Here is a 92746-nt window from a genome sequence, read left to right on the forward strand (position 1 = left end):
GAAGACGACATGCGGACGCAGCGTCACGACGGTCATGGCAAGGCGGCCTTCGGCATTCTTCTCCATGATGCCCTCGGCGGCATCGGTGTAGCTGTCGACGCAAAAGCGCTGTTTGGCGGCGATCGACAGGAACCAGAGCATGTGGCAGCTGGAGAGCGAGGCGACGAAAGCTTCCTCCGGATCGACGGCATCCTCGGCGGAATAGGGCAGCGGCACGACATGCGCGGAAGAGGACGCCCTCACCTCGATGCCGCCGTCGAAGGTCCAGCGGTGGGCGCGGCTGTAGCGGTTGTCGGTGAAGGTCTCGCCGTTGCGCTGCCAGGCGATCGTTGCGCCGTATGTTGCCATCCTTGTCTCCTTTTCCACGCAATTCCGGACGCAAAACCGGGGCACAGTTTTGCTGGAATTGCTCTATTTCGCGAGTTCCGCCAATTGCGTCATGATAACAGCTGCGCCCTGCAGGCGTTTTTCCGGCGTCGGCAGGTCGCGGGTCAGGAACAGGCTGTGATCGGGGCGGATCTTCGCCATCGTGCCCTGCTTGCCGATATAACCGACGAGGTTGGCCGGATTGGGGAATTCCTTGTTGCGGAACTGCACGACGACACCCTTCGGGCCGGCATCGAGCTTTTCGACATTGGCGGTGCGGCAGAGCGACTTGATGTAGACGATCTTCAGCAGATGCTGGACTTCGATCGGCATCGGCCCGAAGCGGTCGATCATCTCGGCGCCGAAGCCATCGATCTCCTTGAGCTCGGTAATTTCGCCAAGGCGGCGGTAGAGCGCCATGCGCAGATGCAGATCGGGCACGTAGGCTTCCGGGATCATCACCGTCGTGCCGACCGAGATCTGCGGCGACCAGCCGGTGTCGTGGATCTCGTCGACACCCTTGACCTCGGCAACCGCCTCTTCCAGCATCTGCTGGTAAAGCTCGAAGCCGACCTCCTTGATGTGGCCGGATTGCTCCTCGCCGAGCAGGTTGCCGGCGCCGCGGATATCGAGGTCGTGGCTCGCCAGCTGGAAACCGGCGCCAAGCGTATCCAGCGACTGCAGCACCTTGAGGCGGCGCTCTGCGGTTGCCGTCAGCACTTTGTTGACCGGCAGGGTAAAGAGCGCGAAAGCGCGCACCTTCGAGCGGCCGACGCGGCCGCGCAGCTGATAAAGCTGGGCAAGGCCGAACATATCGGCTCGGTGGACGATCAGCGTATTGGCGGTGGGCACGTCGAGGCCGGATTCGACGATGGTGGTCGAGAGAAGCACGTCGTAGCGGCCTTCATAGAAGGCGTTCATGATGTCTTCGAGTTCGCCGGCCGGCATCTGGCCATGGGCGACGGCAACCTTCAGCTCCGGCACATCCGACTGCAGGAAGGCATGCACGTCCTCGAGATCGGCAAGCCTTGGGCAGACATAGAAGCTCTGGCCGCCGCGATAATGCTCGCGCATCAGCGTCTCGCGGATGACCAGACTGTCGAAGGGCGAGATGAAGGTGCGCACCGCCATGCGGTCGACCGGCGGCGTGGTGATCAGCGATAGTTCGCGCACGCCGGTCATGGCAAGCTGCAGGGTGCGCGGGATCGGCGTTGCCGACAGCGTCAGCACATGCACGTCGCTCTTCAGCTCCTTCAGCCGCTCCTTGTGCTTGACGCCGAAATGCTGCTCCTCGTCGATGACGAGCAGGCCGAGATTGGCGAACTTGATGCCGGCCCCAAGCAGCGCATGGGTGCCGACGACGATATCGGTCTTGCCTTCCGCCACTTCCTTCTTGGTCAGCGCCAGCTCCTTGGCGCCGACAAGGCGCGAGGCCTGCTGGATGCGCACCGGCAGACCGCGGAAGCGATCGGAAAAGGTTTTGAAATGCTGGCGGGAAAGCAGTGTCGTCGGCACGACGACGGCGACCTGGGCGCCGTTCATCGCTGCGACGAAGGCAGCGCGCAGCGCTACTTCGGTCTTGCCGAAGCCGACGTCGCCGCAGACGAGGCGATCCATCGGCCGGCCGGCGCCGAGATCGGAGCGCACGGCTTCGATGGCGTTTTCCTGGTCCTCGGTCTCGTCATAGGGGAAGCGGGCAGCAAATTCGTCGTAGAGGCCTTCCGGCGTCGTCAGCATCGGCGCATGGCGCGTCAGGCGCTCGGCGGCGATGCGGATCAGCGCATCGGCCATGTCGAGCAGGCGCTTCTTGAGCTTCGCCTTGCGCATCTGCCAGGCGCCGCCGCCGAGCTTGTCGAGCTGGGCTTCGGTACCCTCGCCGCCGTAACGCGAGAGAAGATCGATGTTTTCGACCGGCAGGAAGAGCTTGGCCTCGTCGGCATATTGCAGTTCGAGGCAGGCATGCGGAGCGCCTGCGGCCTCAATGGTCCTCAGCCCGATAAAGCGGCCGATACCGTGTTCGGCGTGGACGACGATCGAGCCCTCGTCGAGGCCCGCGACCTCCGAAATGAAATCGGCTGCGCGCTTGCGGCGCTTGGAGCGGCGCACCATACGGTCGCCGAGGATATCCTGCTCGCCGATGACGACGAGATCGCCGGCCTCGAAGCCGGCTTCGAGGCTGAGCACGGCAGCGGCCGCCTCGCCTCTCGCCAGCGAACCGACATCCTTCAGCGCCTCGATCGGCTTGACCTTTTCGAGGCCGTGCTCGTTCAGCACCTGCAGCAGGCGCTCCAGCGAGCCTTCGGTCCAGGCGGTGACGAGCACTTTCGCGCCGGCAGCACGGCGGTCGGCGATATGCTTGACGACGACGTCGAAGATGTTGGTGCGTTCGGCATCGCCGCCGCCTTCGGCATTGGTGCGAGCCCAGCGCTGGCCCTGGCGGGCGTTGACGTTGACGACCCGCCTTGCCTCGCCCTCATGCTCGTTGAAGGGGCTGATGCGGATCGCGCCGAGCGCGTCGAGGGTTTTGACGAAAAGCTTGCTGTCGAGATAGAGCTGGCCCGGCGTCACCGGCTTATAGGGCGTGCCCTGCGTCATCCCCTTGGCCGGCTGGCCGGAGTTCAGGCGGGCGTCGTAATAATCGAAAACGAGCTTGGAGCGCTCTTCGGCTGCTTCACGCACCGTATGGTCGATGATGATACGGAAGCCGCTCAGATAATCGAAGACGGTATCGAGCTTCTCGTAGAAAAGCGGCAGCCAGTGCTCCATGCCGGGGTAACGGCGGCCTTCGGAGACGGCGAGATAGAGCGCGTCGTCGCGTGTGGTCGCGCCGAAAGCGGAGAGGTAATTCTTGCGGAAACGGCTGATCGTATCGGGCGTCAGCGTCACCTCGCTCATCGGATTGAGATCGAGGGAGCGCACCTGCCCGATCGTGCGCTGGCTTGCCGGATCGAAGCTGCGGATGCTTTCCAGCGTGTCGCCGAAGAAATCGAGGCGGACCGGCTCTTCGGAACCCGGCACGAAGACGTCGAGAATGCCGCCGCGCACGGCATATTCGCCGACCTCGCGCACGGTGGCGACCCGCTCGAAGCCGTTGCGCTCCAGGCGTCCGGCGAGATCGTCCATGCGCAGCTGGTTGCCGGGACGAGCCGAAAAGCTCAGGCTTTCGATGACATCCTGCGGCGCCACCTTCTGCAGCATGGCATTGGCGGTGACGAGCACGATTGCCGCATGCGGCTTCTTGCGATGGGCGATGAGGCCGCCGAGTGCAGCCAGCCGGCGAGCCGAGGTGTCGGCACTCGGCGAGACGCGGTCATAGGGCAGACAGTCCCAGGCCGGCAAGGTGAGAACCGGAATGTCGGGGGCGACGAAGCCCAGCATTTGCTCCAGATCGGCCATGCGGTGGCCGTCGGACATGACATAGGCGACCGGCTCTCCCGTTCGGGCGAACTCGGCGAGCAGCAGCGTCTCCAGACCTGCCGGCACATTGCCGATCGTCAGCGGCTCGGCAATGGCCGCAAGCTTCTTCGCATCGAAACCAGGGATCATTCCGGCGTCCTGAGGGGCTTGTCAAAATCGGGCTTGTAGGCGGCGATGCGGGCAAACATCGGTGTCTGGAAACGCTCAGGCACCGGCCATGTTCCCATGATCCAGCGGACGAGATCATTGTCCTCTTCCGCCATGATCGCCTCGAACTCGTCGAGCTCGGCTTCCGACAGCGTCGCGATCTCGGCCTCGGCGAACTGGCCGAAGACCAGATCCATTTCGCGCAGCCCGCGATGCCAGCAGCGGAAAAGGATCCGGCGGCGGCGCGGGTCGAGACCGGCACTCGTGAGCGTGACACCTGTCATGGCATTACCTTCCTGTTGATGCGCCTCTATAGACCCTCGAAAGCGGCTTGTCAGCCTTGCCAACGCCGCATTGTTCATCGCATTTTGGCCGCATGCGCCCCGCCATTCTCGATCCTCTGTTTTCCCCTATTTCGGGCCTTCCGGGCGTCGGCCCGAAGATCGCCGACCTGTTGGTCAAGCTGCTCGGGCGCGAGACGCTGGAGGATTGCCGGGTGATCGACCTGCTCTTCCACGCGCCCTTTTCGCTGATCGACAGGCGCAACCAGCCTGGAATCGCGCGCGCGCCGCAGGGCGCGATCGTGACGATCACGGCGCGCGTCGACCGCCACCAAGTGCCGCCGGGCGGCAAAAGCAATATCCCCTACCGCGTCTTCCTGCATGACGAGACCGGCGAGCTGACGCTGGTCTTCTTCCGCGGACAGGCAGCGTGGCTGGAAAAGCAGCTGCCTGTTGACGCGGAGGTGACCGTCAGCGGCAAGATCGACTGGTTCAACGGCCGCGCCTCGATGGTCCATCCCGATTATATCGTCAGGGCCGACGAGGCGGAGAGCCTACCGCTGGTCGAACCGATCTATCCGCTGACGGCGGGGCTCTCGCCGAAGACGCTCCGCAAGATCATCGACGCCGGCCTGCCGCGTTTTCCCGAGCTGCCGGAATGGATCGACCTGGCCTTGACTGAGAAACAGGGACTGCCGTCGATCCGCGACAGTTTCCACATGCTGCACGAGCCGCGCGACCCCAGCGATATCGACCCGCAGGCCCCTGCCCGGCGGCGGCTTGCCTATGACGAGTTCCTCGCCGGCCAGCTGTCGCTGAGCCTGGTGCGGCAGAGGCTGCGCAAGGTGGCGGGCCAGCCGGTCACTGCGACCGGCGTAATCAGCAGCAAGATCCTGAAGGCGTTGCCCTTCTCGCTGACCGGCAGCCAGAACGAGGCGATCGCCGAGGTTTTGAAGGATATGGCCGGCAACGAGCGCATGCTGCGGCTGCTGCAGGGCGATGTCGGTTCCGGCAAGACGCTGGTGGCGCTGATGGCGATGGCGGCGGTGATCGAGAGCGGCGGCCAGGCCGTGCTGATGGCGCCGACCGAAATCCTGGCGCGGCAGCACCACGCGACGATCTCGAAATTCGCCGCCTCTGCCGGGCTCGGCATCGAGGTGCTGACCGGGCGCACCAAGGGACGCGAACGGGAAGAAATCCTGGAGCGCATCGCCTCGGGTGCCGCCCAGATCGTCATCGGCACGCATGCGCTGTTCCAGGACAGCGTCGCCTACGCCAATCTGATGCTTGCCGTGGTCGACGAGCAGCACCGTTTCGGCGTGCATCAGCGCCTGCGGCTGACCGCCAAGGGCCTCTCGCCGCATATGCTGGTCATGACGGCGACGCCGATCCCGCGCACGCTGGTGCTCGCCGCCTTCGGCGATATGGACGTCTCCAAGCTCATCGAAAAACCGGCCGGCCGCAAGCCGATCCAGACGATCACCGTGCCGATGGAACGGACCGGCGAAATCGTCTGCCGGCTGCAAAGCGCGATCACGGAGGGCAAGAAGGCCTACTGGATCTGCCCGCTGGTGGAGGAGTCCGAGGAACTCGACCTGATGTCGGCCGAGGAGCGGCATGCGACGCTGGTCTCAGCACTTGGTCCGGGCATCGGCCTCATCCACGGTCGCATGAGCGGGCCGGAGAAGGACGCGGCGATGATGGCGTTCAAGAATGGCGAGACCCGGCTGCTCGTCGCCACCACCGTCGTCGAGGTCGGTGTCGACGTGCCGGATGCGACGATCATGGTGATCGAACATGCCGAACGCTTCGGCTTGGCGCAATTGCATCAGCTGCGCGGCCGCGTCGGGCGCGGCGACGAGGCCTCGACCTGCATCCTGCTCTACAAGGGGCCGCTCGGCGAGACCGGCCATGCCAGGCTCTCGATCATGCGGGAGACGGAGGACGGCTTCCGCATTGCCGAGGAGGACCTGAAGCTGCGCGGTGAAGGCGAATTGCTCGGCACAAGGCAATCCGGAACGCCGGGCTTTCGCATCGCCAGCCTCGAGGCGCATGCCGACCTGCTGGAGATCGCCCGCAAGGATGCCGCTTACCTGATCGAGCGCGATCCGGATTTGACCACCGAGAGGGGAACGGCGATCCGCACCCTGCTCTATCTTTTCCGCCGCGACGAGGCGATCCGGTTTCTTAGAGCGGGTTAAAGCGCGCTACGGCGCGCTTTAAGTCTTTGTTCTATGCATGTCGTTACCCCAAAACCGCTGAACACTTTTGGGCGACATGCATCATTCAGCCTTGGAAACCGCCACCGGCTTCGGCCGCGGCAAATGCTTCTGCTTGGGATCGGCCGGTTTGTGTTCGGGCGCCACAAGCCCGCCTGAAATCAGGAACTTGGCGGCGTCTTCCGGCGACATATCGAGCATGACGATTTTTTCGCGCGGCACGAAGATGAGGAAGCCGGCGGTCGGCACCGGCGTCGGCGGTAGGAAGACGGCGACCATATCCTGGCCCATCGCATTGAACTTCGAAGCGATTTCGCCCTTGGCGTCGGTGGCGATGAAGATCAGTGCCCAGAGACCGGGACCCGGATATTCGATGAGACCGACCTTCTTGAAGGAGTTTGCCTGTTCCTTCAACACGGTTTCGAAAATCTGCTTCACGCTTCTGTAGATCGTGCGCACCAGCGGCATGCGCTGAACGATCGATTCGCCGAACCGGACGATGCTCTGGCCAATGAGGTTCTTGCCGAGGAAGCCGACGACGGTGATCAGCACGATGGCAATCAGCAGACCGAAACCGGGAATGGCGAAATTGAGATAGCTTTCCGGATTCCAGCGCGCTGGAATATAGGGCCGGACCCAACTGTCCGACCAATGGATGAAGGTCCAGGTCAGCCAGATGGTGATCGCGATCGGCGCGCAGATGATCAGCCCTGCGAGAAAATTGTTCCTCAGCCGCGTCGCGACCGGCATTCTGGGGGTGTTGTCGGTCATCGTTTCCTGATGATCTCCATCTCAGTCGTGGACAGGCCGGTACGCCGGCCCTTCCCCCTTGTCCGCAGACCAAAATTGCCAGAATTCGGGGCGTCGCACAATATGTTTCGGCGCGACGGTCGCGGCGTTACAGGCTTATTCCACGGTCACGGATTTCGCCAGGTTGCGCGGCTGATCGACATCGGTGCCCATGAAGACGGCGGTGTGATAGGCGAGCAACTGGATCGGCAGCGAAAAGATCATCGGCGCGATGATTTCATCGACCACAGGCAGGGTGATTGTCGCCATGGTCGGCAGTTTCGAAGCGGCTGCACCGGCCTCGTCGGTGATGAAGATGATGCGGCCTCCGCGGGCTGCGACCTCCTGCATGTTCGAGACGGTCTTTTCGAAGAAACGGTCGTAGGGGGCGATAACGATGACAGGCATGTTCTCGTCGATCAGCGCGATCGGTCCGTGCTTCAATTCGCCGGCGGCGTAACCTTCGGCGTGGATATAGGAAATTTCCTTGAGCTTCAGCGCGCCTTCCATGGCGAGCGGGAAGCTGGTGCCGCGGCCGAGATAGAGCACGTCCTTGCACTTCGACAGCTCGCGCGACAGGCTTTCCATCTGCGGCTGGATAAGGTTCAGCACGCGGCTCATGATGCGCGGCATTTCGGCGAGATGGCGCACCAGCGCCCTCTCCTCGTCCGCACTCACCGTGCCGCGCGCCTTGCCGGCGCCGATCGCCAGCGCTGCCAGCACGGCAAGCTGGCAGGTGAAGGCCTTGGTCGAGGCGACGCCGATTTCGGGCCCGGCCATGATCGGGAAGACGGCATCGGATTCGCGCGCGATCGTCGATTCGCGGACATTGACGACGGCGCCGATCTTCAACCCGTTGTCCCGACAATAACGCAAGCATGCCAGCGTATCGGCGGTCTCGCCGGACTGCGAGATGAAGAGAGCGGCCTGCGACGGCGACAGCGGCATTTCGCGATAGCGGAATTCGGAGGCGACGTCGATCTCGACCGGCAGGCGGGCATAACGCTCGAACCAGTATTTGCCGACGAGGCCGGCGAGATAGGCGGTGCCGCAGGCCGAGATCGCAAGGCCGGTCGCCGCCTTGAAGTCGATCGCGGCGGCATTGGCGCCAATCGTGTTCTCGGCGAAATCGACATAGTGGCTGAGCGCGTGAGAGATCACCTCCGGCTGCTCGTAGATTTCCTTTTCCATGAAGTGGCGGTGGTTGCCCTTGTCGACGACATAGGCGGTCGCCTGCGAGATCTGCCGGGCGCGCTTGACCGGCTTGCCGGCGAAATCGAGCACCGCGACACCGTCGCTGCTGAGGATGGCGCAATCGCCGTCGACGAGATAGGTGATCTCGTTGGTGAAAGGCGATAGCGCGATCGCATCCGAGCCGAGGAACATTTCGCCGCGGCCATAGCCGACGGCAAGCGGCGGGCCGGAACGGGCGGCCATGATCGTGCCGGGGTCGGCCTTGAGCATGATGGCCAGCGCATAGGCGCCGGTTACCCGGTTCAGCATCTTCAGCATGGCGGCGCGCGGCTCCAGGCCTTCGCGCAGGTATTTCGCCATCAGATGGGCGACCACCTCAGTGTCGGTCTGGGTTTCGAAGACCGAGCCCTCTTCGGTCAACTCGTCGCGAAGCTCGGAGAAGTTCTCGATGATGCCATTATGGACGACGGCGACGCCTTCGACGAAATGCGGATGGGCATTGGTCTCGTTCGGAACGCCGTGGGTCGCCCAGCGCGTGTGGGCGATGCCGACGGTGCCGGGCAGCGGTTCGCTGTCGAGCCGCTTTTCCAGATTGAACAGCTTGCCCTCGGCGCGGCGGCGATCCATCACGCCGTCATGAATGGTGGCGACGCCGGCGGAATCGTAACCGCGATATTCGAGACGCTTCAGCGCATCGACCAGGCGCCCGGCAACAGGCGCAGTTCCGACGATCCCCACAATGCCGCACATATAGTATCCCCACTCGAGCATTTCCTGAATCCGGAAATGCTCTTCTGTTTGTCTCTGCGCAATTCCGGACGCAAAACCGCTGCGCACTTTTGCTGGAATTGCCTTAGGCTTCGATGAGGCCAGTCCTAACGATTCCTGCTTATTTCTCAATCACCTCGGCGGTCACTTTGAATTTCCGCCGGTTACGCAAGGCCGGTCAGGCTTTCGCCTTATTCGCCGCCTTGATGGCGAGCGCACGCTCACGCAGCAGCGTCGCGCGGCCGGGCTTGATCTCCTGCCGGGCGCGGCCGAGCGCCAGCGCGTCGGCCGGCACGTCGGCAGTGATGACGCTGCCGGAGGCGATATAGGCGCCGTCGCCAATCGTCACCGGCGCGACCAGCGAAGAATTGGAACCGATGAAGGCGTTTTCGCCGATCACCGTCTCGCTCTTGTTGACGCCGTCATAGTTGCAAGTGATCGTGCCGGCGCCGATATTGCTGCCGGCGCCGATGACGGCATCGCCGATGTAAGTCAGGTGGTTGACCTTGGCGCCCTCGCCGAGCCGGCCGTTCTTGACCTCGCAGAAATTGCCGACCTTCGAACCGGTCCCGAGATCCGCACCCGGACGCAGCCGCGCAAAGGGGCCGACGGTCGCGCCCTGGCTGACATGCGCGCCTTCGATATGCGAGAAGGCATGGATGACGGCGCCGCTATCGATCACAGCACCAGGACCGAAGACGACGTTCGGCTCGATCAGCGCATCCTGGCCGATGACGGTATCGTAGGAGAGAAAAACCGTTTCCGGCGCGATCATGGTGACGCCGGAAAGCATCATCTGGTGGCGGCGGCGCTCCTGCCAGAAACGCTCGATGACGGCGAGTTCGGCACGGGTGTTGCAGCCGGTCATCTCGATCTCGGGGGCATCGACGGCGGTGACGCGTCCGCCGAGCGAACGGGCGATCTCGACGAGATCGGTCAGATAGAATTCGCCCTTGGCATTGGCATTGCCGATGCGCGTGAGAAGATCGAGCGCCTTTCTGCCGTTGATCGCCATCAGCCCGCTATTGCACCAGGTGACGGTGCGCTCGGCATCGGTCGCATCCTTTTCCTCGCGGATGGCGATGAGTTCGCCGTCCTTGACGAGCAGGCGGCCGTAGCCGGTCGGGCGGTCGGTGTGGAAGCCGATGACGACGACATCGCTGCCATCGGCAAGGCCCTGGCGGGCGGCCTTCAGCGGTCCGTTGGTCTGGAGCGGCACATCGCCATAGGTGACGAGGATATCGTCATAACCCTTGGCGATCGCTTCGCGTGCCGCCAGCACCGCGTGGCCGGTGCCGAGGCGTTCCTTCTGCAGAAAGGATTCGATGTCGACGCCGGCGATGCTTGCCGCCTTTGCCACGTCCTCGGCATCACGGCCGACCACAAGGGCGACGGACGAGATGCCGGCGGAGGCAACCGCCTCGACCACATGGGCGATCATCGGCCGACCGGCGACCGGATGCAGGACCTTCGATTTCGAGGATTTCATCCGCGTGCTGTCACCGGCGGCAAGGATGACGGCAAGACAAGTGCGTTCCATGATTTGCTCCGCGAATCCGCGCCGTGAGGCGGCTTTATCGCCTCATACTGCATAATTCCCAAAATCGGAATCGATTTAAGGATAAAATTATCCAGCAACTCAAAGCGCTGCAGCGTCCTTTGCGGCTCTCGAAAAGACGCGCGGCGTTGTCGATAAGCAAAGCCTTCACAAAGGTGAAATTGCGGCCGAAATCGACCCTATGACGGTTTCGGAACCGCCGGCCGCGAAGGCTTCATGGACATGATGGCGTCCGTCCAGGATGACGTCTTCCATCGCACGGCGCGCGGCGGCGTTATCGCCGGAAACGATCGCATCGACGATGCGCATATGGGTGTCGGCGATATTGGCGAAGCCGTTTTCGGTTGGCGGCGTACTCATGCGGAACATGCCGACGAGAGCCGCTTCGATAAGGCTGCCGAGTGTCCGCATGAAGGGATTGTGCGAGGCTTCGGCGATCGCCAGGTGAAAACGAAGGTCGGCGAGCGCCAGGCTGTCGGCCGTATGACCGGCCGCCGCCATCTCGAGCGCCAGCTCGCGCAGCGTCTCGATCTCCTCGGTATTCGCCCGTTCAGCGACGAGACCGGCGGCGAAGGGTTCGAAGGCGAGACGAATATCGTAGAGCTGCAGCAGGAATTCTTCCGTCACGCCGTTGTCGAAGTGCCAGGCGATAATCTCGCTGTCGAACATGTTCCAGAGATTCTTCTCGGTCACACGTGTGCCGACCCGGGCCTTGGCGACGACCATGCCTTTGGCGGCAAGCGTCTTCATCGTCTCGCGCAACACGGTGCGGGACACTTTGAAACGCTGCGCCAGTTCCGTATCGCCTGGCAGGATCGAGCCAACGGGATAGGTGCCGGCGACGATCGCCTTGCCGAGTTCGTCGACGACTTGGGCGTGGCTCGTCCGCGTTCTGCGCCCCGTCTTGCGTGTCTCGTCCAATTTGTAGCGCAAGCGATCCGTCTCCCCCTCAGGCGTACCTCTTGTTCAGACTGGAAACGAACAGGATGGCTTTCTGCATCAGAATGAATGCAAACAGCAAAAGGCCAATCAGGATCTTGGTCCACCAGCTCGACAGCGTACCGTCGAAGGTGATGTAGGTCTGAATGAGCCCCTGGATCAGGATACCGATCAAGGTTCCCGCCACGAATCCCGCTCCTCCGGTCAGCAGCGTCCCTCCGATGACGACCGCCGCGATGGCATCGAGTTCGACGCCAACCGCTGCAAGAGAATATCCGGCAGAGGTGTACAGCGAAAAAACGATCCCGGATAGGCCTGCCAGAAATCCCGACAGCGCATAGATCTGGATTGTCGTGCGGCCGACCGGCACACCCATCAGCCGCGCCGTCTGCGGACCGCCGCCGAGTGCATAGACGTTGGTGCCGAAGCGCGTGCGCTGGGCAATGAAGATGCCGACGGCAAAGACCAGAAGCATGATACCGCCGATCAGCGTCAGCCGCCCGCCGCCTGGCAGACGATAATAGAGGCTCGTCAGCGTCGAATAATATTCGTGGTTGATCGGGATGCTGTCGATGGAGAGCACGAATGCCATGCCGCGCGCCAGGAACATGCCGGCAAGGGTGACGATGAAGGCCGGCATTTCGAGATAGTGGATGATCGCGCCCATGATACCGCCAAAGGCAGTCGTGATGACGAGCACCAGCGCGAAGGCGAGCAGCGGATGGATCGAAGTGTTCTGCAGGATCACCGCGAGAAAGACGCCGGTAAAGGCGATGACCGAGCCGATCGACAGATCGATGCCGCCCGAAATGATGACGAAGGTCATGCCGACGGCGGCGATGCCGAGAAAGGCGTTGTCGGTCAATAAATTGCCGATGACGCGCGTCGACAGAATGTTCGGATATTGCAGCGCGCAGCCGGCATAGGCGAGCACGAAGATGACGATGGTCGCAAGCAGCGGCAGGTATTTGGAGTTCATTTCGGCTGCTCCCTACCGCCCTGCCGGCGGCTGGCGAAGATGGCGAGCGATTGTACCGCCGGCGACTGGATGACGAGGATGACGATAATGATGACGGCCTTGATGATCAGGTTGAATTCAGGCGGGAAGCCGGCGGACAGAATGCCGGTATTCACCGCCTGGATGATCATCGCGCCGATCAGCGACCCGAGAATGCTGAAGCGGCCGCCGAGCAGCGAATTGCCGCCGACGACGACGGCGAGGATGGCGTCGAGTTCCAGCCATAGGCCGGCATTGTTGGCATCGGCGCCCTTGATGTCGGCTGCGACGATGATGCCCGCAATCGAGGCGCAGATCCCGCTCAGCATATAGACCGCCATCAGCAGCACCGGTGTTTGAATGCCGGAGAGCGTGCTGGCGCGGCGATTGATGCCGACGGCCTCGATCAGCATGCCAAGCGCCGTGCGGCGGACCAGCAGGATGACGAGCAGGCCGACGAGGAACCAGATGACGACAGGCATCGGCAGGAGAGCCAGCGAACCGCTGCCGAAGAAGGTCAGCCCATCATCGTTGAAGGTCAGGATGGCACCTTCGGTGATGAGCTGGGCGATGCCGCGGCCGGCCACCATCAGCACCAGCGTGGCGATGATCGGCTGGATATTGAGGACCGCCACCAGGAAACCGTTCCAGACGCCGCAGGCAAGCCCGATCGCAAGCGTCAGGATAATAGTATAAGCAACTGAATTTCCTGATACAATCGACGAAGCGGCAACGGCGCCGCAGATCGCGATGACCGCACCGACGGACAGGTCGATGCCCTTGGTGGCGATGACCAGCGTCATGCCGATCGCCAGCAGCGCCACCGGCGCGCCGCGGTTCAGCACGTCGATCAGGCTGCCATAGAGGCGGTCATTCTGAACCACGACATTAAGAAACTGCGGCGACGTGATGAAATTCAACAGAAGAATGACAACGAGCGCAATCAATTGCGGCGCCAGGCGATATGCCAGCGCTTTCAGCGAGGACTTCATGCATCCTCCATCTTGTGCTCGGCCGCAGCGATGGCATCGACGATGCCGGCAGCGGTGATACGCTCGCCTGTCAATTCGGCGATATGTTGCCTGTCGCGCAATACGATGACACGTGAACTATAGGCGACAAGCTCTTCAAGTTCCGAGGAAATCACGATCAGCGACATGCCGCCGGCACAGAGCTCTTCGATGAGCCGGATGATCTCGGCATGGGCGCCGACATCGATGCCGCGGGTCGGCTCGTCGAGGATCAGAAACTTCGGATTGGTCGCCAGCCAGCGGGCGAGGATCGCTTTCTGTTGATTGCCGCCTGACAGTAGGCGGATCGGCTTCTCGCGATCGGTGGTGCGGATATCGAGCGCCTTGATGTAGCGGTCGGCAAGCGTATTCTGCTCGGCGCGCGACAGCGGCCGCGTCCAGCCGCGGCGGGCCTGCAGCGCCAGTGCGATGTTCTCCCTGATCGACAGGTCGCCGATGATGCCATCGGTCTTGCGGTCCTCGGGGCAAAAGCCGAAGCCTTTTGCGATCGCCGCGCGCGGGCTAGAAATCGTCGCGGGCTGGCCGTCGATCGTGGCGCTGCCGCTGTCGGCATGCTCGATGCCGAAGAGCAGTTCGGCGGTTTCGGTGCGTCCGGAACCGAGCAGCCCGGCGATGCCGACAACCTCTCCGGCGCGCACATCGAGATCGAAAGGCTTGACCTTGCCGCGTTTGCCGTAGCCTGAAAAACGGTATCGGACGTCGCCTGCCGCAAGGCTGCGTTCCCTGACAGTCTCTTCGACATGGGCCAGCTCGCGGCCGAGCATCATGGCGATCAGGCCCTGGCGCGGCAGATCGGCGGCGTCGCGGGTGCCGACGAGCTTGCCGTTGCGCAGCACGGTAATACGGTCGCTGATCGCATAGACCTGCTCGAGAAAATGGGTGACGAAGACGATGCCGAGGCCGCGCTTCTTCAGGTCGTCGATGATGCGGAAGAGCAGCGCCACTTCCTGATTGTCGAGACTTGCAGTGGGCTCGTCGAGGATCAGTACCTTGCCTGAGAGATCGACGGCACGGGCGATGGCAACCACCTGCTGGACAGCGACAGAGAAACGGCCGAGTTCGGCGGTAACGTCGATATCGATGCCGTAGCCGGTGAGCAGATCACGCGCCTTGCGGTTCATTGCGCGCACGTCGGTCATGCCGAAGCGCCGTGGCTGGCGGCCGAGAAAGAGATTTTCGGCAACGCTCAGATTGGCCAGCAGGTTGACCTCCTGGTAGACCGTGCCGATACCGAGCTTCTGGGCGGCGAGCGTGTTGGCCGGATTGATTTCCTGGCCGTCCAGCATCAGGCTGCCCTCGTCACGATGATAGGCGCCGGTGATGCACTTGATCAGCGTCGACTTGCCGGCGCCGTTCTCGCCCAGCAATGCATGCACCTCGCCTCTGCGTAGCGTGAAATCGACCTTGTCCAGCGCCACTGCGCCGGGAAAGAATTTCGATATTCCGGAGGCCGCGAGAACGTTCTCGAAATCGTGAATCATAAGGGTTTGTTTTCCTGATATTGACGGCAAAAGCCGCGCCGCGGCCGGACATGACGTCCCAAGGCGGCAAAGGCAGTTCCGCACCGGTCCATGACGGGCCGGTGCGGTTCTACAGCGCCGCCTCGTCTTTTCGAGAGGCATAGAGGACGCTGTAGCGCTTTGAATTGCTGCATAATTTTGTCCGGAAATCGAATTCCGATTTCAGGAATTATGCAGCGGCGTCATATCAGATCAGTAGCCCTGACCCTTCTTCTCTTCGTAGACCTTCATCGGCTCGTCGGCCGGCGTGTAGAGTTTCGACTCGGTCTGGATCCACTTGGCCGGGGCCTTCTTGTCCTTCAGATAGGCTTCGAGCGCATCGAAGGCCGGACCTGCCATATTCGGCGTCAGCTCGACCGTGGCATTGGCCTCGCCTTCGGACATCGCCTTGAAGATATCGGGCACGGCGTCGATGGAGACGACGAGGATATCCTTGCCGGGCTTCAGGCCGGCTTCCTTGATCGCCTGGATGGCGCCGACGGCCATGTCGTCATTATGGGCGTAGAGAGCGCAGATATCCTTGCCGCCATTCTCGGCCTTCAGGAAGCTTTCCATGACTTCCTTGCCCTTGGTGCGGGTGAAATCACCGGTCTGGCTGCGAACGATCTTGAGGTTGTCGTGGCCGGCAAGAGCCTCTTCGAAGCCCTTCTTGCGGGCGATGGCCGGCGACGAACCGGTGGTGCCCTGCAGCTCGACGACATTGCACTTCTTGTCGCCCACGGTCTTGACCAGGAAGTCGCCTGCGACCTTGCCTTCATGGACCAGATCCGACGTCACCGCCGTCAGGTAGAGATCGTCGGGAGCCTTGATGGTACGGTCGAGAAGGATGACCGGGATTTCGGCTTCCTTGGCTTCCTTGAGAACGTCGTCCCAGCCGGTTTCGACGACCGGAGCAATGAGAATGGCATCGACGCCCTGAGCAATGAAGGAGCGCAGAGCCTTGATCTGGTTTTCCTGCTTCTGCTGCGCATCGGCAAACTTCAGATCGATGCCGCGCTTCTTGGCCTGTTCCTTGGTCACGGTCGTTTCAGCCGCACGCCAGCCCGATTCCGAGCCGATCTGCGAGAAGCCGACAGTGAGGCCGGCGGCCGAAGCCGAACCGAACATGCAGACAGCCAGAATCGTGGCACCCAAAAGTGCAGTCTTCAATTTCATGATTTCCTCCCAATGCCGCATCTCGCGGCGCAGGGTCAAAAAATCATATAGTATTACTTTTGTAAATCGGAATCTTGGGATGCATTGCAGCAAAAAAGAGCGCCCAAAAGGGCGCTCTTCGCATCCGCGAGATGGCTTGCGGGATTATTTACCCGGCAGCTTGTCGTCCACACCTTCGACATAGAAGTTCATGCCGAGCAGCGTGCCGTCATCGGCCTTCTCGCCGGCCTTCAACCAAGGCGTGCCGTCCTGCTTGTTGATCGGGCCGGTGAAGGGATGCAGTTCGCCTGATTTGATCTTGGCTTCGGTTTCCTCTGCGAGTTTCTTCACGTCGTCGGGCATGTTGGTATAGGGCGCCATAGTCAGGATGCCGTCCTTGAGGCCATCCCAGCTCTGCTCTGACTTCCAGGTGCCGTCGAGAAGTGCCTTTACGCGCTTGACGTAATAATTGCCCCAAGTGTCGATGATCGCGGTCAACTGGACGTTCGGACCAGCCTTGATCATGTCGGAAGCCTGGCCGAAGGCCTTGACGCCGCGCTGCTCGGCGACCTGCATTGGAGCCGTCGTGTCGGTGTGCTGGGTGAGGATATCGACGCCCTGGTCGATCAGCGCCTTGGCGGCATCGGCTTCCTTGCCCGGGTCGAACCACGTGTTGACCCAGATAACCTTCATCTTGAAGTTCGGATTGACCGACTTGGCGCCAGTTTCGAAGGCATTGATGCCCATCACCACCTCGGGGATCGGGAAGGAGGCGATATAGCCGGCCGTGCCGGTTTTCGAGAGCTTGCCGGCGATAATGCCACTGATGTAGCGGCCTTCATAGAAGCGGGAATTGTAGGTCGCGACATTGTCGGCGGCCTTGAAGCCTGTCGCATGCTCGAACTTCACTTTCGGGAACTTCTTGGCGACGGCAATAGTCGGGTCCATGAAACCGAAGGACGTGGTGAAAATCAGCGAGCAACCGGACCGGGCCATGCGCTCGATTGCGCGTTCGGCATCCGGGCCTTCCGGGACGCTTTCGAGGTAGGGCGTCTCGATCTTGTCGCCGAATTCCTTCTCGAGCTGGAGGCGGCCGTTCTCATGGGCCTGCGTCCAGCCACCGTCGGTGCGGGTGCCGACATAAACGAAGCAGACCTTGGTCTTGTCAGCCGCCTCGGCGGCCGAACCGATGCTCAGGACGAGGGCAGCTGTCGCTGCGAGAGCAAGTGCAAGTTTTTTCATATTGATCCCTGTTGGTTGGAAGTTTCGAAACCCGTCTTGTTTGTTGTTGTTCACCGGTCCGGCACGAAGGCTTTGCCGAGCGAGGCCGGCGTATTGATCAACGTTGTGCGCCGATTATGCGAGATGATGACGAGGACCACAACTGTCGCCGCATACGGCAGCATCGAGAGGAACTGCGAGGGAATGCCGATGCCGAAGGCCTGCGCGTGCAGTTGCAGGATCGTTACCGCCCCAAAAAGATAACCGCCGGCCAGCAGGCGCCAGGGCCGCCAGGAGGCAAAGACGACGAGCGCCAGCGCGATCCAGCCGCGCCCGCCTGACATGTTCTCTGTCCATTGCGGTGTATAGATCAGCGACAGCTGCGCACCGGCAAGGCCGGCGCAGGCGCCGCCGAACATCACGGCGAGGTAGCGCATGCGGATGACGTCGATACCGAGCGCATGCGCCGAGGCGTGATTGTCGCCGATGGCGCGGATCTTCAGGCCGGTGCGACTCTTGAAGAGGAACCAGTTGACGGCGATAACGAGCAGGATCGACAGGTAGAAGATCAGATCCTGCTTGAAGAGGACCGTTCCGACATAGGGAATGGCCGAAAGCAGCGGGATTTCGATCGGCAGCAGCCGGACGCCGGGCGCCCCGACGAAGGCCTCGCCGAGCATGCCGGAGGCGCCGAGGCCAAGGATCGTCATCGCAAGGCCTGTCGCCACCTGATTGGCGACGAGCGTCAACGTCAGGAAGGCGAAGAGCAGCGAAAACAGCGCGCCGCTGACGACGCCGCCGACAATGCCGATATAGGCCGAGCCGGTGAGCTGTGCCGTGGCAAAGGCACCGACGGCGCCCATGATCATCATGCCTTCGACACCGAGATTGAGAACGCCGGAGCGCTCGGTCACCAGTTCGCCGAGTGCGGCGATGACGAGCGGCGTGGAGGCGGTGATGACGGTCAGCAGAATGGCTTCGAAGATGCTCATGCCGCCCTGCCCCTTACCCGCGACCAGACCAGGCGGATTTTGTAATAGATCAGCGTATCGCAGGAGAGCACGAAGAAGAGCAGCAGCCCCTGGAAGACGCGGGTGACCTTGTCGGAAAGGCCGAGCGAAAGCTGGGCTGCCTCGCCGCCGAGATAGGTCAGCGCCAGCACCAGGCCCGATGCGATGATGCCGAGCGGATTGAGGCGGCCGAGGAAGGCAACGATGATCGCGGTGAAGCCGTAGCCCGGCGAGATCGCCGGCTGCAAATGGCCGATCGAGCCGGAAACCTCGGCTATCCCTGCAAGGCCGGTTAGGGCGCCAGAGAAGAGAAAGCTGAACCAGATCATCTTCTTCGACGAGAAGCCGGCAAAGCGCCCTGCCCGCTCCGATTGGCCGAGCACGACGATCTCGAAGCCTTTCAGCGTATAGCGCAGCATGAACCAGGCGCCGACCGCCGCCATGATGGCGAAGATGAAGGCCCAATGGGCGCGGCCCGACTCTTCCCAGATCGCCGGCAGCACTGCTTCCGGCGCGAAATCGCGCGAAACCGGAAAGTTGAAGCCCTTCGGATCGCGCCAGGCGCCGCGGATCAGCCAGTCGAGGAAGAGCTGGGCGATATAGACCAGCATCAGCGATGTCAGGATCTCATTGGTGTTGAAATGCGCCTTCAGCAGCGCCGGAATGGCGGCGAAGAGCGCACCGCCGAGCGCGCCCAATATCAGCATCAGCGGCAACACCAGCGGCGAATGCCAGTCGTAGAAGATGATCGGCAGATACGAGCCGGTGATGGCGCCGATGGTGAACTGGCCTTCGGCGCCGATATTCCAGTTGTTCGAGCGGTAACAGACGGCCAGGCCGACGGCGATCAGGATCAGGGGCGCGGCCTTGATCGCCAGTTCGTGCAGCGACCAGACCTCGAGCAGCGGTTCGACGAAGAAGGCGTCGAGTGCTGCGACCGGGTCCTTGCCGAGCATGGCGAACATGATGGCGCCGAACACCAACGTCAGGACAAGGGCCAAGAGCGGCGAGACGAAAGCGAAGAGCTTCGAGACGTCGGGGCGTTTTTCGAGTTCAATGCGCATGGGGCGCCTCCGGAGCAGAGCTGCTCTCGTGCAGGCCGCCCATCAGCAGGCCGATCTTTTCACGCGTCAGTTCGCCCGCCGGGAACGGGCGGGAAAGACGACCTTCGGAGATGACGGCAATATCGGTCGCCACTTCGAAGATCTCGTCGAGATCCTGGCTGATGACGACGACGGCCGAACCGCTTCTTGCAAGATCCACCAAGGCTTGGCGGATGCGGCTCGCCGCCCCGGCATCGACGCCCCAGGTCGGCTGGTTGACGACGAGCACCGTCGGCTGACGGTCGAGCTCGCGGCCGACGATGAACTTCTGCAGGTTCCCGCCGGACAGCGAGCCGGCAGCGGGATCATCGCCGCTCTTGCGGACATCCATGGCCTCGGAAATGCGTCTTGCGGCGGATTTCACCGCAGCGTGGCGGATGATGCCGAAGAGGCCCAGAAACGCCTTGCGGTCCGACTGGCTGCGGGCAAGGACGAGATTGTCCGACAGTTTCATGGCGGAGACGGCGGCATGGCCGTGGCGCTCCTCCGGCACGAAGCCGGCGCCGAGAAGACGGCGGGCGGTAATGCCCTGGTTGCCAACCGGCTTCTTGCGGATGACGATCGCCTCGGCCAAGGCGACCGGATATTCGCCCGACAATGCGTCGAAGAGCTCGCTTTGGCCGTTACCCGCGACACCGGCAATGGCGAGGATTTCGCCGGAGCGCACCGCCATCGACACATCACGCAGCGACATGGCGAAAGGGGTGCGCGCGGCGACGGAAAGACTGGCGACGGCAAGCTGCACCTCGCCCTTGTCGCTGCGCTCCGGATGCGTGACGGTCGCCACTTCGCTGCCGACCATCATGCGGGCGAGCGAGGCAGGCGTTTCCCGTTTCGGATCGCAGGCGCCGGTCACGCGGCCATGACGCAGGACGGTGGCGCGATCGCAGATGCGCTGCACTTCTTCCAGGCGGTGGCTGATATAGAGAACCGAACGCCCCTCGGCGCGCAGCTTGAACAGCGTCTCGAACAGCCTGTCGGCCTCCTGCGGCGTCAGCACCGAGGTCGGCTCGTCGAGGATGATGAGCTTCGGGTTCTGCAGCAGCGCACGGACGATCTCGATGCGCTGGCGCTCGCCGACCGAGAGATCGGCCACATGGGCATGCGGATCGAGCGGCAGGCCGTAGGCGATCGACAGCGCCCGCGCCTCCTCGGCGATCCTGTCGATCGGGATGGTGTCATCCAGCGACAGCGCGATGTTTTCGGCAACCGTCAGCGCCTCGAACAGCGAAAAATGCTGGAAGACCATGCCGATGCCGAGCTTGCGGGCCTCCCCGGGCGACGCGACCGCAACCGGCTGGCCCTGCCAGAGGATATGCCCGCCCGTCGGCTCGAGAACGCCGAACAGCATCTTCACCAGGGTGGATTTGCCTGCACCATTTTCGCCGAGAAGCGCATGAATTTCGCCCGGCGCTATATCGAGATCGATTTCATTGCAGGCGGCAAAGCCACCGAAAAACTTCGTCAGCTTCTGAACCGATAATAACGCACCGGAATCCGGCACATTCAATGGCGACACGTTCCCCTCATTTCTTCTGCCAACCGGTCCGTTCGGATCTCATGGAATCAGCAGCGTCGTTCCTGTTGTTTTTCTTGTTTCCAGATCCGTGTGAGCCTGCCCAACCTCACGCAGCGGATAGGTTTGATTGATATTGATACGCACTTTGTTGCTTTGCACAATATCAAATAGCGCTTTGGCACTGTCGATCAGTTCCTGACGCGCGGCGATGTAGGTGAAGAGCGTCGGCCGCGTCGCAAAGAGCGAGCCCCTCTGCGCCAGAGCCGCAAGGGTGAAATTTTCGATCGGACCGGAAGATTGGCCGAAGGAGGCAAAAAGGCCGCGCGGTTTCAGACAATCGAGCGACTGTGGAAAAGTATCCCGGCCGATCGAATCGTAGACGACATCCACGCCCTTGCCGCCGGTGATGTCGCGGACACGGTCGACGAAGCTGTCGCTCTTGTAGTTGATCACATGGTCGTAGCCATGGGCGAGTGCCAGCTCGATCTTGTCTTCGGAACCCGCCGTGCCGATGACGGTGGCGCCGAGCGCCTTTGCCCATTGGCCGGCAATCAGGCCGACGCCGCCGGCAGCGGCGTGGAACAGCAGGACCGTCTGCGGGCCGACCTTGAAGGTGCGGTTCAAGAGATATTCGGCGGTCATGCCCTTCAGCATCATCGCCGCTGCGGTTTTAAGCTCTATGCCGTCAGGCACATGCACCAGATGCCGCGTCTCGATATTGCGTTCAGCGCTATAGGCGCCGTCGGCACTGGCATAGGCGACACGGTCGCCGACCTTGAAGTCCTCGACGCCGGGGCCGACCGATGTCACGGTGCCGGCGCCCTCCTTGCCGGTGACGAAGGGCAGACGCGGCGCCTTGTAGGTGCCGTTGCGGAAATAGACGTCGATGAAATTGAGGCCGACCGCCGCCTGCCTGATCTGCACCTCACCCGCTAAGGGCGAGGGAAGATCGATCTCGACATAGTCGAAAACCTCCGGCCCGCCCGTCCTCGAAAATGAAACCGCCTGCGTTTTGGTCATCTTGCCTGTCCTATGCTTCGCGTCCAAGGGCGGGGAAGAATTGCAGCACCGCGCCGATGACGTAAAGATAGGCTCCGGTCACGATGAAGAGAATGAGCGCCCATTCGGGTGTGTCGAAATGCACCAGCAGCGAAAAAATGCCGAGCGCCGACCACAGGAAGAAGACGCCGAGATTGAGCGGGCGCAGCCTTTTGACCCGGACCGGGTGAAGGAAATTGATCGGCAGGAAGGTCAATACCACCGAAACGATGACAACGGTGAGCGCGGTCGTGGCGCTGGCATCGATGACGAACAGCGTGAAGACGATCATGTTCCAGACGACGGGGAAGCCGGAGAAGAAATACTCGTCCGTCTTCATGCCCATATCGGCATAGTAGATGGCGCTGGAGACGACGATCATGCCGGCGGCGACGAAGGACCAGGGCTCGCCGATCATGCCGCTCTGATAGAGCGCGAAGGCCGGCAGAAGCACATAGGTGACGTAATCGATGATATTGTCGAGCGTATCGCCCGACCAGTTCGGCAGCACTTCCTTGACGCGCACCTTGCGGGCGATCGGCCCGTCTATGCCGTCGACCAGAAGGGCAAGGCCCAGCCACCAGAACATGTCGATGAAGCGGTGCTCGGCGGCGGCAACGACGCCGAGAAAGGCAAGGAAAGAGCCGGATGCCGTCAGGATATGGACGGAAAAGGCGCGCATCTCCGCATAGGGAACACGCTTGTAGTTGAAAATCTTCATGTTCCCCCGACCGCCCTATCGCGCTCGCCCCGGCAAGCATCTTTTTTTTAGCCACCATCGCCGGACCCTGTTGCTGAATCGGGTTCGACGCCGTAGGTCTTTGTTGTCGCACCGTTTTTGCCGAAAACCGGCATCCGTTTCCGGCGTGCCGCTCTAATATGCATCCTTTACCGGGCTTCGCCAGCGGGAAATACGACATTCTCCGCCTGCCCCCTGCTCCCCATTGAATCCTGACAATGACATGCATATTTCCCTTTAGAAGCGTCGCGTGGAATGGAATGCCTTTAATTCCGGCCGGATTTGTAATATCTCGCTCGCATACGACAGTTCATCCGACGAAACGGGATCCGCTACCGAAATGAACGCGCCTGCAAAGACCGAAGACTTCGCCTTGTCCATCCCCGCCGGCGTCTATGCCGAGACGGTGCTCGATGTCACGCACTATACCGACCGGCTCTTCCGCTTCACGATGACCCGGCCGCAGGGCTTCCGTTTCCGTTCCGGCGAATTCGCGATGATCGGCCTGATGGTCGAGGGCAAGCCTGTGTTCCGCGCCTATTCGATCGCCAGCCCCGCCTGGGCCGAAGAACTTGAATTCTTCTCGATCAAGGTGCCGGACGGTCCGCTCACCTCCCATCTGCAGGCGATCAAGCCGGGCGACCAGGTGCTGATGCGCAAGAAGCCGACGGGCACGCTGGTGCTCGATGCGCTGACGCCCGGCCGTCGTCTCTACATGTTCTCGACGGGAACGGGCATTGCGCCTTTCGCCAGCCTGATTCGCGATCCCGAGACCTATGAGAAGTTCGAGGAAGTCATCCTCACCCATACGACACGCGATGTCGCCGAACTGAAATACGGCTTCGACCTCGTACACGAAATCCAGAACGACGAGCTGCTGAAGGAAGTCGTCGGCGACAAGCTGCGCCACTATCCCACAGTCACGCGCGAGGATTTCGAATATCGCGGCCGCATCACCGATCTGATCTCTTCCGGCAAGCTGTTCACCGATCTCGGTGTGCCGCCGCTCGACCCTGTGATCGACCGCGGCATGATCTGCGGTTCCTCGGCCATGCTGAAGGATACCAAGGAACTGCTCGAGAAGGCCGGTCTCGATGAAGGCGCCAACAGCAAGCCCGCCGAATTCGTCATCGAGCGCGCTTTCGTCGGCTAAAACATCTCTGACAATAATACCTGTGGCGGCTCCGGAAACGGAGCCGTTTCTATGTCTGGCTGAGGTAATCGATCAGCAGCGCCATGGAGGCGCGCGCTTCATCCGGCCTGCCCTGATGGATGGCGCGGATGACGGCGACGTGCAACGCGATGGCGCGGTCCATGCGCTCCGGGCTTGCCTTGGAGTACCAGAGGCGACGCGAATGGGTCTGCACCGGGCCGAGGGCTGCCGTGATGAAGCCGTTCGGGCAGGCATCCTCGAGGATTTCGTCGAAGGCCTTGTCGGCAGCGAAGAAGCCGTCGAGATCGCCGGTGACGGCGCATTCCTCCATCGCGCGGGCGCAATCGATGAGGCGCGCGCGCTGCTCGTCGCTCGCATGTTCGGCAACAAGGCTCGCCGCGATCGGCTCCAGCTCACGGCGCACCTGCATCACATTGCCATGATCCTCAGCAGCGATCTCGGCCACCTGCAGCCCGACGCGCGGCTTCACCAGGATCAGCCCCTGCCAGGCAAGCTTCTGGATCGCCTCGCGCACCGGCGTACGCCCATGGCCGGCCATATCGATCAGCTGCTTTTCAGTGACAAGCGCGCCTGGCTTCAACGCCAGCGTCACGATCAGATGCTCCAGCGCGAGATAGGCAAGATGGCTCTGAGAAGTCTGCAATAAGGAGCTCCGTCGCCAAGCCTGATATATCACATAGTGACACGGCCAAAAACCGAAGACAAGTCGCCACCCAAATATCAGAATAGAGACAGATAGATAACATTGGCGAGGCTGCTGAAAATCGGCGAACGGCATTGCCGGCACGGGCGTCTACGCCGTGAATGGCTTCTGCCGACCGCCCCACTCTCCGTCGTGCTCGGCCTTGAGCCAAGCATCCGCCCCGTATCCATCAGCAGCCGCGGCATGGATCCTCGGCTCAAGCCCGAGGAGGACGGAGAGTGCGGTTGGCTTTCTCGCCAAACTCGCCCTCGCCTACAGAGGCAAACCACTGCTTCACCAGGCCGGCACCTTCCCACGGTCACTCCTTGCGAAACGCCCGGCTGGAAACCGAGATCGAATTTTGACATGGGTCTTTTGCATTGGCGAACTGATAGCCATCGGCTTTATGGATGGCACCGAACTCCAGGCCGTTTTCCGCGCATCGTCTGCAAAAGGCCTCGACATCCTCCACGTCGAAGACCAGCTTGACGGTGGATTGGCCGCTCCGCTGGCCCTTGGCGGCCTGGTGCAGCATGATATTCGCACCGCCGTCCTGAGCCACCAGTTCAACGATCCTGTCGCCCGGCAGGCTGGTCGCCTTGAAACCGAAGTGCTTCTCATAAAAGCGCGCCGTTTCCTCGACATTCCCCGCATAGATCACCAGCCTGTTGAGCGGCATGATGCTTGGCCCCCTATAACGGTTGCGTTCGATTGACAAGGGTAGAGAGACATCATGCGTTTTGCCATGGCGCATTATTCGTGCCGCAACGCCTCGATCGGGTTCAACTGCGCTGCCCTTCTCGCCGGGAAATAGCCGAAGATCATGCCGATTGCCGCGGAGAACAGGAAGGCGACGGCGACCATGAGCGGGCTGAAGACGAAGGGTACTTTCAGCAGCGTCACGGCGCCGAAGCCGAGGCTCAGGCCAAGCACGATGCCGGTGATGCCGCCGAACAGCGACAGCGCCACGGCTTCGACCAGGAACTGGGTGAGCACCTGGCTTTCGAGCGCGCCGATCGCCAGGCGGATGCCGATCTCGCGGGTTCGCTCGGTAACGGAGACCAGCATGATGTTCATGATGCCGATGCCGCCGACGAGCAGGCTGATCGCGGCGACGGCGCCGAGCAGGCCGGTCAGCAGCGTCGTCGTGCCGGTCATCGCCTCGGCGATCTGCGTCATGTCGTTGACGTTGAAATCGTCCTGGCGGCCGGGCACGATCTTGCGGCGCTCGCGCAGGAGATTTTCGACATCCGACTGCACCTTGGCTGTGGAGACACCGTCGCGCGCCGAGATGATGATCTGCGGCACGTTGTTGCTGCCGCTGATGCGCCGCTGAAACACCTTGACCGGCATGATGACGACATCGTCCTGGTCGTTACCCATGCCGGACTGGCCGCGCTTGGCAAGCACGCCGATGACGGGGCATGAGACCTTGCCGACGCGGATCTGCTGTCCTGTGGGGTCGGCGCTGCCGAAGAGCTGCGAGCGCACCGTCTCGCCGATGATGCAGCGCGCCTGACCGCGTTCCTCGGCGGGCAAGAAATTGCGGCCGAGCGCCAGGTTCCAGTCCTGTGCGATGAAATAGTCGTTGGTGGTGCCGGAGACGCTGGTCGAATGGTTCTGGCCGCCGAAAATCACCGTCGCTGTGGACTGGTTGAGCGGCGCCACTGCCCTGAGGCCGCCGATCTGGTCGCGGATCGCCGCGACGTCCTTGACGCTAAAGCGCTTGGCCTCGGAGCTCGCCCTGCCGGGGCCGAACTGGCCGGGGCGGACGAACAGCATGTTGGTGCCGAGCCGCGACAGCTCGGTCGAGACTTGCGCGGTCGTGCCGTTGCCGATCGTCACCAGCGCGATGACGGCGGCAACGCCGATGACGACGCCGAGCACGGTCAGGAACGAGCGCAGCATGTTGCGGCTGATGGCCCGCAGCGCCAGCTTCAGCGTCTCAAAGAACATGATCCGCCCTCCTCCGATGCTCGACCTCAGTCTCCAACTTGCCGTCGACGAAACGCAGCAGCCGCTGCGCATAGGCGGCGATATCGGGTTCGTGGGTGACCATGACGATGGTGATGCCCTGCTCGCGGTTCAGCCGCGTCATCAGATCCATGATCTCGACGCTGGTCTTCGTGTCGAGATTGCCGGTGGGCTCATCGGCGAGCAGCAGCGCCGGCTCGGTAACGATGGCGCGGGCGATGGCGACGCGCTGCTGCTGGCCGCCTGACAGTTCCTGTGTCTTGTGATGCTCGCGCCCGGTCAGGCCGACCAGCGCCAGGGCCTCGCGGGCCCGCTCGCGCCGCTCGCGCACCGCCATGCCGCGATAGATCAGCGGCAGCTCGACATTTTCGACGGCCGAGGTGCGCGACAGCAGGTTGAAGCCCTGGAAGACGAAGCCGAGCATGTGGCGGCGCAGCAGCGTCAGTTGGCTGCGGTCGAAGCCGCTGGTCGGAATGCCTTCGAAGATGTAGTCGCCGGCGCTCGGCACATCGAGGCAGCCGAGAATGTTCATCGCCGTCGACTTGCCGGAGCCAGACGGCCCCATGATCGCGACGAATTCATGGGCGTTGATCGCAAGGTCGACGTGGTCGAGCGCGCGGATCGCCGCCTCACCCTCGCCGTAGATTTTCGAGACCTGTCTGAATTCGATGAGCGGCGGGCTTGCCATCCCTCTCTCCGCCTAGTTCGCACGCGCCGTGGCGTCGGTCACCAGTGCGTCGTTTTCCTTGATGTCGCCGGAGACGACCTGGGTGAACTGGCCGTCGGACGAGCCGACCTGGATGACAACAGGCGCCGGCCGGCCGTTGCGCAGGACCCAGACGCGGCGCTCAGCGCCCTTCAGCGCCGGACCGGCATTGTTGTTACGCTGACGTGGTGGGCCGAAGATGCCGAAAATGCCGCGGCCGCGCCTTTCGGCCTGCGCCGGGGCATAGCGCAACGCAGCGTTCGGCACCATCAGCGTGTCCTTGACGGCCTCGACGGTGACATCGGCCGTCGCCGTCATGCCGGGGCGCAACAGCAGGTCGGCATTGTCGACGGATAGAACCGCCTTATAGGTCACGACATTGTTGACCACTTCGGAGGCGAAGCGGATCTGCTCGATCTCGGCGGGAAACGTCCGGTCGGGATAGGCGTCGACCGTGAACTTCGCCTTCTGGCCGACGGCGATCTGGCCGACATCGGCCTCGTCGACATCGACCTGCAGCTCCATCTTCTTCAGGTCGCCGGCGATGGTGAAAAGGATCGGCGCCGAAAGCGAGGCTGCGACCGTGGCGCCCGGATTGACGGAACGGGTGAGGATGACGCCGTCGATCGGCGATATGATCTTCGCCTTGGCGAGATTGACTTCGGCAAGCTGCAGGTCGGCCTCCGAGGCGAGCACCTCGGCCTCATTGATCTGTTTGGCGGCGACGGCGGAATCATATTTGTAGCTGGCGTCATCGAGGCTCTGCTGGGTGGAGACATTGCTTCTGACCAGGCTCTTCAACCGCTCGAGCGAGGTGCTTGCCGATTGCATATCGGCATTGGCCTTGACGACGTTCGCCTTGGCCGAATTGAGCTTGGCGCGCGAGCTTTTCACATCCGCCTCGAGCTTGTTGGTATCGAGGAGGGCGAGCACTTCGCCTGATTTGATCGTGCTGTTGTAATCGACATTGACGTCGCGGACCGTGCCGGAAAGCTCGCTCGATATATCCACCTGCTCGGTCGGCTGTACCGAGCCGGTGGCGGTGACGAGCACTGTCAGGTCGCCACGTTTTGCCGGCTGGGTGGCATAGCTCACTTCGCTTTGCCCACGGCCCATATAGAAATAAGCGGCGACCGCTGCGGCAACGATGAGAATCAGCAGGATGAGCAGGCGTCCGCGCCAGCGGCCACGCTTGCCCTGCCGTCCTGATGCGACAAGGACCGCGGCGAGATCGGACGCTGCGCCTGTCTTTGCTCCGGTTTCGCTGCCGCTTACGATTTTGTTCATGTCGTCCTCAATCCGTCAGTGGCCGCCTGCGGCCTCTGCGGTGAAGTAATCACAGTGCAGATGAACCGGCGATTAGCGTTGCCGCCGAACTGGCACGGAATTGCGGATGGGTGAAATGAAATCTTGGTAAGGAAAGGTTGTTCAGGCGCCGGAAGCGTCCGTCAATCCGCATCCTCGGCATATTGGTCCGCGCCGGGCAACGAATGCAGCCAAGGCTCGCGCCGCTTGATCCAGACTTCATAACCAGGCGTAAGGCCGGTCGGCGGGGTGTCGAGCGAGCCCAGGCGGACTTCCGCCTCATCATCCCTAAGGCAGAAAAGCCTGCTGCCGCAGGCAGGGCAGAAGCTGCGCCCGGAGAAAGTGGCGATCTCGCCGCTGTGGGAGAAAGCCTGGCGCTGCCAGACCGCGAAGAAGGTGAAGGCGGAGCCGCTCGATTTGCGGCAATCGGCGCAGTGGCAGAGGCCGGTGCGAAGCGGCTCGCCTTCCACCCTGTAGGCCACCGCCCCGCAAAGGCAGCTTCCGGTTCGGATCCCCATGGGCCCGTCAGGCGTCGAGATTGGTCGGCAGGCCCGGCGGGCGCCGCTTTGCTGCCATCAACAGGTCGAGTTCGGTGGCCGACGGGCCGAACTTGTCGTAGAGGCGCTTTGCCTCCTTGTCGTCGAGCCGATATTTCCTGGCAAATTCGCCGATGCTGTAGGGGCGGCCACGCAACACTCTCCGCGCCGGGGTCGCCGTATTCGGTGCGTCGGTCATGGTTTTCTCCTTTTCGTCACGTCCCCTTTAAGCTAGTGCGACCTGTCGATTTGGAAAGAGCCGGCGCGCCGCATCAAGGCTTCCGGCACGGGTGGATGCGGTTGTTTTCCTGGAACCTTTTCGCCGACATACGCATTTTTTGATCGAGGTTGCGGGCTGCGCCAAGCGGACGCGGCGGTGCTGGAGAACATCGGGATTTTTCCGCTTTCTCCTGGTGGCCAACGAAATGGGCAGACGAGCTCCCTACCCGCCCGGTTCGTTTCCTCATCCCGCTGTTTTCGACCGGAGATCACGAAATATTAAAATGCGGAACGCATGCAGGACCGCTCTCGACCCCCGTCACGCCGAACGCCCTCGACCAATCTTCTTCATCTGTATTGATGATTCTCACTCATAAGTTCATACGATTTGCCGCGCCTAATCATGGTTCGGTACGCGCTCTATATTCAAAGCATGAGATCGGGAAGCGCTACCACGACTGTAGCCAAACTGAGCGGAGAGCGACGATGAACTGGTCGGATGACGAGCTTAGCAAAATCGGTCAGGCCGACGATTTGAAAATCGCGCCGTTCAGGGACGATGGCGCCACCTATGGCACCCCGACCTGGATCTGGGAGGTTGTCGTCGATGGCTCGCTCTACGTGCGCGGCTACCATGGTCAGAAGTCCCGCTGGTATCAGGCGGCGGTCCACCAGAAGGCTGGACGGATCATTGCCGCCGGCATGACGCGCACCGTCGGCTTCGAGCCTGTCGACGGCCCGATCAACGATCGCATCGACGACGCCTACCGTGCCAAATACGGCAAGAGCCAGTATCTCGCGTCGATGGTCAGCGCCCGAGCACGCGCGGCGACCGTCCGGATCGCGCCGCGTGAGGAAACTGCCTGACGGCAGTCGGATCCGGATGCGTCGTCGGTAGCCATCCAAACCAACTCGAGCAAAGGAGACGCAAGATGATCAAGCGCACACTCGGCCAGGGCCCGGAAGTCTCCGCCTTGTCGCTGGGCGCCATGGGCTATGGCAAGGCCCGCGAGCTTCCCGACCGGGCCGAGATGATCGACCTGCTTCGCACCGCCGTCGAACGCGGCATGGATTTCTTCGACACCGCTGAAGTCTACGGCCCCTGGACGAACGAGGAGATGGTGGGCGAGGCGCTTGCTCCGGTTCGCGACAAGGTCAAGATCGCTACGAAGTTCGGCTGGGACATCGATCAGGAAACGGGCGAGCACCGCGGTGGCGTCAACAGCAAGCCGGCGCAGATCCGCCGTGCCATCGAGGGCAGCCTAAAGCGCCTGCGCACCGACCACATCGACCTCTACTATCAGCATCGGGTCGATCCGGACGTGCCGATGGAAGATGTGGCCGGGACGGTCAAGGAGCTGATCGCCGAGGGCAAGGTGCGGTGGTTCGGTCTGTCCGAGGCCGGTGCCCAATCGATACGCCGGGCGCATGCGGTGCAGCCGGTGGCCGCGTTGCAGAGCGAATATTCCTTGTGGACCCGCGATCCGGAGGCCGAAATCATTCCGACAATCGAGGAACTCGGCATCGGGCTCGTGCCTTTCAGCCCTCTCGGCAAGGGATTTCTCACCGGCAAGATCGACCTCAACACCACATTCGACAGTTCCGATATCCGAGCGGGAATTCCCCGCTTCGCCGAGAAAGCGCGTCTTGCCAATCTGAAGCTGGTCGAACTGATCGGCAAGATCGGGGAGAAGCATGGCGCGACGCCGGCGCAGGTCGCGCTAGCCTGGCTGCTGGCGCAGAAGCCCTGGATTGTGCCGCTGTTCGGCACACGCAAGCTCGAACGGTTCGAGGAGAATATCGGGGCGCTGAACGTCACCTTGGACAAGGCCGATCTTGACGAGATCGAGCAGACCAACATCGTCATTCAGGGAGCTCGTTATCCCGAAGAAATGCTGCGCCGATCCGGTCTCTAGCGGCACATTCTGCAGCAGCCAATACCACAGAACCCTGCTTCGATGCTGACGACGGGCGCTTTGCAGCTTTCGTCGTTGCGCCGTTGCAGGCCCATTCCAGGCGATGCCGGAACAACCAAGTTGGAAGGATATCATCATGAAACGAATTTTGGCCGCCACGGCTATCTCGGTCACGATGGGCGAGCCTCTCATGGCCCAGGAAGGAATTGGAGGCGGAAGTGCTTCATCATTGTCGGTCAGCGACATCCAGTCCGTATCGCCGGCTCTTGGCCGATACGCTGAAGAGGACGTACTCGGAAATCTGTGGCAGCGGCCGCAACTGTCACGCCGCGATCGCAGCATCGTCACGCTGGCCGTGCTGATCGCCCGAAACCAGGCGATCGATCTGAAGCACTACGTCGACGTCGCTCTCGATAACGGGGTGACCCCGACGGAGGTTTCCGAGGTCATCACGCATCTGACTTTCTACGCAGGCTGGTCGAACGCGATGTCCGCAGTCGCCGCGACCAAGGACGCCTTCAAAGACCGGGGCATCACGGCCGACCAGCTGCCTGCGGCCTCTCCGCAACTGCTGCCGCTCAACGAAGAAGCCGAGCGCCAACGCGCCACCGGCGTCGAGAAGAGTGTCGGCCCGATCTCTCCGGGGCTGGTGCATTTTACGACCGACCCGCTGTTCCTCGACCTCTGGCGGCGGCCGGGCCTTGCACCGCGAGACCGCAGCCTTGTGACGGTCAGTTCGCTGATCGCATCGGGCCAGAGCGCCCAGATCACCTATCACCTTAACCGCGCCATCGATAACGGCCTGACCGCCGACGAAGCCGGCGAGGTCGTTGCCCATACGGCCTTCTACGCCGGCTGGCCGAACGCCTTCTCTGCGTCGCCGGTTGTCGGGGAGGTACTGCGCAGCCGGGCGAAGTAAAGCACCAGCCTGCAGCAAAAGCACGCTGGTCCGGCGCATAGGGGTCCGGCTTGCTTGCTGCTCCAGAGTTGATTGCTACCATTTCATAGGCGGGCGTTTATGATGGGCGTCGGTCTATGAGGAGGAATCATCATTGGAGCGCCAGAATATCAACGACCTGATGGTGTTCCTGGTGGTTGCGAGGGAGCGCAGCTTCACCAAAGCCGCCGCCAAGTTCGGCGTGTCGCAGTCGGCGCTGAGCCATACGCTCCGTCAACTCGAGCAGCGGCTGGGTGTGCGCCTGCTGACGAGGACGACGCGCAGCGTCTCGCCGACCGAGGCAGGCGAGCGGATGCTGCAGAGCATCGGTCCGCTTTTCGACGAGATCGGATCTGCGCTCGATGGCCTCAACATTCTTCGGGACCAGCCGGCGGGAACTGTCCGGCTGACCGCCGGCGACTATCAGATCCAGTGCTACATATGGCCGAAGCTTCGGACCTTTCTCCAACAATATCCCGACATCAGGCTCGAACTGGACGTGAACTACGGTCTGCAGGACATTGTCAGCGAAGGCTACGACGCCGGCGTGCGCTTCGGCGAACAGATCGCCAAGGACATGATCTCGGTGAGGATCGGGCCGGATGTTCGCTTCGCCGTCGTCGCCGCGGAATCCTATTTTGCCTCACGCGATATTCCAACACATCCGAAGGACCTCATGCAGCACAGGTGCATCAATCTGCGCCTGCCCACCTATGGCGGTCTTTATGCCTGGGAGTTCGAAGAGAACGGCCGCGAGATCAAGGTTCGGGTGGACGGCCAGCTGGTCTTCAACACGATCTACAACGTTCTTGAGGCGGCTCTCGACGGCTTCGGCTTCGCCTATGTCCCGGAAGATATCGCCAAGCTCCATCTTGGAACCGGTCGCCTCCACCGGTTTCTGGAAGATTTTTCTCCCTATTGGGAGGGCTTCCATCTCTATTACCCAAGCCGGCGCCAGTCTTCCCCCGCCTTTTCCCTTCTCGTGAACGCGTTGCGTTATTCAACGTGAGCGGCTGCGACGACAGAGTGGCGAGCCGCCTTTTGCACCGTTGCGCGGCTCCTGCGGGAAATAAAGCGCAAAGGGATTCGCTTCAGACGACGAAACGCTTCGGCAATTCGGTGGCAAGCGCATCGATCGCCAGTCGCGACCGCAACGGACGTCGCGGCGGTCCGGCCAAGAGCACTCGATTAAGGACGGAGTCGCGCTATGGCCGGATAGTCGGCGATAGGTGATCCTCTCTCGTCGCTGCCATGTCGGTAACGCGCATCGCAGCGAGGGCGCCATCTCGCTCCTTCTCCAGCCAAAATAGCGGCTGGGAACATAGGAGCCGACAGGATACCCAGCAGTCGCGCATGACTCTACGTGGCTTCCCTATTCCCCACTTGGTAGATCGGCTCGGGGACGCTCGCGAAGAAGAACGGGACGCTGCAGCATAGCTTGTGCGGAGCTGCATTGTTAGCTTGGTTCAAGAGTGGAGGTGGCTAGTGAGCGTTACGTTGTTCAATGATCGACTTCCACACAGAACGATTGGCCCTCGTCTTCTGTGCAAAATGAGTGCGTGGTCGGCCGCAGCAACGGCGCTCGCTGCATTGCTAAACCCGACAACGGTGTCCGCTCAGCAGGCCGACGGGGAGCGTATGTTCCGACAGCGCTGCGGGGCCTGTCACAGTATGGACCCCGGCCAGAAGAGCGGCCCGCATCTTACCGGGGTGATCGGGCGCACGGCCGGCAGCATCGAAGGCGCTCGCTATTCGGGGCCTATGCGAGCCTCCGGCATCATCTGGGACAAGGCGACCCTCAACACCTTTCTCGCCGCGCCGCGCCGGCTGATTCCGGCCACAACAATGACCGTCGCCGTCCCTGATGCGACGCAGCGGGCGGCAATCATCACCTATCTCGAAGGCCAACAGCCAAAAGCCAATAACTGACGAAGGAGACGCGATTCATGACTGCGTTCACGATCAATGGGCGCGCCGTCGATGTCGCCGCCGAACCCGACACGCCGCTCCTGTGGGTCATTCGCGAGCATCTCAAACTCACTGGCACGAAGTTCGGCTGTGGTGTCGCGCAATGCGGCGCCTGCACGGTTCATGTCGATGGAGTACCGACCCGCTCCTGCGTAACCATGCTTCAGGACGTTTCCGGGCGCGCGGTCGTAACGATCGAGGGCCTTTCGCCGGACTCAGACCATCCGCTACAGCGGGCTTGGATCGCCGAACAGGTGCCGCAGTGCGGTTATTGCCAGTCGGGCCAGATCATGCAGGCAGCCGCGCTCCTTCAGAGCACTCCAAAGCCCACGCGGGAGCAGATCATCGAACACATGGATGGCAATATCTGTCGGTGCGGAACCTATGGGCGGATTATCAGTGCCATCGAACGCGCCGCGCAGGAGGCTTGAGCGATGACAAAAACATCCCTTCCTCGAGCCGTTGCCCTGTCACGACGCAGCTTCCTCGTGACAGTCGGCGGTACAGCCGTGACGGTCGCATTCGCCAGCCTGTCCTCCGTCGCGCTGGGAGCTGCGACCGCTCAAGCGGCGACGGGGGATTTCACCCCCAACGTTTGGGTCACCATCGCGAGCGACGGCATCGTCAGCATCATCAGTCCGGCCTCGGAGATGGGACAGGGTGTCATGACATCAATTCCGCTGCTTATCGCAGAGGACATGGACGCGGACTGGGATATGGTCCGCATCGTCCAGGCTCCGGCGGACGCCGAGAAGTACGGCAATCCCAATTTCGGCGGTGCGCAGCTCACCGCCGGCAGCGACACCACGCGCGGTTATTATCTGCCGCTGCGGCTGGTGGGTGCACAGACCCGCAAAATTCTTCTGGCGATTGCCGCGTCGCGGTTGAAGGTCCCGGTGAGCGAACTTACGACCGAGCCAAGCAGGGTGGTACATCTGCCATCTGGCCGTTCGCTGGGCTACGGCGAGATCGCGGCGACCGGTGAACTTCCCGATGTGCTGCCGCAGGTGAGCGAAGCCGACCTGAAGCCCATCGACCAGTGCCGCTATATCGGCCGCATGGATGTCAACCGCATCGACGTGCCCTCCAAGGTCAACGGCACGGCAAAGTTCGGCATCGATGTGGAACTGCCGGACATGCTCTACGGCGCGGTGCTGCGCTCACCGGTTCCTGGCGAGGCGCCGGAAAGCATTGATGACGCCGCGGCCAGGGCCGTAAAGGGCGTCATCCAGGTCGTTCCCCTGCGTAACGGCGTCGGCATCATCGGCGAGAGCTACGATGCCGCCCGGCGGGCAAAAGAGGTGCTGAACATCACCTGGACAAACTCCTCGTCAGTCCGGCGCTACAACAGCACTCGCCTGGTAGAGGCCTATCGCGATGTCGGCCGCGATCTTGCCCAGGCGGGCGTCATCTCGCATACGCAGGGCGCTGACGCCGCCGCTGCCATCGCAGGTGCAGCGCGCGTCATCGCCGCCGACTATCTCAGCGATCACGTCCACCACGTAACCATGGAGCCGATGAACGCAACGGCGCTGGTCTCGAGCGATAGTGTGGAGGTCTGGGCGCCAACCCAGGGGCCGGGCACGGCGCGGGATGTGGCCGCTCGTATCGGCGGCACGACGCCCGACAAGGTCAAGGTCAACACCACTCTGCTCGGGGGCGGTTTCGGCCGCAGGGCCGAACAGGACTTCGTCATAGAAACTGTGTTGCTTGCCAAGGCGGTCCAGGGCCGGCCGGTCAAGGTCATCTGGAGCCGCGAGGACGACGTCCGGCATGGCAAATACCGGCCGCTTGCGGCCCAGCACGTGGAAGTCGGCCTTGACGCATCCGGCAACATCGTCGGCTGGCACCACCGGCTGGTGGCAGACTCGATCTTGGCCCGCATATCGAAGGACCGGTTCCAGCGCGCCGGTGGCCAGGACAGCTTGGTAACCGACGGCACGATCCACAATTATCGCATTCCCGCGCATCTGGTGCAGTTCGTCCGGCAGGACAATGGCCAGGATGTCGGCTCCTGGCGGGCAATCGGTAACGGCTACACCAAGTTCGCCATCGAATGCGTCATCGACGAGGTGGCCGCCGCGAAAGCGGTTGATCCGGTGGCGTTCCGGTTGGAATTGCTGAGCGAGCAGCCTCGTGCGCGAAAGGTTATCGAGGCAGTCGCCGCGATGGCGGAGTGGAACCGCCCGCGCAACGGACGGGCGTTGGGCATCGCCTATTCCGACGCCTTCGGAGCGCATTGCGCGGAAGTCGCCGAGGTGTCGCTCGACCGGGAGAGCGGCGAGATACGAGTGCACAATGTATGGTGCGCGATTGATCCGGGGGTGGCGATCCAGCCGCTGAACATCGAGGCGCAGGTCGCAGGCGCGATCGTGCACGGCGCCAGCCACGCGCTCTACGAGCAGCTCAACATCGTCGATGGCGAAGTCCAGGAATCAAACCTTGACACCTATCGGGTGATGCGGATGTCCGAGACGCCACAGATCCATGTCAGGATAATGCCGACGCCCGAGAACAGACCGGCCGGCATCGGCGAAGCCGGGATTCCTCCCGTCGGGCCGGCGATCGCCAACGCCGTGGCGCGTCTCACCGGCGGCGTGCGGCTGCGGCATTACCCGTTCCTGCCCGAGAGAGTAAAGGCGGCACTCAGTTCCTGATCCTTGCTCGGTCTGCTCGACCACAAATGGATCACGAATTGGCGAGTCTTCCTCCCCTGCCCCGAACGTCGCCATACGAAGTGGCATGCTGTCGCAAAGCGATTGAGCCGCTTCGTTTTTCCGCATGAGGAGCTTCCGCGACCGACGAGCGATCCGTTCGACCGGCATGATCTGAACTCGTCGTAGACGGTGTAAAACCAATACCAATGGCGGTTGGCGGTATTTCGGAGCGCATTTTCGAGAATCGCCTTTGATGAAGTTCTTTCCGCTCAACTGGCATCCCCGGATATGCGGAGATCGCCGGCTACGGTTTGGCGTTTACCAGCTCCGTTCCCCGATTGTAGTTGTTCCGGATCCGGCTGACGCGGGTGCCATCAACGTGATTGGGAAATCACAATCTGTGTTGTTAGCTTCCTTGTTTTCGCGTTCATCCGGAGGGGGCCGATGGACCCATTGTCAGAAGTGCTCTCGCTGCTAAAGCCACGCAGCTATCTCTCGTCCGGGATCGATGCAGGCGGCGAATGGGCCGTCCAATTCTCTAACCAGTCCGACACGATCAAGTGTTATGCGGTCGTCTCCGGGGAATGCTGGCTCGCCATGGAGGGCGTCCCTGAACCATTACGTCTTGAAAAGGGAGACTGTTTGATATTGCCGAGCGGACGCTCCTTCCGCCTGGCGAGCGATCTGGCGATCCCGCCGGTTGATTCCAAAACGATTTATCGGTCGGTGCGGTTGGGGAGCGTTGTTCGGATAAACGATGGCGGCGGTCTGCTTCTGGCAGGCAGTCGCTTCGCCGTCGCCGGCAAGCATGCCGGATTTCTGTTGAGCATGCTGCCGCCGATCGTACGCATACGCAAGGAATCCGAACAGGCTGCCTTGCGCTGGTCGATGGAGCGCATGATGGCGGAGATGTACGAAGGACAACCGGGCGGCCTTCTCATCGCGCAGCATCTCGCACATATGATGCTCGTGCAGGCCTTGCGGGTGCATCTGACTGAAGGTGCGAGCGGCGACGCGAACTGGATTGTCGCGCTAGCGGACAAGCAGATCGGCGCTGCGATCAACGCCATGCACGCCGATCCCGCATTTCGCTGGACACTACAGGAACTCGCCGACCGCGCAGGCATGTCACGATCGAAATTCGCGCTGAGATTTAGAGAGATCGCGGGCGAAACACCGATGGAGTATCTCGTGCGCTGGCGCATGCTTTTGGCGACTGACAAACTCGAGAACTCCGGCGATTCCATCGCAATGATTGCAATTGCCGTGGGGTACGAATCGGAAAGTGCGTTCCGTACGGCCTTCAAGCGCATCATGGGTTACACACCTCGGCAGTTCTGCCATGGCAGGGAGCAAATCGCGCAAACCGCTGACTTGGGGACGGGGCGTTAAGCCACCAGAGGCTTCGGAAAGGCTAAAGTTGGATGAGCCAGCACCGAAGCGAACCTTCAAGGTACCTGAATAAAATGCCTTTACAGCATATGGCTCGGCTTCAAAGGTCAAAGCGCTTCGGCAATTCGGTGGCAAGCGCATCGATCGCCAGTCGCGACCGCAACGGCAGATATTGGGTGGTTGGCCACACGGCGTAGCATTCCATCGCCGCCCTCGGCCGATCGGTCCAGAGTTCGACCAGTTCGCCTGCCTGCACGCGGTCATGGATCAGCCAGTAGGGAAGCCAAGCCAGGCCCATGCCATCGACGGCGGCATCGGCGATCACTTCGAGATCGTCAAAGCGCAGTCTTGAAGTGACCGACAGGTCGATGAGAGCACCGGTCGCATCGGGAAGCTGCCAGGTCAGGCCATAATCGTTGCGCCAGTATACGAGCGTGTCATGTTCTGACAGATCCGCCAGCGAATGTGGCTCCCCTCGTACGGCAAGATAGGCTGGAGAAGCGCAGAGCGCCTTGCGCGGGCTGACCAGTCGCCGGGCGTGGAGCGCGGTTCCGTTGCCAAGAGCGCCATTGCGCACCGCCAGGTCGAAGCCGTCGGCGATCAGATCGACTTGGCGGTCACTGAAGCTGAGTTCGAGTTCGAGCCTCTCGTGCTGGCGCGCATAGGCACGCAGGATGGGCGCGGCGCAGTAGCGGCCAAACAAGACGGGCAGCGACACGCGCAACTTGCCGACGACCTCACGCCGGCCGGATTCCAGGAGAGATTCGCCTGCGCGCAGTTCCTCGATCGCACGCACACACCGCTCGTAATATTGCTGACCATCCTCGGTCAGGCTCTGCGTCCGCGTGGTCCTGTGAAACAACCGGACGCCCAGGCGCTCTTCGAGACGCGCGATGGCCTTACCGACTGCGGAGCGCGTCAACGACAATCGTTCGGCCGCTTTGGCAAAGCCGCCCGTCTCGACCGCCTCGACAAAGACTTGCACTCCATCAAACCTGTCTCGCACCGAGCGGATCCTCGCGAAGAACGGTCCTGCGATTGGAGAACCTCAGGAACCAAAGAAGAGAAAAACTATTTCTAATCGTCAACTGCATTCTACGATATAAGGCCGGCCAAGCAAAGGATATTTCCTGGCAACAACGGCAGCACAGACGACCTCATCCAGCTCGGAAACTGGTTTGGTGTCATAATCCAATCGAAGACTGACCAGGCGCCGGATGTCGCGCCTGCCGGAAGCGATCTCAGGACGGCGGGCTACCTCGGCCGTCCGCGTGGCCGAGACCGTGCGCCGGTTCCAACCCGCCTGATCCATCTTTCTCAACCAAGGAATCCTGCCATGAAATTGCTTTGCCTCGATATTCCCCGGCCCGGCGCCAGTCTGGAAAAGTACCAGCCGCATATGTCGGATGAAGCCCGACACGCCTGGCAGATGTACAAGGGCGGCATCATCCGCGACATCTATTTCCGCCAGGACCGTCCGGGTGTCGCCATCATCGCCGAATGCGAGTCGGTCGAAGCCGCCAAGCAGGCCCTGAGCGAATTCCCGCTGGCCAAGGCCGGGCTTCTCGACTGGGAGGTCATCCCGCTTGGCCCCTTCCTCAATTGGGAAGCGCTGTTTGCGCCCGGCAACGCCTGAGATTCCTTGTCCGCGATACAACGGAACACTTTGCGCCCGATCGCGAATTTCGGGGGGCGCAGCAGAGCCTACGAGCGCATGTTGAAGAGCGATATGAAGTTCGCGTCGTCATCGACATGGCCTCGCTCAACTCGTGAGGAGCCAAGACAATGGCAAATAACATCAAGCCCATCCTTTGCGTAGTCACCAGCCATCCGATCAGAGGCGACACCGGCGAGCCGACTGGCTTTGCGATGGTCGAACTCACGCATCCGCTCGAGGTTTTCCGCGCGGCCGGCATTCCGGTCGAGATCGCCTCGATCCGGGGCGGCCATCCGCCGATCGACTTCTTCGACCTCACCGATCCAGTCAACGCCCGCTTCTGGAAGGACCGCGGGTTCCGCGATGCGCTCGCCCACTCGCTCATCCTCGACGAACTCGATCCCTCCCGCTACTCCGCAGTCTTCTTCGCCGGCGGCCACGGCACGATGTGGGATTTTGCCGACAGCCCGGCTGTGCAACGCGTGATCCGCGATATCTACGAAACCGGCGGCATCGTCTCGGCGGTCTGCCACGGCCCCGCTGCATTGGTGAACGCAACGCTCTCGGACGGCAGCCATTTGGTCGCGGGCAAGAAGCTCGCCGCCTTCACGGACGAGGAAGAGGCGGAGGTCAAGTACACCGAGGTCGTGCCCTATCTGCTGGCAACGACCCTCAAGGAGCGAGGCGCGCTGCATCAGCCGGCGCCGAACTGGACGGAGAAGGTGGTGGTCGATGGCCGCCTGATCACAGGTCAGAACCCGGCATCCGCATACGGGGTCGGCCAGGCGATCGTCGATCAACTCGCCCAGAAGTCCTGACCGGGGGAATTCACCAATGAAGATCATCGCAATCGAAGAGCATGTCCTGCCCGATGAGGTGAAGCATGGGTGGAACACGATTCCCGGCGCCGACGACGGAACGCTTGGGCTCAATCCAGGTCTGCTCGGCGAACGGCTGGCGGATCTTGGAGAGCAGCGGCTGGCTCTGATGGACGAGACCGGCGTCGATGTGCAGGTTCTCTCGTTGACGACTCCGGGTCTCAACAATCTCGGCCATCACGGCGTCGATCTTGCTCGTCGCGCCAACGACATTCTGGCCGGCGCTGTTTCGGCTCACCCATCCCGCTTCCAGGCGATGGCGGCTCTCTCCTTTGCGCAACCGAACGAGGCGGCGCGAGAGCTGCGACGAGCCGTCGAGGAACTCGGCTGCAAAGGTGCCGTTCTGTTCGGCCGGGTCGGCGACAGGAATCTCGATCATATGATCTTCGAGCCGACATTCGCCAGCGCCGCAGAACTCAATGTCCCGCTCCTGATTCATCCGCAGATCCCGCAGACGAGCATCCGCGATACTTATTATACGGGTTTCAGCGCCCCCATCGATCTCGCCCTGTCCACATTCGCCCTCGGATGGCATTTCGAGGCAGGCATCCAGTTCGTGCGTCTGATCCTGGGCGGCGTCTTTGACCGTCACCCGAACCTCCAGGTCATCCTCGGGCATTGGGGTGAGCTGGTGCTGTTTTATCTCGAGCGGCTCGTCATGCTGGATCGGGTGTCCAAACTCCAGCGGCCATTCCTCGACTATGTCCGCAACAACCTCTATCTGACGGCCAGCGGCATGTTCAGCCCCGCCTATTTGCAGCAGGCGATCGATGCCGTCGGCGTGGACCGCATCCTGTTCTCGACAGACTACCCATACCAGCATCGCCCCGGAGGCGATGCGCGGCGATTTGTCGAAGATCTGGAGCTCGACGCCGCCGACAAGGAGAAGTTCGCGCATGCGAACTGGGAGCGCCTCACCGCGGGCCCCCTGCTCGGCTGATCTCGGCGGAAAGCTTCCGTTCGTGAGGCAGACTCATAAGGTCTTGCAATTTGCCGCCGGTAATCCTTTCCGATGCGTGACCCATTTACTCACGTGAGCGATCCACTGCTTCGCCCTGAGCACCGGTCCCAGCATCGACTATGCCGGCTGACGGACTGCTGAGAGCGCGGAGCCGCGAGACGAGAACCCGTTCAAGCTGTTGTTGGTGGAGCGGACGCTCAGCGACGTGATAGCGCAAGCGAGGGCTGATCCATGAAGTTCGACACACCTGCAGGACCGAACCCCATCGACAGGATGACCGTCGTCGGCCAACCTCACAACCGCTTCGAAGCAGAGCTCAAGACGACTGGGACGGCGACCTACGCCTACGAATATCACAGCGTCGCACCGAACGCTGCCTACGGCTATATCCTTGGCGCGGCAATTGCCAAGGGCCGGATCTCATCGATCGACACCCGGCGCGCCGAGGCCGCGCCCGGCGTGCTGGCCGTCATTACTCACCGCAATGCCGGTCCGCTTGGTGTCGGAAAATTTTATGTCCAGCGCATGTTGGCTGCCCCTGATGTCGATCACTACCATCAGCCTGTTGCAGTCGTGGTGGCCGAAACCTTCGAACAGGCACGCGCAGCTTCCTCGCTGATCCGCGTCGACTATGCGCGCAGCCCGGGCCGCTTCGATCTCGCCGAGCAAATGGACAGCGCGCCGGTTGCACCGCAGATGGAGTTTGGCGGACCGACCGAGACGCAGGTCGGAGACTTCGACCAGGCTTTCGCAGCCGCGGAGGTGAAGGTTGACGAGACCTATACTGTTCCCGACCAGGCGCATGCAATGATGGAGCCCCATGCGACGATCGCGACCTGGGATGGTGATCGGGTGACGTGCTGGACCTCAATTCAGCAGATGAATTGGGGAACCCGCGATCTCGGACTCATTCTCGGCATTCCGCGCGAAAACGTTCGGCTGATCTCACCCTTCATCGGCGGCGGCTTCGGCGGCAAGGGCACGGTGCAGTCAGATCTGGTGCTGGCGGCCGTTGCCGCGCGCATGGTGCGGCGACCGGTGAAGATCGCGCTTCAACGTCCGATAATGTTCAACAATACGATCCATCGGCCGAAGACGATCCAACGGATCCGGCTCGGCGCCTCGCGCGACGGCAAGCTGACGGCGGTCGGGCATGAGAGCTGGTCGGGCAATCTCGCCGGCGGCCGCACCGAGCCGACCACCCTTTCGACACGGTCGCTCTACGCCGGAGCGAACCGGATGACAGCTGTCCGGCTGGCGACGCTCGACCTGGCCGAGGGCAATGCCATGCGTGCGCCGGGAGAGGCACCCGGTTTGATGGCGCTCGAGATCGCCATGGACGAGATGGCCGAGAAGCTCGGCATGGATCCGGTCGAATTCCGCGTCCTGAACGATACCCAGGTCGACCCGGAAAATGCCGATCGGACTTTTTCCTCGCGTCCCTTCGTCGAATGCCTGCGCACGGGCGCCGAACGCTTCGGATGGAGCATGCGGAAAACAGAGACGGGTCAAGTCCGCGATGGTGACTGGTTGATCGGAATGGGCATGGCGGGTGCGATCCGCGGGGCACCGATTTCAAAGGCCGGAGCGCGGGTGCGTCTCGATCGCCAGGGCATGCTGACGGTCGAGACCGACATGGCTGATCTCGGCACCGGCAGCTATACGATCGTGCAGCAGACGGCGGCCGAGATGATGGGTCTGCCGATCGAGCGCGTGGTGGCAAAGCTCGGGGATTCGAGTTTTCCGGAAATGCCGGGATCTGGAGGACAGCAGGGCGCGCCTTCCGTCACCGCAGGCGTCTATGCCGCCTGCACGAAGCTGCGGGCGGTGGTCGCCCAGCGTCTAGGCTTCAACGCCGCAGAGGCAGAGTTCGTCGACGGTGAGGTTCGTTCCGGAAATCGAAGGGCGCTGCTCGCCAGCGCTGCCGCCGATGGCGATCTCGTCGCCGAAGACGTCATGGAATTCGGCGATCTGGCGAAGCGCTTCGCGATCCAGACCTTCGGGGCGCATTTTTCCGAGGTCGGCGTCGACGTCTATACCGGCGAAATCCGCGTTCGCCGCATGCTCGCCGTATGCGCCGCCGGCCGCATCCTCAACCCCAAGACCGCGCGCAGCCAGGTGATCGGCGGGATGACGATGGGGATCGGGGCGGCCCTGATGGAAGAGATGGTGGTCGATAAGAGATCCGGCTTCTTCGTCAATCATGATCTCGCCGGCTACGAGGTTCCGGTCCACGCCGACATCCCTCATCTCGAGGCCGTGCTCCTCGACGAAGTAGATCCAGCGATATCGCCGGTGAAAGCGAAAGGCGTCGGGGAACTGGGACTGACTGGTGTCGCGCCGGCCGTGGCAAATGCGGTCCACAACGCAACAGGCGTGCGGGTGCGGCAATATCCGATCACACTGGAGAAATTGCTCGATCGGTTGCCTCATCGCGAGTGATAGTCCCGGCGAAATGACAAGAGGTCTCAAAGGACATCAGGATAGACGCCGGCCATCCTCGCCAAAAAGGTGCAGGACGGCGGGGTCGAGGTGCAGCGGCAGGCTGTCGCCAGATTTCATCCGCTGCTGGCCGGCAAAAACCGCAATCAATTTCTTACCGCCTGCGTCGGCGTGAACGACGGTTTCCGAGCCCAGTTCCTCGACAAGGGTGACACGGGTATCCAGTCTGCTCGCTGAGGCCGCGTCGGCAAGGGTGATATGCTGCGGCCGGATGCCGATGCTGACCCTTTCGCCCGTCAGGCGGGCCTCCTTGGCAATCACGGAGAGTCGATGGCCGCCGACGGTTTCGACCTCGGCGAAACCGCCCTCGTGACCAACGATCGCACCTTCGAGGAAATTCATGTGCGGCGCGCCGATGAAGCCGGCGACGAAGCGGTTCGCCGGCCTGTTATAGAGTTCCAGCGGTGTTCCGACCTGCTCGATCTTGCCGCCTCTCAGCACGACGATACGGTCGGCAAGCGTCATCGCCTCGACCTGGTCATGGGTGACATAGATCATCGTCGCCTTCAGGCGGGCGTGAAGGGCCGCCAGTTCGGCCCGCATGCTGACCCTGAGTTCGGCGTCGAGATTGGATAGCGGCTCGTCGAGCAGGAAGGCATCCGGCCGCCGCACGATGGCGCGGCCGATCGCGACGCGCTGGCGCTGGCCGCCGGAAAGCTGGCCCGGACGGCGCTGCAGGAAAGGCTCAATCTCCAGCATGCGCGCAGCGTCGGTGATGCGCGCTTCGATTTCGGCTTTCGCCACCTTGGTGTTTTCGAGGCCGAAGGCGAGGTTTTCCCGGACGCTCATATGCGGATAGAGCGCATAGGACTGGAAGACCATGGCCAGGCCGCGATCGGCGGCGCTGATAGCGGTAACATCCTTCCCGTCGATGGCGATGCTGCCGCCTGTGGGCTTATCGAGGCCGGCGATCAGGCGCAAGAGCGTCGATTTCCCACAGCCGGAGGGGCCGACAAAAGCGACGAACTCGCCGTCATTGACATGAAGCGAGACATCGCGAATGACCTCGACGGCGCCGAAATTCTTGACGATGTTCCTGAGCTCGAGCCCGCTCATGCACTCTCCTGTTTCATATGTAAGCTGGCCTATTTGAGCCCCGAGCCGGCAATGCCCGTGGTGATGAAGCGCTGCAGGAAGACGAAGATCAGCACGACCGGGATCATCGAGACGACGGTCATGGCGAGGATGTAGTGCCATTGCACATTGAGCTCGCCGGCATAGACGTTGAGGCCGACCTGCAGCGTATAGAGTTCCTTGCGCGAGAGCACGATCAGCGGCCAGAGGAAGTCGTTCCAGCGCCAGACGACGGAGAAGATCGCCAGCACTGCGAGCGCCGGCGCCGACAGCGGCAGGATGATACGCCAGTAGATCTGCCATTCGCTGGCCTTGTCCATGCGCGCGGCGTCGAGCAATTCGTCGGGGATCGTCAGCATGTATTGCCTGAGCAGGAAGACGCCCGTCGGGGTGGCGACCGTCGGCAGGATGACGCCCCAGAGGCTGTCGAAGAGATTCAACGTGCCGATGACGGAATAGAGCGGCACCACGATGACCGAAAGCGGTACCATCAGCGTCGCCAGGATCATCAGCATGACGGCAGTGCGGCCGGGAAACTGGTATTTCGACAGCGCGAAGGCGGCCATCGAATTGACGAGCAGCGTAATAGCCGTCGCCACGACGGTGACGAAGACGGAATTGCGCAGGAACAGGAAGAAATCGAAGCGCTGGAACGGTTCGGTGTAGTTGCCGCCGGCGAATTCGACCTGGCGCACCGGCGTGCGGTCCTTGATATTCGCCTTGACGATTTCACCCGGCTGTTTCGGATCGACCATCTGGCCGATGATGCCGATGCGGCGGACTTCGGCGAGCACGCGGGTGCTGCCATCCGGCATCGCGACATTATAGAGCGGCAACGGCTTGTCGTAACCCGGCACCACTGCCTGTTCGGTGACATAGGGCAGGAAGGACGGCGGGAATTCGGCAAGGGCCGCCGGCGTCTTGAACGAGGAGAAGACCAGCCACACGGCCGGGCCGAACATCAGGAACACGCCTGATATCAGCCAGATCCAGGTGACCACATCCGTCCAGTGCCAGCCTCGGCCGCGGCGGCGGAGCAGAAAGGCAGAGACGGCGCTCATTGGCGTGCTCCCTTCTTCTCGTTGCGGCTACTGACGCCGAGCTGGACCAGCGTCAGGATGACGAGCACGATGCCCATCAGGATCGAGGCAGCCGACGCCAGCCCTGGATTGCGCAGCGAACTCGCAAAACCGGTCTCATAGATATACTGGGTGATGTACATGGTGCTGGTGCCCGGGCCGCCGCCGGTCAAAACGAAGACCTCGTCGAAGATCTGCACGGCGCGGATCAGCGCCAAGACCAGCACGACGATGAGGTTCGGCATCAAAAGCGGCAGGGTGATGCGCCGGAAGATGCGGATCGGGCGGGCGCTGTCCATCGCCGCCGCCTCGTAGAGATCCCGCGGGATCGCCTGCAGGCCGGCGAGCAGGATCAGCGCATAAAAGCCCATGTGCGCCCAGACCGAGACGAAGACGGCGAAGAAAAAGGCCCAGAAACGATCGCTGAGCCAGGAGAAGGGTTCGAAGCCGAAGGGGCTCAGCGCATAGTTCAACAGGCCTTCGCGCTGCAGGATCCATTTCCAGATCAGGCCGACGACGACGGGCGACAGCAGCACCGGGAAGAAGAAGACGGCGCGCCAGAAGCCGCGATTGGAAAGCTCGCGGTTGAGAATCAAAGCCGTTGCGAGCGCTGCGATCAGCATCACTGTGACCTGGAAGACGACGAAGACGGCGGTGTTGCGCACCGCCGCCCAGAAAGTGTCGGCGGCGCAGGTCGAGGGATCGAGATAGCTGCGGCAATCGAAGAGGATGCGGTACTGGTCGGCGCCGACATAGGTCCTGTTCTGCAGGAAGATGGCGCTGCCGCTCGTCGTCGAATAGATGAAATTGATGACCAGCGGCAACAGCACGAAGACGGTGAAGATCAGCATGTTGGGCGCCAGGAAGACGCCCGCCATGCCGTTCAGCCCGGTCAGTTTCTGCCAGCCACGCATGGGAATATCGACGATCCCCATGGCAAGCCGGACAGGCGCCAAGAGCGCCTGCCGCAGACCGGTTCTGGCCGGTGGTTCAGAAGAAACCGTCTTCGCCGTCATCTGTTCTTCCGTCAGTTGCCGGCGACCTTGGCCTTGATGTCCTCGTCGATGCGGGCATAGGCGTCGTCGAGCTTCATTTCGCCGGCGATCACCTGGCTGATGCGGGCGACGATGGCGCTGTAATAGGCGTCCGACCACTTCCAGCCCGGCAGCTTCATGGCGGGGGCCGCCGTCTGGCCGGCCGCTTCGACGAAGGCCTTCAGCGCCGCCTGCACGTGCGGATTGTCGGTCTTGAAGCTCATTTCGCCGGCGGCGACACCCTTATGCGCGGGAATGAACAGGCTGCGTTCGGCAAATTCCTTCTGCACGTCGGCGCCTGCCAGGTAATCCATCACCTTGGCGACGTCCTTCGGGTTCTTGGTGTATTTGACGGCAACCAGACCGGCGCCGCCCTGCATGCCGGAGCATGCGGCCGTGCCGCAGGGGCTTCCCGCCATCACCCAGTCGAAATTGTCGCCGATCTTCTGGGCGAAGCCCGAAATCTGCCAGCTGCCCGAATAAAGATAGGCAAGGCCGCCATTGATGAAGTCTTCGGCGGCGGAGCGGTAGGTGGTGCCGGCAGCACTGACCCAGACATCCTTGTTGATGATGCCGTCCTCGTTCCACTTGACGAAGCGGCTGAGGAAGTCCTTGGCGCCCTGATCGATCGGCGCCGGCTTGCCGTCAGCGGCGATATAGTTGGCGCCGTAGGAGATGTTCGGGCCGGAGACGCGGTGGCCGGAGCGGTCGATCGCCATGGCGAAGACCTTCTGGCTGTCGGCGACCTTCTTGGCGGCCGCCGCCCAGTCGTCCCAGGTGGCTTTCGGGCCGGGGATTTCGACGCCAGCCTGCTCGAACAGCGTCTTGTTGACGAAGCCACCGGTCAGCGTCAGCTGCGTCATGAAGCCGGTGATGGCGTTCGAGCCGTCCGGACGCATCCAGTCGGCCTGGGCGCCGAAATTGTCCTCCCAGTATTTCGCGTCGGTGAGGTAGGGCCGAAGATCGAGCCAGTGCTGGGCCGGCGCCTTCAGGTTGGTGAGGCGGGCGATATCCGGCCCCTGCCCGGCTTCGAGCTGCACCGGCAGCTGTTCCTTGACGACGTCATAGGAGACCTCGTCGAGGATGACGTTGACGTCGGGATTGGCCTTCGAGAAGCGCGACAGCAGATCCTTGATCACCTCGCCTTCGCCGCCGTCGGAATACCACATGATGCGCACGTCGCCGGCATGGGCGGCAACAGAACTCAAGAGAACTGCAGCAAAAGCCGCGCCGATCGATTTCATTCTGGTCATTTTTTCCTCCTCTTGATCGATCAATTCCTGCGTCCGGCCGGTCCTCCACCTGCCGGACACGTCGTCTACGAGGCCGCGCGCCGAGGCTGCCTGCCCGGTATCTTCAGATGTACCGCGTCTCCCCGCACCGACCAGTCCGTCGGGCGAAGAATGCGGCCTTCGGCGCGCACGGTGCCGTCTTCTTCGAAGACGACCCGGCCATAATCCGGATCGATAACGATCAATGCGCCCTCGTCGTCGCGGCGGGCCGAAAGCGTGGTGAAACGCGCCTGCATGCCGTCAAGGCCACCCTCGCGCCCGATATCGGAGAGACGGACGATCCAGCGGCCCTTGCGGCCGGCCAGTCGCAGCTCGATATCCGTCGTCGGGCCTTGTTTTACCGGCTCCAGTGCGCCGTTGCCGATCAGCATCGCAATGCCGTTGCCGGAGCGGGCGAGCGCCAGATTGCCGTCGACCACCGTGTCGTCGAAGGCCTCGAGCGGGAACCAGGCATGGGTGAAATCCGGCTGGCCCTCATGGATCTCGAAATCGAGAATCGCCAGATCGCGATACTGATGTACGCGCGGCAGCGTTCCGCAGCCACCCCAGAAGCTCGGCCGCCCATAACCGAACTGGATGGTCTCGCCGGGATGGTTGATCCAGATCTGCGCTTCCGGCCGGTCGCCCAAGCGCAGATGCAGCACCGTTTCCTGATAGCCCCAGGCACCCGGGCGATAATGGGCGATGGTGCCGAGCGCGGTCTCGCGGGTCTTATAGTGGTAGAGGGCGGCGAAGCGGTTCTCGCCCTGGGAAAAGGTCCATTCCTGCGCGTCGTCGGACTGGTGCGCCGCAATGGCCGAAAGCGCTTCTGGAAAACGCAGGCCATGATCGCGAATGCAGACGGCAAGCTGCGGCAAAGCGTGGACACGCCGGCCGTACCAGCCGCGGCCCCAGAGCAGCCGGGCGATAGCGGAGAGTTCGACCGAGCGGCCGGGGCGCAGTGTGTGTTCGTAGGAGCGGCCCTGGCTGCCGGTCAGCATGCCGTGATGGGCCGAGCGGGCGACGATCTCCATCAGGCGGACGATGCTGGCACTCGCGCGGTTGCGGATCGTCTCATCCGGCGCACAGGCGGCCAGCGCCGTCAGCCCCTTGAGATCGATCGGGAAATAGGGAACGGAATTCCACTCGGCCATTTCCCAGCGCTCGAAATGATCGAGCCAGGCGCGAACACGCTCTTCGCCGACCTGCATCTGCTCGGCGCCGGTGCGGCCGGAGCGGACGAAGACGGCATCTGGGAACAGCCTGCCGCCGAGATAGGCCGCGGTATGGAAGAGAAGCGCGTGGTTTTCCGAAAAATACCACTGAACGTCGTTGCCGGGCTCATCCATCCAGAAGCGGTAATTGAGGACGGCGTGCTCGATCCTGTCGCGCAGCGCAGGTGACAGCAGATCGCTCCAGCGCGTATAGGCAAAGAGCAGCGGCACCAGCACGAAATCGGCGCAGTCGTGACAATCCTCGATGACCGGCAGCATGGCCGAGATCATCGCCTCGGTTTCCTCGCCGCCCTGCCCCAGCGCAAGGCGCGCGAAAGCGCAGACCGTGTCGGGCTCGGAATGGCCGGCGACCTCAGCCAGCGCCTCGGCGACGCGGTCCTCCAGGGCGGCGGGCGCTTCCCCCTGGCGTTGGGGATGACAGATCTCGACGCCGAGCGTGCGACCGAGCGAAAGCTCGCCTGTTTTGAAGGTGATCCGGAAATGGCGGAAATCGGCGGGCATATCAGCCGAGGTTCCGAGCGCCAGCTTGGTTGCTCCCGCTTCCAGCTCGAAATCATAGTCGAAGCGCTCGATCGACATGAAATCGCCTTCGATCTCGGCATGGCAGCTCAGCGCCACCGGCAGCGGCGCGGGGAAAAGGATCGTCACGTCTTCGCCGAGATAGGCAGTGCGGTCGAAGCGCATGCCTTCGAGGATGACCTCCAGCGCATCCGCATCGCCGGCGGCGATGGGAACGGGCACGGCGGTTTCAACTTCCGGTCCTTCGACATAATCCAGCTGGAAATAGAAGCGGGCGTCGCGCTCGGCGAGATCGTCGAAATAGACGCGGATCTCGTTGAGGCCGGCCACGAGATCGACCTCGAACAGCTGCTCGGCTTCGAGATTGCGCTGGTAAGGCGCCATGAAGCCCTGCTCGCGACCATTGACGAAGAGGATCGAGCCGCCGCAGGTCGACAGGCGAAGCGTGGCACGCCCCACTGAGCGGGCATCAAGGAAGGTGCGCGCCCAGCAGCCGATGCGCGTCGGGCGAAACCAGAAGCCAGAGAGATCGACACGCGGGGAAGCAAAGGGAAGCCACCAGCGGGCGGCCTCGAATTCGACAGCCGGTTGCGGCCGCCGGCCGGAGAAGGATTTTTTGAATTCGGCGCGGCAGGGATATTCATGCGGGATGAAGTTCTTCGTCTTGGTGACGAAGAAGAAGGGATCCATGCTGCCGTCCATCGGACGGTCGGCGACGTCATAGCGCTCCTGCCACAGGTTGGCGAGCTGCCAGTAGGCGATCGGGCTATCCTTCGCCGTTGCGCGGCGGAGATGGGATTGCTGCTCAGTGGTCATATTTCAGCCCGCCCCAGAACAGTTGGAGCATGATGTCGCCCGAAAACCGCTCACACTTTTCGGCATCATGCTCGATCCTTGAGACGCCGGGTAAAACGCCGGCGCATGGATTGGCCCTCTAGCCGCATCTTCAAAGCCTCCCTGCTCTGCCGCTCGTCGCGGACTCCTCAGGCAACAATTGTGCATAGGCATTCCATTTGCGCAATCTGAAAGATTTTTGCATAGTAGTCTGGAGCGAGGAGATGACATGGCGGCGGAAGAGAAAAAAGGCAGGCGTACGCGCCTCGACGACATTGCCGCCAGATGCGGCGTCTCGATCAGCACGGTGTCGCGTGCGCTGGCCGGCGAAAAGGGCGTCAGGCCGGAGATCCGCAAGCTGGTGCTGGAAACGGCAAGTGCGGTCAGCTACGCCCTGCCGGCGAGCGTTGCCGGCAAGAAGGTCATGCTCGTCGCCTCCGGCGCGGCGATGATCGACTATGTCCGCAACCAGTTCACGCTCTATGTGCTCGAAGGATTGAATGCGCGCGCGGCCGCCCTCGGCATCGAACTGGCGATGCGCCCTGTCGCCGACAAGGGGGATGAAGCCCGCGTCGTCGCCGAGATGCGTGATGATCCGAGCTTCGGCGGCATGCTGATCCTGACCGTCGACGAGGAGGAGATGCTGGCGGCGGCCGCCGATCTCGGAAAGCCCGTCGTGCTCGTCAACAGCGACGATCCCTATATGCGGCTTTCGAGCGTTACGCCCTGCAACCGTTCGGCCGCCTTCATCGCCGCCGAGCGGCTGATCAAGGCCGGGCATCAACGCATCCTGTTCATGCTGAGGCCGGGGCGGCGGACGATCGAGCGGCGTCTGGAGGGCTGGCGCGATGCCCTGCAGCACCATGGGCTGACGGCCGATGCCGATCTGGTGCTCGAAGTCGACGACTGGCTGCCGGAACTCGGCGCCGAAGCGGTCACCCGTCTTGTCCGAGAAAAAGGCCTCCCCTTCACCGCCATCCTGACGGCGGGCGACAGTCTTGCCAATGGCGCGGTGCGCGGATTGCAGGCGATGGGTTATGCGGTGCCGCAGGACATCTCCGTCATGGGCATAGACGACCTGCCGCAGTCGGCCTTTCTCAATCCGCCGCTCTCGACGGTGCATATTCCGATGCGCGAACTTGGCGCCACCGCGCTCGATCTGCTGCGCGACATGATGCTCGGCCTTGCGGCCCCACGGCGGCGGGTCGAGCTTGCCTGCCATCTCGTCGAAAGGGGCAGCGTCGCGGCGGTCAGGCATGTGTCTGCTGTGACGGAGGGGCGCTGAACCACACCGCGATCGAGGATATCAAGCCTCGATGAAACTCGCTTCGAACAGTTCCCGCGCATAGGCATCATGCGTGGTGCCGGCCTGCAGATCCGCTTTGGTGAGTTCGTCGACGAAGCAACCATTCTTCATGATCAGCACCCGGTCGCACATATGGGCGATGACCGCGAGGTCATGGCTGACCAGCAGATAGGTCAGGCCCTTTTCCTCGCGCTGGTCGGCCAGCAGGTTGAGGATTTCCGCCTGGACCGAGACGTCGAGCGCCGAGGTCGGCTCATCGAGCAACAGGATGGGCGGCGACAGGATCAGGGCCCGGGCGATGGCCACCCTCTGCCGCTGGCCGCCGGAAAGCTCATGCGGAAAACGGTTTGCGAAGCTCGCCGGCAAACCGACCTGGATCAACGCTCTCTCGACCTTGGACCAGATGTCGGAATGGCGCATGGCGCGCAGCGGTTCCGCCAGGGCGGTGCCGATACGATGGCGCGGATGCAGGGAGCCGTAAGGGTCCTGAAACACCATCTGGGCAAATTTCAGCTCCTCGCGGGAGCGCTTCTTGCCGATCGGTTTGCCGCCAAGCTCGATGTGACCGGTCCAACCGGCCTCCATGCCGGCGAGGCACCGCAGCACCGTCGATTTGCCGCATCCGGATTCACCGACAATGCCGAGCGTCTCCCCCTGGCCGACCTGAAAACTGATGCCCCTGACGACATGGTTGCTTGATTTGCCGGAGGCAAAGACAACATCGAGGTCACGCACATTGATCATTGCGCCATCTCCAGACCGAGTTTCGTCCTGTCGAGAACAGCAAGCCGGCGAACCGGGTTCCTGGGGTCGGGCAGCGCAGCGATCAGCCCGCGGGTATAGGGATGGCGAGCATCCTCGAGACGGGTCAGGGTCTCGACGATCCGGCCGGCATACATGACGATGATGCGCTCACAAAAGGCTGCCACCATGCGAATGTCGTGGCTGATCAACAGCAGTCCGGAATTGTTCTCGCGCACCAACTCATCGAGCAGCAGCAGCACGTCCTTTCGGACGCTGACATCTAGCGCCGAGGTCGGCTCGTCGGCGATGACAAGCTTCGGCCGCGCCAGCAGCATCATGGCGATCATCACGCGCTGGCCCATGCCGCCCGAGATCTGATGCGGATAAAGCGCCATGACCCGCTCCGCATCGCTGATGCGCACGCGCTCCAGCATGGCGCGGGCAGCCTCAAACGCCTGTTTCTTGTGAAGACCGAGGTGAAGGCGGGCAGCTTCGGCGATCTGTTTACCGATCGAAAGCACCGGATTCAGCGAATAGCGCGGATCCTGCATGATCAGCGCAATATCCTTGCCCCGCAGCGCGCCCATCTGACGCTCGGACTTCGAAAGCAGCGGATCGCCGCTAAGATCCATGCGTTCGGCGGAGACCACCGCGGCCGGCGGCAGAAGACGCATGATGGCGCGACCGGTCGTCGATTTGCCGGAACCGGATTCTCCGACGATCCCGACACGTTCGCGCCCGACGTCGAAGCTGACATTGGAGACAGCAGGCACGGCGCCTCGGCCGAAACGGACGGTCAATCCTTCGACGGAAAGAACGGGCTGCAGATCACGATCTTGCATGGCGGGGATCCAAAAGGTCGCGCAGAGCATCTCCGGCGATGTTGAAGGCAAGGCTGGTGAGGAGGATGGCGATACCCGGCATGACGGCAACCCACCAATAATCGAGCATGAACTTGCGGCCGCTGGAGATCATCGCGCCCCATTCCGGCGCCGGCGGCTGAGCGCCAAGCCCGAGGAAGCCAAGCGAAGCCGCCGTCAGAATGATACCCGCCATGTTGAGCGTCAGGCGAACAATGACGGAGGGAACGCACATCGGCGCGATATAGAGAAGAAGGATGCGCATCGGCGATGCGCCGTAAAGGCGGGCGGCGACCACATAATCGGCGTTTCTGACGACAAGCGCCTCGGCGCGCGCGAGCCTCGCAATCGGCGGCCATGCGGTCAGCGAGATCGCGATGATTGCGGTGGTCAAGCCGGCGCCGAGTGCCGCAGCAAAAGCCAGGGCCAGGATCAGCGACGGGAAAGAGAGAACGATATCGGTGGCGCGCATCAGCAGCGCATCGGTGCGCCCTCCGAAGAAACCAGCGACAACGCCGATCAACAGGCCGATCGGGCCGACGATCAAGGAGATCGACAGCACGGTCTGGATGGTGATGCGCGTGCCGAAGATGAGGCGGCTCAAGATGTCCCGGCCGAATTCGTCCGTGCCTGCCAGGTGCGCGAGGCTCGGCGGCTGCAAGGCATCGCCAAGCGACTGTATGACCGGATCGTAGGGCGCCAGGAGCGGCGCAAAGATCGCGATCAAGCAAAGCAGACCAAGGATGACGAAACCGGCAAGACCAAGCGGCTCGTGGGCCAATTTGCGGCCGGCGCGCGCAAACGACGCCGCGATTCGGGTCGACACACTTGGAGGGCGGATCTCTATTTCGCTGCGGATGACATCGCTCATCGGGCCGCCTCCCGCATGCGCGGATCAAAGACGGCGTAAGCGACGTCGGCCAGGAAGTTCAACAGCATGAAAATGAATCCCACAATGATGGTGCCGGCGACGATGGCGTTCATGTCGCCGATCATCAGCGCGTTCGTCATGTACTGGCCAATGCCGGGCCAGGAGAAAACGATCTCGGTCACGACAGCGCCTTCGAGCAGACCGCCATAGGAAATGGCCAGGATGGTGATCAGCTGCACCGCAATGTTCGGCAGGACGTGGTGCCAGATCGTGCCGAGCGGGCTTACACCCTTGGCTCGGGCCGCAATGACATAATCCTGGCTCAACTGCTCCAGGGTGAAGCTGCGCGTCATGCGGGTGATGTAGGCCATCGCCGCATAGGCAAGGATGACGGCCGGAAGAATGATATGGCCGAGTGCATTCCAGAAGATTTCCGTCTCGCCCTGCAGCAGGCTGTCGATCAACAACAGCCCGGTGCGCGGCGTGACGAGGCCTTCGTAGAAGACATCGATCCGACCCGGCCCGCCGACCCAGTTAAGGCCGGCATAGAAGATGACAAGGCCGACGATGCCGAACCAGAAAACCGGGATCGAATGACCGACGAGCGCGACCACGCGGGCCGTCTTGTCGATGAAACTGTCGCGAAACAGCGCTGCGACCAGTCCGAGCGGGACACCAACGAAGGTCGAAATGATCACCGCCAGCGTCGCGAGTTCAAACGTCGCCGGAAAGGCTTGGGCAAGATCCGAAGAGACGGGATTGCCGGTGAGGACGGCCGTGCCGAAATCACCATGCGCCAACCCGTTCAGATAGAGGAAAAACTGCTGGTAGATCGGCAGATCGAGCCCCAGACGCGCCCGCATCGCCGCATAGGCTGAGGGATCGGCGAGCTCGCCGACGATTGCGCCGACCGGATCGGTGGGCAAGACGCGGCCGATCACGAAGGTCACACATAAGAGGATGAACAGGCTGACCAGCAAATGCGCCAGGCGTCGGCCAAATTCGGCTACGGAGAGTTCCTTCATGATCGGCTGTCCTGGGAAGTATTACTGGGTTTCGACCTTGGTCACGTTCTCGAGACGCGTCAGCTGAGACGGGTGCCCCACATATCCCTCGACCTTGCTGTTGAGGACGATCGGCTCAAAGCGCTCGAAGAGCGGAAGCACCGCAGGCTTCTGTTCGACGAACATCTTCTGCATCTGAACATAGATTTCGCCACGCTTCTTGGCGTCCGGCTCCATCGATGCTTTCGCCGTCAGGGCCGTGAGTTCCGGGATGTCCCAGGCCGAGCGCCAGACGAAGTTGCCGGCATTGTTGGCTTCCTTCGAGTTGTCGGGATTGGAGGAGAACTGCTCCATCGAACCGAGAACGTTCGGCATATAGGCGCTGGTCTGCGGGATCAGCAGATCGAAATCCCTGGCGCGATGGGCGGCGATGATTTCCGAGCCGTTGCCCTGCTGGATGTCGATCTTGATGCCGATCTGGGCAAGCGATGCCTGGATGGCGGTGGCCAGATCGATGCGCGGCGTTTGCGCGATGGTCTTCAGCGACAGCGAGAAGCCGTCCTTGAAACCTGCCTCGCTCAGCAGCTGCTTGGACTTTTCGACGTCGAGATGCCAATCGGGGTTCGGGATGGCGTATTCGAAATTCTCCGGAACGGGAACGTTTCTGGCCCGGCCGTAAGGGCCCATGATCGTCTTTTCGATGCCCTTGTAGTCGATGCCATAGGCAATGGCTTCGCGAACCTTCGGGTTGGCGAGGTATTTGTTGCCGGCATTCATCGACAGCACGTAGAAACCGCCCGTCGGAATACGCTGGATGGCAAAGCCCTTCTTGTCCTGGAAGGTCGCAAGATCCGATGCGGTCAGCGCGCTGGCAATATCGATATCGCCGCGTTCGAGCATCAGCCGCTCGACCTGGCTTTCAGGCACATGCCGGACGATGACGCGGCGCATCTTCGGCGCGCCGGCCATATAGTCCTTGTTGGCATCGAGGATCACCAGTTCGTTCGGAGACCAGCGATTGAGGGTGAACGGACCGGAGCCGGCCGAATGGGTTCGCATCCAGGCGTTTCCGTAGTCGTTATCGACGGCGTGGCTCTCGACCTCGACGCTGTCGACCACGCTGGTCGTCGTCGTCGTCAGCCGGTAGAGCAGAAGCTCTGCCGTCACCTGCTCGGAGAGATCGATCCGCACCGTCTGATCATCGACGGCCTTGACGAGCTTTTCGACATTGTCCTTGTCGTAACCGACGCGCTTGAGGTTGGCGGCGGCGGCCTGGTCCATCTTCAGGAGCCGCGCCAGCGAATAGACGACATCCTTCGAGGTGACCGGGTTGCCGGAGGCGAAATTGGCCTTGCGCAGCGTAAAGGTGATGCCCTTGTCGTCAACCTTCCAGCTTTCCGCCAGCTGCGGAAGGATCTTACCATCAGCCGTGCTGGCGACCAGCCGATCGTACAGATTCGACATGATCTCGACCGCCTTGCCTTCGGTCGCCTGCTGCGGATCCAGCGACAGAACCTGCGCCAGCGATGTGCCGACCACCAGCTGGTCCTGCGGGGTGGCGGCCTGCGAGAGCGGTGCAGCGATCGTCAGGGCGCCGATCACGGCGCCGACGAACAAGCCCTTAGAAAAATGCTTCATTGTCAGTCCTCCCTAGACTACTATAAAAGACATATTATGTCGCCCGTATGTCGTATTATGATTTATCGAAGTCTGATATGATTTGCAAGACCCGAGCGGGAGACGTGATGCAAAGGGATTGGGGGAACGGACAATGACGACACTCGGCGGTGGCCGGCAAAGACTGGCGCAGCAGGTCATCGATCAGTTGCGGGCGCAGATCGAGACGGGGAAGCTACGGGTCGGCGACCAGCTGCCGACCGAGCCGCAGCTTGAAGCGACATTCGGCGTCAGCCGCACCGTGGTGCGCGAGGCCATTGCCGATCTGAGGTCTGCAGGCTTCGTCAAGCCTATCCAGGGCAAAGGCGTCTTCGTCGCGGATCCGAAGGCGCATTCGGTCCTGTCACTAACGCCGGTGGAGATCAAAAGCATTCCGGAAACCCTGGAATTGCTGGAGTTTCGCATGGCGGCCGAGGGTGAAGCGGCGGCAATTGCCGCCTATCGCCGCACGGCCGAGCAAGAGGCGGCGATTCGCGAAGCCAACCGCAGAATGGCGCACCTGATCGAAACCGGACAGCAAACGGTGGAGGCGGATTACGCCTTCCACATGGCGATTGCCGCCGCCACGAACAACCGATTCTATGTCGATGTGCTGCGCCATTTCGGCCCCAGAGCCATCCCCCGCGGCCAGTTTCCGACGCTGCCTGAGGCCAATGACCGCAGCTATCTTCAGAAGGTTTATGCCGAACATGTCGAAATCCTCTCGGCAATCGCCGATCAGGATCCCGAACGCGCCCGCCAGGCAATGCGCGCCCATATGCTGGCCAGCCAACGCCGCTACCGCATGCTCGCCGAGCAGCAATAGGGCTCGACACTCTTCAAAATTCATATTATGTCATATGACATTGTGTAATTTCGAAAGAGACTCAAATGTATCTGGGAACACAGGTCGCAGCGCGGGATGACGACGATTATCGTATCTTCGCGCAACTGGGTGTGAAGCATATCAACGCCGACCCGCCGGGAAAGCCGAGCAGCTGGACGCTCTCCGATCTCGAACGTCATCGCGACAAAGTCGAAAGCTTCGGCCTGATCCTCGACATGATCCAGTTGCCCCTACCCTCGCAGCCGATCGAGAAGGCTTCCTATCCCGATATCCTGCTTGCCGGCCCCGAGCGCGACAGACAGATCGACGCCGTCTGCAAGCTGATCGAGAATGCCGCAGCCGCCGGCATTCCTGCGGTGAAGTATAATCTCAACCTGATCGGCATTCCCCGTACGCCGGATGAACCGGGACGCGGCGGATCGCTGAATGCGAGCTTCCGCTGGGACAAGACGGACCAGCAGGCCGAGCCCGGCCTTGCCGGCGTGCTTTCCGAGGACGAAAACTGGGAGCGGATCGACTATTTCCTCGAACGCGTCGTTCCTGTCGCTGCAAGCAACCGCGTCCGGCTCGCCTGCCATCCGCACGATCCTTATACGCCGCCGGGTTATCGCGGCGTCACGCGGGTGCTGGGTACGGTGGAAGGCCTGAAGAAATTCGTGCTGATGCGTGAAAACCCGTATCACGGCCTCAATTTCTGCCAGGGTTCGATCGGCGAGATGCTGGAAAATCCCGGCAAGGAAATCGACGATGTCATCCGCTGGTTCGGCCAGCGCGGCAAGATCTTCAATGTTCACTTCCGCAATATTCGCGGCGGCAAGCTGTCCTTCATGGAGACCTTCCCTGAAGAAGGCGACATGGACATGGTCCGCTCGGCCAGGATCTACAAGGAAGTGGGCTTCAAATACATGCTGATGCCCGACCATGTGCCGACCGTCAGCGGCAAGGATCCAACCGCCACCGCATTTGCCTTCTGCTACGGCTATATCGCCGCACTTCTGCAAGTGCTCGAGAGCGAGTGAGCCGGTTTTCAACACGTCAAGAATAGGACTTCATGATGAACCCGATTGAATTGAAGAAGGCCGTCGGTAGTGGTCTCCTGTCGTTTCCGGTGACCCATTTCGACGATCAACTCAAATTCGACGAAGGCAAATACCGCCGTCACGTCGAGTGGCTTTCCGGTTATGACGCTGCTGCACTGTTTGCCGCCGGCGGCACCGGGGAGTTCTTCTCCCTCAATCCGGCCGAGATTCCGCAGGTTGTCCGGGCCGCCAAGGCGTCGGCCGGCAAGACGCCGATCATTTCGGGAACCGGCTACGGTACATCGCTCGCCATCGAGATCGCAGTCGCGGCCGAGAAGGCCGGCGCGGACGGACTGCTGCTGCTGCCGCCCTATCTGATGTTTGCCGAACAGGCGGGTCTCATCGCCCACGTCAAGGCAGTCTGCCAATCGGTCGGCATCGGCGTCATCGTCTATAACCGCGACAACGCCGTCCTGACCGCCGACAGCATCGCGCGCCTGGCGGAGGAATGCCCGAACCTGATCGGCTTCAAGGACGGCGTCGGCGATGTCGACAAGGTGATCGAGATCACCACCCTGCTTGGCGACCGTCTCGTCTACGTCGGCGGCATGCCGACCCATGAGGTTTATGCGCAAGCCTATTTCGCGGCAGGCGTGACGACCTATTCATCGGCCGTTTTCAACTTCGTGCCCGCGCTTGCCCAGCGCTTTTACGGCGCCTTGCGCACCGGCGATCAGGCAACTGTCGACGAGATCCTCAAAGGCTTCTTCTTCCCCTTCGTCGCCTTGCGCAACCGCAAGAAGGGATACGCCGTCTCGATCATCAAGGCCGGCCTTCGCGTCCTCGGGCAGAATCCCGGCCCCGTGCGCCCGCCTTTGACAGATCTTACCCAGGAAGAGCTCGTGCTGCTGGAAAAGATCGTCCAGGCCAACGGCGTCACACGGATCGCGGCGGAATAATATATCGCGGCAGTCGGCCGCCGGGGTGGCCCGGCGGCTGTCCGGTTCGCAGCAACTGCGGCCGGTGGCTTGATGACCCTAATGAGGCGCGTTGTGGACTGACGGCCTACTACCATAGGGACTGCTGCTAGATCATCGGAGGCTTCAGAAGCGCCCCAATCCGCGAGATGCTAACTGAGGGAATAAAATCGAAGTCGGCGCAGATGGCCATCGCCTGATCTTTGGTCAGTCCCGCTGTCGAGGCAACGTTCGTGTCACCGTTGCCAGCGGCCCACGCACTCTCCCACAGGACCGCCAGCAGGTGGGCGCCGCTTTGCATGTTCTTGATGGTCTTGTTTCCGAACTTTCGCCATAGGTGCTCCGCGCGCTCCTTCGGCTTGCCCACAAAGTTGCCGAACTCGTTGACGACGGCCATCGGCGGAATTGAGGTGAAGGTCTTGCGCATCATCTCAATGGTTAGCTTGGCAGCCTCGAAGCCGGTCGTGATCATCTCCCCAGCTTCGGTTTTTGGGGTATTGAGCAGACCGGCCAGGACCTTTTCACGGAAGGCGCTGATCATGGCGTCTTCATACCCCCCATGGACGCCTTCGCCGAAACGTCGCATCTCGGTCTGGCCCTTCCGCTCGCCGCGCGTGAAGGTGTACTCGACCAGGCGCAGCGGATCGCCGTCGTGCAGATATGAGATATGGAGCGGCTGGCACGCATCCCCGATGTAGTGGGTGAGCGTGCCCGCGGCGCAGACGAATTGCCCGGGCTTGTTGGCGGCGGCGAACTCGGCCATCGCGTCGAATGTTTGCCAGACCCGGAATGGCAGCAGCCCGCGATACTTCTCGGCGATCGCGTCGCCGCTCTCAAGATCGGTGACTGAGTCGTAAAAGGCTGCCCATTTTCGGGGGTCGATGAACGTGGTCGGGTCGTCCTTGCAAAGTTCCAGGAGAGTCTTCCCATTGGGATCGGGCTGGTCCATGTCGGCGAAGTGATTAGGCCCCTCGAAGGTGCGGGCGAAACCCTGCTTGGCGATGCGTGGCTTCCAATAGAAGTCCGGCACATCCGCCAGCGCCACAAAATCCGCCGAACCCATTCCTGAGAACTCCCCCGCAAGGATGGTGGCGTCATCGTGACTGATGATGTCGGCATTGTTTTTCATCAGCGTGTTGAGTTTCGGCGACCGGTTCGACAGCGCCACCTGGGCGCGATTGGCGATCGAGAAGTGACCGATGGCACTCCATGTGTCAGGCTGATCAAGATTCCAGTTGCGAACCGGGTCGACGTCTAGCTCGGCGCACACACGCGACAGGAGCGTTGCCAATACATAGCTCTGCGGGCGCGCTTCGCCGGCCGAATAGAGCATGTTTCGGCCCCACTGCATGGCCAGCGGCCGGTAGTCCTTGTGCTTGGCCTTGGACTTGGTCGATTTGTCCTCGTCGTCGGGCTCGAGAAGCCAGAGTGTTCCTGAATCACCGGGATGGGTTGCGAACGTGGGTTCTTTCGCCTTGCTGTCCTCAGCGGGACGGGGGCCGATGAGCAGGTCAGCGACGTACTCAAACCCGCCATTGGTCTTGTAGCGGTAAAAGAGCGCGGCTATCTCGCCCTCCATCTCACCGCTCGCCGCACCGGTGCCACGAACGTCGCGACCGATGAGCGCCAACGAAATGGTATGGACGGAGAGGTCGACCATCTTTCCCATTTGGCCGACATGGCGGATTTCGGCGGTCCAAAGGTCGAGATTGTCGATGTCGATAAGGCCGACATCGAGATTGACGTAGACGTCGCGGCCCGGCCAGCCGGGGTAGTGCGTCGCGAACAAGGCGCGCGTCAGGTGCTTCTCGGAGCTTACGCCAATGCGTTGCTCCTTGCCGCCTAGCCGCGAATAGATGATCTCACCCGCTTCGCCGGCCACATGTCGGTTCGTGAGGGCATAGACGGTGTGACCATCGCTCACCAGGCACGCGATCGTGGCAGCGTAGTCCTGGCCCTGATTACGCGCGATGACGGGCCACCCGCCGCCGATATTGTTGACCGGAAAGACCGTGTTGAGCGGACGGGTCTCGTTCCTGTCCTCCTTGGGCGCTTCAATCACGCATACCGGAACGCTGCGGCCGTCCGGCAGGTAGAGCGTCTTCGGCACGAAGTCGCCTGGCTTCAGGTCCTTTTCCGGAACCCAGCGCTCGACGAAAACGAGTATCGCTGGCCAGGAGTAGTAGCGAATTTGCGAGTTCGCGAGCGTGCGCGCATAAGTGCCGTGGACTTTGCCCTCGCCGCGCTCGGTCGGCCAACTATCTTTGGTGCGGATGCGGTAGAGACCGATAGCCGTCGCGACCACGTTCGCGTGGCGCATGAGGTGGATGTGGTACTGGTCCCTCGCATCGAGAAGATCGCGCAACGAGAGTTGGTCGTAGACTCCACCAAGACGTTTCGTAGCCATGCTGCCCCCCAACAGAATTGCGATACTAGTATCGTCCCATCAATCTTCACCGTCTAGGCCAATGCCTCATGAGTTCCGCGATTGAATCTGCATTTGACGGCTTTTCGGAATAGCGGCAACGGACAGCGCCGCACTGGCAAACGCCGGAATAGCACTCAGCCATCAGGCCCCCTCACCGCCCATGAGGTGGTGTCGTGATCGGGGTGCTGGTTGTTGCTCTCCTTGATCGCCGCGGCCCAGTCGGCGCCGTTGTTTTCGGTCGCACCGGTATTTTCTATGCCCGTGATCGTATCGAACCATGCCACCATGTTCTCGGTGCAGGTACTGGCAAGCGGCGCGAAGGCGTGCGGATCGTCAAGCGAACCGATCATCAGGTTGGTGCGACCGTTTTCGAGGTGGTGGAAGAACAATGGCGTGCCGCAATTGGCGCAGAAGCCGCGCTCGACAATCTCCGAACTCTTCCAGATGCTTGGCTTGCCGCGTGTCCAGCTGAGCGCATCATCGGGCGCGGCGACGAGCGCGGCAAAGATGTTGCCCGAGGCTTTCTGGCACATGCGGCAATGGCAGAGATGCGAATTGTCAAGCATAGCGGTTGCGTGGTAGCGCACGGCACCACACTGGCAGCCGCCGCTCACCTCCATCTCGATGCGTTTCATTTTTTCTCCTCCTTCAAGAGGCGGGTTTGGGCTTAATCTCTTTAGGTTTTCGTCACTTTCCCGCTGCCCGAAGCTGTCATGCTGCCTTAGTGGTACGTCACGACGGGATTGAACACCCTTTGCAGAAAGGGCCTGAGAGCTCCCTGCATATGGTTCCTTGGAATTTGATGTCCACACTCAAAGACGTGAAGCGTCGCCAAGACTCCGGCATTGGACAGAGCTTTTGAGAAGAGTTCGGCTTGGGCAACAGGAGCGCGGTCGTCATGCTTTCCATGCAGCAACAGCGTCTCAGACCGAACTTCGAGCGCATAATGCAACGCAGAACGAGCCAGAAAGGCCTCTCTCGATAGGCCCGCCTCTTTCTCGATAGCCCACCGCAAACCGTCTGAACTCTCGTGATAAGCGACCTCAAGATCGTAGACACCGCTGGATAGAATGACTGCTCGCAGATCAGAAATCTGGGTGGCGACCATGGCCGATGCAACGGCACCACGACTGTTTCCGTAGAGAACAATTCGGTCAGGATCGACGGAAGGCTGGCCCCGCAGGAAAGCGAGAGCAGCTATGATCGCTTGCTGGGTTTTGGGGCCGCAGAAATCTGGAGGGCCATCTGACGCCCCAAAACCGGGCTGCGAGACTGCCGCCGCAGTGATATTCAAACCAGAACAGAACCGAAGCAACGCGCCGCTGTCGACCGCCTCTATCCCTCCAAGGAGACGGCCACCCTGATTGCCGTGGACAAATAGAATTGCTCCTGCGGGCGTTTCGCTTGCGGCTTGAGCTTGAAAAAGCTCGACCGTGGCTCCATCACCCCGGTCAATGAGATGTCGAGTTACTACCGGCATAACCACCATCAGGTTTTCGCGTGCCGAACAGACAATAGTGCAACTTGTGGCATTGGCAACGTCCGGTGGCGGGAGATATCGTTGAGAAACCAAATGGCTTAGCGGCTCATCCGTCCGTTTCGGTCTTTCGAGCAGGTAGGAGCTGGTTATCCGCCCTATTCATTGGCCACCGAGTAGGCAGCTGTGAGTTCCTTGGCCAAGGCTTCAAGGGCTTCCGGGTAAGCTACATCAACACACTGAAGTTTGGCGTCTCGCGCTGCCTCTAACATTTCCCTCTTGTCGCGGATCGAACGCTCCACAAATTTATCGATGATCAAAGCCGCCGATTGAGTGGCGTCCTTGTAGCCGGCTTCTTCCATCATGCGGGCACGTAAGAAGTCGTCTTCTGCGTACAGAAAGACAGCTCTGACAAGGTTGGGATCGAGTTTCGTCATATACTCTGGCCGTAGTGCTGACCCTTCAAGTATGAAGGGCTTCAAAAGCCGCCTCTGATTTTCGATGACCTGACATATGTACGGCCACATATTCTCGTGATGAACCTTCAAAAACCAATGCACTGTATCGTCGGAGAGACGTGAATAATATTCAGCTACCTGAGGACGGAGCGTCGGCCACGGTCTACCGGGGTGGCGGCCCAATTTGTCGGTGGAAATGAGTTCCCTACCAAGCGAGACAGCCAAGCTCTTTGCCAGTGTGGATTTTCCAACATGCGAACTGCCACCAATCAAAATCCCCAAGTGGTGTTGCTGCATTCTCTGACCTCCAATATCGCGATCAATTGGCAACTAATATTCGCAGTTGATGACTGCTCTTGGCGAATTGCCAGCGCTCCACAGGCGGTGGCGTGGAGCTATTTCCAGAAGGAAATCCTCAGATAGAGCACAGCTGGTGGTTTAAAAGTGCCGGAAGCTGGCTAGAACCGCGGCATCAGTCCATAGCCGGTGAGTGCCAATCGCTCGGTCACGTTAAGGACGGTCACATTGCGGCCGATTCCGCCCAGGAGGCCATATCGGCATTACCTTGTATGGGGAAACCATCGGATTTGTTCATCTCAGAAATGGTTGCGATCACCCACGGCAAAGGTGGCGGCAGCCGGATGACGGGCTGGTTTCGGCGATCTCCTGGGCCGAGGATTCGTATGCCCCACCGGTTCTAGCGCGCCTACAGCGCCACGCCGGTGCCGCGATCGAAGACGTGGACCTGATCGCTGGTGATGCTGGCCTCGAAGACGGCGCCGTACCGGGCGGGGTATTCGCCGTCGACGATGGCGGTTACCTGCTGTCCGGCGAGATCGAAGACGACATGGGTCTGGGCGCCTGTCGGTTCCACCAGCATCGTCCGGCCGGCGAGCGGCGTGCCGGCGGCGACGCCTGGAACGAGATGTTCGGGGCGCAGGCCGATGGTGACCGCCTGGCCGGCCTTGACCTTGCGGTCGGGCGCGATGCGGATTGCCGTGCCGTCGCCGAGGCGGGCGGCGGGCTCACCGTTTTCGCCGTCGACCGTGCCTTCGAGCATGTTCATCGCCGGCGATCCGATGAAGGCGGCGACGAAGAGATTGGCGGGCTTCCGGTAGAGTTCGAGTGGCGTTCCCTCTTGCTCCACCCTGCCCTGATTGAGCACGACGATGCGGTCGGCAAGTGTCATCGCCTCGATCTGGTCGTGGGTGACATAGATCGAGGTCGTCCTGACCTTCTGGTGCAGCGTCTTGATTTCCGAGCGCATCTGCACGCGCAGCTTGGCATCGAGATTGGAGAGCGGCTCGTCGAACAGGAAGACGGCGGGGTTGCGCACGACGGCGCGGCCCATGGCGACGCGCTGGCGCTGGCCGCCGGAAAGCTGGGCCGGTTTGCGGTCGAGGAGGTTGGCGAGATCCAGCATGCGGGCGGCTTCGGCCACCCGGGCCTCGATCTGCGGTTTGGCAACGCCGGCGAGCTTCAGATTGAAACCCATGTTTTCAGCAACCGTCATGTGCGGGTAAAGCGCATAGGATTGGAAGACCATGGCGATGTTGCGTTCGCGCGGCGTCATGGCGTTGACGACTTTGCCGCCGATAGCGATCTCGCCATCGGTGATCTCCTCGAGGCCGGCGATCATTCTGAGCAGCGTCGATTTTCCGCAACCGGACGGCCCGACGAGGGCGACGAATTCGCCATCCTCAATATGAAGCGAGATGCCGTGAATGACATCGACGGCGCCATAGGTCTTGCTGATATCGGTGAGTTCAACGGATGCCATGATTGTACTCCAACAGTTCGGCTCAGGACTTCACGGCGCCGGCGGTCAGACCGGCGATGATGTGTCTCTGGGCGACGAAAAAGACGATGATGGTGGGAAGGATGGTCAGCGTAATGAAGGCCAGCACCAGCTGCCACTCCGTGCCGTACTCGCCGCGATAGACCATGATGCCGAGCGGCCAGGGATATTTCGATTCCGAGTTCAGCATGATCAGCGGCAGGATGTAGCTGTTCCAGCTGCCGACGAAGGAAATGATGCTGACGGTGGCGACGATCGGCCGGGAAAGCGGCAACGAGATATGCCAGAAGAATCTGAGATAACCGCAGCCGTCGACGAAAGCCGCCTGAAACAATTCTTCCGGAAGATTGCGGAAATAGTTTCGAAACAGCAGGATGCTCATGCCGAGACCGAAAGCCACCTGCGGCAGCACCACGCCCCAATAGGTATCGAGCAGGCCGAGATCGCGGATGCGGATGAACAGCGGCAGGATCGCAGTCGCCGCCGGAAACATCAGGCCGAGCAGGAAATAATTGAGCAGGAATGACGATCCGAAAAAGCGGACATGCGCAAAGGCGAAAGCCGCCATCGACGACACGATCAACGTCAGGAGGACGGTGAGCGAGGCGATCACCAGCGAATTGCCGATCTGCAGCCAGTAGCGTTCACCGAAGAGGATATCGGTGTAGTTCGCCCATTGCCACTCCGTCGGCAGGCCGAAGGGATTGGTGCGCAGGTCGCCCAGCGTCTTGAAGCCGCCGAGCGCCGTCGTCAGCAGCGGCACGAGCACGATCGCGGCAATCAGGCTCAGCGACACGTAGAGATAGACGCGTGTTGATGTGCTCATGCGGATGGAAGAGCTCATATCAGTCATGGCGCATGAATATCCTTTTGTAACCGAAGGCGAGCGTCACGCAGATGATGAAGAGCACCACGCCGACGGCGCTGCCGAGGCCGACCTGCATGCGCATGACGCCATAGGTATAGAGGAAGGTGACCATCGTCTGGGTGGAGTTGGATGGCCCGCCGCCGGTCAGCGGCATGATCATGTCGAAGAGCTGCAGCGAGCCGACGACGGCAAAGAAGATGGAAAGACGCAAGGTCGAGCCGAGCAGCGGCAGCGTCACGTAGCGGAACTTCTGCCAGCCGGTGGCGCCGTCGATTTCGGCGGCCTCCAGCACACTCTTGTCGACGGATTGCAGGCCGGCGATGAACAGCATCATGTGGAAGCCGAAATATTTCCAGACGATGACGCCAAGCACGGCATAGATCGCCACGTCCTTGTCGGCGAGCACGTAAGGGTTGGCGAAGCCAAAGAAGTTGGAAACGGCGGCAAACAGGCCATAGTCGCCATCATAGACGAAGCGCCAGATGAGGCCCGCGGCAACGTCCGCCAGCACATAGGGCAGGAAGAAGATCAGGCGGTAGCCGACGACACCGGGAATACGGTGTGCCAGCATGGTGGCCAGCCAGATGGCGAGCGGCACCTGTATGCAGATCGAGATGACGATGATCAGGCCGTTATTGACCAGCGCCTGCGTGAAGGCCGCATTGCGGAACAGAACCTGGAAATTGCGCAGCGCGATGAACTCGGTCGGCGTGCCGTAGCCGTTCCATTTGTAGAGGCTGTACCAGGCCGCCTCGCCCATCGGCATGATGACGAAGAGCGTGAAAAGCAGCAGCGCCGGCGGCAGGAAGATCAACAGCACCGCCAGCCGGTCGTGTGCAACCGAGCTCTTGCTGTTTGCGGCTCTTTTTGCCGGCCTTGCGGCCGAGGTTATCGATGGGACTGAAATATTGGCCATGGGTCCTGCTTTCGCGTCTCGTCGGCAGCAATGCTGGCGCTCCGCTCCTAGAGCGCCCCGCGTCCAATAGGACGCGGTAAGGACGCTCTAACACTTTGAATCTGCGCATAATCTTTTCCGAAAATCGATTTCGATTTTCGGGGTTATGCGCGGAACGGAGCGCCAGGAAGGGTCTGCAGACGCTGGTTATTGTTCCAGTTCGAAAGCGTCCTGGATCATCTGGGCGCCGTCCTTGGAATTCATCTGACCGGAGACGATTTCCACCGACACGTCGTTGACGACACGCCCGACCGCAGCGCCAAGATCCTGGTCGAAATAGTTCTGATGCCAAGTCGAACCGGCCAGCTGTTTTGCCGATTCGGCAAGCAGCGGATTGGTGACGCCATCGCCGGCGCCGACGGCAACGGGCAGAAGCATGCCGGCCTTGGCCATCGCCCGCTCATTGTCCGCATTGGTCAGGAAGGCGAGGAAATCGAGCGCTTCCTTGGATGCCTTCTTGGTAACGGCCCAGCCGTTCAGACCGCCGAGCGTATCGGTCGGCTTGCCGGCGCCGCCATCAACCGCCGGGAAGGCGAAACGGCCGATATTTTCGGGTGCGAGACCCTTGCCGTCGCCGGCATTCTTGCGCTGGTTGGCCTCGGTATTTTCAAAGCCGAGGATGATTGCAGCCTTGCCGTCGCCGAAAACGCCGAGCGCCTGCGGCCAGGTCGAGCCGAGATAGCCGGGCTGGAACGGTTCGAGCTTTCCAAGTTCGGCGAGATCGTCGCCGGCCTTGATGATCGCGGGATCGAGGAAACCTTCGCCCTGGCCGGTCTTTGCCGCCTCGAAGACCTTCTGTCCGCCTTCGCGCATGACGAGATAGCTCCAGTAGAAGTGGATCGGCCATTTCTCACCGCCGCCGCCGGCGATCGGCACGATGCCTGCCTCCTTGATTTTCTTCACCGTGCCGAGAAAATCAGTCCAGTTCTTGATGTCCTCGGCCTTCACGCCTGCCTTGGCAAAGAGCTCCTTGTTGTAGAAGAAGCTGACCAGACCGACCTTATAGGGAATAGCCCAAGCCTTGCCTTCGAATGTCAGGCCGCTGATCGAAGCCGGGCTATAGGCGCCGCGCAATTTGCCGCCATCGGCATCCAGCGCCGGCGTCACATCCTGGAGGGCGCCGGTCTCGGACTGCTGCTTCAGGACGCCGCCGCCCCAGCTGAAAAAGAAATCCGGCACGTCGTCGGATTGCAGCAATGTCGGAAGCTTGGCCTTAAAGGCCTCGTTTTCGAGAAACTGCATCTGGATATCGACGTCGGGATGCTGGGCTTCGTATTTCTTGACGATGTCTTCCCAGGCCGCGACGTATTTCGGGTCGAGCTCGAGATGCAGCCATTTGACGACCGTCGCCGCCGAAGCGGCACCTGCTCCGGCCAGCAACATGCCGGCAGCAGCGGCCATGGATGCGATACGCCTGCCGCCAAAAGCGGCGCTCTTGAACCTAAAAGTCATGATTTTTCCTCCCAGGGGTCCTGTCCTCACAATTTTTCCCCTATGCGGATTAATTCAACGGAGCTTTCGCATATTGTCAACCCAATGCCTCTATTTTTATCAAATGCGCTTGACAGGACCACTGAATTCCCTGCTATTTATTTCGTAACCCGTTAAAAATATTTGGGTTCCGCCCCAACGAAACGCTCGCCTGGCTAGTTCCCATGAAGACCGCAGATCCCGAATTAATGCGCGCGATCAATCGCTTGAATGTGCTCGATACCATCAGGCGCCATGGTCCGATCTCGCGGATAGAGATCAGCGAGCGTACCGAACTCTCCACCACGACCGTTTCGGCCATCACTGCCTCATTGCTCGACGACGGGCTGATCCTGCCGCGTCACGAAGGCGATATCCGCAATGAGGCCGTGCGCGGACGGCCGCGGGTGATGCTGGAGCTCAATCCGGATGCCGCCCGCGTGGTCGGCGCCAAGATCGCCGCCAACAGGATGGTCTTCGTCGTCACCAATTTCCGCGGCGACGTGCTGTCGAAGCTCGCCTTGCCGATCCGGATCGACCGGCAGCCGATCGGCGTCATCGCCGATCTGGTCGAGGATGGCGTCCGGCGCTGCGTCGTTGATGCCGGGCTTTCGCTGGAGGATGTCGACAGCGTCTGCCTCGGCTTTCCCGGCGTCATCGAGCACCGCACCGGCTATATACGAAGCAGCCCGATCTTTCGCGACACCAATGTCGATTTCGCCGCCGAGATGTCGACGCGACTGGCGACGCCGACCATTGTCGAAAGCGACGCCCACGCCATCACGCTTGGCCATCACTGGTTCGGAAAGGCCCGCGATCTCGAAGATATGGTGCTGATTTCGCTGGAGCAGACGCTGGGGCTGGGCGTCCTGCACGGCAACAGCCTGTTTCGCGGCGCCGGCGGCCTCAGCCACAATCTCGGCGACCTCGTGCTCGGCATGGGACCGAATGGCGTCGTCCGGCTTTTCAGCCAGGCCGGCGAAAGCGCCATCCTCGGCGAACAGCAGGCTGACGGGCGTTTTGCCGAAGCAATCCGTCTCGGCCGCGGCATGAACCATGCCCAGGCGCTGATCAAGGCCGATGACGACCGGCTGATCAGTGCCGCCATCCGCGCCGGCGAGGCGGTGGGTTTGACCATTGCCAACATCGTCACACTGTTTGCGCCGCCGCGAGTCATCCTGGTCGGATCGAGCCTGGCGCTCGGCGAACCCTTTCTCAACAGCCTGCGTGATGCCTATGCGCTCGCCATTCCGCCGTCACTGCGCGGGGTGAGCGAACTCGTCTTTGACGATTCGACCGATGATTTCTGGGCGCAGGGTGCCGCAGCGGTGGCGCTCTACGAACTCTACGAATCGCCCTGGAGCACGACGGGGCCGGCGCTCTGACGGGCGCCCCAATCAAGATCAACGGCACCATCAATGGCAAGACCAATGGAGGAATTCATGGACAAGGTCGGTATCGGCATCATCGGATGCGGCAATATTTCGGGCGCCTATCTCACGGCGATGGCATCCTTTCCCATCCTCGACATCCGCGGCGTGGCCGATCTCAACCGGGAGCTGGCGGGCGCAAAGGCTGCGGAATTCAACGTTCCCGTCAAGACGGTTGAGGAGCTTTTCGCCGATCCCAAGGTTGAAATCATCGTCAATCTGACGATCCCGAAGGCCCATGTTGCCGTGGCGCTGCAGGCGCTCGATGCCGGCAAGCACACCTATTCGGAAAAGCCGCTCGGGATTAATTTCGTGGAAGGGAAAAAATTGGCGGAAGCCGCCAAGGCGAGGAATCTCCGCATCGGTGCTGCCCCCGACACCTTCCTCGGCGGCGGCCACCAGACGGCGCGCGCCTTGATCGACCAAGGCGTCATCGGCCAGCCGGTCGGCGGCTCGGCAACCTTCATGTGCCCGGGCCACGAGCGCTGGCATCCGAACCCGGCCTTCTATTACGAAGTCGGCGGCGGGCCGATGCTCGATATGGGTCCTTACTACATCACCGATCTCGTCAATCTTCTCGGGCCGGTTTCTCAAGTTGCGGGCTTTGCAACGACGCCGCGCGCGGAACGGCTTATCACCAGCGAACCGCGAAACGGCGAACGCATTCCCGTGCATGTACCGACCCATGTCACCGGCATGATGGCCTTTGCCAACGGCGCCGTCGTCCAGATCGCCATGAGCTTCGACGTTGCCGGCCACAAGCATGTGCCGCTCGAAGTCTACGGCACCGAGGGCACGCTGATCGTTCCGGATCCGAACAAGTTCGGCGGCCCGGTGGAATATCTGAAGAAGGGCGGTTCGTTCGAGGACCAGCCGGTCACCGCGCCCTATGCCGACGGCAATTATCGCTCGCTCGGCGTTGCCGACATGGCGCATGCGATCCGCTCCAACCGGCCGCACCGCGCCAATGGCGATCTGGCGCTGCATGTGCTCGAAGTCATGGAAGCATTCCACACCGCCGCCGCGACCGGCCGGACGGTCGCGATCACCACGGCAACGGAGCGTCCTGCCCCGCTGTCCGATTCCATCGTCGACGGACGACTGGCGAAATAAGTTTCAGGAGGAAAGACTATGCGTGAAGCACTGATCGTCTGGGGCGGCTGGAGCGGGCATGAGCCGCAGGAGTGCGCCGAAATCATCAAGACCATGCTCGAGGAGGATGGCTTCAAGGTCTATCTCGAGCACGGCACCGAGGCGCTTGCCGACCCTTCCGTTCATGATCTCAGCCTTGTGGTGCCGATCATGACGATGTCGAAGATCGAGAAGGAAGAGGTCAAGAACCTTGCCACGGCGATCGAAAGCGGCGTCGGTATCGCCGGCTATCACGGCGGCGCGGGCGATGCCTTTCGCGACTCCGTCGACTACCAGTTCATCATCGGCGGCCAGTGGGTGGCTCATCCCGGCAACATCATCGACTATACCGTCAACATCACCCGTCCCGACGATCCGCTCATGGAGGGAATTGCCGACTTTCCCTATACCTCAGAGCAATATTACATGCATGTCGACCCCTCGAACGAAGTACTGGCGACGACCAAGTTCACCGGCGAACATGCCTACTGGATCGACGGCGTCGTCATGCCGGTCGTCTGGAAGCGGAAATACGGCAAGGGCCGGGTCTTCTATTCCTCGCTCGGCCATCAGGCCAAGGAATTCGACGTTCCCCAGATGAAGACCATCTTCCGCCGCGGTGCCAACTGGGCTGCGCGGTGAGGCTGTCCGGTTCGTAGACATCCAAGAAAGGCCCCTCCCCAACCCCTCCCCACAAGGTGGAGGGGCTAACCTGCGGCCAGAGCCAGCAACAAATGCGAGCTCTTGCTCGCTGTGACCGTTCGACGGATTATTACGATAGAGGTTATCGCAAGCGGTGGGGCATCTTAGCCCCTCCCCCTTGTGGGGAGGGGTTGGGGAGGGGTTTTGGCTGGTTTTCAGCCGATGATCAGCGCCGTGCCATAAAGCCCCAGCGCGAAAACCGTATGAGCGAGAAGGTTGAAGCAGCGAACCTTGTTCGGGGTCGGATGTTTGGAAGCGGCCCAGCCGATGCCGAGGCCCGGCTGCAGCAGGAACCACCCTGCCCCGACGGTGACGATGCCGAAGATCCAGGCGGGAAGAAATGTCGGGGCCGCCAGCCAAGCTGAGCCCATGATGATGGCAAAGATCACCCCATAGAGAATGCCTACGGCGTAATGGCTGATCCAGCCGAGCGCCAGTTCATTGGCATAGGGCTCAGCGTCGGCAATGCTCTCGTGAAAGACCTTGCCGCGGCGGAGGTGCCAGAACCATCGTCCCACAGGTGCCCAGTTGGGGGCCGACTGGCCGAACTGGGTGAGCAGGATCGCCCAGAGGTCCATGAGGATGGTTGCGCCGGCGCCGATCACCAGGCCGCGCCACAGAATATCGAACATTGGGAATCACCGGAAAACGTTGCGATTGCAGGTCGCTACAAGATCATCGCAGACGCGCCGGCGCAATGGCTCCGGTGAATTCAAAGGCCACATAAGGGAAGGATTCCGAGGCTAATCCGGCTGCGGTCCGCCCTCGCCCTCAGTTTCTCCCGCGCCATTGCCAATATCGCCACTGATATCCTCCGCAAACTTCCGCATGAGGCGCACGAGTTCATTGAAGTCATGTTCCTCCCAGCTCTCGAAGATGGCGCGGCCCATCCGCTCGCGGGCGACGTCGATGCGATCGGTCATTGCCTTGCCCTTCGGGCTGATGACCGCCTCGCGCACGCGGCGGTCGACAGCATTGCCGCGGCGCTCCACCAGATCGAGACTTTCGAGCTTGGCGACCTGACGGCTGACGGTGGTGTAGTCGCGCCCGGCGCGGTCGGCGAGTTCGACCACCCCGATGGGACCGAGCCGTTCGATCGTGACCAGCAGCGGAAACAGGGCGCGATCGAGCGAAATCCCCGCCTCGCGGACCATCTGTTCGTCGCGCTGCGGGCGGTTCATGACGCTGACGATCTCGATCAAAGCCCCATGCAGTTCACGCAGCTTTCCGTTTATGTGTGTATTTTGCACATTCTTTGTTGACGTCATGTCGATTCTCCTATTATGTTCATAATACACATATGGAGAAATCAATGACAGAGAATTCCACAGTCGACGTGCTGATATCAGGCGCCGGGGCGGCCGGCCTGACGCTGGCGATCGAGCTGGCGCGGCGCGGCGTCTCCTTCCGCCTGATCGAGAAATTGAACGACCCATTCCGCGGCTCCCGCGGCAAGGGTATTCAGCCGCGAAGCCAGGAGGTGTTCGAAGATCTCGGCATTCTCGACCGGATCGTCGCACTCGGCGGCGCCTATCCCAGGCAGCGGGAATATCGCGACGACGGCAGCGTCAGCGAATCCGACGCCGTGGTGCGTGAAGAGCCGACGCCGGCCGAGCCCTATCATCTTCCGCTGATGGTGCCGCAGTTCCTGACCGAAGGCGTGATGCGCGAGCGCCTGCTCGAGCTTGGGCATCGCCCTGAATTCGGATGCGAACTTATCGGCTTCGAACAGGATGAGGCGGGCGTGACCGCGCAGCTCAAGGGCACATCCGGTGAAGAGACCATCCGCGTGCGCTGGCTCGTCGGCGCCGATGGCGGCCGCAGCTTCGTGCGCCATGCGCTGGATATCGGCTTTCCCGGCAAGACGCTCGGCGTGCGCGCCATGGTCGCTGATGTCATTCTGACGGGATTGGATCGCGACGCTTGGCATCGCTTCGGCGATGGCGGCATGCAACGACAGATCGCCATTTGCCCGCTGGCGGGCACGGATCTGTTCCAGATCCAGGGACCCATCCCGCTCGACAGCGAGGTTGATCTCTCCGCGGCAGGCTTGACCGCCCTGGTGAAGGAGCGCACCAGCCGCAACGACATCGAGGTCCAATCGGTCTCCTGGGCGTCGGCCTTCCACATGAACGCCCGGCTTGCCGATCGCTACCGGCTCGGCCGCGTGTTCCTGGTCGGCGATGCCGCCCATACGCATCCGCCGACCGGCGGACAGGGTCTGAATACCAGCGTTCAGGACGCCTATAATCTCGGATGGAAACTGGCTGCGGTCACTGCCGGCGCCCCTGACGCGCTGCTCGACAGCTATGAGGAAGAGCGCCGCCCGGTCGCCGCCGCCGTGCTCGGGCTGGCGACCAATCTTCTCGACGCCATGAAGCGAGGCGATATGCGGCGCGGCCGCGATGTGCATCAACTCGATATCGGCTATCCCTCCTCCTCCTTCGCGCTGGAAAAGCCCGAGCGGAACGCCGGCCTACTTGCGGGCGATCGTGCGCCCGATGCGCCGCTCAAAGGTGTCGCTGGCCAGCCGACGCGTCTGTTCGAATTGTTCAGGGGGCCGCACTGGACGCTGCTCGGCTACGAGGTCGAGCAAGCCGCCGTGCTGCCGCGCCCAGGCCTGCATATCCACAGGATCGGCGAGCGCGGAGATGTCATCGACGAAGGCGGGCATTTCCATGATGCCTACGGTCTGGCATTGGGCGACTGGGTGCTCGTGCGTCCGGACGGCTATGTCGGCGCTATCATTGCGTCTGCTCACGCCTGGGCGCTGGAAGCCTATCTCGCAAATGTCGGCCTCGCTGCGTAAGTGGCAACTCAAAGCGCCACGGCGTCATCGGCGCGTCTGAAAACAGGTGTGCCGTAGCCAATCGCCACGCCGAGTAGCGCGCTTTCGTTTTCTAGCCGCCGAACAAGGCCCAAGAGAGCCTCAGGATGAGGAGCGTTGGAGGATGCCGCACCATAAGACCAAGCGGCATCGAATCTTTCAGAGAGCATCCCGCTCGTATCGCGGCGCCCATCCGCGGGCCATCCCGCGGCTCATCACGCTTTCCGCCAGCGCCAATTGCTGGCGGAGATGTTTGCAGTCATCGAGCAGCGAGCGTATCGCCGCCTTGGCATTGTCGTCATGCCAGGCAAGCACGGCTTCGATTTCCCAGGCTTGATCGGGCCAGGTTTGATCCGGCCAGGTTTGACCAGGTCCAGTTTGTTCGGGGCGTGCCCGATGGGGTTCCAAGGCTTTTGCCGGCTGCATCAGTTCAGCGCCAATGGCAATTGAACCGGGCGCGGCAAGGGCGGCAGCGGCCGGCTGAGTTCGACCTTTCTCTGCCAGGCGGCACGCCGCTGCCGATCCCGCTCGCGGGCTGCGCGGGACGCTTCGACAAGCGCGAGGGCGTTGGCGATCACCTGTTCCGTATGCGTCATGATCATCTCCAATGTTCCTGTTTTGTTCTAAGTTAGAACTTCGGCAGGAAAAGTCAAGCGTCGGGACGACATGGCGTTGGGGATAGGTGGGGAAGCGCGGAGAGTATTCAGTCCGCCGCTTCTATGACGGCAATGCCGGCCTCCTGCGCCGCCCTGATGAAGGCCGCCCGCACATGTTCCGGTGGGAGATCGCCGATAATCGCATCCAGGCACGATTTGACGGCCTCGAAATACTCTTCGCCGTCGTCTACCGGCCAGTCGCGCAGGAGCGTGCGCGCGGCGTCCCATACAGAGTTAATAACGGCATAATGACCAAGCCCCATTGAGGCCAAGCCAACCGGTCGAAAATGTGCCGTCTGTTTCACTTTGCTACAGCTTTTCCCAATTTCGGTGGAGCTATGGAATACGATGCAATTTGCGTGCCGTTGGCAAGCCGCCTACCGGCCGAAGCGTGGCTTTGGATCCTAGAACAGGATGATTTTAGACCGGGTCGGCCTAAAATCTGAAACCTCTTCTACATTATAGAGTTAGAGCATGACGTCGCCCGAAAACCGCTCACACTTTCGGCATCACGCTCTGGTCACTCATGGCCGTCACACAAACGTGTTTCTCCATCCCTCCCGGGTGCGGTTGCCGCCGCGCTTGAGAACATGGAACGCCTGAAGACCCCGACAGCTCCCCCGACCAGTCATTAAGCGACTGATTATGGTAAATATCGGGCTTCCATCCCACGCGCGCTGATTAAAACTCAGTCTTTCCTTTTATACTCTATAAGAATTACAGCAACTCATATGCTTTTCTGGAAGCAAGAACCTCTCTAATCATTCATGGATTGTGCCAGAGGTGGACGGAGTTTCGTCCTGGTCGTACAATGCCATCTCCTGCACGCGGCGGATCTGGGAGGAGCGCGCGATGCCTATTTTCATGGACCGGCACTTTCTTGAAGGAACCACAGCCGCCGACGTTGCCCGGGCGCATCGCATGGATCTCGACATTCAGGACAAGTATGGCGTCAAGTTCCTGACCTACTGGTTCGATCAGCGGCGCGGCACCGCCTTTTGCCTTGTGGATGCGCCGGATGCGGAAACCGCGCAATGTGTGCATCGCGAGGCCCACGGCTTCGTCGCCGGCGAGATCGTCGAGGTCGCCCTCTCGGCGGTCGAGGCTTTTCTTGGCCGAATTCACGATCCTGAGCCGGCGCCTGGCCAATCGTCCACCGACGTCGATCCCGGCCACCGGGCAATCCTCTTTACCGACATCGTCGGATCGACGGCGATGACATCGCGCCTCGGCGACCGCATTGCGACCGAAATGGTCAGGGCCCATGACGCTATCGTACGCAGATGCCTCAGCCAGAATTCAGGCCGCGAAGTGAAACACACCGGCGACGGCATCATGGCGGCCTTCGCCGCGACGACGGCAGCCGTCGCATGCGCCATGGCGATCCAGCGGGAATTCGAGCGTTACAACGGCGGAAACACCGAGCCTATCCATATCCGCATCGGCGTGGATTGCGGCGAACCGGTCGAAGACAGCAACGACCTCTTCGGTTCGACCGTGCAACTTGCCGCGCGACTCTGCGCGGCAGCCTCCAGCGACCAGATCCTCGTCTCGGAGAATATTTTTCGGGAATACGGCGCCGCCGAGCTTTTCGCTCACGCAACGCGCCGACGGTTCAAGGGGTTCTCGAAGCCCATGCTGGTCTTCCGATGCGACTGGACCAATGCCGCGGTAAACTAAGATCTGCTGGATCCGACACCCGAATAGCCGGCTGCCTCTTGGCAAGGCTTGCCGCGGCGCTTCGTGGCCAAGAAATGGGCGATCCTCCGATTTTTAGATATCTAAACCAGAACGCGCCGCAACTGATGTCACGGCGCGCCCTCACCTGCCATGCAGACGGTCCCGATAGGCCTATATCTGACTAAGCATTACCAATTTGGTGGTTCATCGGTCCGTCGAATTTGGGGCCACCCTCGACCTTCGCAAGGACGCCAGCCATCTTCAGGAACCGCCGGAAATTCTCGCGCGCAGCGCTCAGCGGGAAACGCCCGTTGGCCGCATCTCTGCACGCCTTCAACAGCGTGTCATATGCCAAACCCCGTTTGTCCTCCGGCCACCCGTCCAGAACATCGAAGATTTCATCGAGGCACGTGACCTCATCGATGATATGTTGACGATGAAGCAGAATCGGATCAAACCGAGTTGACGACATAGTATCCTCCCATTTATATTACTTTTTATGGTATAATTTTACGCAAAAACAGCAATCTATTCAAGTCGAAATCGCGTCATCCTGACTATTAACGTCACGAAACTACTTCCATAACGACAGAATAGCCCGACCAGGTTAGACTTACGCGACTTTAATCATCGACTGAGGCGCGACGCATCACGATTATAGATTGATTGATCAATCGTGCGAATGTTTCGGCTCAGGCAAGCGTGATCTAGCGGGCCAGAAGTTTTCCTATAGGCTCGCGTTGGCATGGTAGATTGCGACCATGACAAGCTTGTGAGGAGACGATCAGATGAACCGATTTTTTCCATTGGTAGCGGGAGTGCTGATCGGTGTGTCCGCGTTCACGTCTTCCTGCACGTCGCCTGTAAGGCAGGATCACCAGGACTTTCAATATCAGCGGAATACATCGGTAAACCCGGCATGCGCGGATGGGTTCAGACCCAGCAATGCTCGCTCGTGCAGTTATTGAAAGGCATAGAGCCGGAAATTGGTTTTGCGCCGAAGGCGGCACGCTGCAGCAATTGGACCGGTTGGGAACTCCAAGCCCTGCCTCACCGTTAAGTGATCGGGTCACAATGGCCCGACACTCAACAGGAGAACGGTTTCCCATGAACAATTTGATCTGGCTTGTCGGCGCTGTCGTTATCGTGCTCGCGATTTTGAGTTTCTTCGGCTTCCGCTGATTGCAGACGTGCTGATGGCATGCGGCGGCTCAACCGCGTCTTCTTCTCCCGGCGATCGTATGGACGAGGGAAGCCGGAGCACGCGCCTGGTTGAAAACACTTCGCGAAGCGCGATTGATCCGCCAACGCCTCTGACAGGTTTCGAGAAAGCCGAGTTGGCTGTTTCACCGAAGGAATTTTCGGTCGTCGGTTGTGACGTATTCACGGCATCGGCGATACCGCCCAGTTGCCGCCCAGCAAGCATCAGCCACTTGCCACCGGACATACGCGTCCCATATCGGAGATCTTGAGCATTGGAGGAAAGGGAGACCGACAATCCTGCGATGTCTTGTTCCGTTCAGTGCACTCGTTCTTGCGGGTTGCAGCGGTCAGCAGTCCGCGCTTAGTCCCGCCGGCGAGGAATCCGAGGCGGTCTATCAGCTGTTCATCGTCATGGTTATTGGCGGCATTTCGATTTGGCTCGGCGTAACCTCCCTGCTCCTTCACGCTGCGCGCCGTCGACGGGAAGCATGGCCGGCGGAGAGGGCCGGCGCGCTCATTGCCTGGGGTGGCGTTGGATTTCCGAGTGTCGTCCTTCTGCTTTTGCTGGGCTGCGCAGTCTGGCTGATGCCGACGATACGGCCTTGGAACCCGCTTGCAGAAAGGGATGGGGCGATCGAGGTGACGGGGGAGCAGTTCTGGTGGCGTATTCGCTATCCGGCCCTCGGCGACCAGCCCGCTTTCGAGACCGCCAACGAAATTCGCCTGCCCGTCGGCCGAACCGCGACCTTTGCTCTCAAAGCAACCGACGTTATTCATTCTTTCTGGATTCCGGCGCTTGGCGGCAAGATGGACATGATTCCCGGCCGGACCAATTTCCTCACGCTGACGCCAACGCGCACCGGCAGCTATCGTGCCCCTTGCGCCGAATTTTGCGGTGCCTCGCATGCCTATATGGCTTTCTCGGTCGTCGTCATGGAGGAGGACGAATACAACGCCTGGCGCAGCAGGCTGGCCGATGGCCACGCCAGCGTGGCGGCTGAAGGCGGACGCCTCCTGCAGCGCCATGGCTGTGTGGGCTGCCATTCACTGCGTGGACTGCAGATCGCCGGCCAGACCGCCCCGGATCTCTCCTTGATCGGCGCCCGCCTCTCGATCGGTGCGGGCGCGCTTGCCAACACGCCGGAAAACATCGCCCGCTTTATTCGCTCACCCTCATCGGTGAAACCGGGCGCGAAGATGCCCGCTTTCGACATGCTTCCTGACGATGATATCGAGGAAATTGCCCGCTATCTCGGGGGGCTTAAATGACGGAACCCCCTGCTTCGGTCCCAGCCGAAACATCCGCCGCCCAGGAAGCGGAACTTCGGCGCGTATGGGCCAATCCAAAAGGCTGGCGCTACTGGACCTCCGTCAACAACACTCAGATCGGCCTGTGGTATGGATCGGCCGCCTTCATCTTCATGCTGTTTGCCGGCATGCTTGCGCTGCTCGTGCGTCTGCAGTTGGCGGTCCCCGACAACGACTTTCTCTCTGCCGATTTCTTCAACCAGGCCTTCACGCTGCACGGCACAGTCATGATGTTCCTGTTTGCCGTTCCGATCTTCGAGGCGGTCGCGATCTTCCTCTTGCCCTCCATGCTCGGCGCGCGGGAACTGCCATTTCCGCGGCTTTCCGCATTCGGCTTCTGGAGTTTTGCGCTCGGCGGCGTGTTTGTCTGCGGGTCGATATTTTTTGGGGCGGCGCCCAATTCGGGCTGGTTCATGTATCCGCCGCTTGCCACCGACAAGCAATATTCCGGCATCGGCGCGGATATCTGGTTGCTCGGCCTTTCCTTCATCGAGGTCGCATCCATCGCCGCAGCCGTCGAGCTCATCGTCGGCATCATGAAATGCCGGGCGCCAGGCATGCGGATCAACATGATGCCGCTCTTTGCCTGGTATCTGCTGATCGTGGCGGGCATGATCCTCTTCGCTTTCCCGCCGCTGATTGCCGGCGACATCCTGTTCGAGATGGAGCGGATGTTCGACTGGCCTTTTTTCGATGCAGCACGCGGCGGCGATCCGCTGCTCTGGCAGCATCTGTTCTGGATTTTCGGACACCCCGAGGTCTACATCATCTTCCTGCCGGCCATCGCGCTGATGGCGATGATCGTTCCGACCTTCGCGCAGCGTCCGATCATCGGCTATTCCTGGATCGTGCTGGCCGCGGTCGGCACGGGGTTCCTGAGCTTCGGGCTCTGGGTCCACCACATGTTCACCACGGGCCTGCCGCAGATTTCACTGGCCTTCTTTTCGGCGGCATCCGAGGCCGTCGCAATCCCGACCGGGGTGCAGATCTTTGTCTTCATCGCCACCATGCTGGCCGGCCGGGTGATCTTTTCCCTTCCCATGCTCTTTGGCGCCGGGGGACTGGCGATCTTCATCATTGGCGGGCTGACTGGCGTTATGGTGGCGCTCGCCCCCTTCGACTGGCAGGCACATGACACCTATTTCGTCGTCGCCCATCTCCACTACGTGATGATCGGCGGCATGCTGTTTCCGGTGGTTGCCGGAATCTATTATTATTATCCGCTGATCAACGCGCGAAAACTCTCGGATCGATGGGGCAAGATCGCCTTCTGGCTCATGTTCGTCGGTTTCAATACCGCCTTCTTCCCCATGCATCTGACTGGCCTGCGCGGCATGCCGCGGCGGGTCTTCACCTACCCTTCCGATGTCGGCTGGAACCTCCTGAACCTTGTCTCCACCATCGGCGCTTTCATCTTTGCCGCGGGTGTCGCTGCAATCGTCGTCGATATCCTGCGTCCCAGACGTCGCGAACCGAAAGGCGAAATGAACCCCTGGAATGCCGGAACGCTGGAGTGGATCAGCGAGCCGGAAGAAAATTGGGGCGTGCGGTCCATTCCGATCATCAAAAGCCGGTATCCACTCTGGGACCAGCCCGAGCTGATCGATGGCATCAAGGCAGGTCGGTTCTATCTGCCGGACGCGGCCGATGGTCGGCGCGAAACGCTCGTGACGTCGGTTCTGGACGCCGAACCACTGCAATGCCTGCGGGTTGGCGGCACGTCGCTTCTGACCATCATCTCCGCTTTGGCACTTGGCGGCGCATTCATCGCACTGACCTTCCATTGGTGGATCTTGACGGCGCTCTGCGCCACCGTAACGCTTGCCGCCATCCTGGTCTGGCTCTGGACCGGAACCGGCGAGATACCAAGGCAAAACCTCAGGGATATCGGGCTGGGCAAGCAGGTTCCCCTTTACGTCTCCGGCCCGGCTTCGGTCGGCTGGTGGGCGGTATTCATCACCATGGCCGGAGACGGTACGGCCTATGCCAGCTTGATGTTCGGCTATTTTTTCTATTGGACCATCCATCTCGATTTTACGGCAGGATTGCCGGGGCCGGGCAAGCTCTGGCCGCTGATGGCGGCTGCGCTCTTTGCGCTTGCCTGGCTTGCCATGCTGTTTGCGCGATATGTCAATTCGAAGAGCCGGATGGTATCGGCCCGCCTTTGTCTCCTCACCGCCACGATCCTCACACTTGGCGCCTGCGCCGCCGGTCTGGCGGGTCCCTATCTCTACGACATGCAGCCGACGGCGCATGTCTATCCGGCGATCGTCTGGGTCATCGTCCTCTGGACGGTCATTCATGGGCTCGTTGCCGTGATCATGCAGTTCTATTGTCTGGCGAGTAGTTTTGCGGGTCGTCTGACGGCGGAATATGACGCCGACCTGCGCAATGTCGTGCTTTACTGGCACTTCCTGGTCATCACTGCCCTTACCTCCTTCGGAGTGCTGGGCTTGTTTCCAGAGTTGAGGTGACGAGATGCGCCTGATTCCGAAAGAGGCGGAAACGCTCTGGACCCTGTTTACCGGGCCGGCCGTCTGGGCTCTGCATTTTCTTGTCTGCTATGTCGCAGCGGCCGTCTATTGCGCGAAAGCATCGGAGATCGCTTTCTCTTTCGGCACGCTCCGCTTTACCCTGTTCATTGTGACGGTGTTCGCGCTGCTTGCCATTCTCGGTGCCGCCTGGCTCGCCTGGCGGCAATGGGGCTTCGGCAGCGGCGATCCGCCCCATGACGAACCGACGAGGCAAGACCGGTTGTTGTTCCAGGGCTTTGCAACGCTGCTGCTGTCGGGCCTGAGTTTCGTCGCGGTCATCTTCGTATCGGTCCCGCTGCTTTTCATCGAGGCCTGCGCAAGATGAAGAACCTTGCTCTTGTCGCCGGCATCTTTGCCCTTTGTCTTGCGCTGGCGCTTCTTGCGACGAGCTGGAACGGCGGATCGCTGACGGCGCATATGATCGTTCACATGACGACCGTCGCCATTGCAGCTCCGCTGCTGGCGATGGCCGTCAGCGGCAGGCGGCTCGATCCCGCCGTCCATCTCCCCTGGTTCGGGCCGGTACTCGCCTCGGTCGCCGAGCTCATCGTCGTCTGGCTCTGGCATATGCCGGCGCTCCGTCGCCTGGCGGAAACGCGGCTTGATGCGATGCTTATCGAACAGGCAAGCTTCCTTCTTGCCGGCATTCTGTTGTGGACCGCGTGTTTCCGGCGCCATGATGAAGGCGCCCAGCGGCTGGCGGGCATCATCGGCCTGCTCTTCACCTCGATCCACATGACGCTGCTCGGCGTCCTGCTGACACTTGCGCCCCGCCCGCTTTATGGGATCGGAGATGTCACCTGTCTCGGCTTCGCCCTTAGCCGTGACATCGATCAGCAACTCGGAGGTGTCGTCATGCTCCTAGTCGGTGCAGCCGCCTACATGCTCGGCGCCATCTTCCTGCTTGCCAACGTCCTCAAGCCCACGTCTTCAAGGGGCAGCCAATGCGGATAAGGTTGAGACGGATAACTGCCGGCGCCGCAGCGCTTGCCGCGGCGGGCCTGTTCGTCGCCTGGGCCGGCGTTATCGACATCCGTGCAAGCACCGGGCATTGGCGCGTCACGGACTGGTTCCTGCATTGGGTGATGCGGTCATCCGTGCGCACGGCAGCGCTCGGCGGGCATGCACCGCGGTTTACGGCCGCCATTCTGCCACTTGCCGCAGGTCACTACGAGACCGGATGTGCGGGCTGTCATGGTTCGCCGGCGATGCCGCGACCCGCCACCGTCGAAAACATGCTTCCTGCTCCGCCCAACCTGCAGCATGTCACCGGGACATGGAACGATGCCCAGCTCTTCGAGATCGTCAAACATGGCGTGCGCTATACCGGCATGCCCGCCTGGCCGTCGCTGGAGCGGGACGACGAGGTCTGGGCCATGGTCGCCTTCCTGCGGGAATATCCAAGCCTCGACCAAGCCGCCTATCAGCGGCTCGCCGGCTTTTCCGCTACGGGATCCCGGGACTTCGCGACGATCGTGAAAAGCTGCGAAGGCTGCCATTCGTCGGCAGGCCTCGATGAATCCAGTCTCATCCCGCGTCTCACAGGTCAGTCGGAGACTTACCTCCGCGACAGTCTTGAGGCTTACGCCGCCGGCAAACGTCCAAGCGGCGTCATGAAGGTTGCGCTCTCGCAGACATCGAGCGAAGACCGGAAAAACCTGGCCAGCTATTTCGCCAGCCAGAGCGTAGCCACTGAAACGGACCGGCCTTCGGAAATACTCTCTCGCGTTAAGGTCCTTGCGGAACGCGGTGACCGGACGCGTGGCATCGCAGCCTGCGCCGCCTGCCACGATGCTGCCGGTGTCAACGAGGCCTATCCACGCCTTGCCGGCCAACCGGTACCCTATCTCGAAAACCAGCTCGGTCTTTTCCGCAGCGGAAGTCGTGGCGGCGGCGCCTATGCGGGTGTGATGACCAGGGCTGCCGCAGGCCTGAGCGACGACGATATTCAGGCGCTCGCGACCTATTACGGGGCGTTGCCCAAGGATTGAAGCTTTCCCGCGCGACGATGTTCGCCGATCGCAAAAAGTGGATGATCACCCCCCGGCCCTTCCTTTACAATCAGCCGTTTTGGCCTTGCAAGGCAGATGGTAAGGGAATTCGATGGCTCGGCTTATTGGCGCAGATGAAGCGGCTCGATCGGAAAAGCGGACTGCAAAAGCCGATCGGCTGGAGGGCTTGGCCCGGGATGTGACGGCCATCAAGATCGGCGACTGCCTGCTCGGTTACAAGGCCGTCCAGCGCCGCATGCGGGCCAGCCGTTGGAACCATTTCCGCGGCAGGATGCGCGAGATCGAGAAATTGATCCGGCATCGCCATGGAGACATCGTGCCGGAGGCCGATGATGCCTTGATTTACGTCGAGGTGATCGCCGGCCTCGCCCTTGTCGAGTTCAAGGAAGAGTTTGTCGAGGTGGTCCTCGGCTGGGCGGCGCGATGGCTTCCATGGGCTGGGAAAGCCGACATAGAGGACGTGATCTTCGAGCGGACAAAAGTGCGCTTTTCTGACTTGTCCGCCGACGCGCTCGGCCATGCTCTGCACCTCAGCTACTTAGAACGGAGCGCCCTCGATATCCGCACCATCGGTGCATTCGATGTGCCGAAACGGAAGCGAGCAAGACTTCAAAAGGAAAAGCGGCGGCAGCGGGACCGAAACCGAAAAGAGGAGCAGCGCCGTGCCGCCGGCGCTCTTTCCAGAGCCGATTATCTCGCCAATTCTTTCAGCCAAGCGCGCCCCTGGGAGGCTTTCGGCATCAGCCGCCGAACATGGGAACGCCGCGGCAAACCGACGCCGGATGCCGCGACGACATCGGATTGCGATCCGATATCGCTCGCCGCTTAGGTAAGAACTTTTTCGGCTTTTAGCCGAGTGGGCCGAACCAGCTATTCACAGCCTCTTGCAGACCATCCTGCGTCCCGTTACCGACCCACGCCACATATCCATCGGGCCGGATCAACACGGCCGTTGGCGCGGAGACCACACCCAGCGCAGGCAGCTCCCATGCATCGTCATATCTGCCGTCGACCAACCTGATGCGATCCGACCACCGCGGGATGCCGACGTTGCCGGGCGCACCAAGGTTCAAGAGCACCGGCCGCGCATCTTTGAGCAGCGTAAAAACACGCACAGGACCATCTGAGGTAACCAGGTCGAGGTCGGGCATGCGGCGGCCGAGCAGCGGATGCCCCTCGCCGAACTCGTAGTGGATTGCCAATCCGGACATTTCGGCTGCGATCCGTTTGCGCGGCTCCTCCATGCCAAGCAGCTCCGTTACCACGTCACGCAGGGCTTCGGTGCGATCATCGGTCCGCTGCAATGCGACCTGCGCCATTGTCATGCGCAACACGCGGGCAGCAACCGGATGCCGCTCGACGTGATAGGTGTCGAGCAAGGCTTCAGGCGACGTGCCTTTCACCACCTGGGCCAACTTCCAACCGAGATTGACGGCATCTTGCACACCGGTATTCAGGCCTTGCCCGCCGACCGGGGAATGCACATGGGCGGCATCGCCGGCGAGGAATACCCGGCCCTTGCGGTAGGCCGTCGCCTGCCTGGACATGTCGGTGAACCGGGAAATCCAGTTGACGCGATGGATGCCGTAATCCGTTCCGAATGCGGCGATGAGCGCTTCCCTGAGATCGCTGAGCGTCGGTTCGGTCGTGGCGCCGGCATTCTTCTCCGGCACCATCACGCCGATCGGACCTTCCTTGGCAAAGACGATCTTGCCGTCGTGAATTTCATACTCCTCCCTGCCGAAGGCATAGATGCCAAGGGCCGTGCGATGGATGCCCAATGGCGGCTCCTCTTCGATCTCCACTTCGGCGAGAATGTTGCCGGTCGTCGGATCCCATCCTGGAAACTCAATGCCGGCAGCCTTGCGAACCAGACTGCGGCCGCCATCGCAGCCGGCGAGATAGCGCGCCCTGAGCGAGGCGCCATCGGAGAGTGCGATGGTGACGCCGCTGTCATCCTGCGCGAAACCCGTTACCTCAAGGCTGCGATAGATCGGCACCGCCAGCTCGCCGACCCAGCCGGCCAGAATGCGCTCGATATGCTTCTGCCGCAGCGCCAGCCCGTAATTGTGCCGGGTCGGAAAATCGCTGATATCCAGACGTGTGACCGCAAACCCCGTGACCTGGGCTATCTGCCCTTCCGCGAGGAACCGGTCGACGATGCCGCGCTGATCGAGAATCTCGAGCGTGCGTGCGCTCAGTCCGCCGGCACGCGTACCGGCAAGCCCCTGGTCAGGTCGGCGCTCGACGATGGCGACATCGACGCCCGCCAAGGCCAACTCGCCTGCCAGCATCAGGCCCGTCGGCCCTGCCCCGGATATCACGACCGCATGTTCCATCATCCGCAAACTCCCCTATTTCAATTGTTCCAATGCAATATCTCAGGTTCCAGATAGAGCTGGCCCTACTGCTTCTCTCCAATCTCATCGCTCCTGCGCAGATGCCGATTTTCTCTGTCGCAGGTTGTTCTCCCTATAATTAGAGTTCCATACTGGTTGGAAGGACTTGCGACAGGATCTCGGGCTTGCTCTCCAAAGCCCTATTCGCTGCGACGTGCGGGTCTCTTGCTGTGGAGCCCAAGCTTCTCAATACGACCTGACCGGGTGGGCGCTGGAGTGTGGCAGGCGCCTTCCCTCGTCATCGCTCCTCTCGAAGGGCGATCATCAAAAACTTGGAAGGACGTATCTCACTGCGGAGCTGGAGCTTTTTGCGGAATCGTCTCGGCCGCTGGTCGCTCGGACGGATCAGCGGGATGGCCATAGATCGTGTAGGCGGCGCCCGCCAGCACCCCCAGGACGAGAAGAGCGAGCACGTACAACATCATTCCGCGGATTGCCGTCTTCGGTGTCTTGTCCATCAGGATCTCCAGGATTACTCAGCGTTAAAATTCAACGCGAGCGCTTTTGGTTCCGACCTGGAGGTTGTTCAAGTGCGTAGCCATTCACGGAACGATCAGCTCCGGATCTGGTTTACCCCACATCCTTGTCGCTAGCGGAGGCCATCATGTGGGCAATCCTGATCGGAGCCGCTCTCATCATCGGCGGACTTCTTTTTCTCTTTACGTCGGCGCTTGGTCGAAGACCGAGTGACCCGCATCAAATGCCGCAAGGCGGCACCACGCTGGAACCACGGCGCCAAGGCCTCAGATTTCTCGGTATATCTAAAAACTGGCCAGCCCTGGCGGTTATCGCAATCGGCGCCCTTCTATTGGCTTTTGGTGGATATTCATGACATCCGAGGGCAGTTAGCCGCTCCAAAAGCACTCAGAGGCGATACACGATGCAATTCCGGCATTATGAGCAAATGCCACACGAGGAACGACGAACGTCGATTGAAGGCAATATCAGAGCCGCCGGTCAATGCTTGAGGCATTTGCGGCCCATTGCCATTGCTTTGTAAGTTCCGTTCAAATCGACGACAAAGGTCCCCTTGGTTTCCGGAAACACGATCATTTCATATTTCTTCGCCAGGTCGCGCTTGAACTCCGGGCTGTCCGTCAAGATGTAGCCGCCAGAATATCCGCCCTTGAGTTCACCGCGGGTGCTGGTGGCAACACCACTGTAGAGATGACCTCCGATGGAGACGAAGACTTCCGACTTGGTCCCATTCTGAAGGCCGATATCAGCCTTCGAGAATACGCCAAGATATCCCACCTGCTGATCTGCGGTAACACCCATTTGCACAGAACCTGCACCATAGTCGCGCACGATCAAGCAATCTCCGCGGGTTTGATTTGTGTAGACGGTCCAGTTCTCAACCTCCCCATATTTGACAAGCACATCACTGGCTTTGGGAACGGGATTTTGTCCATAGGCCGCCATCGCCGACATCGCTAGTGACGTCGCCGCGATCAATGTCAAGAAACTTCTCATTGATATCCCCTTTTCGTGCGCAGGCTGAATTGCTCTGTGGCCGTGGCGGTGATCTGCGCGACCCACGTGATGACCTGGAAAATTTGAGCGTCAGATCAAATTGGAACTGCAAGGCCGTCGAGAAATGCTTGGGCACTGTTCTGGCGGTTCGGCATCCCACCGATGCCGTATCTGGATGTGTGGAACTTGCGTTCCAAATTACCGCGATCGAGACTGCCCGTGACCATATATATGAATACTCTAAATAAGGAAACGAGATTGACTTCGATTTCAACAATAAAGCACTTGAAATCTTGTAGCAGTAAGCGGATCGAGAACTGTTGGCCGCAGGCACAGACAGCAAAAACCCGGCTTTCACCGGGTTTTTGTTCAGGCACTACCAAGTCTGGCGCCCGGTCCAGTCATCGATGTCGCGTTTAACACGATCCTTTTCGATACCATACCGCTCCTGGATCTTGCCTTCCAGCTGCTCGCGCTTGCCGGCGACCTGGTCGAGATCATCGTCGGTGAGTTTGCCTCACTGCTCCTTGATCTTGCCCTTCGCCTGCTTCCAGTTTCCTTCGATGCGATTCCAATCCATGGTGGATTTCTCCTGTTGTTGATGAGGAGAAAACGGACCGCAGCGGAATTTGGTTCCTGAGTCTCAGCGGATTTCCGCGAAGCTCAATTCCAGCGGTAAAGCCGAAAGGCGCCGCCCATGTCAAATATCCACACCCCAATGAAGAAAACCATAAATAATTCGTGAATAACGAATAGATTTATAAAATATTTATATATGCATAAAGCAAACATTCCTCTCCTCTTGTGTTATACTGTCTTGCGGGGAGAACAACAATGGCACTCGATGTATTCGTGAACCTCTACAATTTAGGTGGTCTGGACGCACTTAACGTTTCTCTACGGAGCCTGCCGGATGAAGAAAGGCTTGGCGCATTACTCTCGCTGGAGAAAATAGGGTACGAAGTGATCTGGAATGCCCGGAGGAAGCCGGCTTCTGCATATGTGTGGAGCGGCCCAAACGAACACTAGTTGTCAGATAGGAACAAAGACCTATCCGGAACATAGGGATAGACCTCACGACCTTGTGTCTCCCTTCACGTGCTTAAAAGGGAGAGGTTCCATCCTCCTATCGATCCGAAGGAAGTGAGGGCGATCATGATCCGATCCCAGATAGCCGACGCACAAACCGTGTTGAGCGACGAAGAAGTTGCGCTCTGCCAGAGAGTCTTTGACCACATCAGCTCGGTGCGACAAATCACAACAGACACCGAGCGCGAAGATCTGGCTCAGCGGGTTATCCATTCGTACCAGCATGGGGTGAAGGACGAGGCCGCGTTAATGCGACTGTTGATCTAAGATCGCTTCTTTCCGTGAAATTTATACCGGCGCTTGCCAACTCGTTCATGATTACGAGAAGCAATGCTTCGTGAGGCTCGGGCTTGCGGCGGGTGCGGATAGAATCCGTGACACACGATGTCCAAAGAGATGATGACTTCGTCGTGAACGCCAAAAATCACGTTAAGTCAGATGGTGTGCAGTTTAATGTGCTAAAATACCCGTAGGCGGAGATGACACAAATCAGGGAGAGAAAACGATGGCCGACTTAGGCGACCGCAAAAAGGCGATGGAGGATCAATACTTCCAAGACGCCGAGAGGTCCATCAAGCTCAAATCTCGCATGGACAGGCTTTTGGCGCAATGGATTGCAGGCCTCATTGGTCGGGATGATGTTGCGGGCTACGGCGCTGAAATCACTGATGCCCGCTTTAAAGGTGGTGGAGACGCTGGAGTTCTCTCGAAAGCTATATCGGATCTTCAAGCGGCTGGTCAAAACGTCAGCGAGCAGGACGTGGCAGCAAAGATGCGTGAATTTCTGGTCGAGGCCGCTGGACAGCCTTGAGCATGAAGCGCTCCTGCACTGCGGGCGCGTTCCATACGGTATCTAGCCGTCGGCCACACCAGCCGGCTGTTGTTTTACATGCTCATGTGTCATGTGCCAATCGTGTGCCGTAAAACCGCGTCCTGCGCCGTAAAGTGCGTAAAAGGGCCCCAATCGCTGCCGCCCTTTACACACTACAATATTGATATTGCTTGCAAATTATGGTGAGAGCGTCGGGGTTCGAACCCGAGACCTACTGATTAAAAGTCAGTTGCTCTACCAGCTGAGCTACGCTCTCCCTCTCCGCGGGTGTGACCACCCCGGCTGGAAGTGGGCGGAACATAGGCAGGCGACCCATGCCGGTCAACCGAAAATTTTGCCTTTTGCAAACGTTCGGCACATTTCTTGCGGGCGCCAAGACAAATGTCTTGCGTGCAGAGACAGATTTCTTGCGCGCGCAAAAAGGTGATTGGCAATCGCTTGGCTGCAAAGCTAGGAACATCACGCAGATTGCAGCCGGAGAGAATGCGTGTCGATTGCCGATATTTCCCTGTGGAGCGCACTGATTGCCGGGGCGCTTTCCTTCCTGTCGCCCTGCGTGCTTCCCCTCGTTCCGCCCTATCTCTGCTATATGGCCGGCATTTCAGTGGAGCAGTTCCGCGGCGGCGGTGCGGTGGCGGTGGCGCCGGACGTCAGGCGCGGCGTGTTTTTCTCGGCACTGCTCTTCACGCTCGGCTTTGCCACCGTCTTCGTGGCGCTCGGCGCCGGTGCTTCCAGCATCGGCATGGCGCTTCGCCAGCATCTCGACCTTTTGTCGAAGATCGGCGGGCTGATCATCATCGTCATGGGATTGAACTTCCTTGGGCTCTTTCGAATCGGGGTGCTGGCGCGTGAGGCGCGCTTCCAGAGCAGCGGCAAACCGGCAACGCTGACGGGCGCCTATATCATGGGCCTTGCCTTCGCTTTCGGCTGGACGCCCTGCATCGGCCCGGTGCTCGGCGCCATCCTCGGCGTTGCCGCCTCGCGCGAGACGGTCGGCTCCGGCGCCGGGCTGCTCGCCATCTATTCGCTTGGCCTTGCCATCCCCTTCTGGATCGCCGCCGGCTTTTCCGGCGCCTTCATGCGCTTCCTGTCGCGCTTCCGCCGCCATCTCGGCACGGTGGAAAAGGTGATGGGTCTCTTCCTCGTGCTGACCGGCCTCGCCTTCCTGTTCGGATGGGTCAGCAATGTGGCGATCTGGTTCCAGCAGACCTTTCCGATCCTGATGCAGATCG

The 92746-nt window shown here is 61.2% G+C and carries 87 protein-coding genes, 1 tRNA gene and 1 pseudogene (1 of these 89 only partly in view); 34 read left to right on the top strand and 55 right to left on the bottom strand.

The window, feature by feature from the left end:
* The 3 genes from OLZ32_RS03365 to OLZ32_RS03375 form a co-directional block, all read right to left on the bottom strand.
* Positions 1-348, bottom strand: partial view of an OsmC family protein gene (locus OLZ32_RS03365; RefSeq protein WP_264395550.1) — the 5' portion only. Its footprint begins 120 nt before the window's first position; the window shows 348 of its 468 coding nt (coding positions 1-348); the start codon lies at positions 346-348; its stop codon lies beyond the left edge, outside the window.
* Between the two features lie 63 nt (positions 349-411).
* Positions 412-3912 carry a transcription-repair coupling factor gene (gene mfd, locus OLZ32_RS03370; protein ID WP_264395551.1) on the bottom strand — a complete coding sequence of 1167 codons (3501 nt, stop codon included), beginning with the start codon at positions 3910-3912 and terminating at the stop codon, positions 412-414.
* Positions 3909-4214, bottom strand: coding sequence for an FAD assembly factor SdhE (locus OLZ32_RS03375; protein WP_264395552.1), 306 nt, complete (start codon positions 4212-4214; stop codon positions 3909-3911). Before OLZ32_RS03375 ends, mfd begins: the two co-directional genes overlap by 4 nt.
* A gap of 92 nt (positions 4215-4306) precedes the next feature.
* On the opposite strand from OLZ32_RS03375, the gene recG reads away from it, so the two are divergent.
* A complete protein-coding gene (gene recG, locus OLZ32_RS03380; RefSeq protein WP_264395553.1) occupies positions 4307-6412 on the top strand; it encodes an ATP-dependent DNA helicase RecG in 2106 nt (701 codons plus the stop codon).
* Positions 6413-6493: 81 nt separating this feature from the next.
* On the opposite strand, the gene OLZ32_RS03385 is transcribed toward recG, so the two are convergent.
* From OLZ32_RS03385 to pcsA, 14 genes are all read right to left on the bottom strand, one after another.
* Positions 6494-7201 (bottom strand): DUF502 domain-containing protein, encoded by a 708-nt coding sequence (locus OLZ32_RS03385; RefSeq protein ID WP_012757426.1) that lies wholly within the window; start codon positions 7199-7201, stop codon positions 6494-6496.
* Between the two features lie 135 nt (positions 7202-7336).
* Entirely contained in the window at positions 7337-9163 is a 1827-nt protein-coding gene (gene glmS / locus OLZ32_RS03390) for a glutamine--fructose-6-phosphate transaminase (isomerizing) (RefSeq protein ID WP_264395769.1), read from the bottom strand.
* A 196-nt stretch (positions 9164-9359) separates the two neighbouring features.
* Entirely contained in the window at positions 9360-10721 is a 1362-nt protein-coding gene (gene glmU / locus OLZ32_RS03395; protein WP_264395554.1) for a bifunctional UDP-N-acetylglucosamine diphosphorylase/glucosamine-1-phosphate N-acetyltransferase GlmU, read from the bottom strand.
* Positions 10722-10886: 165 nt separating this feature from the next.
* Positions 10887-11672, bottom strand: coding sequence for a FadR/GntR family transcriptional regulator (locus OLZ32_RS03400; protein ID WP_011651950.1), 786 nt, complete (start codon positions 11670-11672; stop codon positions 10887-10889).
* Positions 11673-11688: 16 nt separating this feature from the next.
* The gene (gene yjfF / locus OLZ32_RS03405) at positions 11689-12657 is read right to left on the bottom strand and encodes a galactofuranose ABC transporter, permease protein YjfF (protein ID WP_003539590.1); all 969 of its coding nucleotides are present in this window, start codon (positions 12655-12657) and stop codon (positions 11689-11691) included.
* Positions 12654-13667 (bottom strand): ABC transporter permease, encoded by a 1014-nt coding sequence (locus OLZ32_RS03410; RefSeq protein WP_264395555.1) that lies wholly within the window; start codon positions 13665-13667, stop codon positions 12654-12656. The genes yjfF and OLZ32_RS03410 overlap by 4 nt, the downstream gene beginning before the upstream one ends.
* Positions 13664-15187: a galactofuranose ABC transporter, ATP-binding protein YtfR gene (gene ytfR / locus OLZ32_RS03415; protein ID WP_264395556.1), complete on the bottom strand. Its 1524-nt coding sequence runs from the start codon at positions 15185-15187 to the stop codon at positions 13664-13666. Before ytfR ends, OLZ32_RS03410 begins: the two co-directional genes overlap by 4 nt.
* A gap of 231 nt (positions 15188-15418) precedes the next feature.
* Complete coding sequence (gene ytfQ / locus OLZ32_RS03420) at positions 15419-16381, bottom strand: galactofuranose ABC transporter, galactofuranose-binding protein YtfQ (protein ID WP_264395557.1); 963 nt, start codon at positions 16379-16381, stop codon at positions 15419-15421.
* A gap of 144 nt (positions 16382-16525) precedes the next feature.
* Positions 16526-17602 carry a BMP family ABC transporter substrate-binding protein gene (locus tag OLZ32_RS03425; protein WP_011651947.1) on the bottom strand — a complete coding sequence of 359 codons (1077 nt, stop codon included), beginning with the start codon at positions 17600-17602 and terminating at the stop codon, positions 16526-16528.
* A 50-nt stretch (positions 17603-17652) separates the two neighbouring features.
* On the bottom strand, positions 17653-18573 hold the full coding sequence (locus tag OLZ32_RS03430) for an ABC transporter permease (protein WP_003539582.1): 921 nt from the start codon (positions 18571-18573) through the stop codon (positions 17653-17655).
* Positions 18570-19655 carry an ABC transporter permease gene (locus OLZ32_RS03435; RefSeq protein ID WP_264395558.1) on the bottom strand — a complete coding sequence of 362 codons (1086 nt, stop codon included), beginning with the start codon at positions 19653-19655 and terminating at the stop codon, positions 18570-18572. Before OLZ32_RS03435 ends, OLZ32_RS03430 begins: the two co-directional genes overlap by 4 nt.
* Positions 19645-21213, bottom strand: a complete 1569-nt coding sequence (locus OLZ32_RS03440; protein ID WP_264395559.1) for an ABC transporter ATP-binding protein — start codon at positions 21211-21213, stop codon at positions 19645-19647. The genes OLZ32_RS03435 and OLZ32_RS03440 overlap by 11 nt, the downstream gene beginning before the upstream one ends.
* A 39-nt stretch (positions 21214-21252) precedes the next feature.
* A complete protein-coding gene (locus tag OLZ32_RS03445; protein ID WP_264395560.1) occupies positions 21253-22233 on the bottom strand; it encodes a quinone oxidoreductase family protein in 981 nt (326 codons plus the stop codon).
* Between the two features lie 10 nt (positions 22234-22243).
* Complete coding sequence (gene pcsA, locus OLZ32_RS03450; RefSeq protein ID WP_003539573.1) at positions 22244-22972, bottom strand: phosphatidylcholine synthase; 729 nt, start codon at positions 22970-22972, stop codon at positions 22244-22246.
* 358 nt (positions 22973-23330) lie between these two features.
* On the opposite strand from pcsA, the gene OLZ32_RS03455 reads away from it, so the two are divergent.
* Positions 23331-24143, top strand: a complete 813-nt coding sequence (locus OLZ32_RS03455) for a ferredoxin--NADP reductase (protein ID WP_003539571.1) — start codon at positions 23331-23333, stop codon at positions 24141-24143.
* Between the two features lie 49 nt (positions 24144-24192).
* Here OLZ32_RS03455 and OLZ32_RS03460 read toward each other — a convergent pair whose 3' ends face one another.
* The 7 genes from OLZ32_RS03460 to OLZ32_RS03490 all read right to left on the bottom strand — a co-directional run bounded on the left by OLZ32_RS03460 (position 24193) and on the right by OLZ32_RS03490 (position 29566).
* Positions 24193-24807: a GntR family transcriptional regulator gene (locus OLZ32_RS03460; RefSeq protein WP_264395561.1), complete on the bottom strand. Its 615-nt coding sequence runs from the start codon at positions 24805-24807 to the stop codon at positions 24193-24195.
* A gap of 358 nt (positions 24808-25165) precedes the next feature.
* Positions 25166-25525 (bottom strand): VOC family protein, encoded by a 360-nt coding sequence (locus tag OLZ32_RS03465; RefSeq protein ID WP_264395562.1) that lies wholly within the window; start codon positions 25523-25525, stop codon positions 25166-25168.
* 74 nt (positions 25526-25599) lie between these two features.
* The gene (locus OLZ32_RS03470; protein ID WP_264395563.1) at positions 25600-26802 is read right to left on the bottom strand and encodes an ABC transporter permease; all 1203 of its coding nucleotides are present in this window, start codon (positions 26800-26802) and stop codon (positions 25600-25602) included.
* Positions 26792-27508: an ABC transporter ATP-binding protein gene (locus OLZ32_RS03475; protein WP_003539566.1), complete on the bottom strand. Its 717-nt coding sequence runs from the start codon at positions 27506-27508 to the stop codon at positions 26792-26794. Before OLZ32_RS03475 ends, OLZ32_RS03470 begins: the two co-directional genes overlap by 11 nt.
* Before the next feature lie 12 nt (positions 27509-27520).
* The gene (locus OLZ32_RS03480) at positions 27521-28813 is read right to left on the bottom strand and encodes an efflux RND transporter periplasmic adaptor subunit (RefSeq protein ID WP_264395564.1); all 1293 of its coding nucleotides are present in this window, start codon (positions 28811-28813) and stop codon (positions 27521-27523) included.
* Between the two features lie 161 nt (positions 28814-28974).
* Positions 28975-29349 (bottom strand): GFA family protein, encoded by a 375-nt coding sequence (locus OLZ32_RS03485; RefSeq protein ID WP_264395565.1) that lies wholly within the window; start codon positions 29347-29349, stop codon positions 28975-28977.
* 7 nt (positions 29350-29356) lie between these two features.
* A complete protein-coding gene (locus OLZ32_RS03490; protein ID WP_003539563.1) occupies positions 29357-29566 on the bottom strand; it encodes a hypothetical protein in 210 nt (69 codons plus the stop codon).
* Positions 29567-30072: 506 nt separating this feature from the next.
* On the opposite strand from OLZ32_RS03490, the gene OLZ32_RS03495 reads away from it, so the two are divergent.
* The 8 genes from OLZ32_RS03495 (at position 30073) to OLZ32_RS03530 (ending at position 38456) form a co-directional block, all read left to right on the top strand.
* Entirely contained in the window at positions 30073-30453 is a 381-nt protein-coding gene (locus OLZ32_RS03495) for a DUF2255 family protein (RefSeq protein ID WP_264395566.1), read from the top strand.
* 65 nt (positions 30454-30518) lie between these two features.
* Positions 30519-31502, top strand: a complete 984-nt coding sequence (locus OLZ32_RS03500; RefSeq protein WP_264395567.1) for an aldo/keto reductase — start codon at positions 30519-30521, stop codon at positions 31500-31502.
* A gap of 136 nt (positions 31503-31638) precedes the next feature.
* Positions 31639-32421 carry a carboxymuconolactone decarboxylase family protein gene (locus OLZ32_RS03505; RefSeq protein WP_264395568.1) on the top strand — a complete coding sequence of 261 codons (783 nt, stop codon included), beginning with the start codon at positions 31639-31641 and terminating at the stop codon, positions 32419-32421.
* A 133-nt stretch (positions 32422-32554) separates the two neighbouring features.
* Positions 32555-33448: a LysR family transcriptional regulator gene (locus tag OLZ32_RS03510; RefSeq protein ID WP_017988302.1), complete on the top strand. Its 894-nt coding sequence runs from the start codon at positions 32555-32557 to the stop codon at positions 33446-33448.
* Positions 33449-33924: 476 nt separating this feature from the next.
* Positions 33925-34368: a c-type cytochrome gene (locus tag OLZ32_RS03515; RefSeq protein WP_312885865.1), complete on the top strand. Its 444-nt coding sequence runs from the start codon at positions 33925-33927 to the stop codon at positions 34366-34368.
* 17 nt (positions 34369-34385) lie between these two features.
* Complete coding sequence (locus tag OLZ32_RS03520; RefSeq protein ID WP_130792884.1) at positions 34386-34838, top strand: (2Fe-2S)-binding protein; 453 nt, start codon at positions 34386-34388, stop codon at positions 34836-34838.
* Positions 34839-34841: 3 nt separating this feature from the next.
* Positions 34842-37064: a xanthine dehydrogenase family protein molybdopterin-binding subunit gene (locus tag OLZ32_RS03525; RefSeq protein ID WP_264419568.1), complete on the top strand. Its 2223-nt coding sequence runs from the start codon at positions 34842-34844 to the stop codon at positions 37062-37064.
* A 444-nt stretch (positions 37065-37508) separates the two neighbouring features.
* Positions 37509-38456, top strand: coding sequence for an AraC family transcriptional regulator (locus tag OLZ32_RS03530; protein WP_264395570.1), 948 nt, complete (start codon positions 37509-37511; stop codon positions 38454-38456).
* Between the two features lie 100 nt (positions 38457-38556).
* Here OLZ32_RS03530 and OLZ32_RS03535 read toward each other — a convergent pair whose 3' ends face one another.
* Entirely contained in the window at positions 38557-39462 is a 906-nt protein-coding gene (locus tag OLZ32_RS03535) for a LysR family transcriptional regulator (RefSeq protein ID WP_017988297.1), read from the bottom strand.
* Positions 39463-39792: 330 nt separating this feature from the next.
* Between OLZ32_RS03535 and OLZ32_RS03540 the strand changes: the two genes are divergently transcribed.
* From OLZ32_RS03540 to paoC, 4 genes are all read left to right on the top strand, one after another.
* Entirely contained in the window at positions 39793-40092 is a 300-nt protein-coding gene (locus OLZ32_RS03540) for a YciI family protein (RefSeq protein WP_017988295.1), read from the top strand.
* A gap of 149 nt (positions 40093-40241) precedes the next feature.
* Complete coding sequence (locus OLZ32_RS03545) at positions 40242-40931, top strand: type 1 glutamine amidotransferase domain-containing protein (RefSeq protein ID WP_264395571.1); 690 nt, start codon at positions 40242-40244, stop codon at positions 40929-40931.
* A gap of 16 nt (positions 40932-40947) precedes the next feature.
* Complete coding sequence (locus OLZ32_RS03550) at positions 40948-41931, top strand: amidohydrolase family protein (RefSeq protein WP_264395572.1); 984 nt, start codon at positions 40948-40950, stop codon at positions 41929-41931.
* 252 nt (positions 41932-42183) lie between these two features.
* Complete coding sequence (gene paoC, locus OLZ32_RS03555; RefSeq protein WP_264395573.1) at positions 42184-44394, top strand: aldehyde oxidoreductase molybdenum-binding subunit PaoC; 2211 nt, start codon at positions 42184-42186, stop codon at positions 44392-44394.
* A 36-nt stretch (positions 44395-44430) separates the two neighbouring features.
* Here paoC and OLZ32_RS03560 read toward each other — a convergent pair whose 3' ends face one another.
* The 5 genes from OLZ32_RS03560 to OLZ32_RS03580 all read right to left on the bottom strand — a co-directional run bounded on the left by OLZ32_RS03560 (position 44431) and on the right by OLZ32_RS03580 (position 51482).
* The gene (locus OLZ32_RS03560; protein ID WP_264395574.1) at positions 44431-45510 is read right to left on the bottom strand and encodes an ABC transporter ATP-binding protein; all 1080 of its coding nucleotides are present in this window, start codon (positions 45508-45510) and stop codon (positions 44431-44433) included.
* Positions 45511-45539: 29 nt separating this feature from the next.
* Positions 45540-46589 (bottom strand): carbohydrate ABC transporter permease, encoded by a 1050-nt coding sequence (locus tag OLZ32_RS03565; protein ID WP_003539547.1) that lies wholly within the window; start codon positions 46587-46589, stop codon positions 45540-45542.
* On the bottom strand, positions 46586-47623 hold the full coding sequence (locus tag OLZ32_RS03570) for a carbohydrate ABC transporter permease (RefSeq protein ID WP_138329511.1): 1038 nt from the start codon (positions 47621-47623) through the stop codon (positions 46586-46588). The genes OLZ32_RS03565 and OLZ32_RS03570 overlap by 4 nt, the downstream gene beginning before the upstream one ends.
* Positions 47624-47634: 11 nt before the next feature.
* Positions 47635-48894: an ABC transporter substrate-binding protein gene (locus OLZ32_RS03575; protein ID WP_264395575.1), complete on the bottom strand. Its 1260-nt coding sequence runs from the start codon at positions 48892-48894 to the stop codon at positions 47635-47637.
* A gap of 65 nt (positions 48895-48959) precedes the next feature.
* Positions 48960-51482, bottom strand: coding sequence for a hypothetical protein (locus OLZ32_RS03580; RefSeq protein ID WP_264395576.1), 2523 nt, complete (start codon positions 51480-51482; stop codon positions 48960-48962).
* 247 nt (positions 51483-51729) lie between these two features.
* Between OLZ32_RS03580 and OLZ32_RS03585 the strand changes: the two genes are divergently transcribed.
* Entirely contained in the window at positions 51730-52785 is a 1056-nt protein-coding gene (locus OLZ32_RS03585; RefSeq protein WP_264395577.1) for a LacI family DNA-binding transcriptional regulator, read from the top strand.
* Between the two features lie 21 nt (positions 52786-52806).
* Here OLZ32_RS03585 and OLZ32_RS03590 read toward each other — a convergent pair whose 3' ends face one another.
* From OLZ32_RS03590 to OLZ32_RS03610, 5 genes are read right to left on the bottom strand one after another with little or no spacing between them, the layout of a single operon-like run.
* Positions 52807-53550 (bottom strand): ABC transporter ATP-binding protein, encoded by a 744-nt coding sequence (locus OLZ32_RS03590; RefSeq protein ID WP_072638523.1) that lies wholly within the window; start codon positions 53548-53550, stop codon positions 52807-52809.
* The gene (locus tag OLZ32_RS03595; RefSeq protein ID WP_017988285.1) at positions 53547-54392 is read right to left on the bottom strand and encodes an ABC transporter ATP-binding protein; all 846 of its coding nucleotides are present in this window, start codon (positions 54390-54392) and stop codon (positions 53547-53549) included. The genes OLZ32_RS03590 and OLZ32_RS03595 overlap by 4 nt, the downstream gene beginning before the upstream one ends.
* On the bottom strand, positions 54379-55281 hold the full coding sequence (locus tag OLZ32_RS03600; protein ID WP_003539529.1) for an ABC transporter permease: 903 nt from the start codon (positions 55279-55281) through the stop codon (positions 54379-54381). The genes OLZ32_RS03595 and OLZ32_RS03600 overlap by 14 nt, the downstream gene beginning before the upstream one ends.
* Positions 55278-56306 carry an ABC transporter permease gene (locus OLZ32_RS03605; RefSeq protein WP_222349698.1) on the bottom strand — a complete coding sequence of 343 codons (1029 nt, stop codon included), beginning with the start codon at positions 56304-56306 and terminating at the stop codon, positions 55278-55280. The genes OLZ32_RS03600 and OLZ32_RS03605 overlap by 4 nt, the downstream gene beginning before the upstream one ends.
* A gap of 21 nt (positions 56307-56327) precedes the next feature.
* Positions 56328-57923: an ABC transporter substrate-binding protein gene (locus OLZ32_RS03610; protein WP_264395578.1), complete on the bottom strand. Its 1596-nt coding sequence runs from the start codon at positions 57921-57923 to the stop codon at positions 56328-56330.
* Between the two features lie 133 nt (positions 57924-58056).
* Between OLZ32_RS03610 and OLZ32_RS03615 the strand changes: the two genes are divergently transcribed.
* From OLZ32_RS03615 to kdgD, 3 genes are all read left to right on the top strand, one after another.
* Complete coding sequence (locus OLZ32_RS03615) at positions 58057-58767, top strand: FadR/GntR family transcriptional regulator (RefSeq protein WP_011651913.1); 711 nt, start codon at positions 58057-58059, stop codon at positions 58765-58767.
* 65 nt (positions 58768-58832) lie between these two features.
* Complete coding sequence (locus OLZ32_RS03620) at positions 58833-59807, top strand: mannonate dehydratase (protein ID WP_003539520.1); 975 nt, start codon at positions 58833-58835, stop codon at positions 59805-59807.
* A 32-nt stretch (positions 59808-59839) separates the two neighbouring features.
* Complete coding sequence (gene kdgD / locus OLZ32_RS03625) at positions 59840-60766, top strand: 5-dehydro-4-deoxyglucarate dehydratase (RefSeq protein WP_264395579.1); 927 nt, start codon at positions 59840-59842, stop codon at positions 60764-60766.
* Positions 60767-60893: 127 nt separating this feature from the next.
* Here kdgD and OLZ32_RS03630 read toward each other — a convergent pair whose 3' ends face one another.
* The 8 genes from OLZ32_RS03630 to OLZ32_RS03665 form a co-directional block, all read right to left on the bottom strand.
* Complete coding sequence (locus tag OLZ32_RS03630; protein ID WP_264395580.1) at positions 60894-63191, bottom strand: Nal1-like putative serine protease; 2298 nt, start codon at positions 63189-63191, stop codon at positions 60894-60896.
* A 155-nt stretch (positions 63192-63346) separates the two neighbouring features.
* Positions 63347-63847 (bottom strand): GFA family protein, encoded by a 501-nt coding sequence (locus OLZ32_RS03635; protein WP_264395581.1) that lies wholly within the window; start codon positions 63845-63847, stop codon positions 63347-63349.
* Between the two features lie 86 nt (positions 63848-63933).
* Positions 63934-64701: an alpha/beta hydrolase family protein gene (locus OLZ32_RS03640; RefSeq protein WP_264395582.1), complete on the bottom strand. Its 768-nt coding sequence runs from the start codon at positions 64699-64701 to the stop codon at positions 63934-63936.
* A gap of 146 nt (positions 64702-64847) precedes the next feature.
* Entirely contained in the window at positions 64848-65444 is a 597-nt protein-coding gene (locus OLZ32_RS03645; RefSeq protein ID WP_003539507.1) for a hypothetical protein, read from the bottom strand.
* Positions 65445-65853: 409 nt separating this feature from the next.
* A complete protein-coding gene (locus OLZ32_RS03650; protein ID WP_264395583.1) occupies positions 65854-66927 on the bottom strand; it encodes an ABC transporter ATP-binding protein in 1074 nt (357 codons plus the stop codon).
* A 22-nt stretch (positions 66928-66949) separates the two neighbouring features.
* Positions 66950-67798 (bottom strand): carbohydrate ABC transporter permease, encoded by an 849-nt coding sequence (locus OLZ32_RS03655; RefSeq protein ID WP_003539503.1) that lies wholly within the window; start codon positions 67796-67798, stop codon positions 66950-66952.
* The gene (locus OLZ32_RS03660; protein WP_003539501.1) at positions 67791-68729 is read right to left on the bottom strand and encodes a carbohydrate ABC transporter permease; all 939 of its coding nucleotides are present in this window, start codon (positions 68727-68729) and stop codon (positions 67791-67793) included. The genes OLZ32_RS03655 and OLZ32_RS03660 overlap by 8 nt, the downstream gene beginning before the upstream one ends.
* A gap of 186 nt (positions 68730-68915) precedes the next feature.
* A complete protein-coding gene (locus OLZ32_RS03665; RefSeq protein WP_264395584.1) occupies positions 68916-70220 on the bottom strand; it encodes an ABC transporter substrate-binding protein in 1305 nt (434 codons plus the stop codon).
* A 203-nt stretch (positions 70221-70423) separates the two neighbouring features.
* Here OLZ32_RS03665 and OLZ32_RS03670 point away from each other — a divergent pair, with 203 nt between their 5' ends.
* From OLZ32_RS03670 to OLZ32_RS03680, 3 genes are read left to right on the top strand one after another with little or no spacing between them, the layout of a single operon-like run.
* A complete protein-coding gene (locus OLZ32_RS03670) occupies positions 70424-71623 on the top strand; it encodes an ROK family transcriptional regulator (protein WP_003539497.1) in 1200 nt (399 codons plus the stop codon).
* 57 nt (positions 71624-71680) lie between these two features.
* Complete coding sequence (locus OLZ32_RS03675; protein WP_264395585.1) at positions 71681-72781, top strand: Gfo/Idh/MocA family protein; 1101 nt, start codon at positions 71681-71683, stop codon at positions 72779-72781.
* Positions 72782-72799: 18 nt separating this feature from the next.
* Positions 72800-73441, top strand: coding sequence for a ThuA domain-containing protein (locus OLZ32_RS03680; protein ID WP_003539493.1), 642 nt, complete (start codon positions 72800-72802; stop codon positions 73439-73441).
* A gap of 215 nt (positions 73442-73656) precedes the next feature.
* On the opposite strand, the gene OLZ32_RS03685 is transcribed toward OLZ32_RS03680, so the two are convergent.
* Entirely contained in the window at positions 73657-74133 is a 477-nt protein-coding gene (locus OLZ32_RS03685) for a DUF2938 domain-containing protein (protein WP_017988278.1), read from the bottom strand.
* 111 nt (positions 74134-74244) lie between these two features.
* Entirely contained in the window at positions 74245-74769 is a 525-nt protein-coding gene (locus OLZ32_RS03690) for a MarR family winged helix-turn-helix transcriptional regulator (protein WP_264395587.1), read from the bottom strand.
* A gap of 44 nt (positions 74770-74813) precedes the next feature.
* Here OLZ32_RS03690 and OLZ32_RS03695 point away from each other — a divergent pair, with 44 nt between their 5' ends.
* The gene (locus OLZ32_RS03695; protein ID WP_264419570.1) at positions 74814-76310 is read left to right on the top strand and encodes an FAD-dependent oxidoreductase; all 1497 of its coding nucleotides are present in this window, start codon (positions 74814-74816) and stop codon (positions 76308-76310) included.
* A 177-nt stretch (positions 76311-76487) separates the two neighbouring features.
* On the opposite strand, the gene OLZ32_RS03700 is transcribed toward OLZ32_RS03695, so the two are convergent.
* From OLZ32_RS03700 to OLZ32_RS03710, 3 genes are all read right to left on the bottom strand, one after another.
* The gene (locus OLZ32_RS03700; RefSeq protein WP_264419573.1) at positions 76488-76754 is read right to left on the bottom strand and encodes a hypothetical protein; all 267 of its coding nucleotides are present in this window, start codon (positions 76752-76754) and stop codon (positions 76488-76490) included.
* Positions 76754-76924, bottom strand: a complete 171-nt coding sequence (locus OLZ32_RS03705) for a hypothetical protein (protein WP_172643620.1) — start codon at positions 76922-76924, stop codon at positions 76754-76756. The genes OLZ32_RS03700 and OLZ32_RS03705 overlap by 1 nt, the downstream gene beginning before the upstream one ends.
* Before the next feature lie 107 nt (positions 76925-77031).
* Entirely contained in the window at positions 77032-77289 is a 258-nt protein-coding gene (locus tag OLZ32_RS03710; protein WP_003539480.1) for a DUF982 domain-containing protein, read from the bottom strand.
* A 547-nt stretch (positions 77290-77836) separates the two neighbouring features.
* Here OLZ32_RS03710 and OLZ32_RS03715 point away from each other — a divergent pair.
* Positions 77837-78664, top strand: a complete 828-nt coding sequence (locus OLZ32_RS03715) for a nickel-binding protein (RefSeq protein WP_003539478.1) — start codon at positions 77837-77839, stop codon at positions 78662-78664.
* Positions 78665-78845: 181 nt separating this feature from the next.
* Here OLZ32_RS03715 and OLZ32_RS03720 read toward each other — a convergent pair whose 3' ends face one another.
* Positions 78846-79136: a DUF982 domain-containing protein gene (locus tag OLZ32_RS03720; RefSeq protein ID WP_017988273.1), complete on the bottom strand. Its 291-nt coding sequence runs from the start codon at positions 79134-79136 to the stop codon at positions 78846-78848.
* Positions 79137-80038: 902 nt separating this feature from the next.
* On the opposite strand from OLZ32_RS03720, the gene coxB reads away from it, so the two are divergent.
* From coxB to OLZ32_RS03750, 6 genes are all read left to right on the top strand, one after another.
* A complete protein-coding gene (gene coxB, locus OLZ32_RS03725) occupies positions 80039-81136 on the top strand; it encodes a cytochrome c oxidase subunit II (protein ID WP_264419575.1) in 1098 nt (365 codons plus the stop codon).
* Positions 81133-83649 carry a cytochrome c oxidase subunit I gene (gene ctaD, locus OLZ32_RS03730; RefSeq protein WP_264419577.1) on the top strand — a complete coding sequence of 839 codons (2517 nt, stop codon included), beginning with the start codon at positions 81133-81135 and terminating at the stop codon, positions 83647-83649. Before coxB ends, ctaD begins: the two co-directional genes overlap by 4 nt.
* A gap of 4 nt (positions 83650-83653) precedes the next feature.
* Positions 83654-84034, top strand: a complete 381-nt coding sequence (locus tag OLZ32_RS03735; protein ID WP_222416309.1) for a hypothetical protein — start codon at positions 83654-83656, stop codon at positions 84032-84034.
* The gene (locus tag OLZ32_RS03740) at positions 84031-84663 is read left to right on the top strand and encodes a cytochrome c oxidase assembly protein (RefSeq protein WP_264419579.1); all 633 of its coding nucleotides are present in this window, start codon (positions 84031-84033) and stop codon (positions 84661-84663) included. The genes OLZ32_RS03735 and OLZ32_RS03740 overlap by 4 nt, the downstream gene beginning before the upstream one ends.
* A 2-nt stretch (positions 84664-84665) precedes the next feature.
* Positions 84666-85700, top strand: a complete 1035-nt coding sequence (locus OLZ32_RS03745; RefSeq protein WP_264419581.1) for a c-type cytochrome — start codon at positions 84666-84668, stop codon at positions 85698-85700.
* 112 nt (positions 85701-85812) lie between these two features.
* The gene (locus OLZ32_RS03750) at positions 85813-86550 is read left to right on the top strand and encodes a hypothetical protein (protein ID WP_264395594.1); all 738 of its coding nucleotides are present in this window, start codon (positions 85813-85815) and stop codon (positions 86548-86550) included.
* A 19-nt stretch (positions 86551-86569) separates the two neighbouring features.
* Here OLZ32_RS03750 and OLZ32_RS03755 read toward each other — a convergent pair whose 3' ends face one another.
* Positions 86570-88063, bottom strand: coding sequence for an FAD-dependent monooxygenase (locus tag OLZ32_RS03755; RefSeq protein ID WP_264419583.1), 1494 nt, complete (start codon positions 88061-88063; stop codon positions 86570-86572).
* Between the two features lie 344 nt (positions 88064-88407).
* Entirely contained in the window at positions 88408-88578 is a 171-nt protein-coding gene (locus OLZ32_RS03760) for a hypothetical protein (RefSeq protein WP_012757375.1), read from the bottom strand.
* Positions 88579-88724: 146 nt separating this feature from the next.
* Here OLZ32_RS03760 and OLZ32_RS03765 point away from each other — a divergent pair, with 146 nt between their 5' ends.
* Complete coding sequence (locus tag OLZ32_RS03765) at positions 88725-88952, top strand: hypothetical protein (RefSeq protein WP_003539464.1); 228 nt, start codon at positions 88725-88727, stop codon at positions 88950-88952.
* Positions 88953-89077: 125 nt separating this feature from the next.
* Here the strand turns inward: OLZ32_RS03765 and OLZ32_RS03770 are convergent, their stop codons facing one another.
* The 3 genes and pseudogenes from OLZ32_RS03770 to OLZ32_RS03780 form a co-directional block, all read right to left on the bottom strand.
* Positions 89078-89593 (bottom strand): hypothetical protein, encoded by a 516-nt coding sequence (locus OLZ32_RS03770; protein WP_264419587.1) that lies wholly within the window; start codon positions 89591-89593, stop codon positions 89078-89080.
* Positions 89594-89688: 95 nt separating this feature from the next.
* Positions 89689-89976 (bottom strand): hypothetical protein, encoded by a 288-nt coding sequence (locus OLZ32_RS03775; protein WP_264419588.1) that lies wholly within the window; start codon positions 89974-89976, stop codon positions 89689-89691.
* Positions 89970-90173 (bottom strand): annotated as a pseudogene (locus tag OLZ32_RS03780) (CsbD family protein). Before OLZ32_RS03780 ends, OLZ32_RS03775 begins: the two are co-directional and overlap by 7 nt.
* Before the next feature lie 254 nt (positions 90174-90427).
* Here OLZ32_RS03780 and OLZ32_RS03785 point away from each other — a divergent pair.
* From OLZ32_RS03785 to OLZ32_RS03795, 3 genes are all read left to right on the top strand, one after another.
* On the top strand, positions 90428-90622 hold the full coding sequence (locus OLZ32_RS03785) for a hypothetical protein (RefSeq protein ID WP_003539452.1): 195 nt from the start codon (positions 90428-90430) through the stop codon (positions 90620-90622).
* Positions 90623-90748: 126 nt separating this feature from the next.
* Positions 90749-90949 (top strand): hypothetical protein, encoded by a 201-nt coding sequence (locus OLZ32_RS03790; protein WP_003539451.1) that lies wholly within the window; start codon positions 90749-90751, stop codon positions 90947-90949.
* 238 nt (positions 90950-91187) lie between these two features.
* Entirely contained in the window at positions 91188-91493 is a 306-nt protein-coding gene (locus OLZ32_RS03795; protein WP_017988262.1) for an ATPase inhibitor subunit zeta, read from the top strand.
* 201 nt (positions 91494-91694) lie between these two features.
* Here OLZ32_RS03795 and OLZ32_RS03800 read toward each other — a convergent pair.
* Positions 91695-91770, bottom strand: a tRNA-Lys gene (locus OLZ32_RS03800).
* A 231-nt stretch (positions 91771-92001) separates the two neighbouring features.
* Between OLZ32_RS03800 and OLZ32_RS03805 the strand changes: the two genes are divergently transcribed.
* Positions 92002-92746, top strand: a 745-nt coding sequence (locus OLZ32_RS03805; protein ID WP_264419591.1) for a cytochrome c biogenesis CcdA family protein, incomplete at its 3' end; no start/stop codon positions are given.

The sequence above is a fragment of the Rhizobium acaciae genome, assembly GCF_025941625.1.
GTDB lineage: Bacteria > Pseudomonadota > Alphaproteobacteria > Rhizobiales > Rhizobiaceae > Rhizobium > Rhizobium acaciae.

Bases quoted from the DNA above. Each gene is read 5' to 3' on its own strand.
- mfd (WP_264395551.1), bottom strand. From the start codon at position 3,912: ATGATCCCTGGTTTCGATGCGAAGAAGCTTGCGGCCATTGCCGAGCCG.
- OLZ32_RS03375 (WP_264395552.1), bottom strand. From the start codon at position 4,214: ATGACAGGTGTCACGCTCACGAGTGCCGGTCTCGACCCGCGCCGCCGC.
- recG (WP_264395553.1), top strand. From the start codon at position 4,307: ATGCGCCCCGCCATTCTCGATCCTCTGTTTTCCCCTATTTCGGGCCTT.
- OLZ32_RS03385 (WP_012757426.1), bottom strand. From the start codon at position 7,201: ATGACCGACAACACCCCCAGAATGCCGGTCGCGACGCGGCTGAGGAAC.
- glmS (WP_264395769.1), bottom strand. From the start codon at position 9,163: ATGTGCGGCATTGTGGGGATCGTCGGAACTGCGCCTGTTGCCGGGCGC.
- glmU (WP_264395554.1), bottom strand. From the start codon at position 10,721: ATGGAACGCACTTGTCTTGCCGTCATCCTTGCCGCCGGTGACAGCACG.
- yjfF (WP_003539590.1), bottom strand. From the start codon at position 12,657: ATGAACTCCAAATACCTGCCGCTGCTTGCGACCATCGTCATCTTCGTG.
- OLZ32_RS03410 (WP_264395555.1), bottom strand. From the start codon at position 13,667: ATGAAGTCCTCGCTGAAAGCGCTGGCATATCGCCTGGCGCCGCAATTG.
- ytfR (WP_264395556.1), bottom strand. From the start codon at position 15,187: ATGATTCACGATTTCGAGAACGTTCTCGCGGCCTCCGGAATATCGAAA.
- ytfQ (WP_264395557.1), bottom strand. From the start codon at position 16,381: ATGAAATTGAAGACTGCACTTTTGGGTGCCACGATTCTGGCTGTCTGC.
- OLZ32_RS03425 (WP_011651947.1), bottom strand. From the start codon at position 17,602: ATGAAAAAACTTGCACTTGCTCTCGCAGCGACAGCTGCCCTCGTCCTG.
- OLZ32_RS03430 (WP_003539582.1), bottom strand. From the start codon at position 18,573: ATGAGCATCTTCGAAGCCATTCTGCTGACCGTCATCACCGCCTCCACG.
- OLZ32_RS03435 (WP_264395558.1), bottom strand. From the start codon at position 19,655: ATGCGCATTGAACTCGAAAAACGCCCCGACGTCTCGAAGCTCTTCGCT.
- OLZ32_RS03445 (WP_264395560.1), bottom strand. From the start codon at position 22,233: ATGACCAAAACGCAGGCGGTTTCATTTTCGAGGACGGGCGGGCCGGAG.
- pcsA (WP_003539573.1), bottom strand. From the start codon at position 22,972: ATGAAGATTTTCAACTACAAGCGTGTTCCCTATGCGGAGATGCGCGCC.
- OLZ32_RS03455 (WP_003539571.1), top strand. From the start codon at position 23,331: ATGAACGCGCCTGCAAAGACCGAAGACTTCGCCTTGTCCATCCCCGCC.
- OLZ32_RS03465 (WP_264395562.1), bottom strand. From the start codon at position 25,525: ATGCCGCTCAACAGGCTGGTGATCTATGCGGGGAATGTCGAGGAAACG.
- OLZ32_RS03470 (WP_264395563.1), bottom strand. From the start codon at position 26,802: ATGTTCTTTGAGACGCTGAAGCTGGCGCTGCGGGCCATCAGCCGCAAC.
- OLZ32_RS03475 (WP_003539566.1), bottom strand. From the start codon at position 27,508: ATGGCAAGCCCGCCGCTCATCGAATTCAGACAGGTCTCGAAAATCTAC.
- OLZ32_RS03480 (WP_264395564.1), bottom strand. From the start codon at position 28,813: ATGAACAAAATCGTAAGCGGCAGCGAAACCGGAGCAAAGACAGGCGCA.
- OLZ32_RS03485 (WP_264395565.1), bottom strand. From the start codon at position 29,349: ATGGGGATCCGAACCGGAAGCTGCCTTTGCGGGGCGGTGGCCTACAGG.
- OLZ32_RS03490 (WP_003539563.1), bottom strand. From the start codon at position 29,566: ATGACCGACGCACCGAATACGGCGACCCCGGCGCGGAGAGTGTTGCGT.
- OLZ32_RS03495 (WP_264395566.1), top strand. From the start codon at position 30,073: ATGAACTGGTCGGATGACGAGCTTAGCAAAATCGGTCAGGCCGACGAT.
- OLZ32_RS03500 (WP_264395567.1), top strand. From the start codon at position 30,519: ATGATCAAGCGCACACTCGGCCAGGGCCCGGAAGTCTCCGCCTTGTCG.
- OLZ32_RS03505 (WP_264395568.1), top strand. From the start codon at position 31,639: ATGAAACGAATTTTGGCCGCCACGGCTATCTCGGTCACGATGGGCGAG.
- OLZ32_RS03520 (WP_130792884.1), top strand. From the start codon at position 34,386: ATGACTGCGTTCACGATCAATGGGCGCGCCGTCGATGTCGCCGCCGAA.
- OLZ32_RS03525 (WP_264419568.1), top strand. From the start codon at position 34,842: ATGACAAAAACATCCCTTCCTCGAGCCGTTGCCCTGTCACGACGCAGC.
- OLZ32_RS03530 (WP_264395570.1), top strand. From the start codon at position 37,509: ATGGACCCATTGTCAGAAGTGCTCTCGCTGCTAAAGCCACGCAGCTAT.
- OLZ32_RS03540 (WP_017988295.1), top strand. From the start codon at position 39,793: ATGAAATTGCTTTGCCTCGATATTCCCCGGCCCGGCGCCAGTCTGGAA.
- OLZ32_RS03545 (WP_264395571.1), top strand. From the start codon at position 40,242: ATGGCAAATAACATCAAGCCCATCCTTTGCGTAGTCACCAGCCATCCG.
- OLZ32_RS03550 (WP_264395572.1), top strand. From the start codon at position 40,948: ATGAAGATCATCGCAATCGAAGAGCATGTCCTGCCCGATGAGGTGAAG.
- paoC (WP_264395573.1), top strand. From the start codon at position 42,184: ATGAAGTTCGACACACCTGCAGGACCGAACCCCATCGACAGGATGACC.
- OLZ32_RS03560 (WP_264395574.1), bottom strand. From the start codon at position 45,510: ATGAGCGGGCTCGAGCTCAGGAACATCGTCAAGAATTTCGGCGCCGTC.
- OLZ32_RS03565 (WP_003539547.1), bottom strand. From the start codon at position 46,589: ATGAGCGCCGTCTCTGCCTTTCTGCTCCGCCGCCGCGGCCGAGGCTGG.
- OLZ32_RS03570 (WP_138329511.1), bottom strand. From the start codon at position 47,623: ATGACGGCGAAGACGGTTTCTTCTGAACCACCGGCCAGAACCGGTCTG.
- OLZ32_RS03575 (WP_264395575.1), bottom strand. From the start codon at position 48,894: ATGACCAGAATGAAATCGATCGGCGCGGCTTTTGCTGCAGTTCTCTTG.
- OLZ32_RS03580 (WP_264395576.1), bottom strand. From the start codon at position 51,482: ATGACCACTGAGCAGCAATCCCATCTCCGCCGCGCAACGGCGAAGGAT.
- OLZ32_RS03585 (WP_264395577.1), top strand. From the start codon at position 51,730: ATGGCGGCGGAAGAGAAAAAAGGCAGGCGTACGCGCCTCGACGACATT.
- OLZ32_RS03590 (WP_072638523.1), bottom strand. From the start codon at position 53,550: ATGATCAATGTGCGTGACCTCGATGTTGTCTTTGCCTCCGGCAAATCA.
- OLZ32_RS03595 (WP_017988285.1), bottom strand. From the start codon at position 54,392: ATGCAAGATCGTGATCTGCAGCCCGTTCTTTCCGTCGAAGGATTGACC.
- OLZ32_RS03600 (WP_003539529.1), bottom strand. From the start codon at position 55,281: ATGAGCGATGTCATCCGCAGCGAAATAGAGATCCGCCCTCCAAGTGTG.
- OLZ32_RS03605 (WP_222349698.1), bottom strand. From the start codon at position 56,306: ATGAAGGAACTCTCCGTAGCCGAATTTGGCCGACGCCTGGCGCATTTG.
- OLZ32_RS03610 (WP_264395578.1), bottom strand. From the start codon at position 57,923: ATGAAGCATTTTTCTAAGGGCTTGTTCGTCGGCGCCGTGATCGGCGCC.
- OLZ32_RS03615 (WP_011651913.1), top strand. From the start codon at position 58,057: ATGACGACACTCGGCGGTGGCCGGCAAAGACTGGCGCAGCAGGTCATC.
- OLZ32_RS03620 (WP_003539520.1), top strand. From the start codon at position 58,833: ATGTATCTGGGAACACAGGTCGCAGCGCGGGATGACGACGATTATCGT.
- kdgD (WP_264395579.1), top strand. From the start codon at position 59,840: ATGATGAACCCGATTGAATTGAAGAAGGCCGTCGGTAGTGGTCTCCTG.
- OLZ32_RS03630 (WP_264395580.1), bottom strand. From the start codon at position 63,191: ATGGCTACGAAACGTCTTGGTGGAGTCTACGACCAACTCTCGTTGCGC.
- OLZ32_RS03635 (WP_264395581.1), bottom strand. From the start codon at position 63,847: ATGAAACGCATCGAGATGGAGGTGAGCGGCGGCTGCCAGTGTGGTGCC.
- OLZ32_RS03640 (WP_264395582.1), bottom strand. From the start codon at position 64,701: ATGGTGGTTATGCCGGTAGTAACTCGACATCTCATTGACCGGGGTGAT.
- OLZ32_RS03645 (WP_003539507.1), bottom strand. From the start codon at position 65,444: ATGCAGCAACACCACTTGGGGATTTTGATTGGTGGCAGTTCGCATGTT.
- OLZ32_RS03650 (WP_264395583.1), bottom strand. From the start codon at position 66,927: ATGGCATCCGTTGAACTCACCGATATCAGCAAGACCTATGGCGCCGTC.
- OLZ32_RS03655 (WP_003539503.1), bottom strand. From the start codon at position 67,798: ATGACTGATATGAGCTCTTCCATCCGCATGAGCACATCAACACGCGTC.
- OLZ32_RS03660 (WP_003539501.1), bottom strand. From the start codon at position 68,729: ATGGCCAATATTTCAGTCCCATCGATAACCTCGGCCGCAAGGCCGGCA.
- OLZ32_RS03665 (WP_264395584.1), bottom strand. From the start codon at position 70,220: ATGACTTTTAGGTTCAAGAGCGCCGCTTTTGGCGGCAGGCGTATCGCA.
- OLZ32_RS03670 (WP_003539497.1), top strand. From the start codon at position 70,424: ATGAAGACCGCAGATCCCGAATTAATGCGCGCGATCAATCGCTTGAAT.
- OLZ32_RS03675 (WP_264395585.1), top strand. From the start codon at position 71,681: ATGGACAAGGTCGGTATCGGCATCATCGGATGCGGCAATATTTCGGGC.
- OLZ32_RS03680 (WP_003539493.1), top strand. From the start codon at position 72,800: ATGCGTGAAGCACTGATCGTCTGGGGCGGCTGGAGCGGGCATGAGCCG.
- OLZ32_RS03685 (WP_017988278.1), bottom strand. From the start codon at position 74,133: ATGTTCGATATTCTGTGGCGCGGCCTGGTGATCGGCGCCGGCGCAACC.
- OLZ32_RS03690 (WP_264395587.1), bottom strand. From the start codon at position 74,769: ATGACGTCAACAAAGAATGTGCAAAATACACACATAAACGGAAAGCTG.
- OLZ32_RS03695 (WP_264419570.1), top strand. From the start codon at position 74,814: ATGACAGAGAATTCCACAGTCGACGTGCTGATATCAGGCGCCGGGGCG.
- OLZ32_RS03700 (WP_264419573.1), bottom strand. From the start codon at position 76,754: ATGCAGCCGGCAAAAGCCTTGGAACCCCATCGGGCACGCCCCGAACAA.
- OLZ32_RS03705 (WP_172643620.1), bottom strand. From the start codon at position 76,924: ATGACGCATACGGAACAGGTGATCGCCAACGCCCTCGCGCTTGTCGAA.
- OLZ32_RS03715 (WP_003539478.1), top strand. From the start codon at position 77,837: ATGCCTATTTTCATGGACCGGCACTTTCTTGAAGGAACCACAGCCGCC.
- OLZ32_RS03720 (WP_017988273.1), bottom strand. From the start codon at position 79,136: ATGTCGTCAACTCGGTTTGATCCGATTCTGCTTCATCGTCAACATATC.
- ctaD (WP_264419577.1), top strand. From the start codon at position 81,133: ATGACGGAACCCCCTGCTTCGGTCCCAGCCGAAACATCCGCCGCCCAG.
- OLZ32_RS03735 (WP_222416309.1), top strand. From the start codon at position 83,654: ATGCGCCTGATTCCGAAAGAGGCGGAAACGCTCTGGACCCTGTTTACC.
- OLZ32_RS03740 (WP_264419579.1), top strand. From the start codon at position 84,031: ATGAAGAACCTTGCTCTTGTCGCCGGCATCTTTGCCCTTTGTCTTGCG.
- OLZ32_RS03750 (WP_264395594.1), top strand. From the start codon at position 85,813: ATGGCTCGGCTTATTGGCGCAGATGAAGCGGCTCGATCGGAAAAGCGG.
- OLZ32_RS03755 (WP_264419583.1), bottom strand. From the start codon at position 88,063: ATGATGGAACATGCGGTCGTGATATCCGGGGCAGGGCCGACGGGCCTG.
- OLZ32_RS03760 (WP_012757375.1), bottom strand. From the start codon at position 88,578: ATGGACAAGACACCGAAGACGGCAATCCGCGGAATGATGTTGTACGTG.
- OLZ32_RS03765 (WP_003539464.1), top strand. From the start codon at position 88,725: ATGTGGGCAATCCTGATCGGAGCCGCTCTCATCATCGGCGGACTTCTT.
- OLZ32_RS03770 (WP_264419587.1), bottom strand. From the start codon at position 89,593: ATGAGAAGTTTCTTGACATTGATCGCGGCGACGTCACTAGCGATGTCG.
- OLZ32_RS03785 (WP_003539452.1), top strand. From the start codon at position 90,428: ATGGCACTCGATGTATTCGTGAACCTCTACAATTTAGGTGGTCTGGAC.
- OLZ32_RS03790 (WP_003539451.1), top strand. From the start codon at position 90,749: ATGATCCGATCCCAGATAGCCGACGCACAAACCGTGTTGAGCGACGAA.
- OLZ32_RS03795 (WP_017988262.1), top strand. From the start codon at position 91,188: ATGGCCGACTTAGGCGACCGCAAAAAGGCGATGGAGGATCAATACTTC.